Here is a 112772-nt window from a genome sequence, read left to right as displayed (position 1 = left end):
CGTCACCCCCACCGCGGTCTCCGACGCGAAGGGATACAGCACCTGGGTCAGCGCGGAGAAGCTGCCCGGCAAGGTGACCGACATCGGCACCCGCGAGGAGCCCGACCTCGACACCCTCTACGCGGCCAAGCCCGATCTCGTCGTCGTAGAGGCGTTCGACGCCGACGACGAGACCCTCAAGAAGCTGGAGAAGCGAGGCGTCCCCGTGATGGCCACCCGGGGAGCGAACCCGAAGGATCCGATCGGGAACATGCGTGAAGTGTTCAGCATGATCGGCGAGGCGACGGGGCGCACCGAGCGCGCCGACCAGGTACTCAAGGAGTTCGACGCCCACCTCGCGACGGCGAAGAAGAAGGTCGCCGACGCCGATCTGCCCACGAAGGACTTCCTGTTCTTCGACGGATGGCTGCAGGGAGGCAACCTCACCGTCCGCCCCTACAGCGACGGCGCCCTGTTCACCGAGATAGGCAAGGAACTCGGCATGAAGCCGGCGTGGACCGACGCCGTCAACAAGGACCACGGAGACGGCGGCGTCGACAAGTCCTACGGCCTCGCGCAGACCGACGTCGAGGGGCTCACCTCGGTCGGCGACGCCAACCTGTTCTACGCCAACGACGAAGGGGCCGGCGGGTACGTCGCCGCGCTGAAGAAGAACCCGATCTGGAAGACCATCCCGGCCGTGAAGGAAGGCCGCGCACACTCCTTCCCCGCGCGGGTGTGGGGCGCCGGCGGTCCGCGCTCCTGCGAGCAGGCGATCGACGCGTACGTCGACGTGCTCAAGAAGTGAACGCCCCGCGCATCACGGCACCCGCAGGGAGAGCGCTGCCGCGCGCCGAGCACGGCGAGTCCCCCGCCGGGCAGGGAGAGTCCCCCGCCCGGCAGGGCGGTGCTCCCGCCGGCCGCGGCGGCGCTCCCGCGGGGGTTGCCGTCCTGGCACTTCTTCTCGCCCTGACCACCCTGGCGGGCCTGTGGCACCTGACGCAGGGAACATCGGGCGTCGGCGTCGGCGACCTGGTGCGCCACCTCGCCGGGGAACGGGAGAACACCGGCGGGGCGCCGGTCGGTGAGATCCTCACCGGCTCGCGCCTGCCGCGCCTGTTCGCGGGCGTGGCGGTGGGTTTCGCCCTGGGCTGCGCGGGCGCGCTGCTGCAGTCCGTCACGCACAACACGCTCGCCTCGCCCGACACTCTGGCGGTCACGGCCGGGTCCTACTTCACCATCTCGGTCGTCGCGGCCTTCGGCCTGTCCGTCCCGTTCTGGGCGTCGGGCGCGGTCGCCTTCGCCGGCGGTCTGGCAGCGGCGGCACTGGTCCTGCTCCTCGCGGGCAGGGCCGCGGGTACCGCGGGCACCCGCCTCATCCTGGCCGGATCGGCGATCGCGATGGCCCTGGACGCGGCGACCGCGACGCTCCTCATCCTCTTCGACCAGAACACGACCGGCCTGTTCGCCTGGGGCAGCGGTTCGCTCGCCCAGCTGAACATCGACGCGTCGATGCGCGCTTTCCCGCTCATGGCCGTGGTCCTTGCGATCGCCCTCGCGCTGTCCCGGCGCCTTGACGTCATGAACCTCGGCGACGACGCCGCGTCCACCCTGGGCGTGCCGATCCGGTCCACCCGGGTGACCGCGGTGCTCTGCGCGGTGCTTCTGACCAGCACGGCGGTGACCCTCGCGGGCCCGATCGGCTTCGTCGGCCTGGGTGCGCCCGTCCTGGCCCGCCTGATCGCGGGACGCGTCCGGTCGCTGCGCCGCCACCTGCTGCTTGTGCCCGCGGCCGGGCTGCTGGGAGCGCTGCTCATCCTGCTCGCCGACGCGACGCTGCGGGCGATCCAGGGCGCGGACGGGGCCGCCGCCATTCCCACCGGCGTACCGACCGCCCTGCTCGGCGCCGTCGTGATCGTGGTCCTAGCGCTGCGCCTGCGCGACACGGGAGCGCTGCGGCAACCACCGCACGCGCGGGTCGCCGCACGCTCACGCCGCGCGTTCCTGTGCGTCGTGCTCTGCGCGGTGGTTCTTCTGGTCGTAGCGGCGCTCGTGGCCGTCCTGGCGGGCAGTCTCTGGCTGCGGACAGGTGACCTCGCGCTCTGGGCGCGGGGCACCGCACCGGATCTGATCGGCCAGGCCCTCGACGACCGGTTCCCGCGGGTGCTCGCCGCGATCCTCGCCGGCGCGGCACTCGGCCTGGCCGGATGCGTCGTACAGAGCACGGTGCGCAACCCGCTGGCGGAGCCGGGCGTCCTCGGCATCACGGCAGGCGCCGGCCTCGGCGCGGCGGCCGTCGCCACCTCGGGCCTGTCCGGCGGACGACCGCTGCTCATCGCGGTCGCGGTCCTGGCGGGGCTCGCCACGTTCGCGGTGATCGCCCTGCTGTCCTGGCGCGGCGGCTTCCTGCCCGACCGGTTCGTCCTGATCGGCATCGGCTGCGGTTACGGCCTCAGCTCCATCACGACCTTCCTCCTGCTGCGTGCCGACCCGTACAACACGCCCCGGATCTTCACCTTCCTCTCGGGTACGACCTACGGGCGCACGCTGCCCGACGTCGTACCGGTCGCGGTGGCCCTGGTGCTCGCGCTCCCCGTGCTCCTTGCCATGCGCGACCGGCTCGACCTGCTCGCCGTCGACGAGGACACGCCACGCATCGTGGGGGTCAGGCCGGTACGCGTACGTGTCGGCGCACTGACCATCGCCGCGGTGCTCGCGGCGCTCAGCGTGATCGCCGTCGGCGCCGTCGGGTTCGTGGGCCTTGTCGCCCCGCACCTAGCCCGCTCCCTGGTGGGCGCCCGGCACGGCCGCGCGATCCCGGTCGCGATGCTGCTCGGCGCACTGCTGGTCTGCGTGGCCGACGCCCTGGGCCGCACGATCGCGGCACCGGCCCAGGTGCCGGCGGGCCTCATGATCGCCCTGGTCGGCGGCCCGTACTTCGTCTGGGTACTGCGCCGCTCCCGCGCATGAAGCGGCCCAAGCAGAACCAACGAGACCAGGCACGCCAAGCACGTCAAGCACGTCAAGCACGTCAAGCACGTCAAGCCAAGAACAACAGGAAACGCCCGTGAAGTTCGTAGTCGTCCCCTTCGAGCCCGATGCGCCGCCGACCCAGTTGCGACAGCTGGCACACCACGAGGTGCCCGACCGCTGGCACACCATCGACCGCTCCGCACACACCCCGCACATCGTGGCCGTCGAAGGCGACGACGGTACGGACTGGACCGCCGCCGCGCTCGTGACGGCCCGCCCGCACACGGCCTACCTGAAAATCGTCGATGCCGTCGGCGAGGTGCCGGCAGCAGTCCGGGCCGTCCTGGCCCACGCACGCGGCCAAGGGCTCGCCCAGGTCAAGTGGGAAGGCTGGACGGCCAGTCCGGACACCGCCGCTGCCGCCGGCTTCGCCCCGCTGCGCCCTCCGCTCACCCCGACAGGGCACGCGGAAGGGCCCGCGACCGGCTACGTCCGCTGGCTGCACGAGGGCACGGTGAGCGAACCCCCGTACTACGGGCAGACCACCCACTTCACCTGCGGCGCGGTCACCGCCTTGATGGCGCAGACGCACGCGGGGGCGCTGCCGCACAAGGAACTTGACCGCCAGGCGGAGCTGACGCTGTGGCGCGGCGCGACCAACTTCCCCGCGTGCGAGCCCGTAGGCCTCGGCGTAGCCGTCCGCCGGACCTGGCCGTCGTCCTCCGTCACGGTCCACCTCGATACGGACCGCCCCGTCCTGCTCGACCACCTCCCGGACAACGAGCAGGAGTGGCGCGCCCTGCTCCAGCGCGCATCGCGTAGGGACGCCGCACACGCCGGCGTCCCCATCGACCCGCGCCGCCTCTCCCTGGCCGACATCCGCACCGCGATCGGCCGGAAGGAGCACGTGCTGCTCCTGGTCTCGCTCGCCGGGATGCAGGGTTTCGACGTGCCGCACTGGGTGCTCTGCCACGGCGCCGTACCCGGCGCCTTCGTGATCGATGATCCGTGGGCCAACGCGGCGACGGGTGACACCTGGGTCGACGCCCACCTGCTGCCAGTCCCCGACCCGTCACTGGACACCATGTCCACCATCTCGGAGGCCCCTTTCCGCGGCGCGGTGACCATCGGCAGCCCGCGCCAGGGCGATGCGCCTTCTTCCGCGGCGATGGGCGCGGGCCTCGAAGCGGGATAGGTCCCGCACACGCCAACTCCCGAGCCCCGGTGCCGCGCTGCTGCGGCTCAAGGTGCGTGGGAGTCGTGAAGAGTCTGTGCGTGATTCTTGGGATTTGGTCACGGGGGAGGAAAACTCGGAGGGCTCACTCGGCGCTTTCGAACAGGTCGGGCGCCGACCCATGTGATGGGAGACCGATCAACGATGTTCACTCTGGTACGGCGCAGAGCGCGGACCGCCGCGCTCGCGCTCTCGGCCGTCGCGGCCCTTGCCGTCGGCGCGACCGCCACGACCGGCGCGGCAGCGGCCCCCGCCCCCCGGCCCGCTCCCGCCCTCGCGAAAGAGGGACCGACCTCGGTGGCGTATGTCGAGGTGAACAACAACAGCATGCTGAACGTCGGCAAGTACACCCTCGCCGACGGAGGCGGGAACGCCTTTGACGTCGCCGTGATCTTCGCGGCGAACATCAACTACGACACGACCAAGAAAGAGGCGTACCTGCACTTCAACGAGAACGTCCAGCGGGTCCTCGACAACGCCGACACGCAGATACGGCCGTTGCAGCAGAAGGGCATCAAGGTCGTCCTCTCGGTGCTCGGCAATCACCAGGGCGCGGGGTTCGCGAACTTCCCGTCGCAGCAGGCGGCTTCGGCGTTCGCGAAGCAGATGTCGGACACGGTGACCAAGTACGGCCTCGACGGCATCGACTTCGACGACGAGTACGCCGAGTACGGCAACAACGGCACCGGCCAGCCGAACGCCGGCTCGTTCGTGCACCTGGTGACGGCGCTGCGCGCGAACATGCCGGGCAAGATCATCAGCCTCTACAACATCGGCCCGGCCGCGTCCCGTCTCTCCTACGGAGGCGTCGACGTCTCGTCCAAGTTCGACTACGCCTGGAACCCGTACTACGGCACCTGGCAGGTCCCCGGCATCGCCCTGCCCAAGTCCAAGAAGTCGCCGGCGGCCGTCGAGATCGGCCGGACCTCGCAGAGCACGGTCGCAAGCCTCGCCCGCCGCACCGTCAGCGAGGGATACGGCGTCTATCTCACGTACAACCTCGACGGCGCGGACCGCAGCGCCGATGTCTCCGCGTTCACCAGGGAGCTGTACGGCAGTGACGCCGTCTACAAGCCCTGAGGCAGCCGCATGCCCCAGTGCGCGGTGCTGCTCCTTCGGGGGTTGCCGCGTCCCTTAGGGCCGCGATCCGTGCGCGCCGCGTTTCCGACAACGATGTCGGGAGCGCGGCCCGCGTCGCCGGCTCCGTCGGCGGGGTAGACACCGGGGACGGCAGGACCAGCGACAGGAGGCACCGGCATGCGCATCCCCGGCCCCGAACACCAGGAAGACGGCGGGCTCAGCGCCGTGATGGCGGCGGGCGGGCTGCACCGCTACCAGTTACGTCTGCACGAGACATACGGACCCGTCGTGCGCTTCCAACTGCCGGGTGCGGACACGGCCGTGTCGGTCGCCGATCCCGTGCTCCTGGAGGCCACGGCGCACATCGACAAACGGCCCGAGGAACTGTTCGCCTTCCTTGATCCGCTGTGCGAGGCGGGCAACCTGCAAGTGCTGCCCGCCGACGAGCACACGCCCTGGCGCCGCCTGCTGCTCTCGGTGCTCGCCGGACGGCCGTCCCACGAGCGGCACTTCGCGCGCTTCGCCGAGCTGACGCAAGAGCTCGCGGACCGCTGGGCCGCACGGCCCGAGGGCGAACCCGTCGAACTGCAGACGGAGTTGACCGCGCTCTCGCTGCGCATGATCTGCGGGTTCGCGCTCGGCGGCGCGGAAACCGACACCGACCGTGTCGTCGCCTCGTTCGAGGAGGTGCTCACCGAGCATCTCGGTCGGCTGTACCAGGTGCCGAGGGACGACCCGCGCTCGGCGGAGCGGGCCGAGGAGGCCCTCGCCTATCTGCGCGCGACGGTCGACCGCGTGGTGGCGGCGCACCGCCCGGGCGGCCGCACCGACCGCAGCGACCTGATCGGGGCGCTCGTGGAGGCAGGCGAGAGCCCGGCGCGGATCCGGGACACCGTGATGGTGACGCTGCTGGCCGCGCATCACACCACCGGCGTCGCCGTCTCGTGGACGCTGCACCTGCTGGGCCGCCACCCCGGGGCGGCCGAGCGCGTGGCCGCCGAACTGGACGAGGTACTGGGCGAGCGCCCAACGCCCGACTACGCCGATCTGCGGCGGCTCACGTACCTGGACATGGTGCTCAAGGAGTCGATGCGGCTGTTCCCGCCCGGCCCTTACGGCGCACGCGAGACGACCGAGGACCTGGATCTGGGCGGATACGAGATCCCGGCCGGGACGACGGTGTTCTATCCGTTCTGGGCGGTTCATCTCAACCCTGAGTACTGGCCGGAGCCGGAGCGGTTCGATCCCGGGCGGTTCACGCCCGAGGAGGAGGCCATGCGGCCCCGGCTCGCGTACATCCCCTTCGGGATCGGGCCGCGCAGCTGCGAGGGTGCCGCGCTGGCCACGGTCGAGGCTCAGCTCGTCCTGGCCGTCCTTCTCGGGCGCCTGCGCTTCAGGCCCGCACCGGGGCACGAAGTGACGCCGGTGGAACGGTTCGTGCTGTGGGCACGGGACGGGATCCGGATGACGGTGCGGCCACGGTCGCGGTGTGTGCCGCCGGGTCGGGGAAAACCGGGTGCCGTGTGAAGGGGCGCCCGTCAGGATGAGGAACATGACTGGTGCGACGCGCGTGGGAATTCGACCGGACGGTGAAGCGGCGGAGCGGCCGCTCGCGCTGGTCACGGGGGCGGGACGGTCGGCGGGGATCGCGTCGTCCGTGGTGCTGGATCTGGCCCGGGCCGGCTGGGACGTGGCCTTCACCTACTGGACTCCGTACGACGCGCGCATGCAGTGGGGTGCGGAGCCGGGTGCGTCCGACGAGTTGCGGAAGCAGGTGGTCTCCCACGGGGCGAGAACGCTCGCCGTCGAGGCGGACCTGAGCGACCCGGCCGTGCCGGTTCAGCTCTTCGACGGCGTCGAGCGTGAGCTGGGGAATGTCACCGCGCTGGTGCTCTGCCATTGCGAGTCGGTCGACTCCGGCCTCCTTGACACCACGGTGGAAAGCTTCGACCTGCACTACGCGGTCAACGCGCGGGCGACCTGGCTGCTCATCCGGGAGTACGGGCTGCGGTTTCGCGGACAGCACGGCAGCGGACGCATCGTCAGCCTGACCAGCGACCACACCGCGGGCAACCTTCCGTACGGGGCGAGCAAGGGAGCGATGGACCGGATCACGCTGGCCGCCGCCCGCGAGCTTTCCCACCTGGGAGTGACCTGCAACGCGATCAATCCCGGACCGACCGACACCGGGTGGATGACCGAGGAGCAGAAGGCGGACATGGTCCGCTACACGCCCCTGGGACGCCTCGGCGTACCGCAGGACTGCGCGAATCTCGTCTCGTTTCTCTGCTCGGCTGAGGGCGGTTGGGTCAACGGGCAGCTTCTCCAGAGCAACGGCGGCATCGGGTAGTCGGGCGTGTGACGCCCCACTTACCTCGGGGGTTCATTCCCGGCTTGGTCTGTCTGCCAGGGCGCGGGTGCCCGGAGCGCAGCTCTCGCGCAGCTCGTCGAGTTCGGCGGGCGTCAGCTGCTTTCCTGCCGAGCCGCGGCGGCTGTCGTCGAGCCGGGCGCACGCGCCGTCCAGCCACTGGCGCGCAGGCTCGAACCCGATGAACGCGGCGAGGCGGGCGAGTTCCTTGCGGGGGGCGTCGAGCAGATCCTCGTAGGAGAGTGTCGTGCGCTGAGCGGCGGGCAGCTCGTCGAGGAACTGTGCGCCCTGGATGACGAGTTCGGACCACAGGGCGCCGAACCGGCGCAGCGGAAGGTCCCGCTCCTGTACGAGGGCGGGGTCGAAGCGCTCGTCGAGCAGGGGCGCCAGATCCGGTGGCAGGGAGCGCACGTCCTCGTCCGTCAGATCGCCGAAGCTCTCGACGCCCGTCCGCTCCTTGATCTCGCGCATCAAGGTGATCACGCGGTAGCCGGGGTGGCGGCTCATGGAGAGGGCGCAGTCGGGCCCGTCGCGGAACAGGTGGACGAACTTCGCGTGCGGGAAGGCGGCTCGCAATCCTTGGGCCCAGCCCGTCGAGTAACCGGAGCGCTCCACGACGGCGGTGCGCCCCAACCGCGCGCCCAGCCAGTCGAAGAGCGCTTCGTGGTGTTCGGCCGCGGTGCGGCGGGGCCAGTCGATGACCGCCGCGCGGATGTCGTCGAGCAGGCCGTCGGGGTCGTCGGTGAGGTGGGGCAACACCATCAGGGAGAGCGCGGGGATGCCGGTGCCTTGCGCGCAGTACCGCCCCGGACGGCGCGTGTAGAGGAACTCGGGCATCAGGAGCCCGCTGCGGAGCATGTTCGCGAAATAGGGGGTGGGCCGGAAGAGAGCCTCCCAGAAGTCGCCGCCGGAGACCTGGCCCTCAGGAAAGGCGGCGTCGCCCACCGAGGCCATGTATTCGTTGAGGCTGAGTACGTCGGGGTGGGTGCTGAGGATGCGGGACAGCGCGGTGGAGCCGCTGCGGCCCGTACCGATGACGAAGGTCAGACTGCGCAAGGTCGCTCTCCGAAAGCCAGGGGCGGGGGTTCCAGGGCCCCCTGCACCTCAGCACACTCACCCCGGTGGCACCAGACGGCCGTCGTACGCGGGGAGCCGGCCGGGCGCAGATCGTGCCGCGGCGACCCGGGTCGTAACGTGAGCATGGCAGGCCCATGACGAGGTCATTGCAGCACGGCGGCTCAGAACAAGTGTGCCTTGACCGGGGTTTGGTGCGGGGATAACTTCGCCGTCATGTGCATCTGCCGGCGGTTTCGGAAGCGACGGGCCATCGATCTGATGCGCGTCGCCACCGCGGTGTGTAGCTGATCCCTCCGCTGCGCCGAGCCGGCCCGCGCCAAGCGCTGCCGCCTCGCGCCAAGCCCTGCCGCGCCGCTCCGCGCGGCTTCGGTACTCCGCAGGACGCGGACCCAACCGCCACGACCTGACCTGCCCCTGCCCCACGGCGATCTCGGTTCCCTGCCTGCCTGCCGGTCGGCCGGCGGTCGGCACCCGGCCGCGCCGGTCACGGCCCGTACAGCGATCGGAAGCTTCGATGACCCCGCAGTTCCTCTGGTACGTCCCCAACACCGTCCAGCCCGGTCACCGCGGTGACGACACGACGTCGGGCTGGGGGTCCATCGAGTACTCGACCGAACTCGCCCGCGCGGCAGAGGACCACGGCTGGGGCGGCGCGCTGCTCGGCACCGGATGGGGGCGTCCCGACACCTTCACCGTCGCCACCGCACTGGCCGCGCGCACCACGACGTTCAAGCCCCTGATCGCGGTACGCCCCGGATACTGGCAGCCCGCGCATTTCGCCGGTGCGGCGGCCACGCTCGACCAGCTCAGCCGCGGCCGCGTCCTGGTCAACATCGTCAGCGGTCTCGACAGCCCGGCCGCCTACGGTGACACCAACGTCGATCCCGCCGCCCGCTATGCCCGCACCGGGGAGTTCCTGCACCTGGTGCGGCGCCTGTGGAGCGAGGAGAACGTCACCTTCGAAGGCGAGCACTTCCGCGTCACCGGATCGACGGTCAGCCCCCGCCCTTACGCCGGCGGCGAGCGGGCTCATCCGACGCTCTACTTCGGCGGCGCGTCCGAGGCGGCCGAACGCGTCTCGGCCGCCGAAGCCGACGTACAGCTCTTCTGGGGTGAACCGCTGGAGGGGATCGCCGAACGTATCGCACGCCTGGAGGAGTTGAGCGCGCGGGTGGGGCGTCGCCATGAGCCGCTGGAGTACGGGCTGCGGATCACGACCGTGGTGCGCGACACCACCGAGGAGGCGTGGCGGGCGGCAGAGGAGAAGGTCGCCAAGATGGCGGCCGACGCAGGCGAGATCGGCACCTGGGCGGGCAACCGCGGGACAGCCGTCGGTCAGCGGCGGCTCCTGGAGCTGGCCGAGCGTGGCGAGGTCCTTGACACCTGCCTGTACACCACGCCCGGCAGGTTCGGCGGCGGGGGAGCGGGCACCACGTGGCTCGTCGGCTCGCCCGACGACGTGGCCGCGGCGCTCAAGGCCTATAGGGCCCTGGGCGTCACGCACTTCGTGCTGTCCGACACGCCCTACAAGGAGGAGATCCGCCGCATCGGCGACCAGCTGTTGCCCCGGCTGCGGTAGGACCGCATCGCGGGCGGCGGCCACGAGACCGGTCGGCAGGCCGATGCCCGCTAGGAGCGCGTCGCCTTCTTGCACTCGCCCCCGGAGGTCTTGTCCCGCGCGATCGGCGCGCTGCGGTCGTAGGGGTCGATCTCCGTGTCGGCCACGTCCGCGCGTCGGTCCGTGCCGTAGGGCGGGGTGAAGTAGCCGGTGGGGGCGCCGCAGCCGCCGTTGGTCATGTCGTACTTGTGCGAGACGATCGAGAACGTGCCCGGCTCGGTGATCACCTTGTCGGGGTCGTCCCAGCTCAGGATCAGCTCGCGCCGGACGACCGTGCGCACGATCTCGCCGTCGCCGCCCGCGTCCGCGTGCGTGGTCGGGTAGACGAAGGTGACGTCTGCGGTCACCTGGAGCGCGCCGCGCTCGCCCTCCCGGTAGCTGAGGCGGCCCCGGGTCTTCACGATGTCGCCGACCACTTGGGTACGGGAGGGCCGGAAGCGGCTGAAGAGGTAAAGGGGGTCGTTCTTCTCGCTCGGGGCGCGGAACGCGGTCTTCAGGAAGACTTGGACGTCCTTCTGATGCGGGTTGATCAGTGCCATCGCCTTCTCGGGACGCTCGCCCCGCAGCACCCCGCGGTCCAGACCGGACGACACGAGGAAGTCCCGGCTGCGGGCGAGGGCCCGCTCGACCTCGGCCGCGCTCATCCAGCCGACCGCCCTGGCCTTCGGTACGGTGATCCCCGCCGCTCCGTTCGCCCACCTCGCCGCCGGCGAACCGCGGAACGGCTCCTTCTCGGTGGGGCGTTGGGCCGACCCCGTCGGGGGCGCCTGGGTCGGCCGTGCGGTCTCGGAGGCCAGCGGCGTGGAGTCGGAGTCGTCTCCGGTGACCAGGTCCACCATCCGCCCCGGCGCGAGCGCCACCGCAAGGAGCACCAGCGCGGCCAGCAGCCCGACCACGTACCAACCCCTGCGCCGCTTGGGACGTGCGGGCGTGTAGGAGCGCCAGCCCTCCGCATCGCGGCCGGGCTCCGCGCGCAGCCGCTTCGCCACGTCGCGGGCCCGCGCGGACGGTTCCCTGGGCGCGTCGGCCGTTCCGGCCATCGACTCGCGCAGGAAACGCTCCCACTCCTCATCGGACATGGACCAGCCCTCCGGCTCCGTACCCGCACCCATCCCCAACCCCCTGGCAATCAGCGAACCGCGGCCCACTCCCCAGGGGCGCGCGTCCGCATAATGACACATGGCGCGGACACCAAGGCCGCCCGGGTGATCGGCGAGAGTGCCCCGGACGCGCGTAACCGGCGTGCCGCACGGTGTTCAGGGGTAGAGCGCTCTGGACCGCTGCGGTCGGTGTCATGTACCGGACATTCGCATCCTCGTGGTGCGCCAGGAGAGGGGCGACGACGCCATGAACAGAACCGCCTTGCAGGGCTCGGTCCGTGTGCGCATGGCGCTGGGCGCTGCCCTGGTGTCGAGCGTGCTGTGCGCCGCAGCGAGTGCGGCCCCGCCGGTGGCGGCTGCACCGGTGGACGCGGGCGAGGTGGCGGCGGCGCCCTCCGTCGCGCGTACAGGTGTCGAATGCGACTGCCCCGTCGTGTACTTCGACCTGGGCGAGACCCTGGTGCACACCGCTGGAGACGGAAGCACCGGCTATCAGCCCGGCGCCGCCTCCTACCTGCGGGCCCTGCGCGAACGCCACATCAGGGTCGGCCTGATCACCAATGTCCCGTCCTCCTGGGGCACGACCGACGCCGAGCGTGCCGCCAGGCTGAAGAAGGAAGTCGATACCACGTGGCAAGGGGCTGAGCCCTTCGCCTGGAAGGACTTCGGCGACCGGATTCTGACTCCGCGGACCGAGGCCGAACGTAAACCGGCGCCCGCCCTCTGGCAGCGGGCGAAGGCTGATGCTGGCCACTGCCGGGTCGTCTACCAGGCGGAGACGGCCGAGGAGGTCACCGTGGCCTCCTCGCTGGGCTTCGTGCCGTACCAGGTCGGCAGGCCCCACCGGCCCGCGTTCCTGCCGGTGGGGTTGGTCGAACTCCTCGGCCGCCGCTCCGCCTGATCGAGGCCCGCCCCACGGCTACGGCCGCGACCGCCGGCGTCCAACTCTGTCCGCTTCCACGGCCTTTGGGGCCTCGGCGCGCACGGCCAGAGCTTCCGTGGGGGGTGCCTCCCGGCCCCGCTCGACCAGACCGCTGCGCAGCAGCAGTTGGAAGATCCCGAGCAGCACCGCCGTCGCCAGCGCGCTGTGCCACAGCAGGGCATCCAGCTGCCCGGCGGAGAGGTAGGCGCCCGCGGCGACCGCGGCCAGCGCGCACACCGCGCGGTCCACGATGCTCTCGACCGAGAGGAGCGTGGCGCGCGGGGCGTCGGCGGGCACCGCGTCGTTCACCAGCTTGCGCTGGACGGGGTAGGCGAAGCCGGTCGCGGCGGCGAACAGGCAGAGCAGCGCGACCACGGCCCACGGGCCGCCGAGCGTCATGGCCGCCAGAGTGCCCGCGAGCGCGAGGCTGAGGATCGAGACCCAGGCGACCGGTGGCAGCCGACGGCTCAGCCACTGCGGACGGGCCGAGGCCACCGCCTCCGCCACCGTCATCGCGGCAAGCACTCCACCGTGCGAAGCCTCCGCGATGCCGTGGTCGAGGAGGATCGGCTGGAAGAGGTTGACCTGGCAGATCCGCGACAGCGTGAAGACCGCGACGCCCTGCACCATCACCAGGGCCAGCCACCGCGAGGAGGCGACGCAGCGCAGTGCCGAGCCCGCGTCCCGCAGGAACGCGCCGCCCCTGCGCCCGCCGTCCCTGCGGTCGGCCGCGCTGCCCGTACGGGCGTCCGGCCCCGCGAGCCGGGGCAGCGCGACGGCGCAGGCTAGGGAGCCCGCCGCGCTGGCGGCGCTGAGCACGTACGGGGCCGTGTGTGCGAGGGCCATGAGGGGACCGACCAGCGGCCAGCACACGACCTTCGCCGCAAGCCCGAGAGCCCGCGCGGTGCCCTCCGCCTTGAGGTAGTGCTCGTCGCACTTCTCGGCCCGCAGACCGTCGTACAGGTAGGCGCTCGCCGCTCCCGAGGTCAGGGAACGTCCCGCGGCGATGGCCAGGAAGTGGACGAGGAAGCCGGTGTACGAGGCGCTGATGACCGGAGCCAGGTTCGCCGCCGTCATGACCACCGCCCCGGCCCGCAGGCAGTTGCGGGTGCCGATCCGGTCGGCGATCAGGCCGGTCGGGATCTCGAACAGGCAGAAGGCCACGTAGTAGATGCTCTGGATGCCGAAGATCTGTGCGTCCGAGAGTCCTGCCGCCTTCTGGAAGGCGTAGAACACCGGCATCCACCACAGCAGGTTGAACAGCAGCTGGAAGCCGTAGTTGAGCCGGATGATCCGGCGGGCGGTGGCCGTGAGGCCGGTATCCGCCCCGGACCGGCCGAAGCGCGCCCTCACAGCGCGTACGGGCGGATCTGGACCAGCCGGAAGTCGCCCTGCTCGGTCATCAGCCACTCGATGTCCAGCGGCCGGTCCACGTCGGACGCGCCGGAGCCGGACGCACTGGCGCCGGACGCGCTGAAGTGGGACTGAAGGAGCCGGCCGGTCAGGGACAGATCGGCGAGCCGGGCACGCGTGGCGGCGGGAAGCCCGTCGCTCCAGGAGCCCAGGGCGACGGTGCGCCCGCCGCCCTCCACGGTGTTGTACAGGTACTGCTGCGGCAGGACCGTCCCGTCGACCACCTGCTCCGGGGAGCCGGGGGAGCAGTTGAGATAGACGTTGCGGAAGTCCTCGCGGCGGGTCGGGTTGCAGGTCACCAGGACGCCGCCGAGGGAGGCGGGCACATACTCCTGGATGATCACGCCCATGTAGGTGTCGTCCAGGGAGATGCCGACCTGGTGGCGCAGGCGCACGCTGCGGGGCGACACCAGGGAGGCCCACACCTGGCGTACGGCGTCCAGGAGTTCGCCGGTGCCGTGGACGGTGGTCACGGAGTCGTAGACACCGGCCGCGGAGAATCCGGGCAGGTCCTCGGCGTTGGACGAGGAGCGCACCACCAGGCGTCCGCGCGAGGCCGCGGCGGCGGTGAAGGCCTGGCTGATCTGCGCGGTGACGGCGTCGGGTACGGGCGTGTTGCGGATCAGGTGCTGGAGTTGCAGGCACAGCGAGTCCAGGACGTCGGTGGCGTCGAGTTCGAGTGCCATCTTGAGCTTGCCGATGCCCTGCTGGAGAGCGGGGGAGGAGGCGAGGAATCGCTGCTGGAGGGCGAAGGGGAGGGCGACGCCCTGCGGGGCGCCCACGGATGCGGCCACGAATTCGGCCGCTCGGGCGCGGAGTTCGGCGGGAGAGGGTGCGCTGCTCAGGCCGAGGCGGGCCGCGAGGTGTCCGTAGAGGTTCTCGCGCGGCGGGCGGGGCCGCCCGTAGAAGCGGGTCAGGTCGGCCGTGCGGCTGTCCAGTACGTGGTGCAGCTCGCCGAGGTTGGCCGCCTTGGTGCCGTACCGGTCGCGGTCCGCGGCGCGCAGCCGGTGCAGGGCCAGGACGGGGGCGTCTTCGAGCAGGGGCGGTTCGAGGCGGATGCGCTGCTGGTGCCAGGCCGGAGCGTGCAGGGCCGGCTCGTCATCGAGGCGTTCGAGGGATATCGCGTCTTCGCGCACCCGGTAGCGCACCCATGCGCCGTCCAGGCCGTCCTTCTCGATGAGTTGTTCCAGGTCACGCACGATGGCGTTGGGTATGCCCCAGCCGGAAGCGAGGACGTTGGTGTGGGAGAGCGGGGTGATCGGCGCGGTGTTGAGGAATCCAGCCACCCGGGGCACGTCGTCGGGCAGGCACGGCATGGCCACGATGTCCGCCCAACCGAGCCCGGCCTCGGCCGCCGTGTACGCCTCGTGCGTGGGGAAGAACCGCAGCCGCCCGGTGGCCTCACCGACGTTCAGCGGGGTGCGGGTCTTTGTGCCGAAGAGTTGGTGGCTCAGGATGCGCGGCACGCGCAGTTCGCTGATGGCGGCAAGGGCCTCCTCCTGCCCGTGGTTGGCGGGCTTGAGCAGCAGCGGCAGCCTGCCGTCCACCCGGGTGCGCACGAACTCGTAGAAGAAGGCGAGGAGTTCACCGATCATGGTGTCGGCCTCGGTGGTCTCCAGGACGAGGAAGGTGCGTTCGCGTCCCTCCGCCTCCTGCTCGGTGTGCAGGGAGAGCACGCCGAGCAGGAACCGGCGCCCGGGGTCCATGTAGACGGAGGCGTTGAACGCGTCGAGATCCGCGTCCAGGGCGGTCAGTTCCATGCCCAGGACGCGGGTGGCGATGTAGTTGACGTGGAAGGGGTGCGCGGCGGTGTCGAGCAGGTGCCAGGTGTTCTCGGCACGGTCGACGACGACTTTGAGGTAGGGGTGGCCTGCCAGGACGCCGGAGAGGGTGCGGAAGAGCGGCAGCGAGAGGTTCTCGCCGATGACCGTGCGGTCGGTGGCCGGTTCGGACGGGCCGGTGAACAGCTGGGCGGTCATGCCGGAACCTCCTGGTTCCGCGCGGCGGGCAGTACCCGGGGCAGGGCGTGGACGAGGGACTGGAAGTCGTGGAGCACCGTGCGCGGGTCGGCGGCCGAGAGCAGGCACAGGGCGGCCATGGTGTTGGCGCCCGCGGCCGGGTCGTAGACCGGCACGATGCTGCCGTCGGGGAGGGAACTCTCCTTGACCACCGACAGCTCGCTGTCCCGGCTCAGGGGCACGCGTGCCGCGACGGCGGGGAAGTCCCAGATCCTGCGGTCCTGCCAGGCCTCGCCGTGGCCGTCGACCGCCAGGACGACGAGGGAGCCCGCCGCGCCGCGCGCCTGCTCCGGGGTGAGGGCCTGCTCGGGCCAGGTCACCGGGCGTCCCAGGAGGTGCTCGACGAGCATGCCGGTCAGGTCGAGCCCGAAGACCTCCTCGATCTGGGGCACGGTCATCGCGCCGCCGAACCGGGCCGCTGTCTCGATCAGCCACATGCTGCCGTCCGCACCGAGTTTGATCTCGGTGTGGGTCCCGCAGTCACGCAGGCCGAGCGCGTCCACGGCGCGGCGCGCGAGATCCACGATCCGGTCCTGGGCGTCTTGGGGGAGCAGCGCGGGCGTGATGCCGGCCCGCTCGGTGAACGGCTCGATGGTGGGCATCCGGCCGCTGAGGCACACCGGGTGGAAAACGCCGTCCGCCACGACGCCCTCGACACTGACGTAGTCGCCCCAGCCGGGCTCGTCGAACCAGTGCGCGGCGGTGCCGGTCACGATCTGTTCGACCACGAAGTCCGCGTCGGCCTCGGCGACGTGCAGTTCCGCGTAGCCCAGCTGGGCTGATTCGGCCATCACGGCACGGGACCGGGCCCAGGCCGCGGACACCTCGCGCGGGGAGCGGATGATCTGGTGCGCGGTGGACCCCGCGCTCCAGGCCGCTTTGAGCAGCAGCGGGCAGGGCAGCTCGCGGGCCGCCGTGTGCAGTTCCGCCTCCGTGGCTACGGGGCGGAACTGGGGCTGCGGCAGGCCGTGTTCCTGCCAGGTGCGCCGCATCAGCCGCTTGTCACGGGCGAGTGCGGCGGCGCTGCCCGCCCCCGCAAGACCGAGCGTCCGGCACGCCTCGGCGACGGCCACGACCGCGTACTCGGAGAAGGTGAGCACCGCGTCCGCTCCCACGGCCTCGGCCTCCGAGACGATCAGGGACACCAGGTCGGAGCGCTGCGCCTCGGAGGGCACAGTGATCGAGGCGCACAGGCCCCGGGCGGTGTCCATGACGGAGGGAGGAAGAGCGCTGAGCGCCAGCAGATGCACCTGAGCCCTCGCGGCCGTCCGGGACAGGACGTGACCCAGCGGCGGGCCACCCTTGGCATGCACTAACAGCACCTTGCTCACTGAAGTTCGTCTCCTGATTCATCCGGTGGGTGCGTATCGCTCGCTGCCGCGGCGATACCTGTGGAGCCGGGGAAATCTCCCGGCGTTCGTGTGGCGGGGCGTGTTCACCCGCTCACTCAAGGGGACCAGGCCGACGGGGCGCGCTGCGCCGCCGCGGGCGTCTGCGACTCAGGCAAATGCCTGAGTCGCGCGCTGTGCCGGGCGGCCGAGACCAGCCGCCATTTCGGGACACCGGCCGGGCAGCGGGCGTGCGCGGGGCCGGGGCGGGTTATCCAATGCGCTGTGACTGAGCGTCAGTCAGTCGTATACGGACGGAGACCGCTGTGGACGATTCCAGCCTCAAGGCCCTGCTGGAGCACCTTCCCGTGTTCTGGTGGGAAGTCGACGATCTGTGGCAGGTGCTCGAGCGAGGAGGCGGTGCCTTCGCCGATACGGACACGGCGCAGCGTTTCCTCGACCGGATGCGCCAGGAACTCGCGGCCCCGGCGAAGCCGCTGGGGGAGGGCCGCTGCCAGGCCCGCTTCGACGACCGCACCTTCGACGTCAGCTGGCCCATCGAGGAGGGTGAGGTCCACAACCGCAGGTGCGGCCTGGCGGTGGAGGTCGATGCCCGGGCATCGGCCCCGCGCCGCTATGCGGCCTTCGCGGAGCTGGTGGACCTCGCCCCGGCCGCCGCCTTCATCCGGGACTGCGACGGACGCTATCTATGGGCCAACCACGCCTACGCGCACCTCTACGGCACTGCTCCGGAACACGTCGTCGGCAAGTGCATCGAGGACTTCGACACACCCGCCGACGCCGGCCAGTTCCGCGCCCTCGACCAGGAGATCCTCACGCGGGGTACGGCGGTGCGCCACACCCTGGGCTACCGGCGCCAGGACGGCAGCGCGGGCCGGGCGGTGGGCCATCGCTTCCCCGTACGGGAGAACGGGCAGACCTGTGTCGCGGGGATCTACGTGGATGTCACCGACCAGCTGCGCGCCACGGTCCAGCGCCAGGAGGCCGAGGAGAACCTGCGGGCCCTGCGCGACCACAGCGGCCTGCCCTGCGCGCTGCTCTCGGCGAACGGACGCGTCATCGAGGCGAGCGCCGCGGCCGCCGAAGTGTTCCGCCTCAACATGTCCGATCTGGTCGGCCGGCGTGCCCACACCCTGCTCGCCCCCGAACCCGATCTCGACCGGCTGCACCGCCGGTGGAACGGTCTGATAGCCCGCCGTGTCAGACGGGTGGAGACGTCCGCGGTGCTCGTCGACTCCCGGGGGCTGCAGCGCCGAGCGCAGCTCCACCTGACCACGATCGGCCATTCCGCCGGCCGGGCCCGGCACGTCTGGGCCGTCGTCACCCACCAGAGCCTGGCCCACGAGGCTCATCCGGCGCTCACCGCCGCGCAGATCCGCATCCTCTCGCTCCTGGCGGAGGGCAGCAGCAACGGTGACATCGCCACGTCGCTGAAGCTGTCCCGGCAGACGGTCGACTACCACCTCAGCCGCCTTCGGGAACTCCTGGACGCCGCCACCCGCCCCGCCCTCGTCGCGCGTGCCTACGTCCTGGGCATCCTGGCTCCCAGGGCCTGGCCCCCGCGTTCGGCGACGGCGGCGCATCCGCTCAGTGCCGTCTGACGATGCCGCGCCTTCCGCTACGGCACATGATCGCAAGATCCTGATGAAATAGAGCAAGAACGTTGCGGCTGCGGCGGGGTGGGGCAGGGACGTGAGTGCGCCGCAGTGGCCCCTTGGCCAGGGCTGTGGCTTGAGCGGCGACCGTGGAAATGTAAGTGCGCCGGGCTGACCGGGAGTTGAAGGGCGTGTGCGAAGCGTTGACATTCCTGTGGCGTACGGCAAATCTGTGCTCTCGTGGGAGCAAGAAATCGACTGGATAGAGAAAATGTCATATACACCCGTGTCGGCCCGCCCGGTCCACCGGCCCAACAGGCCGAGGTGAGCCGTGCGTTCACGCGGGTGATCCGGTCGCCGGGCAGCTTCCGTTCCTCCCCGCGCTGCGTCGGCAAGGCGCCCCGCAGCCCGCAGCACTCGCAGAACCCGCAGCACCCGCAGCCCCCGTGGAACAGAGGACGCCATGAGATGGAAGCAACGCAGCCGGCGGCTGATCACCGCCGCGCTCAGCACCGGACTGATAGCCCTGGGCCTCGTGCCCCTCAGCGCCGGCTCGTCCGCCGCGCGGCCCGCCGCCGAGCCCGTGAACCTCGCCGTGAACAAGCCGATCGAGGCGTCCTCGTCGACGCAGAACTACTTCGCCACGAACGCCAACGACAACAGCACGAGCACCTACTGGGAGTCGACCGGCCACCCCTCGACGCTCACGGTGAAGCTCGGCGCCAACGCCGACCTCGACTCCGTCGTCGTCAAGCTCAACCCCGACACCGCCTGGGCGACACGGACGCAGAACATCGAGGTACTCGGGCGCGAGCAGTCCGCCCAGGGCTTCAAGTCCCTCAAAGCGCGGGCTGACTACAGCTTCAGCCCCTCTGGGAACAAGAACTCCGTGACCATCCCGGTCGGCGGCCGCTACGCCGACGTCCAACTGAAGATCTACGGCAACAGCTCCGGATACGGAGGCCAGGCAGCCGAGTTCCAGGTGATGGGAACCCCGGCGCCCAATCCCGACCTGACCGTCTCGAACCTCACCTGGGACCCCGCGAAGCCCTCCGAGAGCGACGAGATCCACGTCAACGCCACGGTGCGCAACACCGGCAGTGCGGCCGCCGCGGCGACCACGGTGAACGTCAGTCTCGGCGGCACGGTCGCGGGCAGCGCCGCGGTGCCCGCACTCGGCGCGGGCGAGTCGGCTGCCGTCAAGGTGGACATCGGCAAGCGCGCGCAGGGCAGTTACACCGTCTCCGCGGTCGTTGACCCGACCGACACCGTCGACGAGCAGAACGACGACAACAACAGCCGCACCGCCGAGGACAAGCTGACGGTGGGCCAGAGCCCCGGGCCCGACCTGGAGGTCACCGGAATCACGTCCAGCCCCGCCAACCCAGCCGTGGGCGCCAAGGTCACCTTCAGCGCGAAGGTCCACAACCGCGGCACCAGCGGCGCCGGCGCGGGCTCGGTGACCCGTCTGACGGTGGGCGATGCCACCCTCGACGGCACGGCACCGGCGATCGCCGCGGGCGAGACGGCCGCCGTGAACCTCAGCGGCAGTTGGACGGCGACCAGCGGCGGCGCCACGCTTACCGCGACCGCCGACGCCACCGACACGGTCGACGAGACCAACGAGAACAACAACGTCTTCGCCCGCTCCATCGTGGTCGGGCGCGGGGCGGCGGTTCCGTACGTCGAGTACGAGGCGGAGGACGGACGCTACGAAGGCACCCTCCTGGAAGCCGACGCCGAGCGCACCTTCGGCCACACCAACTTCGCCACCGAGTCATCGGGCCGCAAGTCCGTGCGCCTCAACTCCACCGGCCAGTTCGTGGAGTTCACCTCCACCAGCGCGGCCAACTCCATCGTCGTACGCAACTCGATCCCCGACGCGCCGGGCGGCGGCGGCCAGGAGAAGACCCTCAGTCTCTACGCGGACGGCAAGTTCGTGCAGAAGGTGACCCTCTCCTCCAAGCACAGCTGGCTGTACGGCAACACCGACCAGCCCGAGGGCCTGACCAACCGGCCGGGCGGCGACGCGCGACGCCTCTTCGACGAGTCGCACGCCCTGCTCACGCAGACCTATCCGCAGGGCACCAAGTTCAAGCTGCAACGCGACGCCGGTGACGACGCCGCCTTCTACATCGTGGACCTGGTCGACCTGGAACAGGTGGCGCCCGCGGCGAGCAAGCCCGCCGAGTGCACCTCGATCACCGCGTACGGAGCGATCCCGGGCGACGGCATCGACGACACGGCCGCGATCCAGAAGGCCGTGACCGCCGACCAGAAGGGCGACATCGCTTGCGTATGGATCCCGGCAGGGCAGTGGCGCCAGGAGCAGAAGATCCTCACCGACGACCCGCTCAACCGCGGGCAGTTCAACCAGGTGGGCATCCGTGACGTGACCATCCGCGGCGCGGGCATGTGGCACTCCCAGCTCTACACGCTGACCCCGCCGCACGAGGCGGGCGGCATCAACCATCCGCACGAGGGCAACTTCGGCTTCGACATCGACGACAACACCAAGATCTCCGGCATCGCCATCTTCGGCTCGGGCACCATCCGCGGCGGCGACGGCAACGCGGAGGGCGGCGTGGGCCTCAACGGCCGCTTCGGCAAGAACACCAAGATCAACGACGTGTGGATCGAGCACGCCAACGTCGGGGCCTGGGTCGGCCGCGACTACAGCAACATCCCCGAACTGTGGGGCCCCGGCGACGGCCTGGAGTTCAACGGGATGCGCATCCGCAACACCTACGCGGACGGGGTCAACTTCGCCAACGGCACCCGCAACTCCACCGTCTTCAACTCCTCCTTCCGCAACACCGGCGACGACGCCCTGGCCGTCTGGGCCAGCAAGTACGTCAAGGACACCTCCACGGACGTCGGGCACGACAACACCTTCCGCAACAACACCGTGCAGCTTCCCTGGCGGGCCAACGGCATCGCCGTGTACGGCGGTTACGGCAACAAGATCGAGAACAATCTGGTGTACGACACCATGAACTACCCCGGCATCATGCTCGCCACCGACCACGATCCGCTGCCCTTCTCCGGACAGACGCTGATCGCCAACAACGGGCTCTACCGCACCGGCGGCGCGTTTTGGAACGAGGACCAGGAGTTCGGCGCCATCACGCTGTTCGCCCAGGGCCCCGACATCCCCGGCGTCACGATCCGCGACACCGACATCCACGACTCGACGTACGACGGCATCCAGTTCAAGACGGGCGGCGGCGCCATGCCGGACGTGAAGATCTCCGACGTGACGATCTCCAAGTCCAACAACGGCTCGGGCATCCTCGCCATGGGCGGCGCACGCGGCAGCGCGACGCTCACCGATGTGACCATCAGCGGCTCCCGCGACGGCGACATCTTCAAGGAGCCAGGCTCGCAGTTCGTGATCAATGGAGGGGGTGCCAAGAAGTCCTCCGTCCGGGCGTTCACCGCACGCTAGCGGCGGCGTCGAACCCGGCCGGCCGTAAGCCGCCCGTTCCCGTTCGGTGGGGGGCGGGCGGCTCATCGGTCGGCCCGAAGCCCACAGTCCAGAGCCCACAGTCCGCAGTCCGAAACCCGAAGCCCGAAGCCCGAAGCCTGGCGTCTCCACCCGGGGCAGGCCCGTCCGGGTGACGGCCGGAGCGGACCGGCCATGCGATGTGCTCTCGCGCCCGCCGTATCGGACAGGCTCGGTGAGCCCGTCGTCCCCTCCCGTGTATCCCGGAGCCGCATCGTGGATCAGGCCACCACCGGACCCGCCACTCCAGAGAACGCCTTCCTCGCCGTTTGTGCCCACACCCATCTGTTTCCCGGCGCCCGTTGCCGCATCCGGGGCCTGCCCGATCCCGACGCCTTCGCGGCGGCCCCGCGGCCGGTCGAACTGGCCCTGCGCTTTGCCGACGACGTACTCACCGAGGCAGAACTGCGAACCGAGGGCCCGACGGGAACCGTGCTGAGAGTCGCGCCCTACACCACCGGCGCCGGCACCACCATCGACGAGCGCTCCTGGCTGGTCCGGGAACTCGACCCGTCCGACGGGGAGGTTGTGCTGGTGCTCGGCGGGTCCGCTTCGACGTGAGCGAAGTGCTGACGGGCTATGACGGCCCAGTTGCGGTCCGGGCCCATGCCTACGTGCCTACCCGTCGGACCGGGGCCATGGCCGGCCGCTGAGCCGTTCGATGCTGGTGTTGAACCGCTGGAGGTAGTGGGCGAAGATCTCCACCTCCTTGGCCGGCCAGTCTTCGAAGACCTTGTCGAGCCCGCCGACATGCGCCTCGCGCTCGGCATCAAGGCGCCGCTTGCCCTCGCTGGTCAGCCGGAACTTGCGCGCCATGCCGCCCTCGGGGTCAGGGATCCGGTCGAGGAGCCCGGCCTTGACCGCGCCCGCCGTCTGCCGGTTGAGGGTGGAGGCGTCGAGCTGGAACGCATCGCTGAGCTGTCCGATCGACATCGGCCCCTGTGCCCGGATCCGGCTCAGGATGATGTACGTGCTGCGCTCCAGGCGGTCTTCCTGCCTGCGGCGGTTGTCGCTGCCGAACTGGTGGCGCCCGAGAATCATGTGCTCGAACTCGACCAGGTGCGATGGCTTGTCCATGCGTGTGTCCTCCCGTCTCGGCGGTACTGCGGGGGGTGTTGCGGCTGTCGCACCCTTGGCGGTAGGACTCCCACCTCTCCGCGCATGTGCATCATGCACGCAATGTGCATGATACTGGTTGTGTGTATGCTGCACATCGTTGCATACGTTGAAGAGATAGAGGAGCCCGTCATGGACGCCCCCGAGTCGAGCAGCCGGGCGGGCGCCGTCGTCGCCACCCTTGCGCTCGCCGGCACCGTCGCCGCGATCATGCAGACCTTGGTGACACCGCTGATCGCCGAACTTCCCCAGATGCTGGACACGTCGCCGTCGAACGCGGCGTGGGTGGTGACAGTCACCCTGCTGGTCGCGGGCGTGTGCGTACCGGTCTCCGGCCGCCTCGGCGACTTGGTGGGCAAGCGCCGCATGATGCTCATCTGCGCCGTGCCGCTGATCGTCGGCTCGGTGGTGTGCGCGCTCTCCTCGTCCCTCGTGCCGATGATCATCGGTCGCGGCCTGCAAGGCATGGGGATGGGCATGGTGCCCCTCGGCATCGCCCTGCTGCGGGACGTCGTGCCCGCCGAAAAGCTCAGCGGCTCCATCGCGCTGGTCAGTGCGTCCATGGGCATCGGAGGAGCCATCGGCCTGCCGATAGCCGCAGCCGTCGCGCAGTACGCGAACTGGCGGGTGCTCTTCTGGGGCTCGGCCGTACTCGCCCTGATCGTGGGCCTGATGATCTTCATCATCGTGCCGGACGCTCCGGCGGCGGCCAAGGGGCAGCGCTTCGACGCACCCGGCGCGGTCGGCCTCGCCATCGGTCTCGTCTCGCTGCTGCTCGCCATGTCCAAGGGCGCCGACTGGGGCTGGGCCTCGGGCACCACACTGGGACTGTTCGCCGTCGCCGTCGTGGCACTGCTCGCCTGGGGCTTCTACGAGCTGCGCACCCGCGACCCGCTGGTCGACCTGCGGACCACCGCGCGCCCGCGCGTCCTGCTCACCAACGTCGCCTCCATCCTCATCGGTGTCGGCATGTACTCCTTCATGCTGATCGCGCCGCAGCTCCTGCAGTTCCCCGAGACCACCGGCTACGGCCTGGGCCAGTCGATGCTGGCGGCCGGACTGTGGATCGCCCCCGGCGGCATCATGATGATGCTCATCTCACCGCTCGGCGGAAAGCTGATCAACGCGCGCGGTCCGAAGGTCGCCCTCATCTGCGGCGCCGTCGTCATCGCTGTCGGATACGGGGTCGCGCTGCCTCTCATGGGCACGGCCTGGGGCATCATGGTCGCCGGCATCGTGATCAATAGCGGTGTCGCCCTCGCCTACGGAGCCATGCCTGCCCTGATCATGGGCTCCGTACCGCTCTCCGAGACGGCTGCCGCCAACGGCTTCAACGCCTTGATGCGTTCCCTGGGCACCACGATCGGCTCCGCCGTGATCGGCGTCGTCCTGGCCCAGATGACCACCACGATGGGCGACTTCACCTTCGCCTCCGAGGACGGATTCCGTACCGGCCTGATGATCGGCTGTGGTGTCGCGCTGGTGTCCGCCGCCGTCGCGGCGCTCATCCCCGCGGTGCGCGCCACCGACGGCGACGCGCCCGCCGACGAGCGGCCCGCCGGGGTCGGCGAGGCGCCGGCTCGCACCTGACCCCACACGCGCGGCGCTGGGCCGATGGGGCGGGCGATGAGTTTCCTCGCCCGCCGGTGTCTTATGGGTGACAGCGAGACTCTCTGAACGGGCGGTACCCATGATGGACAAGCAGTTCACCGCGATCCTGCAGAAGAGCCCGAACAAGGGTGGCTGGACCTACGTCGTGTGGCCCGAATCGGCCGAGTTCTTCGGCACCCGCGGCCTGGTGAAGGTCCGGGGCACGATCGACAGTCATCCCTTCCGGAGTTCGTTCATGGCTCTCGGAGACGGCACCCACAAGCTGCCGGTGAAGGCGGAAGTGCGCAAGGCGATCGGTAAGGAGGAAGGGGACACCGTGACCGTCCGTCTGACGGAGCGGGTGGACGACTGACACCCGGAGTGTTTGTCCTGCCGGGACGGCGCACTCGGTCTCGTCCGGTGCCGGCCCCGTACAACGGTGGCCAGGGCCGCCTCGCCGACGCACTCCGGGTGACCCAAAACCCGTTGCGCTCTCCGGCAGGCGGCCCGACTGTGTTCCTGCGGTTGCAGCTACAGCCGGAGCGGCCGTCGAGCTGTCGGAGAGGACCTCATGTCAGCTGTTGTCGTGGTCGGTGCGGGAATCGTGGGTGCCTCGGTTGCCTACCACCTGACGAGGCGAGGCGTCCCTGTCACCCTGCTCGAGCAGGGGCCTGCGCCGGCCACCGGAGTTACCGCGGACTCCTTCGCCTGGGTCAGCGGCGCACGAGGAGAGTGGCCCGGCGGAGCGCTGGACCTGCGCGAGTACGTCCTGGCAGACCACCGGCGGCTGGAAGCCGAACTGCCCCAAGTCACCGTACGCCACACCGGGTCGCTGACCTGGGGAGGCGAACCCGCTGAGACATCACGGCCGGGGCCGGGCCAATTCCGTGTCGGGCGAAGCGACATCACCGCCCTGGAGCCCCGCCTCCGGCACCCGCCCGAGCAGGCCATCCACGTTCCCGGTGACATCGGCGTCGATGCGACGGCGCTGACCCGGGCACTCGTCGCAGCGGCCGCCGCCCACGGAGCAACCGTGCTTTACGACACCGCCGTCACCGGTTTGCAGATGTCCGGTGAGCGCGTCGGGGGAGTGCTGACCTCGACCGGCCCTCACCCTGCCGCAACGGTCGTGCTCACTGCCGGAACCAGCGTCCCCGCGCTGTGTGAGCCGCTGCCGGTCGAGTTGCCCATCACCGCGTCCCCGGCCTGCCTGGCGCGGATCACAGCACCGCCCGGCCTGGTCAGAACCATCGTGGCCCGCCCCGATTTCGAGGTCCGGGAAGCCCGCGACGGCGAACTGCTGATGGTGCCACGCGTCGCGGACCAAGCGGCGCCCCTCGATCAGGCCGTGCAAGAGGCACTCCGCCGGATGCGGGCGGCGTTTCGCGGGAGCGAGCAGTGCCGACTCCTTGGATATCGCGCCGCGCGACGCCCCATGCCCGCACATGGCCCCCTCATCGGCTACGCCACGCGCGCTCGCTCTGCCTATGTAGCGGTCATGCACTCCGCGATCGGCCTGGCGCCAACCGTCGGACGGCTCGTCGCGGACGAGCTCGCGACGGGCGAGCTGACGCCCGAGTTGCGGCGTTGCCGCCCACGCGTCACCTGACATGTCCTTCCGGCGGAGCCGCTGATCAAGCCGTGCAGCAACTTCGGCCTCTCCGGCGTCAGGCCTGCGGTCGGGTGAGCTTGCCGGCCACGGCGTCGAGGACCCAGTCCAGGCCCGTCGCGAAGGATGTCTCGGCGTCCATGTCCGTGCCGTCGTGCACGGCCTTGGCCAGTGTCGGAAAGCGGCCTGTGGCCAGCATTTTCGTCATGTGCGGGCCGCGGGCGCGCTGCCAGTCGTGTTTGGAGAGGCCGGTGGCCCGCTCGGCCCGCAGATTCGCGATCTCGCGTCTGATCGCGCCGGTGAAGTAGGCGCTGACTGTCTCCACGGCACGCATGGCGGTGTCGATGTCGGCGAGGCCGTCGAGGGGGGCCAGCGTGGCCTCGGCCACGGCGAGGCCGTTGGGACCCATGGCCGGGCGGCCGCCGAGCAGATCGGCCAGCCACTCATGACGTAGAGCGGCCTGCCTGGTGAGGTGGGCGAGGCTGCGCAGGGCCTCCCGCCAGTCGCCGGGCTGCTCCTCGGGGAGGATCTCGGCCTGCACCTCGTCCACCATGAGGTCGAACAGCTCCTCCTTGGTGGAGATGTAGCCGTACAGCCGCATCGGGCCGGCGTCCAGACGGGCGGCGACCTTGCGCACTGACACCGCCGCAAGCCCGCCCTCGTCGGCCAGGGCAATGGCGGCGGCCACGATCCGCTCCCGATCGAGCGGCACGGGGCGAGTCGGCGGCTCAGGCCGGTCCCACACAGTCATGGTCACACCGTACTGTTGCGCTGCGTCGTCTCGGCGATACAGTGTATCGCTATGAGACATCGTATCGCCGTGGTCGGCGCCGGCCCGGCCGGCCTTGCTTTTGCCCGCGTCCTGCACCGGCACGGGTGCCCGGTCACGGTCCTGGAGCGTGATGCCGGCCGCGATGCCCGTCCTGCGGGCGGCACGCTGGATCTGCATACGGGGCTGGGGCAGTTGGCGTTGGAGAAGGCGGGGGTGCTGGAGGAGTTCCGGGCGCTGTCGCGTCCCGAGGGGCAGGCGATGCGCATCCTGGATACGGACGGATCCGTACTGCGCGACTGGCGGCCACGGGCAGGGGAGCGCGCCAACCCTGAAATCGACCGTGGACACCTCCGTGACCTGCTGCTGGGGCCTGTGGACGTGCAGTGGGGCCGGGCCGTGACGCAGATCGTGCCGCAGGGCGCGGACGGTGTGCTCGTCCGCACCGCCGACGGGCGGCAGGAGACATTCGACCTTGTGGTCGGCGCAGACGGCGCCTGGTCCAGGGTCCGCCCGGCACTCTCGTCCGTGACGCCGCACTACACCGGCGTCACCCTGGTCGAAACCTCACTGGACGACGTCGACACCCGCCACCCCGACCTCGCCCGGCTGGTCGGGGACGGTTCCGTGGCCGTGTACGGGGTGAATCGCGCGGTCGTCGCCCAGCGCAACAGCGGCGGCCACGTCAAGGTCTACGCCCAGTACCGCACGGAGCAGGACCGGCGCCCGCACCCCGACCCGCGGACAGCTTCGAACGAGCACGCGGCACCGGACCCGGCCGCTGCCGAGGCTGATGCCGAGGCCGTACGGGCAGGCCTGCTGGCCCTTTTCGAGGGCTGGGCCGCTCCCGTCCTCGACCTCCTGCGCCGCGGCACGTCTTTCGTCCACCGCCCCCTGTACGTCCTTCCCGTGTCCCACACCTGGGCCCATGTGCGCGGGGTGACGCTCCTTGGCGACGCGGCCCATCTGATGCCTCCGCTGGGGGCGGGCGCGAACCTGGCGATGCTGGAGGGCGCCGAACTCGCGGAGGCCATCGCCGCAGGCCCCTCGGATCTGGATGCGGCCGTCCGTACCTTCGAGGAGCGGATGTGGGCGCGTGCCGGCCGGTGGGCGAGCATCACGACGACCGGTCTGGAACGTCTCGTGAGCCCTGACCCCGCCCAAGCCCTCGCCCTCTTCGACGAGGTCCAGCCTTCCTGACCGCGGGCCACTTCGTCCGTGCAGGGCTGTCGACGGACAGCGGGTCTGCTGGGCTCATCGAGTGGTGTCTGACCGTCAGGTTCACGGTGAGCAACCCGGCATGCGTCGGCATGCGCATGCAGGCGTCGGGGCGGAGAGGAGGGGTGATCCCTCTCTCCGCCCCGACGCCCGCAGTGGTTGGGTCTGTGCGGCAGAAGTCAGATGCGGCCATGGGTCAGCCGGGTCAGCGGTCCTCCCTGGACCTTGGCCGTGCGGCGTCCGGCGGTGAAGGCGACACCGGCGACGCTGACCACGCCTGCGGCGGCCCCCGCGGCTATGGCCTTGCGGTTCTTCACCAGAGTCCAGCCGGCGACCGCCGTGGAGGCTACCTTGCCGGTCGCCGATGCCACCGTCTTGCCGCCGCTTGCGATGCCCGCGGTTGCCGCCTGCTTCGCACGCTGGGTCGCGACATTGAACGAGTGCGCACCGGATCCGGCCGCGTCGGCGGCCTCGGCGGCGGAATCCTTCGCCTTGTCGGCGGCCTCGGCCGATTCCTGCTTCGCCTTCTGTGCAGCGGTGTTGGTGTTCACCTTGCGTGCTCCTGTCTTCGCGGCGGACCGCCCCTTGGCGGCTGTCTGCTTGGTGGTGCTCCGGGTGCTCCCGGCGCTACCGGCGCTGCTTGCAGAGGGTCTTCTCTCTTGAGCCATGCGGACCGTGTTGCCGTTCAACGTCCGGTGAAACGCCCGGTGTTCGATTCTTCACCGGCCGCGGCAGGGGCCCGGCGGGGGCCGAGCTGCATGAACGGAGTGGAAGAGGGCATTCCAGCGGACGGACGAATGCCCCCTGCGTCTCGAAAGAAACGCGCTTTTTGTGTGTTTGTAGGTGTGGGTTAAGAGCAGATGGTGGCCAGGAGGTAATAACAATGGTTCCCCTGCTCGTAGTTCTTCTTCTGGCTCTGCTTCTCTTCGGCGCGGGCTTCGCCCTCAAGGCGCTGTGGTGGATCGCGGTCGTCGTTCTGGTGGTGTGGCTGCTCGGCTTCGTGATCCGGCCCGCTGCCAGCGGAGGTCGCAAGGGACGCTGGTACCGATGGTGATGAACATCTGAACGCCCCCAGGGCGGTGCGCGGCCGCTGAATGCGGCAGCAGACAGGGGTGGGCCCGGCCTGGACGGCCGGGCCCACCCCTGTTCGTGTGTGAGACAGACTGCCGCACGATTCCGGCGTATCGGACGCTGGGCCGGACGTGCGTGGTTCATCAGCCCCCGAGGCTCACGGCGCGGGGTACCCGCGCCTCCCACACCCGCTGGGGCCGGTTCGCGTTCCAGAACAAAGCTGTAGCCCGCACTCAGGCTGTGACCGGTCCACTGCTCCGACTCCGAGGAGTTCGGCCCGCTCAGTGACCGGCTTCGTCAGGCGCGGAGGTCTTGGCGGAGTCGAGTGCCTGCACGCGCCGCACACCATCGCTGTGGGTGTCGGTCAGCTCCAGGACGGTGGTGACACCGGTGACCTCGAAGAGGCGGGCTATGCCGGGATGGTAGGGGCCGGCGAGGACGAAGGGGCGCTGTGCGTCCTGGTGCTCGGCGTGTGCGCGCAGGATCACGTTGAGCTGGGTGCTGTCGGCGAAGGTGAGGTCGGCCAGATCGAGTAGCGTCCCTGCGGTGCCGGCGTCCGTGAGTGCACGGGACAGCGCGAGCGTCGCCTCGGTGGTGTCTTCGAGGTCGAGCTCGTTGCGGAAGAAAACGACGGTCACCCGGTCATGCCGGGTGACATCGATGCTCTGTCTGTCGGGAACCATTCCGTGAGCCTCCCACATGTACCCACCCGGATGACCAGGGGATCCACCGGGAGATCTACCGATCGGGATGAGCGGTGGAACGGGCCGGGTGTGAGGTTGACCGCTCCGGGCAGGCGGAGAGATACCGACGGACACGAGAGCGGTGACTGGGCATGTACGGGGAGAGGACCAACGCTGCGATGGGCGTGATCGAGGCAGTGAAAACAGTGGAAGCAAAGGACATCAGCTGTGCGGATGCGCGATCCGCGGTCCGTGAAGTCCTGGTGGAGGTGTGCTGCGGTCTGCCAGTGCCCCGGGCGCAGCGCTTGCGTGATGACGCGCTGCTCGTGGTCAGTGAGCTGACGGCCAACGCCCTCCTGCACGCGGGCGGCTTGACCCGTTTCAGTGTTCACCTGAACGGCGACGAGCTCATGCTGCGGGTGAGCGACGGCAGTACCGATGTGCCACGGCGCCAGCCCGCCGTGCGCGGCAGGCCGAGCGGCCATGGCTGGATGGTCATCGAGCGCTTGTGCTCGCGCCTTGACGTCGAGGTGGAGTCGACCGGCAAGACGATCACGGCGGCCCTGGCGCTCACGTAAGCCGGCAGAGGTCTGCACGCGGAGACACGAGGTTCCACGAGGAATCGGGCACATCTAGGAACCTGCGGCCGAGCAGGCGCCCGTCCCGTCCCCGAGCGGTGACGCCGGAGCGGACCGGATCAAGCGCGCCGAGGCCGCGCCCGCCCGGGGGAAGGCAGGCGCGGGCAGGACGCCGCCGGAACGCACGGCATCCCTTGGGGACGCGGGACGCGCGGCGTCGGTGCCGTACCCGAACCGCAGGCGGCCCCCCGATCGCGCCGTGCGGCGGACGAGGAGCCCCGGGGAGCCGGACGGGCGGAGGGGGTCGGACGGCGGCTCAGCGCAGTCCGGCGAAGAGATCGTTCTCGGGTAGTGCCGCGCCTGTGGTGTCCCGGACACGCACGAAGGTCTCCACGCCCATCAGCTCGCCGAACCTCTCCTTGCCCATCTTGAGGAAGAAGATGTTCTCGCCCTGACTTGCGTGCGCGGCCAGTGAGTCGAATTTCTGGCCGCTGAACGCGGTGGTGTCCACCCACGTGGTGATCTCATCGTCGGGCAGGCCGATCTCGGCCATCGCGGCGGCCTCGGCGGGGTCCGGTTCCGGCATGTCCGGATGGAATTCGCGCATGAGCTCACCGAACCGCTGCATCCCCGAGCGGGGCATCGTCGTCCAGTACACCTTGGGGGTCAGCTCGGTCATTTCCAGCGCCGCCATCGTGATGCGGTGGGCCTGGATGTGGTCGGGGTGGCCGTAGAAACCGTTCTCGTCGTACGTGACGACCACATCGGGGCGATAGTGCTCCATGAGCTGCGCGAGCCGGGCGGCGCCTTCCTCCACGGGGGTCTGCCAGAAGGAGCCGGGGGCCTCGTTGCTCGGCCAGCCGATCATCCCGGAGTCGGCGTAGTCCAGCGTCTCCAGATCGCTGATCTTCAGGACGTCACAGCTCTCCTGGAGTTCCTGGCGACGCATCAGGGCGACGGCTGCCGCATCGTGCCCGGGCTCGCCCGGTTTGACGCCTCCCGGCCCGTCACCGCAGCCGCCGTCGGTACACGTCACGAGAACCGTGCGGATTCCTTCCGCCGCGTACTGAGCGAGGACTCCTCCGGTGCTGGTGGCTTCGTCGTCGGGGTGAGCGTGCACGGCCATGAGCGTCAGGGGTCGGTCGGGCATGAAGGTGTCCTCCTGCAGATATACGTCTTGGTTCGACAAAAGCGTTGGTCCGAGCGCACGGCATCCCTGCCACGACTCGGTCGATGTAACCGCGTCGGCCCGACCGTCTGTTCCCGGCGCGCACCGAGATCGCCGACGGCGTAGTGGAAACCGGCCGTTCACGGCGGGGTTCACCACTTGATCCAAGTGTTCACACGGGGAGTCCTGGTGCCCGCTCGACCGCATACACCAGGATAGCGAAACGGTAACGGGTCTAGCCCCAACGCCTCTGCTCTGCCGGGGCGTTGGGCGTGCATCCGCCGTCCCGCTCTCCCCGTATGGAGGATCACGTGTCGTCGCACGGCATATTCCGTCAGGGCGTATCCCGCCGCTCGCTCCTCGTATCTGCCGCGGCCCTCGCCGCCGCCGGCTCGCTCGCCGGCGCCGCGTCGGCCTCCGCCGGAGGGCGGGCCAAGACGCCCAAGGTTCTGGTGATCGGCCTGGACGGCGCCCTGCTCAACAGAATCAAGGACGCCGACGCGCCCGCGCTCAAGGGCCTGATGGACGCGGGCCTGACCGCGCCGAGCAGCATCTACGCACAACCGCTCGCACCGACGTCGTCGGGCCCCGGCTGGTCGACGCTGATCACGGGCGTGTGGCCGGACAAGCACAGGGTCGTGAACAACGAATTCACCGGACACAACCTCGCCGCGTACCCGGACTTCCTGACCCGGATCGAGGCGGCGAAGCCGTCCTTGCGTACCTATGCCGTGGCGTCCTGGAACCCGATCACCGACATCATCTTCTCCGCGAAGGTGGACGCGCGGGTGTCCACGCCGTCTGCCGAGTACGACGCCGGCACCACCGCCCGCGCCGTCGCCGAGATCAAGAACGGCAACCCCGACGCGGTCTTCGTCCAGCTCGACGACATCGACCACGCCGGTCATGACAGCGGCGCCGCCAGCCAGGCCTATCTAGAGGCGATCCACGGCGCCGACACCCGGGTCGCCCAGATCGTCGACGCGGTCAAGTCCCGCGCCACGTACGGCGCAGAGGACTGGCTCATCATGGTCACGGCCGATCACGGGCACACCGACCCGGGCGGCCACGGCGGCTCCAGCTGGCCCGAACGGCAGACCTTCATGATCGCCACGGGCGGCACGGTCACGCCGGGTTCGGTCCGCCACGACGTCCGCATGCCCGACATCGCCGCGAGCGCGCTCGCCCACCTGGGGATAGCGATCGACCCGGCCTGGGGCCTGGACGGACGCCCGGTGCAGCAGCCTGCCCCGGACGCCTTCGACGCCCTGCGGGCACAGCTGGCGGGGCCCGTCGACGAGACCGCCGTCGGCGCCGGGACCATCGGCTTCACGCACACACCGCCGAGCGGCTGGAGCGTCGACAACTCCCGGATGGGCGCGGGCGGCATCACCGAGTGGCGCGGCTGGTCCTTCACCACGGACGAGTTCTGGACGAAGACCGAGCGCGACCAGCGGCGTGAACTCAACATCCGCGCACGCAACGTCTTCGCGGTCGCGGACGGCGACGAATGGACCGACAAGACCTTCTCGGGGACCTTCGACTCGACGCTGGTCAGCCCCTCGTACGACGTGCGGGGCGGTGCCCTGACCACGCTCACCTACACGACGTACTACCGTCAGCAGGCCCCGCAGCGGGGTGAGGTGCTCGTCTCGTACGACGGAGGGGCCCCGGTCACGGTGAAGACCTACACCGCGGACACCCCCTCCGTGGTGGAGAACATCGCCCTCCAGGTTCCGGCAGGCGCCCGGAAGGCTCAGGTCCGATTCCGCTACACCGGCGGGAACAACTGGTATTGGGTGATCGACGGCGTCAAGATCACCGCGCCCTGAACAGCCTGAACAGAGGGACGGGCGCCGGGACACGATCGTCCCGGCGCCGTTCAGCCGCTCAGCCGCTCAGCCGTTCAGGGGGCCAGGGGCAGTCGGCGCTTGTGGTCGGTCAGGCGGTAGCGGCTGGTGATCGCCTCGAAGGCCTGCTCGTCCACCGGCTTGCCTTCCAGGAAGTCGTCGATGGTGTCGTAGGTGAGACCGAGGGCGTCCTCGTCGGTCTTGCCCGGAGAGAGCGTCTCCAGGTCGGCCGTCGGAGCTTTCCACACCAGCTCGGCGGGCGCGCCCAGCGCGTCGCCGACGGCGCGCACCCGCCGCTTGGTCAGGCCGGTGAGCGGGACCAGGTCGGCGGCGCCGTCGCCGAACTTGGTGAAGAAGCCGGTGACCGCCTCGGCGGCATGGTCCGTGCCGACGACCAGACCGTCACGGGCACCGGCCACCGCGTACTGGGCGATCATGCGCTGGCGGGCCTTGATGTTGCCGTTGACGAAGTCCTGGTGGGCCTCGTCGCGGAAGCTCACCCCGGCGTCCAGCGTGGCCCTGAGCGCGGCGTCGCTTGCGGGCTTGATGTCCACCGTCAGGACCTGGTCGGCCTGGATGAAGGAGAGGGCGAGCTGGGCGTCGTGCTCGTCGGCCTGCGTCCCGTAGGGCAGCCGCATCGCGTAGAAGCGTGCCTCGTGCCCGGCCGCCCGGGCCCGCTCGACGGCCAGCTGGCAGAGCCGGCCGGCGACGGTGGAGTCGACGCCGCCGCTGATGCCGAGCACCAGGGAGCGCAGGCCGGTCGAGGTCAGCCGCTCGGCAAGGAAAGCCGTCCGGCGTTCGATCTCCTCCTCGGCCTCGAAGGTCGGGGCGACCTGCAGGTCCCGGGCGATCTCTTGTTGCAGGGCGTTGGACGCCGGCTCGCTCACGTCTGCTCCTTGGTTCCGGTTCACGATGTTGCTGTGCGGAACCCTAGCTTCAAGCGCGGCCGCCGGCGCGGTCGGCTTACGAGGCTCCGTCGAAGACCTCCCGCAGGCGATGCGCGAACTCGTCAGGCTTCCCCGGATACCCGAACTCTCCGTCGAGGAAACCGCCGTGATGGCTCGGGAAGACGGTCACCTGCTGCCCCAGCAGCTCGGCGGTCGCCACGGAGGTGCGTCCGGTCTGCACGTCCTTGGACTCCTCGCCCACGGCAATCACCACGCGGGTCGGCGCGGCGGCGATCGCCGCGGCATCGGGCCGATAGCTGCTGACGGCCCATGACCGGTCGGACAGCAGCGGATCGTCGCGCGAGCCGTCGTCCTCGGTGGGCATCCCGAACGCGGCGGGATCGGCCGGGGGCTGCGCGAAGTACGCGTCGGTGAACTCTCCCTCCCACGAGGTCATGGCCACGAACGCGGCCATCCCGGCGCCCCACCCGCGCTGCTCGTACGCATCCCGGACACCGGCCCGCGCCCGCACGGCCGCCGGGCCGTCCGGTGTGAGGGTGATCAGCGGCGGCTCGTGCGCGACCAGGGTGGTGATGTCGGCCGGATACGCGGCCACGACCGCGAGCGCGGTGATGGCTCCACCGCTGCTCGCGAACATCTCGACCGGCCCGGCTCCCAGCGCTTCGATGACGGCGTGCACGTCGTCGGCCTGCGTGTGCGGCGTGTGGTCGACCTGGCCGTCCTTACGAGTACTGCGACCCAGGCCACGCGGGTCATAGGTGATCACGGTCCGCTCGGGAAAGCGCGCGGCGAGCGAAACGAAACCAGTGGCGTCCATGGGCTGCCCGATCATGAACAACGGCGGGCGCCCGTCGGATGCCGGAAGCGGCCCGCGTACGTCGTAGACGAGGTCCGCGCCGGCTGTCGTGAGTGTGTGCGTCTCCATACCCCTACAGACGGGCCCCGCCCCGAAAACTCATCGGCGGCGCCGTCGTGAATTGCGTGAATCGACGGTACGGGCGGGCAGGTGCAGGTGCCGCATCCGGCAGCGGTCATCGCGTCTGGCACACTGCCCGGGTGATCGTCAGACTCGCGCAGGAACGTGACTTCCCGGGCTTTCTCGCGCTGGCCGCCGAGGTCGAGCACTGGTTCGGACCGATGGTCGGGGAACCTGGATTTCACGACGCCGTGAACGAGCACATTCGCCGCTCGACGGCGCTCGTCGCCGAATCCGCGGAATCGGGGCTCGTCGGCGGGCTGTTGTTCGGGGCGAAGGCGCCGGTCTTTCACGTCCACTGGCTGGTGGTGGCCGAAGGCGGCCGCGGCACAGGCGTCGGCCGTGCGTTGATGGACGAGGCATCGCGCCGGTTCGTGCGGGGGCCGGGCACCATCGAAGTGATCACCTTCGGAGCCGACCACCCGGGCGCGGTGACCAGCGGCGCCCGCGTCTTCTACGAAGCGCTGGGCTTCACCCCCGCCGAGGCGGCAGAGCCGGGCCCGGAAGGCGGCTCGCGGCAGGTCTACCGCCGTCCCGTCACCTGACGGACGTCGGACGACCCGCACTCACGTATCCGGCCTGCACTCACGCATCTCCGGCCTGCACTCACGCATCCGGCCTCCAGCGCGGCCGGTTGCCTGCGACCGCGCGTCGAGGAATCGGCCGCCGGGCCGGGAGCCCGGATCTCAGCTGCTGTACAGCGGCTTGCCGTACTTGTGAGCCGTGGAGAGGTCGGGGAGGCCGAGCGAACGGGGCGAGAAGGCCGCCGAGCCGGCCGCGTCGCCACGGGGCAGAAGCCAGACGGCGCCCAGGGAGGCGTTCTCGCCCGGGGATCCGACCGTGACATCGGGTGCACCGTCGCCGTTGTAGTCGCCCGCGGCGACCGCCGCGCCGAAGGCGTCGCCGGCCTCGGCGACCCCCGGCACGCGGTCCGTGTCCTGGTCCCGGGCGACGGACGTGGCCGCGCCGCCCGCGTCGAGCAGGCCCCGGGCCCCGCCGCGCAGCAGCCAGGCGGCGCCCGCTTCCGCTTCGCTCCCGATCGCCTCGCCGGGAGCGCCCGCGACCAGGTCGTCGCGGCCGTCACGGTTGACGTCGGTGACGGCGAGAGCGGCGCCGAAGCGGTCACCGTCCTCGGCCAGCCCCGGAACGCCCGGCGTGTCCTGGTTGAGGGTCTGGGTGCGGCTGCCGAACGAGCCGTCGGCGGGGCTTCCGTAGTGAACGTGGACGCCGCCTCCCTTGGCCAGTCGTTCGGGGCCGCACGGATCGTCGATGTTCTCGTCGGCGATCTCCCGGCATTCGCCCAGCGCCAGGTCGTCGTGGCCGTCGCCGTCGAAGTCGCCCGCGGCCAGGGCGCTCACGCCGGCGTTGTCCGTGTTCCAGAAGTTGGCCATCTCCGACCGCTCGGCGTCCCATCTGAACAGGCGTACGTGGGACTGTGTGTTGGGCTGGCCCGCGGTCCAGTACGCCAGGGCCAGGTCCGCCGTGCCGTCGCTGTCGAAGTCGCCGGTGGCCAGCACGGGGGCGCGGCCGCCCATGGGCGCGGCGACCACGGTAGTGATCATGCTGTCTTCGCCTTGGATGACACGGGCGACGACCTTGTCCGTGCCGCCGATCACGATCGCCTTGTTGCCGCCGTTGTCGCCGCCGGTCAGGTCGGCCGCCGTGACCGATCGGCCGTAGGCCGCCGACGGCGCGGGTCCGGTCAGGACCGACGATCCCGGTCCCGGCCCGTCCGTCGAGCCGCCCACGGCGATGACCATGCCCGCGTCCGTGCCGCGGTCGGTGACGTCCTCACCCGGGACACCGGCGAGCAGTTCCGCGATGCCGTCGCCGTTGAGGTCGGTCAGGGCCACCGCCGCGCCGAAGCGGTCGCCCGCCTCCGGGGCTCCGGGCACCTCGGCGGTGGCCTGGGTGACACGGATGCTTCCGTGGGCGCCGACGCCCTTCGAGCCGCCCCAGACGATGTTCACGTACCCGGCCTTGGCCTGGCCTGCGACGGTGCCGTCGGGGACGCCGACGGCGAGATCCGCGTAGCCGTCGCCGTTGAAGTCGCTCGCGGCGGTGCGGGGTGCGGCAGCGGTGGCACCGGCCGGGAACACGAACCCGGCCGTGGCCGCGGCGGCGACTGCGATGGCATATGTCAGGAGACGGCGGCTGTGCGGCATGGAGGCTCCACTCGCTCGATGTGCAGGGCAGGACAGGACAGCGGATTATCTGGTGTGACCGTCGAAGGGCGGAGCTGGTTGTACGGAGTCGCGTCGTCCGTGCGGCCGGCCGGTCCGCGGTTCCACCGCCCGCTCGTCGGGCGGTTGGCGGTGGCGTCGAGCACGGCAGACGACGAGGGACCCGCTGGCCCCGCTGCCCCCTCGGCAGGGCCAGGGGCGGCGGTTGCGGTTACTGTTCCTGTACCAGATCAGACCGGCACAGGAGGGCACGAAAGGGAACCTGGAACAACCGGTCCGTTCCGCCCGGACGCCGCGCAGGCTGTGCATGCACGCACGCAGGCATGCACGCAAGCACGCACCATTCCGCGCCACGTGCGGGCGCGGTTTGATTCGCTGGGCACCGCGCGGGCGGAGGCCGCCGCTACCTGCGTCCAGCGATCACTGTGTTTCCGGACGGCCTGAGGTGGTCGGTCTGCGCCGATCATGCAGCAGGTGGTGCGGGCCGTGAGCTGTCGTAGTGGTCCGTCGAACGAGGAGCAGTCCATGGGGCGCGAGTTGCGGCAGACCGTGTTCACCGAACGGGATCACCAGCTGTTCCGGACACGCCTTGAACAGTCGCTCGGCGTCCTCGACCACACCGTGACCCGGCCCTCCTTCGGCCTTCCGCACCCCATGCTCGGCGCCGAACTGGAGTTGTTCCTGGCCGCCCCGGACGACGGTCTGCCTGTCGGGCGCAACGAGGAAGTGCGGCTGGCCGTCGCCGACTCGCGCCTCGTCCTTGAAGTGAACCGCTACAACCTGGAAGCGAACCTCACCCCCGTCGCCCTGTGCGGCACCCCTTTCACCGCCCTGCACCGGGAGATGCGCGATCTGCTCGATGCCGTCGCCACAGCGGCTCTGCCCCACGGCGCGGTGCCGTACTGCTCGGGCATTCTGCCCTCCCTGCGCCCCGGCGATCTCACACGCCGTAACGTTTCGCGGAAGGTTCGCTACGGACTCATCGACGATGCCCTCGGCCGCTCCCCGCGCGAGCTGCGTGTCCAAGGCGAGCAGAGCTGCCGTCTGCGCTCCGACACGGTGTGCGCGCAGGGCGCGGTCAGCTCCTGGCAGATCCATCTGACCGTCCCCGCGGCGGAGTTCGCCCGCTTCTACAACGCGGCGCAGCTCGTCATCGCCCCGGTTCTCGCTGTCTGCGCGAACTCTCCCGTGCTGTTCGGCCGCCTGCTCTGGGACGAGACCCGCATCACCTGGTACGAGCAGGCTTTCGGCCCGCGCGGGGGTACTTCGTCCGGCGCGGGCGAACGTTCCGGCTTCGGCGGGGGCTGGGTGCGTGAAGGGGTGGGCGAGCTCATGGAAGCCGCGTGCAGGCACCGCCCCCTGGTGCCGGCCTGCGCCGACACCCCGCCCGAGGAGTCCGCCCGCAACGGCGGGCCTGCTGAGCTCGACGAACTGCGGCTGCACGTGGGCACTGTCTGGTGGTGGAACCGTCCCGTGTACGACCCCACAGGCGAGGGGCATCTGCGGATCGAGATGCGTGCACTGCCTTCTGGCCCCACTCCCGGAGACATGGCCGCGAACGCCGCCCTGCTCGTCGGGCTGGTCCTCGACCACGCCGCCGAGGAGGGGCCGGTGATTCCCGCCCTCCCTTTCGCGCAGGCCCGCGCCAACTTCTACGCCGCCGCCCGCCAGGGGATGAGCGCCGCACTGTGGTGGCCGGAGCAAGGTAGTGGACCGGTGCAGCGGAACGCGCGCGAGCTGATCGTGTCTCTTCTGGGGCGCGCGGCCCGCGGCCTGGCCGGGGCCGGGGTGAGGGACAGTGAGATCCAGCGGTGGCTGGGTGTCATCGAGGCTCGTGCCGCCTCCGGTCATTCCCCCGCGCACTGGTACCGGCGCGCCCGTAGTGCGGGCGCCTGCGATCGTGAGATCTTCCGCCGTTCCCTGGAGCTTGCGTCACAGGATGTCCCGGTCCATCACTGGACGGTGCCGGGATCCACGCGCTGAGAGAGCCGGCGGCGCCGCGGTGCCGCTCCGGCCACCAGCGGGGTGACGACGGCCGGGAATAGACCTGGCCGAACTGCTGACGCGGTCTTAGTTTGCGCCTATGAGTGAGCTGCGGAAACGCAAGTACGAGCGGTGGTTTCGTGCCGCGGACGTCGACGGCGACGGCGCGATAACACGGCAGGACGTGCTCGTCATGGGCGAACGCTATGTCCGGGCCAGGGGCATTCCCCCCGGCTCGCCGGAGGCTCGGCAGATGGACGAGACCCTGCATCAGTTCTGGGATGCGGTGATCGCTCCCATGGACGCCGACAAGAACGACAGGGTGAGTTCGGAGGAGCTGACGCAGGCGTTCGCCGGCACTTTCGCCGATCGCGCTCGCTACCCCGAGGAGCTCGCGCCGGTCGCCGACCGCTTCTTCGACCAGGCCGACGGCGACGGCGATGGTGCGATCAGCCTTGCCGAGTTCACCCACATCTTCGGCAGTACGGGGCGTGCGCCCGACGACGAGTGCGCCGCGGTGTTCAACGCGCTCGACCTCGACGCCTCAGGAGCCCTGTCGCGGGCCGAGTACCACAAGGCCGCATCGGAGTTCTTCTACGGAGACGATCCCGATTCACCGGCCAATCATCTCTTCGGCCGCCTCGAGTAGTTGCGCGGAGACCGGCCCCGGCAGGCGCTCGGCCGGGAGCCGGAGCAGTCGCGCTCCGGCGGACCTGGAGAACATCCGGCCCGGTCGGCCTGTGCTCGCGGCCGGTGCCAAGTCCGACGGACAGAGGCGGCTGCGGCCGGCTACCGGCGGCCGCGCGGCGGAGCCGTCGAGGCCCGCAGGACGGGAGCGGCCGGCAGGCGCGAGGTGACCGTGCGCCGGTGGCCGTCGAGCAGCTCGTGGAGGCGGGTGACGGCCAGTGCCCCGGCTTCTTGGAGCGGCACGTCGAGCGCGGTCACCGGGGGCGTGGTGGCGCTGAGCGTGCTGAGGTCGTCGGCTGCGGCCAGACTCACGTCCTCGGGGACGCGTCGTCCGGCCGCGCCGAGGCCGTGCAGCAGCCCCAGTGTGAGATAGCTGTTGTAGGCGAGGACCGCCGTGGCGTCGTCGGGCAGCGCCCGTGAGGCCTCGATCCCGGCGTCGAACGTGGGCGGCAGGGGGCCGAGGACGCGGACGCGGGCGCCGGCCGCCGAGGCCTGTGCGGTGAGGGCCGTACGCCGCTGCTCGTCGGCCCAGGAGTCCGCGGGGCCGGAGACGTAGGCGATGTCGCGGTGGCCCTGGGCCAGGAGGTGGTCGAGGAGCTCGGTCAGACCCGCGGCGGTGTCGGCCACCACGGCGGGCAAGCGGCCCACCTGGCGGTCGACGAGGACCAGCGGGCGCCGGCGGAACCGCTCGCGCAGCGCGGTGTCCGTGCCGACCGGGGTCACCATGATCAGACCGTCGGCCTGCTCGGAGAGCCGGTCGGCCAGGGCGGCCTCGCGCTGTGCGTGGTACTCCGAGACCGCGATCAGGAGGTGGCTCTCGGTCTCCTCCGCCGCCTGCTGTGCACCCATCACCAACGGTGCGAAGAACGGGTTCGAGAGCGTGGGCACGATCAGGCCGATCAGGCCCGTGCGGCCCGTGGTCAGCGCGCGGGCGGCGGCGTTCGGGTGGAAACCGAGCCGGTCGGCCGCCTCCTGGACGCGCAGCCGTGTGGCCTCGGCGACCAGTTCGGGGCGCTGCAGTGCCCGCGAGGCGGTGGCCTTGGACACCCCCGCCGCACGCGCCACGTCCAAGAGCGTCGCCAATGCCGTCCCCTGCCTCATGTGCCCGGCAAGATCGTAGATCCGTCCGAGGCCAGTGTTCACTTTCTCCTGATGCCGTGCCATGATACCCGCAACCGGTCTCTGCAACCGGTTTCAGAGACCGGTTGCAGAGACTGGGCCAAGCCGGGTTCCCCGCGCGCCCGCACTCTGACCGCGCCGCCCACCGCGTGCCCGCCCCTCACCCCGCCGAGGTCCCCATGCCCACCACCGCTCCGCCCCCCGGCGAGCAGACCGACGCCGTCACCCCGCCGCCCGCCTCACCCGTCGAGCGGCTCTTCGGCGTCCGCGACCGCGGCAGCAGCCACCGCACGGAACTCGTGGCGGGCGCCTCGATGTTCATGGCCGCCGCCTACGCCGTCGTCGTGGTCCCCGGCCAGCTGGCCTCCGCCGGCGTGCCGCACGGCGCCGCGACGACCGCCGTCATCATCGCCATCGCCCTGGCGACGCTGGCCATGGGCCTGGTCGCCAACCTGCCGTTCGTCGTCGCCCCGGGCCTCGGCGGCGTGGCCCTGATCGCCTTCACCATCGTCGGCCAGGACCATGTCCCCTGGGACACGGCACTCGGCATGGTGTTCTGGTCCGGCGTCGCCTTCCTGCTGCTCACCCTCTTCGGCATCCGCGACCTCGTCACGCGGCTCATGCCGATCAACCTCAAGTACGCCATCAGCGGCGGCCTGGGTCTCTACATCGCCCTCATCGGATTCCGCGACGCCGACCTCGTCGTCGGCAACGCCGACAAGGCCGCCCTCTCGGTCGGCGATCTCTCCGAGCCCACCGCGCTGCTTGCCCTGGGCGGGCTGCTGCTGCTCACGGCGCTCGCCGCGCGCAAGGTGCCGGGCGCCTTCCTCATCACCATCGCGGCCGTCACGCTCGTCGGTGTGCCCCTGGGCGTGACCGACGTTCCCGACAGCCTCTTCTCGGCCCCCGACTCGCCCGGCCCCCTCCTCTTCCACATCGACATCCTCGGCGCCCTCAAGCCCGAGTACTTCCCCTACATCTTCGCGTTCTTCGTGTCCGAGTTCTTCTCCATGACCGGAACCCTCCTTGCCGTCTCCGGACGTGCGGGGCTCCTGGACAAGGACGGCAACATCCCCGGCTCCCGGCGCCCCTTCCTCGTCGACTCGGTCTCGGTGATGGGCGGTTCGGCCGTGGGCGCACCCTCGATGACCGCCTACCTGGAATCGTCGGCCGCCGCCGACGCGGGCGGCAAGACCGGCCTTGCCTCGGTGTGGGCCGCGTGCGGCTTCGCGCTGCTGCTGCTCGTCACCCCCTTCGCCACCCTGATCCCGTCCGCCGCCACCGCGCCGGTCCTGATGTTCATCGGCCTGAACATGCTCGGCGCGCTCAGGAACGTCGACTTCAAGGACCCGACCAACGCCGTCCCGGCCGCCCTGACCGTGGCGACCACGCTGTTCTTCGGGAACTTCGGCACCGGCATCGCGACCGGCCTGGCGGCCCACGTCCTGGTCAAGACCGTCAGCGGCCGGGTGCGTGAGGTGCCCTGGCCGCTGTGGATCGTCATGATCCCGCTGGGCTACTACTTCTACACACTCGTCCCCTGAGCGCCCCTCCGGCCCGGCACGACCATCACCTTCCGACGGGGGCCGCAACCGCCCCGGCGAGACAACCCCACTCCAAGGAGCACGAGCACATGAGTGAGCAGCACGACCTCCGGATCAGCGGCGGGCGCGTGGTGTCCACCTTCACCGGTGAGGAGTTCGCCGCGGACGTACTGGTACGGGGCGACCGCATCACCGGCGTGCTCCCGCCCGGCACCCCCGCCACGGCCGTGGAGGAGATCGACGCGACCGGCATGCTGATCGTGCCCGGTTTCGTGGACGCCCACATGCACATCGAGAGTGCCTTCCTGACGCCGCAGGAGTTCGCCGCCGTGACGCTGGCCCGGGGCACGACGACGGTCCTCGCCGACCCGCACGAGATCGTCAACGTCGCAGGCCGGGACGCCATGCGCTGGATGATCGACGCGGGCCGCGAGACCGCCCAGACCCAGCTGTGGGGCGTCCCCTCGTGCGTGCCCGCGCTGGAGGGCCTGGAGCACGCTGGCGCGGCACTCTCCGCCGACGACATCGCGGACATGCTGGAGTGGCCGGGCGTCATCGCACTGGGCGAGGTCATGGACTACCGCGCCGTCGTCGCCGGCGACCGCCGCATGCACGAGATCACCGCCGCGGCCCGCGCGCACGACGCGATCCTCGACGGCCACTGCCCGAACCTGACCGGCGCGGAACTGAGCGCGTACCTGGCGACCGGGGTGGACTCCGACCACACCAAGAACCGCACCGAAGTGGTCCTGGAGAAGGCACGCCTGGGCATGACGATGATGCTCCAGGAGAAGTGCCTCAGCCCGGACGTGGCGATGGCCCTGCTGTCCTTGCCCCAACTACCGCCGCTGTGCCTGGTCACGGACGACCTCGCGGCCGATCACATCGTCGAGCGCGGCCACTTGGACCACATCGCGCGGGTCGCGGTGGCCGCCGGGTTCCCGCCCCATGCCGTCCTCAAGGCCCTGACCTGGACGCCGGCCCAGCGTCTGCGCCTGTACGACCGCGGTGTCGTCTCCCCGGGCAAGCGCGCCGACTTGGTCCTGCTGAGGGGCGAACTCGACGCGTTCGACCCCGCCGTGGTCCTTGCGGGCGGCCGCGTCGTGGGCCGCGACGGCGCACCCGTACAGGCGACGGCGCCCGCCCCGCAGACCCCGGCCGTGCCGCCCCTGGACAGCCGCCTGGAGGTGGAACCCCAGGACGCGGACGGCTTCCGCTGGCGCGTGGACCTGCCCGACGGCACGCACCGCTTCCGGGCGATGAGCGTCAACCCGCGCGACACCTACACCGAAGCGACCGAGATCGACCTCCCGGTCTCCGGCGGCGAGGTGCACTGGGAGGGACGCACCACACTGGTCCGCGTACGCAACCGCTACGGACGCCCCGGCGCGGTCTTCGCCCCGCTTTCGGGCCGGGATCTGGGAGACGGCGCCGTGGCATCGACGTACGCCCACGACAGCCACAACCTCCTGACCATCGGCACCTCACGCGCGGCGATGGCCGCGGCCGCCGCGACCGTCGTGGCCGACGGGGGAGGGGTGGCCGTCGTCCGGGGCGCCGCTGGCGACACCGTGGCGGCGCGCATGCCGCTGCCCGTGGGCGGCGTGCTGTCCGCCCGCCCGGCCCACGACGTCGCCGACCAAGCGGCCGCGGTGCGCACGGCGCTGGAAACCTGGGGCTGGAACCACCTCAACCCGTTCATGAGCGTGTCGACCCTGACCCTCGCCGTCTCACCCGCCCTCAAGATCACCGACCGCTCGCTCGTGGACGTGGCACGCCGCGAACCGGTGGCGGCGACGATCACGCACTGAGTCGCTCTTTGGAGTGACGAAGAGCGTCGGGCGGGATCCACCTCCGTGTCGGCATGGGCGTCGCTCACGGCGTTCGAGGCCGTGGGCTCGGTGGTCCTGGTGCTGTGACCGCGCCTGCCGGCCACCGCCTTCGTCGTGGGCTTCGAGGCGCTGATGACGGCGCTGATGACGGCGCTGATGACGGCGCTGGTGGCGGCGCTGGTGGCGGCGCTGGTGGCGGCGCTGGTGGGCAGCGCGAGTGAGGGCGCCAAGCTCTCTCCGCTGGTGTTCCTGCCACTGGCCGTGCTGCTCTACAACCCGGGCAGTCACTGCACGAGCTGGGCGCGCACCGTGCGGGCGCTGGCCGGTGGCGGTGTGCCGGCCGCGGCCGGTCTGTGGGTGAACCGGCCGACCACCGAGTCCGGTGACTTCCGGAAGGTCTGGACGTTTCTGCCGCGCTGGCTCCGATGCCGCTGGCGTGGGCGATGGGATTCGCCGCACGGACCCGGCAGACGCTCCTCGCCGCGGCCGAGCGGCGCGCGGCCGACGCCAGCCCGGCGCAACCCCTGGACGGCAGCGCTTCCAGAAAGCGCTGATGTCCGGCGAGTTGCTGCCCGCGGCCCAGCTGAAGCAGGTGCGCACCACCGTGGTCGCACCCGAGGAAGCCGCGGATACGGACAAGGCCCTCGTCGACGCCGGGATCTGCCAGATGCCGGGCAAGGAGCCGACTGCACAGGGCGCGAGGACTTCGAAGGGCGCGAGCACTTCACAGGGCGCGAGCGAATAGAGACCGCGAGGTGCGGGAGGAAAGGCCGGGCCCGGTTGCTGCCGCGCGGCACCAACCACGGCGGCTCAGGGGTTTTCCTGTGCGCGCACGTCGTCCTCCCGCAACTGTCCCTTGATGACCTTCCCCCCGGCGTTGCGGGGAAGTCCGGGGACCAGCCTGAGGTCCTTGGGCATCTTGAAGGAGGCGAGCTTCCCTACGAGGAAGTCGGTCAGCTGGGGGAGCGACAGCTCGCCCCGCGGTGCCGGCGTGACGACGGCGACCGGCACTTGGCCCCAGCGCTCGTCGGGCCTGCCGATCACCGCGACCTCGCGGACCGAGGGGTGCTCGGCGATGACGTTCTCCAGTTCGGCGCAGTAGATGTTCTCGCCGCCGCTGATGATCATGTCTTTGGCGCGGTCGACGACCCAGATGAAGCCCTCCGGGTCCTGCTTGACCAGATCGCCGGAGTGGAACCACCCGCCGTGGAAGGCGGCCGCGGTTTCCTCGGGCTTGTTCCAGTACCCCTGCGTCACGGTCGGGCCGCGGTAGACGATCTCGCCGACTTCGCCGGCCGGGACGTCGTTCATGGCGGCGTCGACGATGCGGTACTGGAGTGTCGGGATCGGCCGGCCGACCGAACCGAGCTTGCGCAGGGCGTCCGTGCCGCGCAGGACGCAGGTGATCGGGGAGGTTTCGGTCTGGCCGAAGACCGCGACGTTGAGCGCCCGGGGAAAGCACTCGTCCATGGTGCGAAGGGTCGCGTCGCTAGCGGGTGCGGCTCCCCAGCTGATGACGCGCAGCTTGAGGTCGCGCTTGCGGATGTCAGGCTGGGCGCAGATCAGTTCCCACTGCTGCGGGACGTTGAAGACGATCGTGGCGCCCTCGCGTTCGTAGGCGTCGAGCACGGCCCCGGGGTCGAAGGCCCCGAGGGGGTGGATTACCACGGTGCTGCCGACCAGGAAGTTCGCGACGATCGAACCCAGGCCCGCGATGTGGAAGAACGGAGCGGTGAGGAAGCCGACATCGGCATCGTCGAAGATGTCCATCGCCCGGATGCAGGTGATCGCCTGTATCTGCATGTTGCGGTGGGAGAGCATGACTCCCTTCGGCCGGCCGGTGGTACCCGAGGTGTACATGATCAGCGCGGTGGATTCCTCGCTGATGTCGGGCAGTTCCATCGGCTCGTGCGCCGAAAGGAACTCCTCGTAGGCGGTCTCGCCTTCGGCTCCGGCCGTACTTGCCGCGTCCTCGGCCGGGTCGTCGATCACGATGACCGTGCCGATCGACGCGGTGTTCGGTACGGCGCGGAGCAGCGGCAGGAGCCGTGCGTCGACGACGATCGCCGTAGGAGTGCAGTCGGTCAGGATGTAGTCGAGTTCCAGTGGTGCGAGCCGGAAGCTGAGGGGTACGGCCATGGCCCCCAGACTGTTCGCCGCGAACAGGCTTTCCACGAACCACGGATGGTTCAGCGTCAGCAGGGCCACGCGGTCACCCGCGACGACACCGCGATCGGCGAGGGCCGCGGCCAGTTGCAGCGAGCGCCGCGACAGCTGTGCCCAGGTCGTGGTCTTTCCGAGGTGGCGCAGGGCGGGCTTGTCGGGTCGCATCATCGCGTGGGTGGCCGCATGGGCCATCCAGTGGTGACGGAAGGACCATGCGGGAGCCGTATCGACAGACATGCCACTCCTCGGGTTCCGGATGGGCGGGTGAAGTCGGGCGATGAGTCGGGTGGGGGAGTCGGGTCGAGGGAGTTGGTGGGGGAGGGGGTCGCCGCCATTATGCCCGCGACACGGCCGCTCAAGAAGCTTTTTGTTAATGGAGAATCACATCGTGGTGCAGGGAGTCCACCTCGCGAGGCGGCGGTCCGCGGAGGGTACGGGCCGCGGAGCGTCTTGTGATTCACTGGCGCGCATGGCCCTGTCTCCTTGTCGTCCTTGTCGGCGAGCCCGCTGGTGAACGCCGATCCGATCGCGGCCGTGCGGCCGCGCAACCGCAGGCAGCTCATCGTCGAGGCGGCGGGCCGGGTGTTCAGTGAGCGCGGCTATCACGCGGCGTCCATGGAGGAGATCGCCGCGGCGGTCGGTATCAGCGCGGCGGCTCTGTACCGGCATTTCCCCAACAAGTACGCGCTGTTCGCCGAGTGCGCGAACGTCATGGTCGACCGGCTCGTCGCCGTGCTCGGTGAGGTGTCGCCGGACGCCGGTCCCGCGGAGGTGCTGGGCGCCGTGACCGGGGTCGCGGTGAACCACCGTGCCTCGGGCGGCCTCTACCGATGGGAGGCCCGCTACCTCGAACACGAGGACCGCCGGCAACTGCGGGAGAAGTTCGCTCGCGTCGTCGGACGGGTGACCGAGGCCGTGCGCCGCGATCACCCCTCGCCCGCGGCCGAGTTGTGTGCCGCGGCGTCCCTCGGCGTGATCGGGTCCATCACGACCCATCACGTCTCCATCGCGCAGCGCCGGGCCGAGGAGGTGCTGCTGGCATCCGCCCTGCGCGTGGCCGCCACCGATCCGGCGACGGCCGTCGGCCGGGCGCGCTGCGTCGAACTGCCCGCACAGCCGGTGCCGCGCACCCGGCGCGCGGAGATCCTCGCCGCAGCCATCCCGCTGTTCGCGCGGGACGGGTTCGCCAAGGTGACGAACGGACGGATCGCGGAGGCGGTCGGCCTGGTCCCCTCCGCCATCTACCGCCACTACCCGGGCAAGGTGGACATCCTGGTGGCGGCGTGCCTGCAGGCGGCCGGACTGCTGGCCCAGGCCGTGGACCGCAGCCTCGACGAAGTGGCCGACCCGCACGACGCCGTGGTCGCCCTGGCGGCGACGTATGTCGCCTACAGCTTCGAGCACACCGCGCTCACCAGCGTCGCCGAGGCCGAAGTCGTGGGGCTGCCGGCCGATCTGCAGCAGCCCCTGATCCGCGCGCAGCGCGACCACATCGCCGTGTGGGAGCAGCAACTGCGCTCGGCCCGCCCCGAGTTGGACCCCCGGCAGGCGCGCGTCCTGGTGCATGCGGGGTTCGGTGCAGTGGTCGAGGCGGGCCGCCGACTGCGCTGGCAGGACACCCCAGAGCACCGCGGCGCCGTCACCGCTCTGGTCGTGGCCGCCCTGGGGGTGGGCTGACCGCGGTCCGCGCCGGATCGGGTTCCTCCGGTCGGGGCGAACGCCTCTCGATCCGCCGGGCGGTCGCGGGTCTCCACGCATCCCGGGCGTTCGCCTCAGGCGCCGGGACGGTTCGCGGTGGGCAGGGTGATCGGGGTCTGGGTCGGCGAGGTGCCGTTGTTGAGGAACAGCATGGCGATGCCGCGTACGACCTGGTCGAAGAGGTAGAGGCCGTCCGGCACGATGGGCGAAAGGCCTTCGCGGAACCTGACGTACGTCGGCCAGGCGGCCTTGATCAGAGTCCGTGAGATCCGGTCGTGGGGCAGATCGAGCCAGTCGCCGTACGTGTCGCTGATCAGATAGCGGACCATCTCGCTCACGAATCCGGTGGTCAGGCCCAGGGTGGGGTCCTCGACGTACCCGAGCAGCGTCTTGGCCAGGCTGATGCCCTCGGGGGTCGGGGCAACCCGGGGCCACAGCATCTGATCGGCCTGCGCCTGTGCGTCCGGCCAGGTCGCGGGGATGAACTGGCGTTGTACGCCGAGCAGATGGAGGGCGACCTGCCAGGCGTGCAGGTCGGCTGCCAGCTCCCGGGAGGACAGCTTGATGCCCCACTTCTTGAGGTTGTTCTGCGCGACGGTGGCCACGGAATGGAAGGTGACCAGGATGTCGCCGTTGCTGATCGGCTTCGGCTGGTCCGCGGTCTCCATGAAGCGCTTGGAGGTCAGCAGCAGGCTGCGGACCGTGGAGTGCACCAGGCGCGTCTTGTTGGCGGAGACCAGGAAGTGCCCCGCCGGCTGCCAGGCCGTCGGGCTGTGCAGGTCGTAGCCGAAGGTGAACGTCTTGGCCGCGCGCTCCTTCATGTCGGCGCCGCCGGCCGACCAGTAGACCGCCCTGGCTTCCCGCGGGATCACGGTGCTCAGAATCCCGCTGCCAAGGCTCTCGGACACGAACAGATAGCTGTTCAGCCGCTTGTAGAGCTTCTCGGAAGCGGCCAGGAGCGCGGGATCGGCCCATGACGGCAGTCGGTTGACCTGTGTCAGGTAGTCCGTCAGATAGCCGGGCATGCCCGACGGCAGCGGGTCGCTGTTGTCGACCCACGACTCCCAGGCCTTGTTGACGGCCGGGATCGAGCCGTCGGCCAGGAGCCGGGCCGCCACGTCGTCCGCGTCGGGGTCCCAGACCGAGAACGGGTCGGTGACCGCGTCGGTTCCGGCGATCGAGCCCTTGGACGACCAGGACCACGCGCCGGGCGCACTCGTCACACTCGCGAGTCCCAGCACGGCTCCGATCGAGAGAGCGCGCCTTCTGGTGAGATTCTCCATTTACTTGCCTACCTTCCGTGCGCGCGCTGTACCGCCGAGATTGCGCGCAACGTCGCCGTCATTGCGAGGCTGATGTGCGGGCTCCGGTTCGGCCCTAGGCTGTTCTCGTCTGTGATTTCGGATTAACATAACGACGCGTTAGGGCGACGGCAAGGCCTCTGCGCGGTCCGGAAACCGCTGCCGTTGCCCCTGCAACACGCGGCAGCGGCGTGACCAGGCGGAAGCACCGCCCCATCCGACCCGCACCCGTTGCGCATCTGCCCCGTATCTGACCCGCATCCGTCCGGCACCCCGAGGAGCCCCATGAACACGGAGCAGGACCAGACCGAAGCGCCGCCGCCCCGGTCGTCGCCGGACGCCGGCTCCCGGCCCGCCTGGGTGTCCGGCGAACTGCTCGATCAGTGGTGCGCGTGGGTGCACCGGGACGAGTCCCGCCAGGCACCGAACGAGCCCCGGCCGCTGACAGCGCTCGCGCCGTGGGACCTGACGCCGGTCGCACCCGTTCCTGCCTGCACTCCCGAGGACGTCCGCTCCGCGGCCACGGCAGCCCTGGCCGCCCAGCGTGCATGGGCGCGAACACCGCCGGCGCACCGGACCGGGATCGTGCTCGCCTTCCACGACCTGCTCCTCCGGCGGCAGGACCAGGTGCTCGACCTCATCCAGTGGGAGACGGGCAAGGCCCGCTATCACGCCTGGCAGGAGGTGGCGCAGGTCGCGGCCATCGCCCGCCACTACGCACGCCGCGCCGCCCGCTACCTGACCACGCGTCGCGTACGCGGCATGGTCCCCGGCCTGACCAAGGTGAGGGAACCAAGGGTCCCCAAGGGCGTGGTCGGCATCATCTCTCCGTGGAACTACCCGCTTTACCTGGGGGTCGGCGACGTACTGCCGGCGCTCCTGGCCGGCAACGCCGTCGTCTCCAAGGCCGACTCCCAGACCGCGCTGACCCTGCTGTGGACGCGGGCACTGCTGCACGAGGCGGGACTGCCCGCCGATCTGTGGCACATCGTCGTCGGTGACGGCCCCGTGGTGGGCACCGCCCTGATCGACGCCGTCGACTTCGTCTGCTTCACCGGCTCGACCGCCACCGGACGCACCGTCGCGGAGCGCGCCGCACGCCGGCTGGTGGGGGCCTCGCTCGAACTCGGCGGCAAGAACCCGCTGATCGTGCGCGAGGACGCCGACATCGCCGCCGCGGCAGCCGGCACGGTGGTGGCCGCCTTCGCCAACACCGGGCAGATGTGCATCCACATCGAGCGCGCCTACGTGCACGAGAAGGTCTACGACGCCTTCCGCGAGGAACTCCTGCGCGCGACGCGGGCGCTGCGCCTGGGACGGACCTACGACTGGGCGGCGGACCTGGGACCGCTCGTCTCGCCCGCGCAACTCGCCGCGGTCGCCGCCCACGTCGACGACGCCCTGGCCAAGGGAGCGAAGGTGCTTGCGGGAGGCCGGGCCAGGCCCGACATCGGCCCGCTGTTCTACGAACCGACGATCCTCGAAGGCGTCACCGCCGACATGGACGTCTGCGAAAGGGAAACGTTCGGCCCGGTCCTCTCGCTGTACCCCTGTGCCACGGACGACGAGGCACTGAAGCTGGCCAACCAGGGAACCTATGGCTTGTCGGCCTCCATCTGGTCCAAGGACACCCGCGAGGCCGCCCGTATGGCCCGGCTCATCCGCTGCGGATCGGTCAACATCAACGACGGTGCCGCCGCCGCGGCGGGCAGCATCGAGGCCGGCATGGGCGGCGCGGGCGACAGCGGCCTCGGCCGCCGCCACGGAGCCGAGGGCATCCGCAAGTACACCGAGAGCCAGACGGTCGCCGTGCAGCGCCTGATGCCGCTCGGCCCGTCACCGAAACAGTCGGCCGAGAGCTTCGCCCGGCGCACCAACAGGCAACTGTCCCTGCTGCGCCGGATCGGCGTGCGATGACCGACAACGTGCCTGCCGCGGGCGAGCGGCGGCACTGACGGCTCGCTGCGCCACTCCCACCGGGTCCCACCGGGGCCTGCCACCACCCGCTCCACCCATCCCTCTTCGCTCCTTCTTCGATCCCAACTCGATCATGATCTGGAACAGGAGTCCTGATGACCGATGTGATCTCCGCCGAGCGGTCGCTGTACGAGGACGAGCACGAGCTCCTGCGGGAGACGGCCCGCGCCTTCGCCGACAAGCACGCCGAGCCGCACGCCGAGCAGTGGCGGATCGAGGGCAAGGTCGACCGTGAACTCTTCCGCGAGGCCGCCGCGGCGGGCATCCTCGGCTTCAACATCCCCGAGGAATACGGCGGCGCCGGAGTCGGTGACTACCGTTTCAACGCCGTGATCGGCGAGGAATTCTCCCGCCATCCCGCTGCGGACGGCCTTGCCTCACTGACCTTGTCCAACGACATCGTCGTTCCCTACTTCACCGACCTGACCGACGACCGGCAAAAGGCCCGCTGGCTGCCGGGCATCGCCGCCGGAGAGCTTGTCGTCGCGGTCGCGATGACGGAACCCGGGACCGGCAGCGACCTGGCAGGCATCGCCACCACGGCCGTCCGCGACGGCGACGACTATGTGGTCAACGGCAGCAAGGTCTTCATCTCCAACGGCCAGAACGCCGACCTGGTCGTCACCGCCGTACGGACCGGACCGGACCGCCACGGCGGGATCAGCCTGCTGGTCATCGAGGCGGACCGGGCCGGCTTCTCGCGGGGGCGCAACCTGGAAAAGGTCGGCCTGCACGCCCAGGACACCAGCGAACTGTTCTTCCAGGACGTACGGGTGCCTGCCGCCAACCTGCTCGGACCGGAAGGCACCGGTTTCAAGGCCCTGGTGCGCAACCTGCCCCAGGAGCGGATCTCGATCGCCGCCAACGCCGTGGCGTCCATCGAGGGCGTGCTCGAACGCACCCTGGAGTACGTCAGGGAGCGCAAGGCGTTCGGCCGGCCCATCGGCTCCTTCCAGAACACCCGCTTCGAACTGGCCGACATGGTGACCACCGCCCGGGTGGGACGTGCCTACCTGGACGATCTGCTCGCCCGGCACTCCCGCGGCGAACTGAGCGCGGTGGACGCCGCGTCGGCGAAGTTCTGGGCCACCGAGCGGTACGTGGACATCGTGGGACGCTGTCTCCAACTGCACGGCGCCTACGGCTACATGCTCGAATACCGCATCGCGCACGACTACCTGGACTCGCGCATCACCACCATCTACGGCGGTACCACCGAGATCATGAAGGAGATCGTCGGACGGGACCTGGGGCTGTGAGGCGGTGCACGCGAAGGCCGGTTTCATCCCGGCCCCGAAGCCCGGGAACTTCATGACCCCGGGGGCGGCGGGATGAGCGGGGCCACCGCCGGTCGTCACGGGCGGGGCGGTGGGGTGATCAGGCCGGATTCGTAGGCGAGAACCACGAGTTGGGCGCGGTCGCGGGCGTGGAGTTTGGCCATGGCGCGGTTGATGTGGGTCTTGGCGGTCAGGGGGCTGATGACCAGGCGATCGGCGATCTCGTGGTTGGACAGGCCCCGGGCGGCCAGGACGACCGCCTCGCGTTCGCGGTTGGTCAGCTCCTCGAGGCCGTCAACAGCCCGGGCGGGCGGCGGCTGGCTGACGTACCGGTCGATGAGCTTGCGGGTGACGGCCGGTGCCAGCAAAGCGTCACCGCGGGCGGCGACGCGTACGGCGTGCAGGAAGTCCTCCGGGAGAATGTCCTTGACGAGGAAGCCGGCGGCGCCGGCCCGCAGCGCCTGGAAGATGTACTCGTCCATGCCGTAGTTGGTCAGCATGACCACATGCACCTCGGCCAGAGCCGGATCCCCGGCGATGCACCGGGTCGCTTCGATGCCGTTCATGACAGGCATCTGGATGTCTATGAGCGCGACATCGGGCAGGTGCTCCTTGACCAGACGCAGGGCCTCTTGGCCGTCGGCGGCCTCGGCCACCACCTGGATGTCGTCTTCGAGGTCGAGCAGCGCACGGAAGCCGCTGCGGATGAGCGGCTGGTCATCGACCAGCAGGACCCGGATCACGAGGCTCCGTTCGTGGGGAGTTCGGCGTGGACGGTGAAACCCCCTGCGCTGCGCGGCCCGGTGCGCAGCCGGCCGCCCAAGGCCGTGACACGTTCGCGCATGCCGAGCAGCCCCAGGCCAGGCGTCGGGTCGGGGCGCGTGCCGGCCTTTCCGTTGTCGTCGACGCTAATGGTGAGGGTCTCCTGCCGGACGTCGACGAGCACTGAGGCGGTGGTCGCCGCGGCGTGCCGGGCGATGTTGGTGAGTGACTCCTGGACGATCCGGTACGCGGTACGGCCCACCGCGGCCGGTACGGCGTGCAGCGGCCCTTCGATGACCAGGGTCGTCTCCAGGCCGGTCGTCCGGAACCGTTTCACCAGGTCGGGAATGTGGTCGAGTCCGTGCGGCGGGGCGGTGTCGTCGTCGCGCAGGGCCTCGAGGGTCGCGCGCAGCTCCCGACTCGCCTCCCTGCCGGCTTCCTGGATCGCGAGCAGAGCCTGCGGCACCTGCTCGCCCCGGCGCCGGGCCACGTGGACCGCGACCTCGGACTGCACCTTGATGACAGAGATCTGGTGGGTGAGCGAGTCGTGCAACTCCCGCGCGATGCGCAGCCGTTCCTCGTCGGCCCGGCGCCGGGCGGTCTCCTCGCGGGTGTGCTCGGCTTCGTCCGCCCGGCGTTCGGCCTGCCGCACCGCCTCCCCGGCGGCGAAGGCTGCGATCAGCCAGGCGATCTCCAGGGTGCTCCGGGCCTGTGCCACGACCTCGCGGGCGGACCCGTCGTGGAAGACCAGGGCCGTCAGGTGGAGCACGGCCACCAAGCACACAGAGGCGGCCAGCGCGGCAACTCGGTGCCCGGCGCGTACCGCGCTGTAGACCGCGACCAGATAGGAGACGGCGAGCACTTCGAACCCGGCTGCCAGGTGGCCCACCGCGCACAACCCCGTGACGGCCAGAACCACGAGCGGCATCCGCCGGCGCCCGGCCAGCACCAACCCGCCCGCCGCAAGCAGCGCGGAGCCCAGCAACTCGCGGCCCCCGTCCGGGTGCGGCCCCAACAGCCCGGTGCCCAGCAGCAGCACCGCCACGCCCGCGGCGATCGCCCAGTCGGTGACCCCGGCCGGGACAGCGAACCGTCCTATGCCCATAGGCGCACCGTATCCGGGCCCGGCCGCGGGCGGGTCCGGCTGGGGGACGATCGTCCGGCTACCGCGGGCGCGGTACTCCCGCGCTTTCTGCCACGTCCGCGGTACCCGTATCCCGCGGCGGCGGCAGCGGAAAGTGTCTGCCTCTGCCGGACGACCCGCAGGGGGCCCGGCACCCATGCTCAAGGCACATCGAGCCTCGCAGTCAGCGACGGAGAACGAGGAGAGCGACATGAGTGCTTCAGCAGTGCTGATGGCGGCCGCCGAGGGCGGGATCATCGGTGAGGGGCGCACGGGGGCCAACCTTGCCCTGGGAGTCGGGCTGCTCGGTCTGGCCGTCGGCTGGCCGGCCCTCACCCGGGCCGGCGGCAGGATCAGCACCGGCAATGCGCGCATCGGCGGGGTCGCGGCCATGGCGGCGGGGGTGGTCGGCACGGTCCTCGCGGTGTTGCACGCGGCCACCTCCAGTGGCGGACCCGGCACCGGCAACGGACTCGTCGGCGCCGTCGTGGCTGTCCCGTTGGGGCTGGGTGCGGTGTTCCTAGGCCGCCGTGCGCTCACCCGGCACCAACGCATGGGTCGGCCCGCCGAACCGATGCCCCGCTGACCGGCACCGGGTCACGGCGTGCGCGCGCGCACCGCACGCCGGACCCCGTAGACGGCGGCGCCGAGAGCAAGGACCGCGGCGCCGCCGATCACCGAGGGCGCCGGGAGAGCGAAGGAGAGGGCAAGGCAGCCGGCGAGGCCGACGGCCGGGATGACCCGCGCCGGGCGGCCCTCGTCCACGGTGAGGGTCCAGGCGGAGGCGTTGGCGACGGCGTAATAGGCGAGCACCCCGAAAGAGGAGAACCCGATGGCCCCGCGCACGTCGGCCGTCGCCGCGACCACCGCCACCACGGCGCCGACGACGAGCTCGGCACGGTGGGGCACCTTGGTCTTCGGGTGGACGGCGGCCAGGACGTGCGGCAGATGCCGATCGCGGGCCATGGCCAACGTGGTGCGGGAGACGCCCAGGATCAGGGCGAGCAGGGAGCCGAGCGCGGCGACGGCCGCGCCGACGCGGACGACGGGCACGAGCCAGTCGCCGCCCGCGGCCCGGGCGCCGTCCGAAAGCGGTGCCGTCGTCTCGGCCAGCCGGTCCGGGCCCAGCGCCATCAGGACGGCGACCGCGACGAGGGCGTACACGAGAAGCGTGATGCCCAGCGCGATCGGGATCGCCCGCGGAATCGTACGGGCCGGATCGCGTACCTCCTCGCCGAGCGTGGCGATGCGGGCGTATCCGGCGAAGGCGAAGAACAGCAGCCCCGCCGCCTGGAGCACACCACCGGCGGCGGCGTCGGAGCCGATCTCCAGCCGGGTCGCGTCCGCCGCGGAAGAGGTGAGCAGCGTGACCACCACGGCGGCGAGGACCGCCAGGACCACGGCCACGATGACCCGGGTCAGCAGCGCCGACTTCTGCACCCCGGCGTAGTTCACCGCCGTCAGCGCCACCACGGCGGCGACCGCGACCGCGTGCTCCTGCCCCGGCCACACGTATGAGCCGACCGTGAGCGCCATCGCCGCGCAGGACGCGGACTTGCCGACCACGAACGCCCACCCCGCCAGATAGCCCCAGAAGTCGCCCAGGCGGTCGCGGCCGTACACGTACGTGCCGCCCGACGCCGGATACCGGGCCGCCAGGCGTGCGGAGGAGGTGGCGTTGCAGTAGGCGACCACGGCCGCCAGCGCCAGGCTGATCAGCAGTCCGGAGCCGGCCGCGCTCGCGGCAGGGGCGAGCGCGGCGAAGATCCCGGCGCCGATCATCGACCCCAGACCGATCATGACGGCGTCCGGCACACCGAGCCGCCGGTTCAGTTCGTCCGGCATCCCGGCGGCGGTCGAAGATTTGCTCATGAGTCCACGCTCTGCTGTCCGAGTCCGGCGTACGTGACATGGGCGCGGTCGGCGAACGACCGGCCGACCGCGCCCATGACATCATCGCCCGACACCCGCCCCGAGCGGCAACACCCCCCGGCCGCCGGGTGCGGCATTGCCTGCGGGGCCGCGTGCCGCTACGGTCCCGCACGTGCCGGACTCCTACGCCGATCTGTCGCGTTACTACGACCTCGTCATGACTTCGGGCTACTACGACTACGACGCCTACGCGCGTGCGCTCTTGGCCCGCGTCGGCGACAGTACCGATCTGCTGGAACTCGGGGTGGGTACCGGCCTGGTCTGCGACCGGCTGCTGGAACTGAGCCCCGCGCAGCTGCGGATCACCGGCATCGACCACACCGCCGGCATGCTGGAACTGGCCCGCGGGAGACTGGGCGACCGAGCGCGGCTGCTGCACGAGGACGTCCTGGAGATGTCCCTGTCCTCTTCCTTGTCCTCTTCCTCCTTCGACGCCGCATACTCTGTCGGCGGTGTCTGGTTCATCATCCAGGACCAGGGCGAGGCCTGGCTGAGCAGTCACCTGATGGACGAGGAGGACAACGCCCGGGGCCTGGCCAACGTCGCCGCCTCCCTCAAGCCCGGCGGATCGCTGCTGCTCGCCGTCCAGGGACCCCACCGGCCCTACGAACGCGCCCTGCCCGGCGGGCTGCTCTACGCCCAGGATGTCGAGGTCGACGAAGAGGGCCGGGGCACCAAGGACTACTTCATCAAGCGGCAGCAGACGCTGCTCGCCCACCAACGTCTGCGCTTTCGCCTCATCCCCCGACGCAGGGCCGATCACCTGCTGCAAAGGTGCGGGTTCACCCTCCGGGAGAGCGACGAGGTTCTCTGGCGGTACGTCAGGCAGTAGCAGTAGAGGACGGGGCAGTCGGGGTCATGACCGGCATCAGGGTTGCAGATACGTTTCTCCGATACGACTGATGGGTCTTGGCGGGTGACGCAGCGCGAGGCGGGCGCCGGTGCGGCGCGCGGAGCCGGTACGACTTTCCCCACGGGCGGACGTGGTCCGCGGGATCGCGTACGGCCTGTGCGGGCGAGGCAGCTCCTCGTCCGCCCCGCACTCACGAAAGGGCACGTCTTCATGCGCTTGCGTACCGCTCTCACCGCCACTGCTCTGGCAGCCTTCGCCGTCCTGGGCGCCTCCGGCGTGGCCGCCGCCGACGACGATCACGCCGTCGTCGTCAACGAGTCGGGCTCGGCGGTCAGCGCCGGGTCCACGCACGTCGAGCACGACGTCGACACCATGACCAGCTTCGGCGACCTGGTTCTGGACTGAACAACTGATCGCCCCGGCCGGCGAGCCCCGCGAACTCGCCTGACCGGGGCCGCCGCTCAGGGGGCCGGTATCTACAAGTCGACCGACCCCACGGTGCGTGGAGCCTCGCGTCCGGCCGACGGGGTGACGGTCGCCGCCCCGGCCGTCGCGTCGCGCGTCACCTCGTAGACGGCGGCGGGACGGCCGCTGTGGTCGGGGACGGTCACCGTCACCTGGTGGGCGTCGGGCGTGACGAGCAGGGTGAGGTCCTCCAGCCAGTCCCCGTCGGGGCGCCCGGTGTCGGAGCCGAGCGGGAGGACCGCTCCCGGACGGACGTACAGGGGGAGGCTGTCGAAGCCGTGGGTCTCGCGGCGCCAGGCGGGGCCCTGGACGTGTTCGCCGGTCAAGAGGTGGGTCCAGGTGCCCTCGGGCAGGTAGTACTCGACATCGCCGTCGGCGGTGAAGACCGGGGCGACGAGCAGGTCGGGGCCGAGCATGTACTGCCGGTCCAGGGCGCGGGCGGTGGGGTCCCCGGGGAATTCCAGGAGCATGGGCCGCATCAGCGGTACGCCGGCCTGCTGGGCTTCGGCCGCGGCGCCGTAGAGGTAGGGCATGAGGCGGTGCTTGAGCCGCGTGAACAGCCGTGCCACGTCGACTGCTTCGTCCCCGAACTCCCACGGCACGCGATAGGAACTCGAACCGTGCAGGCGGCTGTGGGAGGAGAGCAGGCCGAAGGCGAGCCAGCGCTTGAAGACGGCCGGGTCGGGGGTGCCCTCGAAGCCGCCGATGTCGTGCGACCAGAAGCCGAAGCCCGAGAGCGACAGTGACAGGCCGCCGCGCAGCGATTCGGCCATCGCGCCGAACGACGACCAGCAGTCGCCGCCCCAGTGCACCGGGTACTGCTGCCCGCCGGCCGTCGCCGAGCGGGCGAACAGGACGGCTTCGCCCGTGCCGCGTTCCTTCTCCAGGAGTTCGAAGACGGTGCGGTTGTACAGGTGCGTGTAGTAGTTGTGCATGCGCTCCGGGTCGGAGCCGTCGTGCCACCGCACGTCGGTGGGGATGCGCTCGCCGAAGTCGGTCTTGAAGCAGTCGACGCCCTGGTCGAGCAGTACTTTCAGCTTCGACTTGAACCAGGCGCCGGCCTCGGGATTGGTGAAGTCGACCAGGGCCATGCCCGCCTGCCACAGGTCCCACTGCCAGATGTCGCCGTTCGGCCGCTTCACCAGGTAGCCCGCGGCGGCGGCCTCGTCGAACAGGTCCGACTTCTGGGCGATGTACGGGTTGATCCAGACGGAGATCTTCAGGCCCCGCTCCTTGAGGCGGGCCAGCATGCCCTCGGGGTCGGGGAAGACGTCCGGATCCCAGGTGAAGTTGGACCATTCGTACTCACGCATCCAGAAGCAGTCGAAGTGGAAGACGCTGAGCGGGATGTCACGCTCGGCCATTCCGTCGACGAAGGAGGTCACCGTCTCCTCGTCGTACTGCGTGGTGAAGGAGGTGGTGAGCCACAGTCCGAACGACCACGCCGGGGGCAGCGCGGGGCGGCCGGTGAGCGCGGTGTAGCGGCGCAGCACCTCCTTGGGCGTCGGGCCCGCGACGACGTAGTACTCCAGTGACTGGTCCTCGACGCTGAACTGCATGTGCCCGACCGACTCCGAGCCGATCTCGTAGCTCACCTTGCCGGGGTGGTTGACGAACACGCCGTACGCGCCGGCGGGGGAGAGGTGCAGGCTGAACGGGACGTTCTTGTATGCCTGTTCGCTGCTCGTGCCGCCGTCGGCCTGCCACATGTCCACGACCTGGCCGTTCTTCACGAACGGGGTGAAGCGTTCGCCCAGACCGTAGACCTGTTCGCCGACTCCCAGCGCAAGCCGTCCGGCCATGTGGTGCGCGCCGTCGCCCGTGGTGAAGAAGGCCGTTCCCTTGCGTCCCGCCGAGGTCACCGGGCGACCGTCGGCGTCGCTGAACGCCAACTCCCAGGGTGCGGCGGTGTCGAGACGGACGGTGAGTGGGCCGCTGGTCAGCTCGATCAGGTCGCCGTCCCGGCGCACCGCGCCGACTCCGGTGTCCGTGCCCGGCAGAGCGAAGTCCGGGCCGAGACGCCGCTTGCCCGCCAGGTGCGTGGTGCGGACGCCGATGACGCCCTCGGCGGGGGAGAAGCAGTCGACGGTCAGCAGAGGGGAGTTGAGGGTGTCGCCGCGGCGTTCGACACGCTTGATCGCGGCGTGGGCGGTGAAGCGGTCGGCGTCGGATCGGACGCCGCGGACCTCGGTGGCGTACGAGGCCTGGACCCCGTCGCGCATGAGCCAGAAGCCGTCGGTGAACTTCATGATCTTCCTCGGGGTGGTGCGGGGTGGCCGTTCGGGTCGCGGGAGCGGGGGAGGGCTCTTCGGGGGCTGGGGGCAGCCGGTGCCGCCGGTCGGGCGGGAGGGGACGGGAGGGAAGGGGCCGGGGGTCGTGGTGGCGGGCTGTCCCAGCCGACAACGGTGCGGCGCGGTGGGCGCCACGGAGCCCCTGGACCGGCGTGCGATCTTGCGGGAGAGGTAGCTGCGGTCACCATTTGATCCCACGGGAAACAAAAGGGCAAGGGCGATTTCGGGTGCTGTCGCGGAAGCGCTTCGATTGCCGACTGCGGCCTGTGACAACGCTTTTGCTCGGCGTGAACTTCAGTCCGAGGTCTAGCGTCGAAGCGCTTGATGACGTATTAGTCATGGCAGAAAACAAACTCGCAGCAAAGGGCCGCACCATGTTCGACCGCTTCACTGCCACCCCCGAACCCGCCCCCGTCGCACCCGTACACGGGCCCGCCGTGGAGCACCTGTCGGGCGTGCGCTGACCCGCGCACACGCACCGCACACCGCGCACCCTGCGATCGAGTCCCCGCGGCGACGGCCGGAGCCGTGGCGGGATCTGCGAACACCCCGGCGGGCCAAGGGCGTTGCGCCGGGCCGGCCACCTCTCCCAGGCAAGGGCAACCACCGTGACAGCAGCACACACACCGGACGGGGCGCTCCTCGGGCGCCGCGGTGCCGGCCGGCGGGCGACGGTCCCGCTCACTGTCGTCTTCGCACTCGTGGCCACCGCGGCACTCGCCGGCTGCGGCCAGCAACGCGACGACGACGTGTACACCGTCCTCAACTCGTCGACCGACGACTCGTATCACAGCTGGGACGCCGCCACCCTGGCCCGTTGCAGCAAGCAGCTCGGCATCACCATCGAGCAGCAGAGCGTGCCGGCCGCGCAGGTGATGACGAAGTCCCTGCGCATGGCGTCCTCGAAGTCACTGCCGGACGTCATCCAGTTCGACGCCTCCGAAATGCCGACGTTCGCCGAGGCCGGCGGCCTCACCGACCTGCGCACCCTGGGCCTGTCCACCCGGGACATCCCGCAGGGCATCGTCGACTTCGGCTCCTACAAGGGCACGTACTACGGGGCGGCGCGCACGGTGAACACCCTGGCCCTCTTCTACAACAAGGACATCCTGAAGAAGGCCGGTCTTGACGTGCCCACCACGTGGGACGAGATGCGCCGGACCGCCAAGGAGCTCACCAGAGCGAGGCAGTACGGCATCGCCCTGAGCGCGGGCGGCGCGGAGGACGGCGTCTTCCAGTTCACACCGTTCATGTGGTCCAACGGCGGTGACGAGTCGAACCTCGGGAGCAAACAGGTCGCCGAGGCGCTCGACTACTGGAAGGGCCTGATCAAGGACGGTTCGCTGTCCAAGTCGACGGTCAACTGGACGCAGGCCGACGTCAACGACCAGTTCATGGCGGGCAACGCGGCAATGATGATCAACGGTCCGTGGCAGGTCGAGACGCTCAACACCAAGAAGAGCCTGGACTGGGGCATCGCCCGGATACCCGTCCCCGAGACCGGTGACAAGTCGGTCGGCCCGCTGGGCGGCGCCATCCTGACGGTGCCCAACACCGGTGACACGCGGCGCGAGAAGACCGCCGCGAAGATCATCCGGTGCATGTCCAGCGAGAAGGAGCAGATCTCCTACGCACGCAACAGCTGGATGGTCCCGGCCAACGAGAAGGCCGCCGACCTCTGGCGCAAGGAAGTGCCCGAACTCGACGCCCTGGCCGACCAGGTGGCCACCGCGCGCTCGCGCACCGCCAAGGTCGGCGCGCGCTGGTCGTCCGTGTCGCTCGCCCTGCAGAGCGCCTTCCAGTCAGCCCTCACCGGGCAGTCCAGCGAGGCCGCGCTCCAGCGCGCCCAGCAGCGCGCCACGAGCGGGAACTGAGGTTACGAACATGTCGGCCACCACAGCCTCCGCCACCGCGCCGGACACCCGGCAGCCCGCCCCCGCCGTCAAGAAGCCCGACCCGGCACGCGCCCGGCGCCGCCGCAGACTCTCCCAGTGGGGCTTCATCGCCCCCGCGGTCGTCTTCATGGTGCTGTTCTTCGGCTACCCGCTCGTGCGCAACGTCCTGATGAGCTTCCAGGACTACTCGCCCTCCACGTTCTTCGACGGCAAGGCCCCCTTCAACGGCACCGACAACTGGAGCAAGGTCTTCCAGGACGACCTGTTCGGCAAGGCGCTGTGGCACACCATCGCCTTCACCGTCGGCTCCCTGATCGGCCAGTTCGGCATCGGCCTCGCCCTCGCGGTCTTCTTCACCAAGAAGTTCCCCCTCAACGGCATCCTGCGCTCCCTGATCCTGCTGCCCTGGCTCGTGCCGATGGTCGTCTCCGGCATCGTGTGGCGTCGCATCCTGGACCAGGACACCGGCGTCCTGAACACCTTCCTTGACACCCTCGGCATGGACGGGGCCACCCCCTGGCTGACCAGCCCCGGCATGGCTCTGTTCTCCGTGATCCTGGTGAACATCTGGATCGGCATCCCCTTCAACATGGTGATCCTCTACGGCGGCCTCCAGGAGATCCCCAAGGAGCTGTACGAGGCCGCGTCCCTGGACGGCGCGTCCGCCTGGCGCACCTTCCGCTCGATCACGCTGCCGCTGCTCAAGCCGGTCATCACGGTCGTGCTGGTCCTCGGCTTCATGTCGACGGTAAAGATCCTCGACCTGATCCTGGCCCTGACCGACGGCGGCCCGGCCGACGCCACCCAGACCCTGGGCACCCTGACCTACCAGAACTCCTTCGTGCAGCTGGACTTCGGCGCGGGCGCCGTCGTCGGCAACGTCCTGATCCTGATCTCCGCCGTATTCGCGGTGTTCTACCTGCGGGCCAACCGCTCCGAGGGGAAGTGACCGCCATGTCGACCACCACCGCCGCCCCGGCACCCGCGACTCCGGCACCCGCCGGCCCGCGCCCTGCCACCCCGGCCAAGCGCCGCTGGGGCGCCACCGTCGCCGGCGTCCTGATCCTGTGCGTGATGCTTTTCCCGCTCTACTGGATGCTCAACACGGCCCTGCAACCCGAATCCGGCCTGCTCGAAGTCGCGCCCGTGCCCCACGAGGTGGACCTGTCCGGCTTCACCTCCGCCATCCGCGAGCAGGGCGGCCACCTGCTGACCTCGCTCGCCGTCGCGTTCGGCGCCGTCGTCATCTGCCTGGCGATAGCCGCGCCCGCCGCCTACGGGCTCGCCCAGTTCAAGCTCCGCGGCACCCGCACCATCGTCTTCGGCACCCTCATCACCCAGATGGTGCCGGGCATCGTCATCGCCAACGCGCTCTACAGCGCCTACGTCGATCTCGGCCTGGTCAACTCCTACTTCGGCCTCATGCTCGCCGACGCCTCACTGGGCATCCCCTTCGCCATCGTCCTCATGCGCTCCTTCATGGTGGCCATCCCCACCGAGGTCATCGAGGCGGCCGAGGTCGACGGCGCCGGCAGGCTGCGCACCTTCGTGCAGGTCGTGCTCCCGATGAGCCGCAACTGCCTGATCACCGCAGGCCTGTTCTCCTTCCTGTACGCGTGGAGCGACTTCATGTTCGCGCTCACGCTGAACACCACCGACGACGTCAAGCCGGTCACCCTCGGCATCTACCAGTACATCGGCGCGCACGTCGGCGACTGGGGCTCCGTCATGGCCGCATCCGTCCTGTCCGCGATCCCGGCCGCGGTGCTGCTCGTTCTCGCCCAGAAATACATCGCAGCCGGCATCACCGGCGGATCCGTCAAGTAAGGCCATCATGAGCGACCTGCCCCACTTCCCACCCGGCTTCGTCTTCGGCGCGGCCACCGCCTCGTACCAGATCGAGGGCGCCGTACACGAGGACGGCCGCGGCCCCTCCATCTGGGACACCTACAGCCACACCCCGGGCCGCGTCGACGGCGGCCACACCGGCGACGTGGCCTGCGACCACTACCACCGCTACCCCGAGGACGTGGCCCTCCTGCGCGACCTGGGCGTCGACTCCTACCGCTTCTCCATCGCCTGGCCCCGCATCCAGCCCACCGGATCAGGACCCGCCAACCCCAAGGGCCTGGACTTCTACTCGCGGCTCGTCGACGAACTCCTCGAAGCCGGCATCGAACCGGCCGCCACCCTCTACCACTGGGACCTGCCCCAAGCCCTGGAAGACGAGGGCGGCTGGCGCGTGCGCGAGACCGCCGAACGCTTCGGCGAGTACGCCGAGATCGTCGCCGGGCACCTCGCCGACCGCGTACCCCGCTGGATCACCCTCAACGAGCCGTGGTGCAGCGCGTTCCTGGGCTACTCCGTCGGCCGCCACGCGCCCGGCGCCAGGGAGGGCACCCCGGCCCTGGCCGCCGCGCACCACCTGCTCGTCGGCCACGGCCTGGCGATGCGGGCGCTGCGCGCGGCGGGCGTGCGGGAGGCCGGCATCACCCTCAACCTCGACCGCAACGTCCCCGCCACCGACACACCCGCCGACCGCGCCGCCGTGCTGCGCGCCGACACCCAGCACAACCTGGTGTGGACGGAGCCGCTCCTCGCCGGCCGCTACCCGGCGAGCGAACAGGACACCTGGGGCGAGCTGATCACCCGGCAGGACTTCCGCCGCGACGGCGACCTCGACCTCATCAGTCAGCCGCTGGACTTCCTCGGAGTCAACTACTACCGGCCGATCATGGTCGCCGACGCGCACTACCGCGAGCCCGACCCCGCCCGACGCGTCGCCACGGACAACCGCTACCAGGAGACCGGCTACCCCGACGTACGGCGCACGGCAATGAACTGGCCCGTGGTGCCCGAGTCCTTCACCGACCTGCTGACAGCCCTGAAGGACACCTACGGCGATGCCCTGCCGCCGATCCACATCACCGAGAACGGCACGGCCGAGCACGACGTGGTCGCCCCGGACGGCGCCGTCCACGACCAGGACCGCACCGCCTACCTGCACAGTCACCTGAGCGCTCTGCGGGCCGCCATGGACGCGGGCGTCGACGTGCGCGGCTACTACCTCTGGTCACTTCTCGACAACTTCGAGTGGGCGCTGGGCTACGCCAAGCGGTTCGGGATCGTACGCGTCGACTACGACAGCCAGCAGCGCATCCCCAAGGACAGCTACCACTGGTACCGGCAACTGATCGCGGCACACCGGGACTGACGGCGGACTGACGGACTGCCACCGCCCCTCAGAGGCTGAACAGGTCCGCCGCGTTGTCGTGGCACACGGCACGCAGCCACGCCGGCCCGAGACCCAGCCGTTCCAGGACCTGGAGCTGGTGCAGGTAGGGATAAGGGATATTCGGGAAGTCGGTCCCGAGCAGAATGCGCTCCCCGAGGTCGGCGAGGCGGGGCAGAGCCCGGCGGGGAAAGGGCATGAAGTCTTCGCTGAAGTCGGTGAACGCCATCGTGGTGTCCAGGCGTACCTGGTCGTACCGTTCGGCGAGGTCGAGGAACTCCTCGTACTCCGGCATGCCCATGTGCGCGACGATGAGGCGCAGTTTCGGGTGGCGTGCCAGCACCCTGGCGATGGGTTCGGTGCCGGTGTGCTTGCCGGGCGCCGGCCCGGAGCCGCAGTGCATCACCACGGGGACGCCGGCCTCGGCCAGCAGTCCCCACGTCTGTCGCAGCCGTTCGTCAGCAGGGTCGTACGCTCCCACCTGCACATGAGCTTTGAACACGCGGGCGCCGGCTTCGAGGGCCCGGCGGACGTAGGTCTCCACGCCGGGTTCGGGGTAGAGGGTGGCGGTGTGCAAGCAGTCGGGGGCGCGGCGGGCGAAGTCGGCAGCCCAGTCGTTCAGCCACCTGGCCATGCCGGGCTTGTGCGGGTAGAGCATGGAGGTGAAGGCCCGCACGCCGAACCCCCGCAGCAGTGCTATGCGCTCGGCCTCCTCCTTGCGGTAGGTGATCGGCCACTCCAGACCGCCCGTCAGGGGCCCGTTGGCGTCGAAGTAGTCCCAGACCTTGTGCAGGACACGCTCGGGCATGAAATGGGTGTGGACGTCGATCAGACCGGGCAGACCGAGCCCGGACCAGAAACGGCGGACCTCACCGGCTTCTTCGCTCACGACCGCGTGCGGGGAACTCACCTGGCACTACCTCCTCGAACGAACGCGACTGCTGCCGGGCCGGGGCACGGCCCGTCACCGACAACTATCAGAGTCGCTGAAGGAGGTGTTCGCGTTCGGGGAGGAGGACGAGGCGGTCAGCCGCGGGGGCGGATGCCGGCGAGGCCGCTATCGGCCGAGGTCGGTGTCGGGATGGGCCGGCTTCTGCAGCCCCCAGTACTCGCCCGAGCAGCCCGAAGGCAGGGGCGGGAAGCGGTGGGTCTTCACGTCCGTGCTCCAGTGGTGCTCTCCGCCGCAGTCACATTCGTAGATCCCGCTGGCGGGCACGATCTCTCCGGGGTGCCATGTCTCTTTCTCCTCGCTCATTTTTCCTTTCTACGACAGCCCTGCGCACTCCGCGACCGGGCGCCCTGCGGCAAGGCCTCGACGGAACAGGGCGGGCGCGGGCGGTGGCTGTTGTGCGCCGGCGAGGGCACGCTTTGCGCTACGTGCGTGCTCTCACGCCAGCAGCCGCAGTACCGCCTCCTCGATGGGGCCCTGGGTCGCCGGGTGGCCGTAGGTGGCGCCGTCGCCGAGGCGGTCCAGGTCTTCGGCGATCGTACGGCCCTCGCCGAAGAGTTCGATGACCCGGGGATTGATGTACGAGGCCCGGCAGACCGCGGGGGTGTTGCCGAGGTACTCGCTGACCTCGCGGGTCGCCCGGGTGACGGCGCGTTTGCGTGCGGCCTTCGATTCGTCGGCGACCGGTGCCGACACCGCGAGGGCGACCGCCGCCAGGACGGTGGCGTGCCAGACCCGGAAGTCCTTCGCCGTGATGTCCATGCCCGCAAGGGCACGGAGGTAGTCGTTGAGCTCGGCGGCGTGCAGTTCGTGCCAGCTGCCGCTCTGCCAGTAGGCGAACAATCGCGGGTCTGCGCCGCCCCGCCGCAGCAGGGCACGCAGAACCTTGCAGGCAGGCGGATCGACGAGCGTCCGGTTCTGTGTCTTGGAGTACTTCGCCGGGTAGGCGAGGCAGACCTCGCCGCGCCGACAGGAGACATGCTCCCGCAGGAGGGTGGTCAGCCCGTAGGTGCCGTTGTCCCGCCGGTATGTCTCGTTGCCGATACGGAAGAAGCCGAGGTCGAGCATGCGGGTGGCGCAGGCGAGGACGCGTTCGCGGCTGAGGCCGCGGCGGCCGAGGTCTTCCGTCACGTGCGCGCGCACCTCGGGCAGGGCGGCGGCGACCTCCAGGACGTGCCCGTGCTTGGCCGTCTCCTGCCGCTCACGAAAGTGCGGGTGATACAGGTACTGGCGCCGTCCCGCCTTGTCGGTGCCGACGGCCTGCAGGTGTCCGTTGGGCCAGGGACAGATCCAGACGTCCTGCCAGGCCGGCGGGATGACGAGCTCGCGCAGGCGCTGCTTCTGAGCCGGGTCCGTGATGGGGCGGCCGGAGGCATCCGTATAGCGAAAACCTCGTCCCGAACGGACGCGGCTGATTCCGGGTCCGTCGACATCACTCGTCCGCAGCCGCCGCTTCTCACGCATGTTCCAGGAGTGCCCCGAAAGCGCGGCGGCAGACCACGGCATGAGGCGTTCGGCGGAGCCAGGCGATGACGAGTGACTGTCCCTCGGGGGAGAGGGGTACGACGACTACCGTACGGAGTGACACGAAAGTGGCCCAAGAGAGAAGAGTGTCGGAAGTGATTCGAAAGCTGCAGGCGGTCGCACTGGACTGCGCCGATCCGGTACGGCTTGCGCGGTTCTACGCCGATCTGCTCGGCGGCCGGGTCGTCGAGGACCCCGGGGATTCCGACTGGATCGAGGTCCACGGGTTCGAGGGGACGCCGCTGGCCTGCCAGCGGGTCGACGGCTACCGCCCGCCCGAGTGGCCCGGCCAGCAGCACCCGCAGCAACTGCACCTGGACTTCGACGTGGACGACCTCGACGGGGAGGAGAAGCGGGCGCTCAGTCTCGGCGCCACGGTGCTTGAGCGCACCGACCAACTCAACCCGGAGGCCAACTGGCGGATCTACGCGGACCCGGCCGGTCACCCGTTCTGCTTCTGCCTGCACTGAGCCGAGCAGGCCCGGGCCATCATCCCGGCTGCCTGCCTGCCTGCCTGCGGGCGGCGCCGAGAGGCGCCGCCCGATGTGCCGGACCCGTGCGAGCCCGCGCTCCCGCCCCTCCGGGAGGCTTGCCGGTCAGCCGAGGCCGCCGCTGCCGAAGCTGCCGCCGCCCGGCTTCTTGTGGTCTTCCGGGTCCTGCGAAGGGCTGCGGTGCGTGCTCGGGGAGCCGTACCCGTCTCCGAGTTCGGTCGGCGTCAGTCGACTGCCGTCGCGAGGGACTTCGTTCGGCTCCCGAAACTCCTGAATTTCCTTTACCGGGCCGCCCTCGGGCATGTGCGGCTGCTCTTCGGGCGTCGGCGGTGCGGGTTCACGCGAACGAACTCGACGCCCCCAGAAAAAGGCGGCCAGAAGAACCCCGACCACGACCAGGCCGACGATCCACATGAGCAACGCCGTGCCGGACGATGCGGCCATTTCCCACTGCATGGATTTCATACAAGTGTTGTACCCGGCCTCCCCGACTCCTACCAGCCGAATCCATTACAGGGAGCGGCTGTATCCGGTCGCGTGGAAGCTTCCTGCCTTCCTGTCTTCCCGCCTTCCGGCCTTTCCGCTCCCGGTCCGGGTGGAATTCGTGCCGAACGCTTCTTCCGCGGTGACAGCAGCGGGGCGCTCCGGGCGGGGTCGGCCATAGGCCCCGGCCGCATGCCCTGCGCGCGACCCGCCGGCTACCGGCGATCAGGCCCGGGGCCCGGCCGGATCATCGGACAGCCCGAGAGTCGCGGTGATGCGCTTACCGGCCGGTTCCCGGTGCACCTGGAAGTTCCGGCACACCGCCTTCACGACCTCCAGACCGTGCTGTCCGATGCGGCTCGGATCCTGCGCCGAAAGGGCCGGAAGGTCGGTGTTGCCGTCCTGCACGGTGATATCGATGGTGCCGTCCCCCACCACGAGGGTGAGCAGGTACGGCCCGGGCGCGTACTTGCGGGCGTTGGTCACCAGTTCGCTGACCACCAGCTCTGCCGTGTTCACGGCCGACGGGGACACGGGAAGCCCGTGCACGGATCGTACGTCTGCCAGGAAGTCGCGGGCCAGATGCCGCGCGGTCGCGATGCCCTGGCCTGCCTCGAACAGCCGGGAAACCGACAGGGGTGCCGTCGGCACCGACGGTCGTCCGTCATCGCTCGCTGTCCGGCCCATACAGTCCGCCTTGCTTCCCTGGCAGCCCGGCTTCACACGGGCCGACTACCCCCGAAACCCTGCCCGACGCCGCAATGATGCCGCAATGGGGGCCAGCCGTGGCAGGGCGACCCGCCACGGACCCATGTTATAAGCCGCCCAAGTGCCGACGGAAGGAGTCCAATTGCAGGCAGTATAGGGGCGCGGACTTCCCGCTCCCTGCTTCCCCCATGGTCTGTTCACCTCGCCGGCTGGTCGTGTGCGGTGCCCGCAAGCGCGCGATGCCCGGCAAGTCGGGATCAGGGGCGGGCGAGAAGTGCAGATCATGCCTCGGCTTTGCGATCTGGGCCAGGACCGAGGGGGCAAAGAGTAGTAGAGCAGGGAGTGGGGGAGTACGGAGCGAATGCGCCGCACTCCCGCCCCGCTCCAAGCAATAGAGGTGCGCGAGGCAAGACTCCGTGAGGGGCCGCACCGTATCGGTCTGAGCCGGTCCTCACCGGGTCGCTGCCGCCCGGCGCAGTGCCGCGAAAAGCTCCCGATTGCTGGCGCCTTTAAGTACGTACTCAAAAACGCCGGCGTTCTTCATCTGCTCTATGGAGCCCTTGTCGTCATAGGCGGAAAACGCCACGATCCGGCTGCCCGGTGAACATTGTGCGATCTCCCTGGCAACGCTGGGTCCGCCACCGGGGAAGCGGACATCCAGGACCACGAGATCCGGTTGCCGCCGGTATGCGAGTCGCAGCGCTTGCTCGCCATTGCACGCGGTGCCCACGACCTCCAGATCGGGTTGTGCCTGCACGACCTCGCTCAGGACTTCCAGGAGCATGGCGTTGTCGTCGCACAGGAGCACGCTGAGCGGGGGACCAGGTCGGCCGGCCGTCGCGGTCACGGCGCGTCCTTCGCCGGTTCAGGTGTCGTTGCCGGGACGGGACGCGGGTTCGGCAGCCAGAACTCGACTGTCGTGCCCGTTCCGGGCCGGCTGTGCATGGACCACCAGCCGCCTGCCGTTTCGGCTCGCTCCCGCATCTCGATGACCCCGAAGTGATCGCGGGCACCGTCCTGGGGCATCGGTTCGCCGGTTCCGTCGTCCACGACACGCGTCACGATGCCTCCGTCGGCCGAGGCGACACGGACGTCGACCCTGCTTCCACGTGCGTGCTTGTGCACGTTCAGCAGAGCTTCTTGGGCGATACGGAAGATGGTGATGGCTGTCTCGGGCGAGGGTTCACGGTCCAGTTGGTGCTCGAATGTGTAAGCCATCCCCCAGGAGGAACCCACGACATCGGCCAAGTGGCTGGCCAGTCCTTCGATCAGGCCGTGCCGGTCGATGCCGGGCGGATGCAGCCGGAAGGTCAGACTGCGGAGGCGGTCGATGGCCTCGCGCACCGATGCGTCAAGGCGGTGCAGTTCCGCGGTGTACGACTCGGGCACGCGGTCCGCCAGCAATTCCAGCCGCATCGCGACAGCGACCATGGCCTGGATGGAGTCGTCGTGGACATCCCACGCGATGCGGCGTCGTTCCGTCTCCTGCGCCTGGACCAAGTGATCGAACAACCGCCGCCGCTCGCTGAGGGCGTGCTGAGCTGCCCGCCGTTCGGACATGTCGCGGGTGACCTTGCCGAATCCGCGCAGCACTCCTTTCTCGTCCCACAGGGCGGTGATGACCACGTTCGCCCAGAACCGGGATCCGTCCTTGCGGACGCGCCAGCCCTCGTCCTCTAGTCGGCCTTCGGCCACGGCGGTCTCGAGCTCCCACTGCGGCTTGCCGGAAGCCTGGTCCTCAGGCGGGTAGAAGACAGAGAAGTGCTGTCCGACGATGTCCTCGGCCCGGTATCCCTTGATCCGCTCCGCGCCGGCGTTCCAGCTGATGATGTGGCCCTGGGGGTCGAGCATGAAGATGCCATAGTCGAGCACTCCCTGAACCAGCAGGGTGAAGGCCGCTTCCGACATCGGTGCCGCTTGTTTGCGCGTCGACTCCTGCGTCACGTGAGGAGTCCTTCACGTCGCGCGATCGTCACGGCTTCCAGTTGCGAACGTGCTCCCAGCTTTTCCAGCACCCGCTGTACGTGGTTGCGCCCTGTGTTGAGAGCGATTCCCAGCTGATCGCTGATCTCCGTGGTGGTGCGTCCCTGCCCCAGTAGTTGCAGAGCCTGCCGTTCTCGCGGAGTCAGGTTCGCGCCGAGGCCGGGCGCCCTGCCGGTCAGCTGTCCCAGTACGTCGCCCAGCAGGTCCGGGCTGAACACCAGCTCGCCCGCTGCCACTTGACGAACGGCGTCCTCCAGTTCGCGCAGTCCGCGGGCTTTGAGGATCAGGCCGGCACCGCCTGCCTCCGCGACGCGTGCCTCCACCGCCCCGTTCCCTTCGCCCGCCAGGACCAGTACGCGTACGTCCGGCAGGAGTGCCAGCAGATCGGAGATGACAGTGATCCCGTCACCGTCCGGCAGACGTCTGTCCATCAGTACGACATCAGGCTCGTATCGCTTCGCGTCCGCCAATGCCGACGCCACTGACATCGCGTGCCCCACGATCTGGAGGTCGGGTGAGCGCTCCAGGGCGAGGCGTATGGCCTCGGCCACCATGTCGTGGTCCTCCACCAACAGGACTCTGATGGGGCGGCTGTGCGGGGAGGATGCAGGCATCGATGCTTCCTTGCAGGTGGCAGACCGCACGATCATGTCAGAAGGTCCCGGACCCGCGACGTGGCGGTGGCCGCGGCCGTATCGCGGCGAGTTGCGGCCGTTTCTGTTCCGCGGTGAGCCGACCCCGCGCTCGCGGGCGTCTGCCTCCCGGTGAAGACGCTGTCGGCCCCGATCAGGGAGAGCAGCCGCGCCACCGGCGTTCCGAGACCCTCGACGAGAAAATCCGCGCCTGCTTCCAGAGCGGTGATCCGTGCCGTGAGGAGGGTGCTCAGGCCCGCGCAGTCGCAGAAGGAGATACCGGTCAGATCGAGGCAGAGACTCGTCGGCCGCGTCGCCAGGCAACTCGCCACCGCGTCCCGGACTCGGCGGGAGGTGTCCATGTCGAGTTCACCGGCCAGGGTTACCCGGGCGATGCCCGAATGAACGACGGTATCCGCCGTGAAGGGGTAGACGATCACAGCGTCCCGCACCTCCCCGGGCCGGGATGCGCCGCCCACCGGCTCAGCGCGGTCCCCTGCGTCCTTCCAGCGGTGAGGCCCCTCGTTGTCAGCTGCTGCATCACTACCTCATAGTGCGAGAGCATCAGTCGAGTTCTAGTGAATCTGCACTATGGGCGGAAGTCAACACGCGTCTACGGAAGTTGACGGCGGCGGGCAGCGGGTGACGGGTGGCGGGCGACTGGCCGCCGGCGAGAGCGGCAGCGCGACTCCCGGGGCGCCGGGCACCGGCCCCCGGCCCGCCCGGCCGCCGACGCCGCTGCGGTCGCTGCACGCCTATGGCTGTATTACTGACGGGTCAGTACGGTGCTTTCCAACCCCCCTTGCCCACAGGAGAGTTGGGAGAGCCGCATGATGTCAGCCTCACGCAGACGATCGATGGCCGCTGGTACCGTCCTCGCGGTGGCGGTACTCGGGCTCCCCGGGTCCGCCACGGCGCAGGGCGCGCACGCTCCGTCCGGCGCTTCGGACACGACCGGCTCGGCCCCCTCCGCCGTGCCGGCCGCCGAAAAGGCCAAGCACGCGGGCAAGAAAAAGGCCAAGCACCCGGGCAAGAAGAAGACACCCGGCCGGATCCTCGACTCGAAGGCCTCCTCGTTCCAGTACACGCCGGGCGTTCCGACCTCCACCAAGGCTTGGAAGATCACTTACCGTTCGACGTCCGCCAATGGACGGCCCAACGCGGTCTCCGGCACCGTGATCGTCCCTGACGACGGCAAGGCCACCCCACGCCCGCTGATCACGTACGCCGTCGGCACGGTCGGTCTCGGCGACAAGTGCGCGCCCTCCGCCGGGTTCCCGGACGGTACGACGGCCGAGGCCCCGCTCGTCAACGCCGCGCTGGCGCGGGGCTACGCCGTCGTCGTCACCGACTACGAGGGTCTCGGCACCCCGGGCGACCACACCTACATGGTCGCGAAGGCGCAGGGCAGCGCCGTGCTCGACGCGGCGCGTGCCGCCCAGCGGCACCCGGAGGCGGCGAAGTACGGCGTCAGCGCGAGTGCGCCGGTCGGGATCATGGGCTATTCGCAGGGCGGCGCGGCGAGCGCGAAGGCCGCCGAGATGGCGTCGGCCTACGCTCCCGAGCTGAAAATCAAGGGAACGGCCAGCGGCGGCGTTCCGGCCGATCTCACCAAGGTCGCCGACTCGCTGGAGGGCGGGAACAGTGCCGGATACCTGCTGATGTCCGCCGTCGGTCAGAACGCGGCCCGCCCGTCCCTCGCCCTCGGCAAATACCTCAACGACGAAGGCCGCAAGCTCGCCGCGGTAGTACGAAGCGAGTGCGTCGGTACGGCTCTGGAGGCCGGGCGCGGCAAGGCGATCGAGGACGTCACGACGTCCGACCCGCTGAAGCGGCCGGAGTGGCAGCGGGCCATCGGCGAGCACCTGATCGGGACCAAGCGCCCGTCGGCCCCCACATTCGTGTACCACGGGGACGCGGACGAGACGATCCCCTACGCGGTCGGGCAGAAGCTGCGGGCCGACTGGTGCGCCAAGGGCAACGCCGTGCAGTGGACGTCCTTCGCCGGGCAGTCCCACGTGGGCACGGCGATCCAGGGCAACGGCCCGGCACTCGAGTGGCTCGGCCAGCGCTTCGCCGGCCAACCCGCGTCCGGCAACTGCGGCACCTGAGCCGAACGGCCCCCGATCGTCTCTCCGTCACCCTTGCGAACACGGTGACGGAGAGACCCGTGTCGCGAGGGTGACGGCTTCAGAGGCCACCTTTGCCGGGCAGGGACAGGATGAGGGGGCAGGCTCCGATCGCGCCCGGCTCCCCTGGACACGAGCGGGCCCGCCTCAACCGCGGGCGTCGACCATGCGGGAATCCGTCGGCGCCCGCAGCTGCCGACCGGGCGTCCGGGCCCGGGACCCGCTCGGGCAGTGACAGTACGTGTCCGCCCCCCCATGCCGCTCGTGATGGCGTCCGTGATGCAGACGTCGATGACCATCATGCGGACGTGTGTACGGACGATTTCCGGCCGATGCGACGATTCGCCGGTACGTCCGCACCACCCCGGAAGGCGCTCGTGAGCTCCACCTCCCCCTTGTCCGGCAGCACGGCCCCGGCGACCACGTCGGGCACGGTACTGATCCGCTCCGCGGCGGATGTGTCCGATCTCGTCAACTCGGGCACAGCCCGCGGCCGTCACGCGAAAATGATCGTGGTCATCGCCCTCGGCGGCATCTTCCTCGACGCCTACGACCTCAGCTCGCTGGCCTACGGCCTGCCCGACATCACGGAACAGTTCGGGCTCAGCTCCGCCATGGCCGGCACGGTCACCGCCTCGATCAGCGTGGGTTCCCTCGTCGGCGCTCTCGTCGGCGGCTGGCTGGTGGACCGGATCGGACGCTACCGGGTCTTCATGGCCAACATGCTCTTCTTCGTCGTCACCGCGCTGGTGTGCGCGCTGGCCCAGGACGTGTGGACGCTGATCGTCGCGCGTTTCGTGATGGGCATCGGCGTCGGCATGGACATCCCGGTCGCGATCGCCTTCCTCGCCGAGTTCTCCCGGCTGCGCGGCAAGGGCAGCAAGGGCTCGCGCACGGCTGCCTGGTCGCCCGCCTGGTACAGCGCGACCAGCGGCTGCTACCTGGTGATCATGCTGTTGTACTTCCTGCTGCCCGACGCCCAGCTGGGCTGGCTGTGGCGCTTCACCGTCGGCTTCGGCGCCATTCCCGCGCTGCTGGTCCTGCTCCTGCGCAAGCGCTATATGAACGAGTCCCCGACCTGGGCCGCCGACCAGGGCGACCTGGAAGGCGCGGCGAAGATCCTCCGCCAGTCCTACGGTGTGGACGCGCGCGTCGCCGATGATGTGCCCGCGCGGGCGCCCCGCCCGCCCCGGCCCGGGCTCGCCGCCTACGCCCGGCTCTTCACCCCGCCCTACCGCACGCGCACCATCCAGTCGGTGACGGTCGGTCTGGCGGAGACGTTCGGCTACAACGCGGTCGCGTTCGGCCTGCCGATCATCATCGCGACGTTGATGACCCAGGGTCCGCTGACCACGATCGCCTCCTCCTTCGCCCTGAACCTCCTCTTCGCCCTGACCGGCGGCCTGCTCGGCATCCGCTGGGCCTCGACCCGCGGCGCCTGGCCGATGATGACGCTGGGCTTCGCGATCCAGTTCGCCGCCATCACGGTGCTCGGCCTGATCGGGGAGCCGAGCGGGACGGCCGTGGTGACGGCCGGCATCCTGATGCTCGGCGCGTTCATGTTCGCCCAGGGCTTCGGCCCCGGCGCGCACATCATGAGCTACGCCTCGCTGGGTTTTCCCACCTCGATGCGCGGCGTCAGCATCGGCTTCAACCAGGCGGTGCTGCGCCTGGGTTCGACGCTGACGTTGTTCTTCTTCCCCATCCTCAGCAGCGGCCTGGGCACCGGGGTGTACTGGGTCATCCTCGCCGCCCCCGTACTGGGGCTGACCGCACTGCTGGTGAAGCGCTGGGAGCCGGTCGGTTTCGACGCGGATGCGGAGGAACGGGCCCGGCTGTCACGTTCCTGAAGGCCCGGCGAGCAGGGTGAAAGGTCGCTCTGCCCGGCCAGGCGGTCAGGTGCTGCGCTGGTCGTGGGCGTCCTGACGGATCTGTTCGGTATGGCGGGTCAGGGCGTCGATGCGTTCGGCGAGTTCGGAGTCCTCGGGGCGCAGGTGCGCACGGGTGTCGGCCAGGGGGCGGACAAGGCTGGCCGCGTCGTTGCCGGCCAGGGCCTCGTTCAGGTCGCCGACGGCCGACTGGGCGCTGGTGGGGAGGCCGGTGAGCGAGGTGACCTGGCCGGCGAGGCGGCGCAGGTCGGCTGCGTTGTCCCGGGCCCAGGTGGTGACGCTGCGGTCGGCGGCGCGTGAGTCGCGGGTGGCCTGGACGCGCTGTTCGCCGGTGCTGCCGGCCGTGCCGGGGCGCAGGCGCAGGTAGCGGCGTTCGGCGGCCTGGCGGCTTGCGACCCCGAGAGGGCCCGCGAGGTCGGCCCAGCTCGCTCCCTGGCCGCGGGCGGTTTCGATCAGGCCGCTCTCCCAGCCGGCGAGCTGCTCGCGGACCTCGCGGAGCATCAGGAGCGCGGCCAGGGCGGGGTGCGGGCCCGAGTCGCCTGCCGGGGCGGTCGTGGCGGTGGGTAGGTCGGCCGGTGATCGCTGTGCGTCTTTCACCACCAGGTCGATGGTCTCCAGTGCGGCGGCGGCGGCGAGGAAGGGAACCTGCGCACTCGGTTCGGAGGCTTCGGGCATGGCACTCTCCGTCAGTCTGTCGTCCTTTCGATGACATCTTGGTTGTCATCGTTCCGATGACATGCTACAACAGAGGCACGTTGAAGCGCATTGGCAGTTTCTGCCCGAACCAACTGGAGGTGTTTCGCGATGTTGATGCGCACCGACCCGTTCCGCGAGATGGACCGGATCTTTCAGCAGCTCTCGGGTACGACCGGGACTTGGTCGAAGCCGTCGGTGATGCCGATGGACGCCTACCGCGACGGCGATGTGTACGTGCTGGCTTTCGATCTCCCCGGCGTCAAGCCCGACGCGATCGACATCGACGTCGAGCGGAACATGCTGACCGTCAAGGCGGAGCGCCGACCGGCCGCCAAGGGCGACACCGTGCAGATGGAGCTCTCCGAGCGGCCCCTCGGTGTCTTCTCCCGCCAGGTCGTGCTGGCCGACACTCTCGACACCGAGCGCATCGAAGCTCACTGCGACGCGGGCGTTCTGACCCTGCGCATCCCGATCGCCGAGCGCGCCAAGCCCCGCAAGATCAGCATCAGCGGCGACGCCGACCACAAGCAGATCGCCGGCTGAACACGCCTCGCTACGACGGCGGAGGGCGGGGGGTCGACGCCTCATCGGCCCCCGTCCTCCCGCGCCGCCCGCCAGGCCCCCTGCACCACCAGGCCTTCCCGTGCCACCAGGCCTTCCCGTGCCCCAGGCCCTCCCGCGCCGCCAAGCCCTCCCGCGCCGCCGGGCCTTGCCGGGCGCGCCTGCCATCCCATCCCCGACCTTCGACGAGAAAGGCAACCGTTCCACCATGTACGACCAGCTTCGAGCGCACCCGTCCCATGCGGCCATGACGTTCGACCAGATGTTGGAACGGGTGCGCTACGAGGGTGCCTACCCCACCCGCGAACGTGCCGCGGAAGCCGTCCACACCGTCCTCGCCGCACTCGGCCGCCAGGTCACCGGCGACGAACGCGTCGACCTCGCCCAGAGCCTGCCTCTCGAGGCTGCCCTGAGCCTCACCGCCCAGATCCCCGATGTCGAACACCCCACCGGCTGGGGCTTCGTCAAGGACTTGGCCTCGCGTACCGGAGTGACTCCCGCCCTCGCGCGCTGGGACACCGGCGCCGTACTCACCGTCGTCGCACGCCTCGCCGGACCCGACCTCATCTCCCGCATCCTGCGCCAACTCCCCGGCGGCTACGCCCTCCTCTTCGGCCAGGCCGAACTGCGCCAAGCCGAGCCCGCTGCCTGAGGCTCGGTCACTACCGTCCCGGCGCTCCCGGACGAAGCCGTTGAGTGAAGCGCAGCATGTTGCCGGAGGGGTCGAGGAAGACGCAGTCGCGGACGCCGTCGGCCCGGTTGATCGGTTCCTGCATCACCTCGGCGCCCGTGGCCTCGATGCGCTCGAAGACCGCGTCGCAATCGCTGGTCGCGAAGACGAGACGGTTCAGGAGCCCCCGGGCCATCAGGCTCTCGATCGCCTGCCGGTCGGACGGCAAGAGGGCCGGGTCCGCGTCCGGTGTTTCGAGGACGATCCGTACGACCGGCTGCGCGGGTGATCGGACGGCGACGCGCCGTACCCCCTGACGTACGGCATCGTCGTGGACCTCGAAGCCGAGCGCGTCACGGTAGAAGTCAGCCGCCGCGTCGAGGTCGTGGACGGCCAGAGCGCAGGCGGCGAGTTCGAGCTCCGTGCCGGTCACCGCAGGTCCTTGTCCCGGGCGGACAGGAAGACGACGTCCAGAGCGCTGAGTCGGTCCGGGTCGGTGTCGACGGCGATGCGGGTGATCTTGTCGTCTCGGACCGTGAAGGTGAACAGGGCCTTCGGACGGCCGCGTTGCGACCAGACGGCTGCCGGGGTGCCGTCGACCAGGGCGAGCCGGGCCGCCTGAGCCCGGCCCGCGAAGAACGCCGCCACTTCGTTGGCGCCGCGCAACTGTATGGCCACGGCGTCCGGATCGAGCAGTTCGAGCAGAGCGGTGAAGTCCGCGCTGCGGGCCGCGGCGAGAAAGGCCTCGACGATCTCCCGCTTCTGGGACCGCGCGGCATCCGAGGCGTCGGCCGCTCCGCGTATCCGGTTCCGGGCCCGGCTGGCGAGTTGCCGGGCAGCTGCCGGGGAGCGGTCGATGATGGCGCCGATCTCGGCGAACGACAGCGCGAAGATGTCGTGCAGGACGAACGCGAGCCGCTCGGCGGGGGTCAGCGTGTCAAGGACCACCATCAGTGCGATACCGACCGAGTCGGCCAGCAGTGTCTGGTCCTCCGGACCGGCCGCCTGGCCACTGGGCTGGGCGGGCATGTGCGGCGCGGTCGGCTCGGGCGGCAGCGTACCGGTCGGGTCCTCGCGCCGGGCTTTGCGTGCCTCGAGCATGTTCAGGCAGACGCGGGCCACGATGGTGGTCAGCCATCCGGCCGGGTTTTCCACCTGGCCGGTGTCGGCGCGACTCACCCGCAGCCATGCTTCCTGTACCGCGTCCTCGGCGTCGCTGGGGGAGCCGAGCATCCGGTAGGCCACCGCGTGCAAGCGGCTCTTGTGCTCGGCGAACCGTGCGCTCAGCCAGTCCTGTTCCACCATCTGTCACATTCCTTCGTCCGGTCCTGTCATTACCTATGACCGGCGATCCCACGCAGTTGTGACAGCCGTGCCGGCCCCCGCGCGGGGCTCTGCGCACGTACACCTGAAATACAGGGAGACATGGCATGAAAGCGCACGTCAGCTCCATCCTCCTCGGAGTCCGCGACATGGACAGGGCCAAGCAGTTCTATACCGAGGGGCTCGGCTGGAAGATCAAGAACGATTACGGCATCTCGGTGTTCTTCGAGTCGGACGGCGCCTCGCCCGTCGGCTTCTACGGACGCGAGGGTCTGGCCGAGCAGGTGGGCTCGGGCCCGGCGGGCAGCGGCTTCAGCGGGCTGGTGCTGACCTACGTCGTGCGCAGCGAGGCGCGGGTCGACGAGGTCATGGCGGAGGCCCAGAAGGCCGGTGCCAAGGTCCTCAAGCCGGCCGGCGCCCTGCCGTGGGGCGGGTACGGCGGCACGTTCGCCGACCCGGACGGCTACATCTGGAGCCTGGGCTACAGCGACCGGGGGACCGACCAGCCCTATGCGGAGTAGCCGCGGGTCTCGTTGACCCGCCGCCGGCCGGGGCGGCCGGGGCACCGCGCCCCGGCCGCGCTGGGACGGCCGGGGCGCGGTGCCACGCCCGGGCTTGGGGGCCGGAGACGCGCAGGCGGCGCATCGGAAAGATCCTCGCCGCGTTGCGCGGCTGAACCGCCGTCAACGACGGAGCCCGGGTCCATGCGCCGGCCGGACCGGGTCCGGGTCAGTAGCCGATGGCCTCTCGCAGAAGCAGCACGGTGCCGCGCCCCGGGCGGGGTTCGGCGTTGAGTATGAGCAGACGGTTGACGGCGCTCGGCACCCCGTACACCGTCCGGGAGCGGGCGTCCTCCAGCGGGAGGGCGTGTTCCTCGACGCGGCGCAGGGCTGTGCTCAGGTCGGGCACCACCTTCTGCGCGCCGACGACCCAGATCGCGTGGGCGGCGCCGCCCGCGTTGGCGGGGAGTTGGCTGCCGCTGCCCGAGGCGAGTACGAGCGAGCCGGTCTCGGTGACCGCGGCGACGCTGTTGACGACGAAGTCGGGGCATGCGGCCAGTCTTCGGATCTCGTCGGCGCCGGTGGCGCGGTCGATGGCCAGGATGCGTGGCCTGACGGCGTCGTACCGGCCGCCGGCGTTGATGTCCTCGTCGATGCCGGACAGCCGGAGCGTCTCGCTGGCTCCGGTGAGCACGCCGGCACCCTCGTGGATCAGCTCTTTGACGCGGGTGCGCGCTTGTGCGGCGTCGTCGAGGATCTCGGCGGCGAAGCCGTTCGACCGCAGCGCGTCGGCTGCCCGCTCGAGCCGTTCGGCCGTCGCGGCCCGGGTGAATGGCTCCGCCGGGGCGGCCGTTGCGTTTGCGGCGCCGGTCTGTGGCCCATGTGCCGACCGGGGTGCCGTGCCCGGAAGGGGGGAGGAGTCGAGGTACCTGACCTCGTAGACCCGCTCGGCGAACTTCCAGCCCTCGTCGGTGCGTTGGTAACGGTCGTGGTAGATGGCGTAGTTCAGGCCCTGGCGTCCGTCGAGGGTCCGCACGAGTTCCTGGATGTAGGCGCGGCCGCTCGCCCTGTCGGCGTCGATCTGGATCGTGCCGGGATGTGTGGTCTGTACGAAGAAGTCCAACCGGCTCTGCAACTGCTCGGCACCTGCCAGGATCGCCCCGCGGCCGGTCAGCTCGACAGGGACGTCGGGCATGCGCAGAACGCCGTCCGGTGTGAACAGCGACGCCAGGCGGGGCCGGTCGCGCATCATCGCCGCGTCAGTGAACTCGCCGCGCAGTGCCTCGATCTCGACGCGGTCCGCGATGGCCTGGAAGTCGTTCATCAAAGTCCCCTTTGTTGTCGTCCTCACCAGTACGACAACGCAGCCCTGCGAAATGTGAGGTGGCGCGGCGGCCTCGCCTTCCGAGGTGCCGAGCCGTTCGCGTCGACTGCCGCGGTCACCGGCTCCGCGGCGGTCTGCCGTACGTGGCGTCGAGCACCAGGGCGAGCAGCCGGTCGGGCTGTTCCGCGTCGTGGCCGCGGGCTGTTGACAGGGCGATCCCGACGACCAGTTGGACCAGGTCGTCGGCGGCCAGGTCGGTGCGCGCGGTGCCCTGCCGCTGGGCGCGGGAAAGAAGGCCGGCTGCCGCGTCCATGATCAGCCGGTGACAGTCGAGCCCGAGCGGGACCGGCTCTTCGACCAGCAACGCGCTTCCCAGCCCTTGGTTGATCCTGGCGTGGGCGAGGAAGGCGCGCAGCCATTGGGTCAGCGCTTCGTCGGCGGATTCCGAGGAGGCCAGTGTCCCGGCCAGCGCGTACAGCGTCTCGATCCGGTCTGTGAGGACCGCGGCCAGCAGGGCGGAGCGGTTGGGGAAGTGACGGTACAGAGTCCCCGGGCCGACGCCGGCCCGGCGGGCGATCTCGTTGAGGGACGCCTCCGGGCCGGCCTCGGCGAACACTTCTCGCGCGGTGGCGAGGAGGCGTTCCCGGTTGAGCCGCGCATCGGTGCGCCGGGGTCGTCGCGTGGGGTCCTGTCCCTGTGCGGTCGGCATCGTCGCGCCTTTCGTTCGAGTTCCGGTCACCAAGCGGAGAGGTTCTCCGTATGCTAGCGTCCGCCAACCGGAGAACCTCTCCGGAACGCGTTGCCTGAGGAGTGCGGATGACGGACAGCGGCCGGACAGAGCTGGGACGAGTCGGGATATGGACCTTCGCCTACGAGGGGCAGCCCGCCGGGCGGGTCAGGGAATCGGCAGCGGAGATCGAGGAGTTGGGGTACGGGGCCATCTGGTACGGGGAGGCGTTCGGCCGCGACACCGTGGGGCAGGCGTGGCTGTTGCTCTCGGCGACCCAGCGCATCGTCGTCGCCTCCGGCATCGCGAACATCGCTTTCCGGGACCCCATCGCCACCGCCACCGCGACACGTACGCTGGGCGAGGCGTTTCCCGGACGCTATGTACTGGGCCTGGGCGGGCATCGCGTCGACGACACCGTCCACGAACTGGACGGCTACCCCGTGCCGGCCCGCGGCCGAGCGGTGACCACCATGCGCGGCTATCTGCGGGCCATGGACGCGGTCCCGGCCCACGGCCCCACGGCGGACCCGGCCCCGCGCCGCGTACTGGCCGCCCTCGGCCCGAAGATGCTGCAGTTGGCCGCCGAACACACCTGGGGCGCACACCCCTACTTCGTGTCCACCGCGCACACCGAGCAGGCGCGCCGGATCATGGGACCGAACGCCTTCCTCGCGGTGGAGCAGGCGGTGGTGCTCGACACCGACCTGAGCCGCGCCCGCCACGTGGCCACGGCCCACGTCGCCGGCTACCTCTCGGCACCGCATCAGGAAGCGAACGTGCGACGACTCGGCTTCGGCGACGAGGACATCGTCGGCGGCCCGAGCCGTCGGCTGGTGGATGCGATCGTCGCCTACGGGGACGCGGAAGCGATCCGCCGACGGGTTCAGGAGCACATCGACGCGGGGGCCGACCATGTCTGCCTGCAAGTACTGACCGCCGACACCGCTTCGCTGCCCGAGCGTGAATGGCGCGAACTTGCCGCAGCTCTCCTGCCCCGCCGCACGGCATAGTGACAGCCCGGCAAAGAAGCGGGGTGCCCTCGGTGCGTGCCGCCGGGAACAGCGGCGCGCACCGAGGGCATCCACCCGAAGCCGCGTGAGACCTTACGTGCGGCGGTGCAGTTCGATGGCCAGGGGCGTGGCGGTGAACATCGAGGAGTACGTGCCCACCGCGAGGCCGATGAGGAGGGCCAGGGCGAAGTCGGTCAGGGAATCGCCGCCCAGTAGGGCCAGCGCGGTGAGGATGAACGCGGCGCCCATGCCGGTGTTGACGGTACGGGGCAGGGTCTGCAGAAGGGCCCGGTTCGCGACGGCGGAGAAGGGTTTCTCGCGGTCGGCGCGGGCGAGTTCCCTGATCCGGTCGAAGACGACGACCGAGTCGTTGACGGAGTAGCCGATGACGGTCAGCAGCGCGGCCAGGAAGCTGCCGTCGATGGGCTTGCCCAGCCAGGCGAAGACGCCCACCAGGATCATGACGTCGTGGGCGAGGGCGGCGACAGCGGAGGTGCCAAGGAGCCAGCGGAAGCGGGCCGCGAGATAGATGAGTTGGGCGCCCAGGGCGACGAGGAGGGCGATGAGGGCACCCTGGCGCAGTTCCTTGCCGAGGCTGGGCCCGATCGCCTCGTCCCGGATCTTGTCGGCGTCGCGTGCCAGGTTGCTGACGGTCTCGGTGACGGTTGCCGCCCCGGCGTTGCTCAACTGGTGGGTGCGGACGGTGAGCTGGTTCTCGCCGGAGGTCTGGACGACGGCCCGGGGAAATCCGGCGTCGGCCAGCGCGGTGCGGACCCGGTCGGCGTCGATGGGGGCGGCCGTGGTGTATTCGATGAGGCGGCCACCGGTGAATTCGACGCCGAAGTCGAGGCCGCGCACGGCGATGCCGGAGGCGGCCACGACGAGGGCGCACGCCGAGGCGGCCAGCCACCGGCGTGGGTGGCGCATCAGGTTCGGGTTGGTGCGGCCGAGGCGGTCGCGGACGGTTCCGGTGTGGGCGATGCCCGTGAGGTGGGGGCGGCGGCGCAGGCCGGGGCGGGCGACGGCGTGGTCGGCGAGGGCGCGGGTGATGACCAGGGCGCTGACCATGGAGGCGAGAACGCCGATGCCCAGGGTGACGCCGAACCCGCGCACGGGGCCGGAGGCGAGGAAGAAGAGCAGGCCGGCGGCGATGAGGGTGGTGATGTTGGAGTCGGCGATCGCGCTGAGGGCTCTGCGGAATCCGGCGGTCATCGAAGAGCGCACGGTGGGGCGAAGACGCGCGGCGTGTTCCTCGCGGGCGCGTTCGAAGACGAGCACGTTGGCGTCGACCGCCATGCCGATGGCCAGGACGAACCCGGCGAGCCCGGGCAGGGTGAGGGTGGCGCCGAGGGCTGCGAGGGCGGCGTAGGAGATGAGGCCGTAGCAGGCCAGGGCCACGGCGGCCAGAGCGCCCATGATCCGGTAGGCGGCGATGATGAACAAAGAGGTCAAGGCGGTGCCGATGACGGCGGCCAGGGCACTGGCCGTGATGGCCTCCGCGCCCAGGGTGGGGCCGACGGTGCGCTGCTCGACGGTCTCGACCGGCACCGGAAGCGCGCCGCCGTTGACGAGCAGGGCCAGTTCTCTGGCCTCGCTGTCGTCGAAGTTTCCGGTGATCTGGGTGGAGCCGCCGCTGATGCCGGACCGGCAGGCGACCGAGGGGTCGACCTGCGGCGAAGAAATGATCTTGTCGTCCAGGACGATGGCGACCCGGCGGGCCGGATCTCCGGCCGCATGACAGGCGGCCTCGCCGGTCAGCCGGGCCCAGCCGTCCTTGCCCGAGCCCTTGAAGTCGACGGTGACGTGCCAGCCGGCACCGCCCTGCTGGTCGAGGCGGGCGGCGGCCTTCTCGACATCCCCGCCGGTCAGCGAGGCCGCCTGCAGACGCAAGGGCCGGCCGGACTCATCGGCCAGCACCAGCTCGCGGGGCCGTTCGGGCAGTGGCTCGGGCGTCTCCTCGGCCTTGGCTGCCGTGCCGAGTACCTGGTGGAAGGTGAGCTGGGCGGTGCGGCCGAGCACATCGGCCGCCTCCCGCGGATCTTGCAGTCCGGGCAGTTCGACGACGATCCGGTCGCTGCCGGAGCGGGTGATGGTGGGTTCGGCGACACCGAGCGCGTCGATACGGCCGCGCAGCACCTCCACGGTGCGGTCCGTCGCCTCACCCTCGGCATCGGTATCGGTCTCGGCGGTGGGGCGGGTTTCCAGCACGATCTGGGTGCCGCCCCGCAGATCGAGTCCGAGGCGGACGGGGACGGTGAGCGTGACATACAGGGACAGCGCGACGACAGCGAGAGCGATCAGCCCTCTGATGCGCGTGGATCGTGGCACAGCAGGCCTCCGGCAGGCACACCGCGGCCAGGGCAGTGGCCGCGGACAAGAAGGAAGTAGGAGAGGTCAGTTGCCGGACGGTGAGGGCGGTGCGCGCACCCCGTGGCCGAGTGCCGGGTATGCCGATGCGGGTGGGAGCGCTGCCGGACCCGGGGCCACCGGGAGCGGGCGGGGGTCGGCCGCGGTGTTGCGTGACGCGCCGGGGGCGGAGAGCGGCGGGGCATGACGCTCGCCGGTGGCGTCCCGGTGACTTCGCACGGTGGCGGCGGGGTCGCCGGGTTCTGCGTTCTCCGCGTAGGGCTCGCTCGGTGCCGGGTCGACTGCATGCGGCATGCTCCCTGCCGACGCCGCGGTATCGGCGCCGGCCACTGTGCCGCCCGGCGGCCAGGGGTGCTCGCTGCCGAGGACGGACGGGCCGAGCAAGGTGACGAGGACGGCGAGCAGGACGGCCGACAGCGCTGCCGGGCCGCGCGTGCGTGACTCCGCCGGGCCGCGGCTGCGTGCAGCTGTGTGCGCGAAGCGGGCCATCCCCCTTCCCCCCTCATTTCCTTGTGGTGGTGCTCCGTCGGGAGCAGTGCGGAGCCCCAAGGCCCCGACCGGGGAGTAGGCGGTCGGAGTCCTGGGGCGGTCGGGTGGCTCAGGCTTCGATGAGACCGACGCGGATCGCGTAGCGGGTGAGTTCAAGCCGGTCGCGCATGCCGAGCTTGTGCAGCAGGTTCTCCCGGTGGCGGTGCACGGTCTTGATGCTGATGAAGAGCATCTCGGCGATCTCCTTGGAGGAGTGGCCCTCGGCGACGAGTTTGAGGACCTCTTCCTCGCGCGCGGTCAGCACCTGCTCGGGTGGCTCCTCGCCCTGACGGACACGGTCGAGGTGTTTGCGGATGAGCGCCGTGACCGCGCCCGGATACAGGAAGGGCTCGTCACGCATGGCGGCCCGGCATGCCGCCACCAGGTCGCGGTCGGCCACGGACTTCAGCACGTATCCGCTGGCGCCGGCCTTCAGCGCCTGGAAGAAATACTGCTCGTTGTCGTGCATCGTCAGCATCAGCACGCGCGTTCCGGGCTTCAGCGCGAGGAGTTCCCGGGTCGCCTGCAGGCCGGTCATCCGGGGCATCGCGATGTCCATCACCGCCAGGTCGACCTCGTGGGTACGGACCAGGTCGACGGCCTCCGCGCCGTCCCCGGCCTCGGCGACGACCTCGAGGTCCGGTTCCCGCTCGAGGATGAGCCGTACCCCGCGACGTACCAGTACGTGGTCGTCGGCGAGGAGGATACGGATCGCGGATGTACGGGGCTGGGTCATGTCTGCCTCCCGGGGAGGGGCACGGTCAGCCGCACCGTCGTACCGTCCTGCTGCTTGGAGATGACGTCCAAAGTGGCTCCGCTCAGCAGGGCCCGCTCGCGCATGCCGCGGATGCCTGCCCCTTCGCGGGCGACCCCGGTGCCGCGGCCGTCGTCGACGACGCTCAGCACCACCGCCTCGCCGGTGCGCTCCAGGCTCACCTCGACGTGGTCGGCCTCGGCATGGCGGGCCGCGTTGGTCAGGGCCTCCTGCGCGACGCGGTACAGGACGAGTTCTGTCTGCTGGTCCAGCGGGGGCAGACCGGCGGCGAAGCGGTGCACCACGCGCAGCCCCGCGTGTGTGGCGAACTCCGTGGTCAGGGAGGTCAGGGCGCTGATGAGACCGAGGTCGTCCAGTACGCCCGGCCGCAGCCTGGACACCAGACGGCGTACTTCGTCCAGGCTGCCCCGGGTGATCTCCTGTGTCTGCTGCAACTCCCCGCGCAGGGGTTCGTCCGCCTCGTCCGCGGCCCGCTTGAGGGCCAGCAGGACCGCGGTCATGGTCTGGCCGACCTCGTCGTGCAATTCCTGGGCGATGCGGCGCCGTTCGGACTCCTGGGCGAGCAGGACGCGGGCGCTGCTGGCGGCCCGCTCCTGTTCGAGCCGCTCCAGCATCGCGTTGAAGGTGCGGATCACCTCGGCCGTCTCACCGGTGCCCTGCTCCGGCAGCCGGTGTCCGGGACGCAACAGGTCGACGGTGGTCATCAGCCGGGTGAGCCGGCCCAGTGGGGCAAGGCCGATGCGCAGCAGGGCCGCGTTGGCGACCAGCATGACGCCCAGACCGGTGACGAGGATGACGGCCTCGGTCAGCAGCACCGGTACGGAGACGGTCACCGGCGCCCACAACAGCAGCGCTGTGGCGCCTCCGAGCACCACTGCGTTGAGCGCGAAGATCCGCCAGAACAGGGACAACGGGATGACGCCTTTCTCCGGGTGACACGGGTTTGTCTCTACTGTCGGTCATCGCGCACCCGAAGCGTGAGCCGCATGCCATTGATCTTGACCGGCCTGCCGTCCAGGTTGCCCGCTCCCGGCGTCGGCGTCGATGGGCTCCAGTGCCCATTTCCGGGAGCTGGCCCGCAGCGGCGTCATGGATCCGGGGCGGCGGCAAATGGGTATCGCGCCCGATGGGTTTTGCCCGCCGGTGCGACCACGGTGGAGGCATGGAGCGCAGCCCGCGTCTCCCCGATTTCCCTGTCCGGCGCGACCCGCCCGCTGAAAGAAGGAACTGCCATGTCACTCGATGTGCCCCGGACCGAAGCCCTTGCCGTGCGGCTGACGGCACACGAGGCTCTTCAGCGCCTCGAGCACGAACGCGCCACTCGGCTCACCCAGTTGCGGGCCATCGACGAGGCCGGGCCGGAGGCGGAGGAACAGATGATGTCCACGCAGAAAGAAGCGGTCCTGCGTGTCCTGACCGACATCGAGGCAGCCGTTGCCCGCGTACAGGACGGCAGTTACGGCCTCTGCCGGAAATGCACGCAAGCCATTCCGGTGGAGCGGCTGGAAATCCTGCCGTACACCCCGTTCTGTGTCCCCTGCCTGCGCGGCGTCGCCTGACCACAGATACCCGGCCCCGCCAGCCCTCTTCCTGTCCGGCCAGTCCCCTCCTCCTCCCGCCCTGCCCAAGGGGTGAACCGGTGAACCACCAGATCATCGCCCGCGAGACCACTCTGCCGCCCGAGATCCTCGCCGCGCTGCGCGAGAACCTCCACGAACAACGCCTCTTCCGCAGGGAACAGCTGCAGCAGCTTTCGGCCGCCCCGACGGCCCGTACGACCCGCACCGCGGCGACGCGCGCCCGGCAGAGCTCCTCCCGGCTGGAGGTCCATGTCAAGCTCACCGCCTCGGCCCGTATGGTCCTCGCGGACGTCGAAGCAGCTCTTGAGCGCATGGACCACGGCAGCTACGGGTCCTGTCACCTGTGCCGCGGAGCCATCGCCCGCGAACGACTGATGATCGTGCCGCAGGCACGCTACTGCGCACGCTGTCAGCAGGTCAGGGAGGCCGGCCGGTGACCACCCCGTCCGGTCCCGGCCGCGTGGCCGCCCGCCACCGTGCGTGGCCTTGGTGCCGGCAGTGCTTCGGCATCGCCCTCGACCTGGGCAGCGCACGCACCAGGGTCTGGACGTCCGGGCGGCGCATGATCCTCGACGTGCCCACGATCACCTTCCCCGGTGCCGGTGCCGGTGCCGGTGCCGGGGAAGGGGCCGGTGCCGCCTATCCCGTCCAGCGCGGCACCATCGTGGACACCCCCGGAACCGCCCGCATGCTCGACCGGCTGCTCGGTCACCGCCTGCCCCGCTTCGGCCGTCCCCTGCTCATCCTGACCACGCCAGTCCTGGGCGGCATCGCCTACCGCGCCGCAGCGCGTACCGCGGTCGAAGTCCTGGGCCCGCGCTCGGTATTGACCGTTCCCACCGCGCGCGCCGTGGCCATGGCCGCGGACGCCGACCTGAGCCGCCCTCTGCTTGTCGTGGACATCGGCGCCCATCTCACCGAGGTCACGCTTCTCGCCGACGGCGCGGTGCTCGACGCCCGGCACACCGCCCTGGGCACCAGCGACCTGGACCGCCGCACCCTGCCGGAACAGATCACCGAGGCGCCGGAACAGATCACCGAGGCCATCGTCACGATGACGACCGCCATGCTGGAACAGGACCGCACCTCCCAGACGCTCGATGCCCTTCGGCGGGGCCCGCTCCTGGCCGGCGGGGGCGCGCTGCGACCCGAGATCATCTACCCTCTCACCGGCCGACTGCACGCCCCCGTACGCCCGGTCCCCGCCCCGCACACCGCGGCGGTCCGCGGCGCCGCGAAGCTCCTGCAAACAGCCCACACCCACCCCTCGGTGCCGGCATCCGACGAGTACCGGGGTGCGGCCACCGGGCAGGAGTGAACTCAGGGGTGCATGACGATCTTCCCCACGTGCCCCCTGCGGGCGAGTTCCTCCTGCGCCCGGGCGGCCTGTTCCAGGGGGAAGGTGGCGGCGATGACGGGGTCGACCTCGGCCCGACGGGCCAGGTCCATGAGCAGCTCGAAGTGTGTGGGTGTGTGCATGGCCGACCCGATGACCTGAGCGTTGTGCAGGTAGAGACGGCGCACGTCGAAGGCCACGTCGTATCCGCCGAGTGCGCCGGCGATGACCCACCGGCCCCCTTCGCGCAGCAGCGGCAGCCCTGCGCTCACCAACTCGCCGGCCACGACGTCGAGTGCGACGTCGATGCCTTCCGGGGCGGCGGCGCGGATCTGCTCGGCGACGTCTCCCGCGCGGTCGATGACCTCGTGCGCTCCTGCTGCGCGCACCGCGTCCATCTTGGGTCCGCTGCTGATGGCGATCACCCTTGCCCCGCGTGCGCGGGCGATCTGCACCAGCGCGATTCCGACGCCGCCGGACGCTCCCGAGACCAGGGCGGTTTCGCCCTTCCCGAGCCTGCCTCGCTCGATCATGCCCAGCGCCGTGCCGTAAGCGGTCGGCAAGGCCGCGAGCTGGTCGTCCGTGAGCGGAGATTCCGTTACGTCGTGTACGCGCTTCGCCGACGCCGTCACGTACTCGGCGTACCCGCCGTCGCGTTCGCTTCCCATCAGGCCCACCGGGTTGGCGTCCGGCCCCTCGCTGTCGTAGATAGCGGGGTCGACGACCACGCGGCGCCCGACGAGGCTGTCCTCCACTGCGTCCCCGACGGCCACGACCCGGCCGGCCACGTCGGCGCCCTGGATGCGCGGGAAGTCGATCGGGCCGCGCCAGCCCGACGTCGCCCCGGGATTCCCGGGCCGGCCGTAGGCGCCCTCCCGGGTCCACAGGTCGGTGTTGTTCAGTGCCACCGAGCTGACCTGGACCAGCACCTCGTCCGCCCGGAGGGCGGGGACGGCGACATCCGCCGGCTCAAGCACCTCCGGTCCTCCGTGTCCGGTGATCCGCACCGCTCGCATGAACTGGGTGGACTGGGGCGCATTCATCGCTTGAACCTCCCTGCGGGTATACCGATCGGTTTACACCTTCCACCGTACACCGATCAGTCAGAGAGGCAATGAGGGCCGGGCGGGCCCCGGGGAGGGGGCCCGCCCGGCCCGGTGTACACGGAGCCGCCGTCAGCGGGGCGTCACTCGAGCAACTCCGCGTACGAACCCATGGCGAGCGCGATGTCCGCCTGGGCCCAGAATCGGTGGTACGTGAACGTCGGTGCCGCGCCGCCCGCCAGATAGGCCTCGACCTTCGACCAGTTGGGGTCGTCCTTGTAGAAGGAGCGCAGCGAGGAGAAGGTGGACGAGGAGTCGATCTTGTCGCCGTTCGGCATCGTGCCCGTCCAGCCGCTCGGCACGTACACCGGGTCGTCGAATCGGCTGTAGTCGGCCCTGGTCTCGGGCACGGCGATGCCGAGGGCGTCCTGGTTGTGCTCCCACATGCCGTCGAGCAGCGCCTTCGCCGTCGTCTTCGCCTTCTCGTCGCCGGACTTGGCGGCGTAGTAGGTCAGGGTCTTGGCGTACGCCGCCGCGACACCGACGTCGTTCGTGTAGTCGGCGACCGTGACGTGCAGTCCCGAGTTGGCACCGGGATTCGACGCGTTCCAGGTGTCGGGCTTGCCCGACCACTTGAGCGTCGAGGGGATCCGGAACGTGCCGTCGGGGTTGACGGTCGTCTCGGACAGGGCCCAGTCCACCCACTTGTCCAGGACCGCCTTCGCGTCGGCGTCGCCCGACTGCTGGTAGTACTCGGCGACGCGCTCCATCGACCACGCCTGGAAGCCGAACCACTGGTTCGACGGCGGGTCGTGGTAGACCGGCGCCTCTTCGTAGTACATGCCGTAGAACGTCGGCGTGCCGGACGGCGGGGTGCCGTAACTGCCGCCCCAGCTGTTCGTCGCGCCGCCGGCGATGGCGCCCTCGTCCGACTGCAGCCAGCGGTAGAACTCCAGCTGCCGGTCGAGCGATTTGGCCCAGTCCGCCTGTCCCGTCGCCGACTTGGGCTTCAGGTCGGCGGCCGAGGAGAGTGCGTACGCGGCGAGCGGGTTCTGGTAGCCGCCGTGGGTGTGGCTCGAACCGATGCGCCAGGACCAGCCCGCGGAGGTGTCCGTCGCGCCGCCCCAGGCGTAGTACCAGGACATCAGATAGTGCGAGGCGTCCTTGCCGGTGCCGGCCGGGCAGGCCGTCGGCCCGGTGCAGTTGCCGACCTTCTTGAAGTACTTGTCGTACATCGAGTACCGCAGATAGTCGCCCATCTTGGCGGCCTTGCCGACGGTCGCCGAGATGTCGGAACCCTTGCCCTGCTGCTTGGCCCACAGGTTGGCCCAGTAGGCGGCCTGCACCGCACGGGCGTCGGCGTCCGGGGCGTTGGTGAACTTCCACTGCTTGGCGTAGGAGGAGTCACCGGTGAACAGGTCCAAGTACCCGTTCTTGCCGCCGTACTTGAAGGCGTCGCAGGTCGGCTGTGGCACCGTCTCCCACACCGACTCCTGCGCTCCGCGCTGGAAGGTGTTGATGTAGGAGGGGCCGGTGGCCGTCGGGCCCGCCTCGCACTTGCCGGGTTCGTTGCCGTAGCCGTAGACGTTGTCCACGTCCTGCAACCAGTGCATGCCGTAGATGTCGTCCGTGCCGTACGCGCTCTTCAGCTCCGCCGCGATCGGGTCGCTGCCGACGGAGACCGAGGGGTCGAGCTTGGCCGGGTACTGGGAAGGCAGGTCGTGCTCGGGTGCGTAGGTGGCGGGCTTCGAGGCGTTGTAGGAGGAGTTCGTCGGCTGGTCCGCGTGGGTGGGGATCATGTACTTCTCCATGATTTCCCACGCCCCGTTGAACTTCGACCAGTCGCCGCTGACCTTGCCGTACATCGCCTGGAGCCACAGCAGGTAGCTGTAGGCCTCCGACGTCGTCTGGTGGCCGTGGTCCGGCGCCTCGACGATCAGCGTCTCGACCGAGTGGTAGGGGACGCCCTCCGGCGAGAAGTAGCCGTTCGCCGGGTTGGTGATCTTCCCGTAGAGGTCGAGGAAGCGCGCGTCGTACGTCTTGGACGCGGCGAGCTGCGTGGCCGTGACCGTGGCCTTGGTGTGACCGGGAGCCGTCACGGTGAAGGTGGCCGCGCCCGTGCCGGAGGCGTCGGCGGCGATCGTCACCTTCTGCGCCGTGTTCCAGTTCGACGGCGTGAAGGTCAGGTTCGCGCCGGAGGAGACGGACAGGCCGGAATTGCCGCTCGTGCGGGCCACCGAGACCGAGACGTCGGACGCCGGCCGCGTCGACAGCTTCACGTCGAAGGTGCCCGACTTGCTCTGCTGTATGCCGAGTTGGGACGGTGAGGCGACCAGGGCGGGACCCGCCGCGACCGTGATGCCGACCGGTGTCGACTCGCCGGACGCGCCCTGGCTGTCGTGGGCCTTCGCGTACAGGGAGTGCGTTCCGGCCGCCAGGGCGTCCGCGTCCAGGGTGTACGGCGCTGTGGTGTCCGTGCCGAGCAGGGTCGTGTCGTCGTAGAACTCGACCTTGTCGATGCTCGCCCCGTCGGCGGCCGCGGCGGTGGCGGCGAGCGGGACGGCGTCGCCCGCCGAATAGACCGCGCCGGCCTTCGGGCTGGTGAGCACCGTGATCGGCGGCTGATGGGCGCCCGCGCACGTCGTTCCGTTGACGGCGAAATCGGTGGGCGCTGAATTCGCGCCACTGTAGGTGAATTGCGCGCCTGCCGTGGCGGCGGCGCCGGGCGCGATCTTCGCGTTGTACGAGAGGCTTTTCGCGGTGATCGATTTACCGGACTGCGACCAGGTCGCGTTCCAGCCGTTGGCGAGTTTCTGATTGCCGCCGTAGTCGTAGGTGAGGGTCCAGCCGTCGATCGCCGCGCTGCCGCGATTGGTGATCGTCAGATCGGCGGTGAAGCCGGAGCCCCAGTCGTTGGTCTTGTAGTCGACGCTGCATTCAACTGCCGCCGCTTCGGCGGTGGTTGGCAGCGCGGTGAGTGTGGCGAGCGGTAGTGCCAGGGTGGCCGCGACAGCGGTCCACAGCCGCCGGGCCCGTCTTTGTGGCATGCCCTGGTTCCTCCTTGTGATTCAGGGAGCGAGGGGTGGAGTCGTGATGTGGGCGTCACAACCTGTGAACCAGTGGGAGCGCTCCCAAGGATGGGTACGAGGGAAATGAGGGTCAAGAGGCTTGAAGAGTCGAATTAATTCGACAACAGAAAATTCGGAACTCCTCTGTTGCTTGACGGCAGTTCCTTCTCTACAGTCCACCAGCAACCAGTGGGAGCGGTTCCATCAGTCGACGCGCCGGCCGTGTGCCGGTCGCGCCCGAGCTGCAGGGAGTCGCTCATGCGCCACCCCCCGCGTCATGCATTGAAGGCAACCTTGCTCGCGTGCGCCGTCTCGGCGGCCACGTTCGTCCCCCTGACCGACGCCGCGTCCGCGGCTGCCCCCGCCTGCTCGGTGGAGTACTCCGTCACCGGGCAGTGGGACGGCGGCTTCCAGGCCGCGGTGAAGGTCACCAACAACGGTGCGGCCAAGGACAGTTGGAGCCTGTCCTTCGCCTTCGCCGACGGTCAGAAGGTCACTCAGGGCTGGGCCGCGAAGTGGTCCCAGTCCGGGACGGCCGTGTCTGCGACCAACGAGTCATGGAACGGTGCGCTGCCCGCCGGTGGCAGCGTCTCGGCCGGGTTCATCGGATCGCGGTCGGGCGCCAACACCGTGCCGACGGCCTTCAAACTGAACGGCGCGGCCTGCAACACGGACGACACCGATCCGACGGACCCGACCGATCCGACGGATCCGGGCGAAGGCGAGGCCCCGGCCCTGAAGGTCTCCGGCAACAAGCTCGTCGACGCCTCCGGCGCCACGCGCCGGATCCTCGGCGTAAACCGCTCCGGCGCCGAGTTCATGTGTGTCCAGGGCCACGGCATCTTCGACGGACCGGTCGACGACGCGTCCGTCGCCGCCATCGCCGACTGGAAGGCCAACGCCGTCCGGATCCCGCTGAACGAGGAGTGCTGGCTCGGTCTCGACAACATCAAGCCCGAGTACGCAGGCGTCAACTACCAGTCCGCCATCAAGGAGTTGGTCACCAAGGTCAAGGCCCACGGCATGACGCCGATCCTGGAGATGCACTGGTCGTACGGCCAGTACACCGGGAACTCGGCGGGCTGCACCGACGTCCACGCCAGCTGTCAGAAGCCGATGCCGGACGCACGGTACGCACCCGGCTTCTGGTCGTCGGTCGCGAACACCTACAAGGACGATCCGACGGTCGTCTTCGACCTCTTCAACGAGCCCTATCCGGACCGCGCCACCTCCAGCACCGTCGACGCGTGGGCCTGCTGGAAGGACGGCGGCAACTGCCCCGGCATCGGCTACGAAGTCGCCGGAATGCAGGACCTCGTCGACTCGGTGCGGGCCACGGGCGCCAAGAACGTGATTCTCGCGGGGGGCCTGGCCTACTCCAACGACCTCAGTCAGTGGCTCGCACATCGTCCCTCCGACCCGGCCGGCAATCTCGCCGCGGCCTGGCACGTCTACAACTTCAACACCTGCTCCAACGAGAGCTGCTGGGACTCCACACTCGGGCCCGTCGCGGCCCAAGTGCCGCTGGTGGCCGGGGAGATCGGCGAGAACACCTGCTCGCACGGGTTCGTCGACCGCGTCATGAAGTGGTTCGACGACCGGAAGCAGTCGTACCTCGGCTGGACCTGGAACACCTGGGACTGCTCCTCCGGACCGTCCCTGATCAGCTCGTACGACGGCACACCGACCGCGTTCGGGATCGGCCTGCGCGATCACCTGCGCGCCGTGAACGGATGACCGCCCCGCACCGCACGACCCACCTCATTCCAGAGAACCGCACGACTCAACTCTCCTCAGGAAAGGGACACCGCACACCATGAGCCGTATCAGATCGAGAGCCGGTACCGCCGTGCTCACCGCCCTCGCCCTCACCGGCGCCGCCTGCGTCGGCACCGCCGCCGCGCTGCCTGCCGACTCCGGGACCGCGGCCGCCGCCTGCACCGTCGACTACAAGGTGCAGAACCAATGGGACAGCGGCTTCACCACCGCCGTCACCGTCACCAATAACGGCGCCGCGGTGAACAGCTGGAACCTCACCTGGTCCTACGCGGGCAACCAGAAGGTCACCAACGGCTGGAACGCCGACCTCTCCCAGTCCGGCGCCGCCGTCACCGCCAAGAACGCCTCCTACAACGGCGCGCTCGCCACCGGCGCCTCCGCCTCCTTCGGCTTCAACGCCACCTACAGTGGCAGCAACGCCCTGCCCGCCACCTTCAAGCTGAACGGTGTCACCTGCAACGAGGACACCGATCCCACCGACCCGACCGATCCCACGGACCCGACCGAGCCCGGTGACCGCGTCGACAACCCGTACGCCGGCGCCAAGGTGTACGTGAACCCGGAGTGGTCCGCGAAGGCCAAGGCCGAACCCGGCGGCTCCCGTATCGCCAACCAGCCCACCGGCGTCTGGCTCGACCGCATCGCCGCCATCAACGGTGTGGGCGACGGTATGGGCCTGCGCGACCACCTCGACGCGGCCCTCGCCCAGAAGGGCAGCGGCGAACAAGTCGTCCAACTCGTCGTCTACAACCTGCCGGGCCGCGACTGCGCCGCCCTCGCCTCCAACGGCGAACTCGGCCCGACGGAGATCGACAAGTACAAGACGGACTACATCAACCCGATCGCCGCGATCCTCGCCGAGCCCAAGTACGCGGGCCTGCGCATCGTCACCACGATCGAGATCGACTCGCTGCCCAACCTCATCACCAACGTCTCCGGCCGTCCCACGGCCACGCCCAACTGCGACGTGATGAAGGCCAACGGCAACTACCAGAAGGGCGTCGCCTACGCCCTCGACAAGCTCGGTGACATCGGCAACGTCTACAACTACATCGACGCGGGCCACCACGGCTGGCTCGGCTGGGACGACAACTTCGGCCCCTCCGCCGAACTGTTCAAGACGACCGCCTCCGGCAACGGCGCGAAGCTGTCCGACGTTCACGGCTTCATCGTGAACACGGCCAACTACAGCGCACTGAAGGAGAACAACTTCGCCATCGGCGACTCCGTCGCGGGCAAGTCGGTACGCGAGTCCAAGTGGGTCGACTGGAACCGCTACACCGACGAGCTGTCGTACGCCCAGGCCATGCGTACCAAGCTGGTCTCGCTCGGCTTCGACCAGAACCTCGGCATGCTGATCGACACGTCCCGCAACGGCTGGGGCGGCACCGCAAGGCCTGCCGGGCCCGGTGCCACCACCGACGTCGACACGTACGTGAACGGCGGGCGCTACGACCGCCGCATCCACCTCGGCAACTGGTGCAACCAGTCCGGAGCCGGCCTCGGCGAGCGGCCGCAGGCCAACCCGGCCACCGGGATCGACGCCTACGTGTGGATGAAGCCGCCGGGGGAGTCCGACGGTTCGAGCAAGGCCATCGACAACGACGAGGGCAAGGGCTTCGACCGCATGTGCGACCCGACGTACACCGGTAATCCGCGCAACAACAACAACATGTCCGGGGCGCTGCCCGACGCGCCGGTCTCCGGCCACTGGTTCTCCGCCCAGTTCCAGGAACTCATGAAGAACGCCTACCCCGCGCTGTAGGCACACTGACTCCGCCGGGGCCCGGGGCCGTACGCTCCCGGGCCCCGGCGGACAGCTGTCTGCGGGCAGGCCGAAGGGCGACCGGCCCGTGGCAGGGTCAGGGCGCCAGGCGCTCCCGGTGTGCTGCCCGGCGCGTCAGGACGCGGTCCAAGCGAGCCAGGGCCAGCGCGGCGGCGAGGGCGATCAGCAGCACGAACAGGATGTTGCGCAGTGCGACGGCATATCCCAGCTCCCCGGCATCCAGGAACGGGTACGGATACCAGTGGGTGACGGCCCCGTGCAGCAGGGTGTAGCCGATCCAGGCGGCGGGCCACAGGAATGAGCGGGCCACGGTGGTCCGGTCGATGCGGTCGCGCGGGCCGAATAGCAGCCAGCCGACGAGGGTGGCGGGTGGTGCGATGTAGTGGAAGCCGATGGTGACCCACAGGGCCGCGCCGGTGAGGTGGATGTCGGGGGCGAGGACCACGGCGAAGACGAGCCCGGTGATGGCGATGCCGAGGAGCGTGTCCAGGCGCAGTACGCGCCAGAGCCTGCCGTCCCGCTGCGGCGCCAGGAACAGGGACAGCGAGGACACCATCACCAACAGGTTGCTCTGCACGGTGAAGTAGCTGAAGAGACGCACGAGTCTGGTCGCGGTGCCCGCGTCGTCCGTCCCTCGTGCGGAGTTGGCATCGGCACCACCGGTGCACACCAGCACGATCTGGGTGATCAGGGCGGCGGTGACGATGGCCAGGAGCGCCGCGTGCCACAGCCGGGACGCCGTCCGCGGCCGGCCGGCCGTCCGGGGGTGGGAGCTCAGGTACATGGTGGTGATTGTCCGGCGCTGCCGGGCCGCTCCACTGCAGCAACACCGGCACCTTCGGGCCTCCTGCGGCGGCTGCGGACATGCCGTGGCCGCCGGGGCACCGATCCGTGTTCACCGATGGGCGGCCAGCACCGCCGCGAGACCTTCTTGCAGGTCCTTGACGAAATACCCGGGAACCTCCAGCGACGGGAAATGCCCGCCGGATTCCGGCAGCCTCCAGCGGACGATCTGTCGGTAGCGCTGCTGTGCCCAGGGGCGCGGGCACTTCTCGACGTCGCGGGGATACATGGTGAGCGCTGACGGGACGTCGACCCGGAGGTCGGGGTCCAGGGAGTTGTGGCTTTCGTAGTAGATGCGGGCCGCCGATGCGCCGGTCCGTGTCAGCCAGTACAGGGTGACGTCGTCAAGGATTCTGTCCATGGAAATGGTCTCGAACGGATTGTCGTCGGTGTCTGACCACTCGGCGAATTTGTCCAGAATCCAGGCGAGAAGCCCGACCGGTGAGTCGACGAGCGAGTAGCCGATGGTCTGCGGTCGGGTCGCCTGCTGCTTCGCGTACGCCGCACGGTGGCGCCAGAAGTCCCGGGTTTCCTCGGCCCACGTGCGTTCGACCGCCGTCAGCCCGTCCGTCGTCAGGCCGGGCGGACCCTCCGCGAATGTCGTGTGGATTCCGAGCACGTGGTCGGGGAACCTGCCACCGAGAACCGTGGTGATATTCCCTCCCCAGTCGCCGCCGTGGGCCGCGAACTTCCTGTAGCCAAGCCTTCCCATCAGCTCGACCCATGCGGCCGCGATCTTCTCGGTGCCCCACCCGGTGGCGGCCGGCCTGTCGCTGTAACCAAAACCCGGGAGGGACGGGACCACGACGTGGAACGCCGGTGCGTCCGCGTCTTTTGGATCTGCCAGTTCGTCCATGACGTCGACGAACCGAACAATGCTGTCCGGCCAGCCGTGCGTCAGGATCAGCGGAGTGGCGTCCGCGCGCGCGGACCGGCGGTGCAGGAAGTGGATTCCCAGGTCATCAATGGTCGTGCGGAACTGGCCGAGCCGGTTGAGGCGCTCTTCGAACGGCCGCCATTCGTACCCGGTGCGCCAGTAGTCCACGACATCGACGAGGTCGGCGAGGGGAACGCCCTGTTCCCACCGGCGGGGGTCGGGCGCGGGGCGATGGACCGTCTCGGCCTCCGGCAGCCGCGCCGCGGCCAGTCGCGCGCGCAGATCGTCGAGGTCGGCGTCAGTTGCGCGGGCTTCAAATGCTTGTACGTCGCTGGTCGGACGGGGCATGAGACCTCCTGGCCGTCGCGGAACCGGCTGCGAACCCTGCGAACCGGCTAAGACGGTTCTACCGCCCTCCCGACCCGGCACGCAACCGGCTAAGGTGGTTCCATGCGTACTGCGTTCCCTGACTTCCGCCTCGGTACGGTGCTGGCGACCAGCTTCACGGGGACCCTTTCGGAGCGTCATGGCGAGGCTGTGGAGCGCATTCCCGTGCCGCGGCGACTCGTCGACTGGCTGGCGGTGTACGGCCTCGCGGTGGACTCCTGCACCCCTGCCCAGCTCGACCTCGCCCGGGACCTGAGGGAGTCGATCCACGCCGCGGCGACAGCGGCCGCGGTCGAGGAGGCTCTGCCCACGGCTGCCGTCGCCGTCATCAACGACCGCAGCGCTCAGGGACGGGCCGCGGCGATCCTGACGCACGGGGGTGAGCGGCAATGGCAGCTCAGCTCGGCTTCCCGCGTGGAAGACGCCCTCGGCGTGATCGCCGCCGACGCGATCAGCATCATCGCGGGCGAACGGGACGGAAAACTGGCCCTGTGCGCCTCACCGACCTGCCGGGCCGCCTTCTTCGACACCAGTCAGAGTCGCACCCGCAAATGGTGCGACATGAATACGTGCGGGAATCGGCAGAAGAAGGCACGCTTCAATGCCAACCAGCGCAGGAGCGCCGAATCCGCGCCGTGACGGTGGCTGCCCGCCGGGGCTCGGGGCGCCAGGTGGCGACCAGGGCTGCGGCCAGGAGCAGTTCGGCGAAGTCGCCGCCGTAGTACATGATCTCGGCGCCCGCCTGGACCCGGGGGATGGGGGCGTGGACGTCGACCCAGAAGCCGCCGTACATCAACTGGGAGATGATCGCGTGGGCCGCGATGGCGATGCCGAGATAGACCAGCCGGGCGCGTACTCCGGGTCGCGAAGGGGCGGGGTCGGGGCCGGCGATGACGTACGCGAACAGGGCCCCGGACAGCAGGAAGTGCGCGTGCAGCAGCCAGTGCGCTGCCGGAGCGCTCACGGTCGCGTTGTAGAGGGGCGTGAAGTAGAGGACCGCGAGGCTGCCCGTGGCCAGCGTCAGCGCGACCGCGGGGTGGGCGAGGACGCGGGCGGGCGGGCTGTGCAGTACGGCGGTCAGCTGCTTGCCGCGGGCTGCGGGCAGGGTGCGCAGAAGGAGGGTGACCGGAGCGCCGAGGACGAGGGCGAGCGGGGCGTACATGCCGATGAGCAGGTGCTGGACCATGTGGCCGCGGAAGTCCCCGTGCGCGAAGGGAGCCAGAGGCGGCAGCAGGGCGGCGCCGAGCAGGAGGACACCGCCCAGGAACCATCCGGTCCGCCAGCGGCTCCAGCCCAGGGCCGGATTGCGGTGGCGGGCCCGGCGGACGAGCAGCAGGTAGGTGCCGGCAGCGGCCAGCAGCACAAGCGCGGGCAGAAGCCACTCCAGGGCGCTGCTCGCGCCGCTGCCCGCGTCGTGCCCGTGGTCGTGGGTGTGGTGGTGCATCAGGCCCGGCGGCCCTCGTGCTCGCGGGCGGGGGTGTTCGGGTCGAAGGGCCGGCCACTGCGCTGGAGCAGGTAACCGCCGCCGACCAGCAGGGCGCCCAGGACGAGGAAGCCGATGTCCCACCAGACCTGGCCGTCTCCGGCGTACACGTGGTGGATGCCCAGGATGTGGTGGTCCAGGACGCCCTCGACGAGGTTGAACAGACCCCAGCCGACGAGCATCCAGCCCCACAGCACCCGGGAGGTCCACACCCGCAGCCGGTTGTGGGTGACCCGCGAGTACAGGACGGCGAGCCCGAGCAGGACCGCCAGCCAGCACACGGTGTGGAAGATGCCGTCCCACACGGTGTTCATCTCCAGGCCGGAGACGGTGTGGGGGTTGTAGTACTTCACCCCGATGTGGTCTTCGTTGGTGCTGGAGAGCATGTGGTGCCACTGCAGCAGCTGGTGGAGCAGGATGCCGTCGACGAAGCCGCCCATCCCCACTCCCAGCACGATGCCGGGCAACTGGATGCTTGCCGGTTGCGCCATGCCGGTCCCGGCCCTGCCCGTCGTGGTGGCCATCGCTCGTCTCCGCTCCTGGTCTCGAACTCCGCCGGAAGATGCCTCAGCCGCAGGTTCCCCTTTCCGCGGCCTTCACGCGCAGGCGTGTCTGCCGTCCGGCCCAATCGCAGCCGCCTCATATCCCGCCCGGTAGCGGACGCGATTCGGGGTACGCGGTCCGGCATGGCACCGAAGACTGAACACCTCGTGTCCCCGCGGGCCCTACGCCAACTGCGCCGCACCCGCGGCTTCTACCTGGCAGGTGCCCTGCTCTGGGCGATCGCAGCGGCCTGGACGGGATGGACCGCCCCCGGCAGCCGTCAGATGTGGATCTCGCTGTTCCTCGCAGCCGCATTCACCGGCCTGCTCGGCACGGCGTCGCTGTGGCTGCACCGGCTCCGGGCCACCTCGGAACGCAGGCCGGCGCGCCCCGCCTCGTCCCGTGGAACCGTCACCCCGGGGCACGCGAGCGCCTGACTGCCACCTCCGTCGGGCGCCTTATTCACCCTGTACGTCACCGCTCTGATCTGCGCTGCGTCGTACGGAAGTGATCCGAACGACTGCCCCTCCCCGGGATCGCCCACGTATCGTGCAGACGGATACGGCGTGCGAGACATTCTGGAGGGGCGCCATGGTCGGTGTTGAGGACGTGGAGAGCGCGGCGGCGCGGATTGCCGGGCACGTGGTGCGCACTCCCACGTTGCCCAGCCCGGGGCTGAGCGCGTTGCTCGGGGTGCCGGTCACGGTCAAGCTCGAACTGCTGCAGCGCACGGGTTCGTTCAAGGCGCGGGGAGCCGTGGCCAAGCTGTTGGCGATGACCGGTGAACAGCGCGCGGCCGGCGTGGTCGCGGTGTCCGGCGGCAACCATGGTGTCGCCGTGGCGGAGATGTCGTCCGCGCTGGGGGTGCGCGCCACCGTGGTGATGCCGCGCACCGCGCCGGCGCGCTCGGTGCAGGCTGCCCGGGCCGCCGGGGCCGACGTACGGCTGACCGCCACCATGCCCGAGGCTTTCGCCCTGATGGACCGGCTGGAGGCGGACGGGCTCACGCTGCTGCACCCGTTCTCCGATCCGGTGGTCATCGCGGGGCAGGGCACCGTGGGGCTCGAACTCGCCGCCGACGCCGGTGAACTGACGGACGTCCTGGTCTCCATCGGCGGCGGTGGGCTGATCGCCGGCGTGGCGGCGGCACTACGGGCGCGCCGGCCGGGCGTGCGCGTGTGGGGCGTGGAGACCACCGGCGCCGACGCGATGTCCAGGGCACTGGCCTGCGGGGGACCGGTCCAGGTGGATGTGGACTCGCGCATCAGCACCCTGAGTGCGCCCACCGTGTCGCCGCTGACGTACACCATGGTGCGTGATCTGGTCGACGAGGTACTGGTCGTGCCCGAGGCGGAGGCCTACGCAGGCGTGCTCGAGCTGGCCGAGCACGCCAAGGTATGGGCCGAGCCGGCGGCGGGCTGCCTCCTGCCGGCCGCCCGTCGCGTCCTGGCCAAGACGGGCGAGGCGACCAGGCTCGGCCTGGTGATCTGCGGCGGCAACGCATCGGTGGAGGACGTGACCGCGTACGCGGAAACGGTCCTCTGAGTCCGGCCGTCCGCATGCCGGACGGCGGCCCGCACAGGCCGATCCGGCCTGATCACGGAACCTGAGGAGGTTCCCCGGCACCCGTGCCGGTGGGCCGGTCGGGATGGTGTCCGGTCGCGGACCGCCGGACGAGGAGGTCGGTGACCAGGGCGAGGGGCGGCCAGTCCAGGCGGCCGTGGCGGGCGACGGCGTAGGAGCGCAGTCGGACCTCGGGGTCGGCGAGCGGCAGGATGTGCACCGCTGCGTATGTGGGGATGTCCAAGGGGAGCAGGCCCACGCCGAGCCCGGCGGTGATCATGCCCTGTACGAGGTCGAGGCTGTCGGCCTGGTGGGTGATGCGCGGGGTGAAGCCCGCCATGGAGGCAAGGGTGCGGATGACGGTCTCGTCCGCGGTGTTGCGCGAGTTGACGATCCAGTCGTGTCCGGCGAAGCGGGCGAAGACCTCCAGCGCGGTCCCCTCCCGGGTGCCGGCTTGCACGGGAACGCCCAGGCCCCAACCCGCGGTCCACAGGGCCGTCGAGCTCACCACGGGATCCTCGGCCGCGGGAGCCAGGTTGTAGTCGTAGGTCAGGGCCAGATCCGTGGCGTCCTCGGACAGCAGCCGCAGCGCCTCCGCCGGTTCGTGCTCGCGGACCAGGACACGCAGGCGCGGATGGCTCGTGGTGAGGGCGCTGACGACGGGCAGCAGGTGGGCGCGGATGGCGGTGGCGAAGCCCGCGACGCGCAGGGTGCCGTTGGGCTCGCTTCCCGGGGCGAGGTCGTGCCGCGCCGTCTCGACGGCGGAGAGGATCGTCACCCCGTGCTCCGCCAGCCGGCGGCCCGCGGGCGTCAGCCGCACCAGGCGCCCGTGGGGTTCGGTCAGCGCGGTGCCCATCTCGTCCGCCAGGGCGGCGATCTGCTGCGAGACCGTCGAGGTGGTCGCGCCCAGCATGTCGGCCACCGCGCGCATGGACCCCAGACGGGACAGTTCCACCAGCATGCGCAGTCGTCGGGTCTCCATGACCCCACTGTCCATGATGTGTGAACGGATTGTCCATGATCGGCACGTGGACACGAACGGTCTGCGGCCCGTCTACTGTCCGCCATGAGTTTGCCGGCACACCGCGCACGTCTGCGCCTCCCCTCGGCCACCACCGGAACCGTGATGGCCGTGGCCTCCATGTCCACCATCCAGCTCGGTCTTGCCCTGTCGGTTCCGCTGGTCGACCAGCTCGGAGCCCTGGGCACGACCGGGCTGCGCCTTGCGGGGGCCGGTGTGCTCCTGCTGGTCCTGATAAGGCCCCGCCCGCGTGACTTCTCCGGCCGTGACCTGCTGGCGTGCACCATGCTGGGCGCGGTCAGCGCGGGCATGATGGTGTTCTTCATGCTCGCCGTGACCCGGCTGCCGCTCGGCACGGCCAGCGCGCTGGAATTCCTCGGCCCGCTGGCCGTGTCCCTCTGGGGCCCGGGCCGCGGTCGTATCCGCTGGACAGCGATGGCCGCCCTCGGTGTCGCGGCGCTGACCGAACCCTGGCACGGAGGCATCGACGCGCTCGGCGCGGGCTTCGCACTGACCGCCGCAGCCTGCTGGGCGGCCTACATCTTGCTGACCCAACGCGTGGGCGACTCCGTGACCGGTCTCGGCGGCCTTGCCATCTCCATGCCTGTCGCCGGCCTCATCGGCCTCCTCGCCGCCGCACCCTCCGAGCTGGAAAACGTCACGTGGAAGCTGCTCGGAGCCATGCTGGGCCTTGCCGCCCTGAGCGCCGTGCTGCCCTTCATCCTCGAGTTCCTCGCCCTGCGCCGCCTCACGACCTCCGCCTTCGGCACCCTGATGAGCCTGGAGCCGGCCATCGCACTCCTCATGGGCCTGCTCGTGCTCGGCCAGATGCCCGGCCTCGCACCCGCGGTCGGCGTCGCCTTCGTCGTGATCGCAGGCATCGGCGCCACCCGCAACGGCGCCCGCACCGCCCCGGCACCCCCGGAACCCCGGGCCTCGGCGGTGCCCGCCACGGTGAACTCCTCGTCGAGTTGAACCCAGCACGCCTCCACAGAGCGGCAGTTGCGCGGACCGGCGCCCGGCACGGGGCACCCTCGGGCGCCTTTCTCCGCGACGCGAGGCGACGGAAGCACGCACGAGCCGGTGAACCGCCCGCGTCCGCGGCCATGTACGGCGACGCACCGCTGTAACAGAATTCGCCGGAATGCTTCTCCTGGTTCATACGGGGCTGGTGGGCTGACCGCGCTCAACTCACCGATCACAGGAGGCGTGCGTGAATCTCGTCGTCAACGGCGACGCGGAGAGCGGGTCCGGCGGCAGTGCCGAGCCCGTATCGAAGGTCCGCGGCTGGAAGGTCGTCCAGGGAGCCCCTGCGCTCATCGCCTACAGTCTGGGCGGCGGCTACCCCACCGCGTCGGACCCCGGCCCGGCCCACCGCGGCAGCCGCTTCTTCTCGGGCGGCAACAGCCCGCGCACCGCGCTGATCCAGGACATCGATCTGCCCGCGGGCGGCCCGACCGGACGCCGCGCCGTCGATGCGGGCAAGGTCCGATACACGCTGGCCGGCTGGCTCGGCGGCTTCGACCGGCAAGAGGACGGCGCGCGCCTCTCCGTGGAATTCCGCGACGCCAAGGGCACCCCGATCGCCCTCAGTGTCCTGGGCCCCGTCAGCGCGGCCGACCGGCAGGGCAAGACCGGGCTCCTGGAGCGCACGGCCGAAGCCGCCGTGCCGCCCACCGCCCGCTCGGCCCGGGTCCTGCTCGTCTTCACGCGCAGCGGCAGCGGCACCTCCAACGACGGTTACGCGGACGCCCTTTCCCTCACCCTCAGCGCCACCGGAGGCCGCCGATGACCGTCAACCGACGTGACCTGCTCAAGTCCGCCGCGGCCGCCGGAGCACTCAGCCTCGCCTGGCCGCTCGCCACGGGCCTCACCCCGGCTCAGGCCCGCGAGGCCGCCGAGAAACTGGGCGCCGAATACGATCCCGCGCCCTTCACCCTCGGTGTCGCCTCCGGTGATCCGCAACCGCACTCGGTGGTGCTGTGGACCAGACTCGCCCCCGAACCGCTCGCCCCCGAGCAGAGACTTCCCGAGGTCGTCGAGGTCGAGTGGGTCGTCGCCAAGGACGCCAGGCTGCGCCGTGTCGTCGCGCGGGGAACGGCGCCCGCCTCGGCGACGCTCGGCCACAGCGTGCACGTCCCGGTGAGCGGTCTGGCTCCGGGCCGGCACTACTGGTATGCGTTCAAGGCCCTCGGCAGGACCAGCCGCGTCGGACGCACGAAGACCGCGCCGAGTGGCCGCGTCTCCAAGGTCACCTTCGCGGCCGCCAACTGCCAGGCGTTCCACGACGGCTTCTACGCCGCTCACCGCGGCATCGCCCGCGAGAACGTCGACTTCGTGGTGCACCTCGGCGACTACATCTACGAGCACGGCCAGGTCGGCGGCGTGCCCGAGCAGCACGTGCGCGACCACGACGGCCCGGAGATTCTCACGCTCGCCGACTACCGCAAGCGGCACGCCCTGTACAAGGGCGATAAATCGCTACGCGAGGCACACGCCGCCCACCCGTGGTTCCTGACCTGGGACGACCACGAGGTCGTCAACGACTACAGCGGCACCGGCGGCGGCGCCCCGTTCATGCGGCGCCGCGCAGCCGCCTACCAGGCGTGGTTCGAGCACATGCCGCACCGCGACTCCTTCGGCGGTTCCGCACTGCCCGACCCGGAGATCCACCGGGTGCGGCGCTGGGGCGACCTGGTGGAGCTCGCCGTCCTCGACCTGCGCTCCTACCGCTCGGCGCAGAACCTGCCCGACGGCACCATTCTGGGCGCCGAACAGAAGGCGTGGCTGAAGAAGACGGTCGACCGGGCCCCGGACGCCTGGCACATATGGGCCAACTCGATCATGCTGAGCCAGCTCCGGGGCCGGCCGGGCGGCTCGTACATGTTCACCGACCAGTGGGACGGCTTCCTCGCCGAACGCAAGGAGGTCCTCGGGCACGTGCACGACAGCGGACTCGAGGACCTGGTCGTCATCACCGGTGACTGGCACTCGGCGTTCGTCGACGACATCCGCACCGACTTCGACGAGCCGGAATCCCCGTTGCTGGGCACGGAGTTCACCGCGCACTCGGTGACCTCCGGCGCGTACTCCGCGGACTGGAACGCGGCCAACGGCCCGCTGATGGGCAAGGCCAATCCCCACCTGAAGTACTTCGAGGGCAACCGGTACGGCTACGACGTGTACGAGGTGACGCCGGAGCGGTTCAGCGCACACATGCGGGTCGTCGGTGACCGGCGGGATCCGCGCTCGGCCGTCAGCACCCTGACGACGTTCCATGTGGACCGGGGCAAGGCGGGGTCCTACGAGGACGAGGCCACGAAGGGGTCGCCCGCGCAGTACCGCAGGGACTGACACCGGGTCCGGTCCGCCGTGCCCCGGCTCGCAGGCCGGGGCACGGAGCCGACCGGGACCGGGCTGCCGCCGGTTTCGGCAGGCCCGCCTGACGTCAGTTGGGCGCTGTCTCGGCGAGTGCGGGCCCGGCGACAGGTGTCTCGCGGTCGCGCGGTGTCTGAGTGCGGTAGGAGTGACCGAGTTCCGGACCGAGTCCGAAGTAGTGGCGGAAGTTGTAGATGAGAGGGCTCCAAGCGGCGGGGTCGATGTGGTCCGTGCCGGGGACCACGACGCGGGAGTCGGCGTGCACCTTGCGCACGAGGGCTTCGACGATGAGGAAGTCCCCGCGGGCGTCCGGCTGTACTCGCTCGGCACGGGCCTCCAGCTGGATCGGGCATCCGGCGACGCGAGGCGGCCGGACCAGACGAGAGGGGACGCCGGTCATGCCCGCCGCGGCGAACTTGTCCGGCTCGAAGCGGCAGCCCTCGGGTTTGCCGGCGGGCACTGGGTCGCGGCCGGTCAGGGGCGCCAGCCGCTCCACGGCCGGCCACTGGGCGGGGGCCGGCAGGTTGATGACCAGGTCGGGGCGGCTGTCGAGGTTGTACGCGGTCTGCCCCTCGAGGCCCAGTCCGATCACGACTGTCTGCCCGAGGGCCCATGCGGACGATATCGGGGCAAGGTTGAAAGAGCCGTCCTGATTCTCCGTCGTCAGGAGCACCACTGGCGTCCCGAAGTACAGGACGCTCGGTTCGATCTCCAGATGGGTGATGGCTTCCCGCGCGGGCGCGGTGCTGTGATGTGCCGTGTTCATGGTGGGCAGCCTAGGAACCGGATATTTCGGTCGGAGCCGAAGTGTCATGGGCGCCGCCGGAACGCGTGGCCGGGCCGCATGACCGTGACCGTGCAGCGCGCAGGTGCGGTCGGTCCCGCCCCGTCCAGCACATCGACGACATCCCGCGCAACGCGACGATCTACAGACAGCGATGGGGTGCTTGGCCGATGGAGGGCTGGCTGCGCGCCTTCGAGGAGCGCGCTGCGGCACGCAGCAGCCCAAGGAACTCGTCCCGAGCGGGTGGCGTCCGGGCTCAGTTCGCGGTCGAGTCCTTGGACAGCGCGTCCATGAAGAGGTCGACGAGCGGGCGGGCTTGCTCTTCGGTCCCGTGCTGCACGGAATAGGCGATGCCACCCATGAGGAGCAGGACAGTGTCGGGGGCGACGTCTGTTCGCAGGCTTCCGTCCCGGGCGCCGGCCGCGAGGAGGGTGGCGACGGAGTCGGTAAGGAGTGCACGGCTGTCGGAGTACGGGTCGACGCCGGAGGCGATGACCGCGTTGAGGGCTTCGGACATTCCGCTCTTCGCCGTGGCGTAGTGGATGAAGTGTTCCATCCATAGCCGGGTGGCCTCGGCGGCCGGATGCCGGCTGAGGAGGTCGCTCACCTTTTCGCACACTTGGGTGAGTTGGCGCCGGTAGGCGGCGTCGATGAGGACTTCCCGGGTCGGGAAGTGCCGGTAGAGCGTGCCGACGCCGACGCCCGCCTGCTTGGCGATGGCGGCAGGCGCGGTGTCCAGCCCTTGCTCGGCGAAGGCCTGTGCGGCGACCTCCAGCAGGCGCTCCCGGTTCTGCAGCGCGTCGCTCCTGGTGCGGCGGGGCGTTGCGGGCATGCGAGGTTCCTTCGGTCGGTCGCCGGTTGCTTTCCGGAATCCGTTCCGCTTAACTCTTAAGCGGAATCAGTTCCGGTATCACCCTACTCCAGGAGACTTCCATGCCCGCCGTCTCGGACAAGGCCTCACGTCACTGGTTCGTCACCGGAGCCTCCGGTGGACTGGGCCGCCATCTCACCGAACACGCCCTCCACAAGGGCGACCGTGTCACGGCGACGGTCCGCCGCCCCGCAGCTCTGGAAGACCTGCGCGAGACGCACGGCGAGCGGCTGACCGTCGAGATGCTCGACCTCACCCGGCCGGCCGAGGTGGACGAGGTGATCGGCAGGACCCTCCGGTCCGGGCCGGTGGACATCGTGGTCAACAATGCCGGCTACGCGGTCGTGGGTGCCGCAGAGGAAATGACCGTCGAGCAGATCCGCGACCAGATCGAGGTTCTCCTGCTTGCGCCGATGATGATCACCCGCGCCTTCCTGCGACCGATGCGCGAGCAGGGCGGAGGCCGGATCATCCAGATCTCCAGCGTGGGCGGCCAGGTCGGCATCCCCACGCACAGCTCCTATCACGCGGGCAAGTGGGGGCTGGAAGGCTTCACCGAGAGCGTCAGCCGCGAAGTCCGCGACTTCAACGTCCACCTCACTCTGGTCGAGCCCGGCGCCACTCGTACCGGCTTCGCTTCGGCCCTGCAATACACCACCGAAACGGCCGTCTACCGCGACAATGCGGTGGGCCAGACCCGGCGCTATCTGGAAACCGCGGACGAGAACCTTTTCACCGGCGACCCGGCCAAGCTCGCCGCCGCCATCTACGACACCACCCGCCGGCCGAGCCCGCCCCTGCGCCTGCCCCTCGGCTCCGACACCTACAGCGCGATACACGCGGCGCTTACCGAACGTCTCACCGCGCTCGAAACCCAGAAGGACCTCACTGAATCCGTCGCCTTCACCCACTGATGCGCCCCACCTGCACGACACAGCACTCCACCCGGCGTCGGGCGCCCAGTCCCGAGGCGCTCCCCGGCCCGGGCGAGGCACTCGTCTTCGCCGTGGTCTGCCAGTAACTGAATGGCTCCGTGCGACCGACGAACCTGCGGGCCCGCAGGACGGCATCCCCGGCAAGCCGAACTCCTAGTCGCCCTCGCTCGCAGAGCCCACCGAGCCGCAGGGCCCCCTGCCCCCCCAAGGCCGACCAGAGCGGTCCGCGCCCGACAAGTCCCACCGGCGCGCCCTCACGCGATGACCAGGCCACGGTGGCCCAGCAGGGCGAGTGGCTGACCACGGCGCAGGGCGACCGCCTGTATGAGACGGACCATTCGCTCAAGGCCGGCCCGCGCGGCCCCGTGCTCCTGCAGGACCACCACCTGCGGGAGAAGATCACCCACTTCGACCACGAGCGGCCCACTGCATACGGGAGCGCCGGTCCCACCAGAGAAAATCCGCGCTGGTAGGCATGGTGCGGTCGTGAGGCGCAAGGTGCGGGTGCCGCCGAGCGGGACGCGGGCCGAGGCGGGTCGCGGGGGTCCATCGCGGTAGCCGTACACAGCCAAGATCCACGTTTGTATAGTCGGCTCGTGCAGCTTCGGTCGTAAGGCCGGGCCGGACATGTCCGGCCCGCGGCGCTCATCCGACCGCGGTAGGAGCCCCTGCCCTTTCAGGGCGAGGAGCAGAAGTCGAAAACGGTTCATCAAGCCCACCTCGCAGGACACAACCTGCGGCTGGGGACAGGAGCATGCGACATGGGCATTGACGTCGAGCTGATGCAGGTCACGCAGCGAGGATCAAGCCCCAAGACGCGCAGGGTGGAGCCCGTGGATTCTGTCCAAGACGAAGCGGATCTGTTTGCCGAGATGTGCGTGCGCAGCAGCCTGCCGATGCTGAACCGGATGGACCCGTACCGTACGCGGATCCTCACGGCCGCGGACATGCCCCAATTCATCGCGGAGGTCGATGCCACCCGCGACGTGGTCACGGAACAACGCGAACGGCAGCGTCTGCAGGCGATCCGCGCTCTCGCCGAACGGTGCTCGGCGGGGGCCGGCCTGGAGCTCCACCTGCTGGGCGATTAGCACCTGTCCGGTGAGTCGCGTCCTACAGTTCGGCATCTGACGAAGGGGGGGTCACTGTTACGCGATTCGGTCCCAGCAGCGGCAGACATGCAGGGCATTACGTTTCGTGCCTGGCACGAGAAGCACTACGTGACGCTGGCTGAACTGCTGGTCCGCCTCGGCAGCTTCGGCCCGGGCCTGACGTGGCGCGTCGAATTCGACGAGAGCGTCGATCCTGGCAGCGGACCTCTGAGCAGGGCGTGCCACTACTGTGCTGCTGCTGCGCGGCGGTTGCTACAGCTGCCGGATCTGCGTCGACGGGCGCGTAGCGAGCGGGGGTTCAGGAGTGACGGGGATGGTTGTGTTCGGCTTCGCGCTGGCTGCCGTACTGGCTGCCATGGGGTGCGTACCAAAGGCCCGCGTCCGCGCGGTACGGCATGCCCTGAAGCCCTCGGCGCCCGAACTTCCCGACTCCGCCTTCGCCGTCGGCCGCATCTTGCTCTTCAGCATGTGCGCGGTGCGGGGTGTACACCACGATCCAGTTGATGGGTGCCACAGACCGTACGCAGTGGAACGACGACGAACTGACCGGGGCGGCGGAACAGGCCGCAGCCGCCCTGAACGGCAGCTCCCGCTTCGGTGACATCTTCGGCGACGACAGCGGATTCGACGACGAGTACGCCACGATGACCGAGGACGAGGTCGTCGAGCACGGTGGCGGCGACGCCCCGCAGCACGGCGTGGAGGCCGCCCCGGCATCCACCAACGAGGCCTCCGACGCCCGCTACACCGTCGCCGCCTCCGGGGCACGAGCGACGGTGTGTATGCACGTGGAGCGCACAAGGTCGAAGGACGATGACTACGAGCCCCCGGGCGTGGCCGGCGGCCCCGGGACAGTGACCGTTCCGAGCTATCGGTTCGCGGTGACCAGCCGCCCGGGCGACTGCTGACCTCTTCGCAAGGCAGGGCGCCGATCCTCTGGGCGCGCTGAAGGGGTACGGTCACGCGCTCCGATTCATCAGAGCGAAGAACGCGTCGCCGCGGACCACCTCGAAGGGTTCATCGA

Annotated in this window: 104 protein-coding genes and 1 pseudogene (2 of these 105 running past the window's edge); 57 read left to right on the top strand and 48 right to left on the bottom strand. The window is 70.2% G+C overall.

Going from position 1 to position 112772, the window contains the following annotated elements:
* From IE226_RS04790 to IE226_RS04765, 6 genes are all read left to right on the top strand, one after another.
* Positions 1-787: the 3' portion of an iron-siderophore ABC transporter substrate-binding protein gene (locus IE226_RS04790; protein WP_190079728.1), read on the top strand. Its footprint begins 275 nt before the window's first position; 787 of the gene's 1062 nt are visible here — the last part of the coding sequence; the start codon falls outside the window, past its left edge; its stop codon occupies positions 785-787.
* 143 nt (positions 788-930) lie between these two features.
* A complete protein-coding gene (locus IE226_RS04785; RefSeq protein WP_373306889.1) occupies positions 931-2949 on the top strand; it encodes an iron ABC transporter permease in 2019 nt (672 codons plus the stop codon).
* Between the two features lie 97 nt (positions 2950-3046).
* Positions 3047-4147, top strand: coding sequence for a peptidase C39 family protein (locus IE226_RS04780; protein ID WP_190079726.1), 1101 nt, complete (start codon positions 3047-3049; stop codon positions 4145-4147).
* A gap of 183 nt (positions 4148-4330) precedes the next feature.
* Positions 4331-5266, top strand: coding sequence for an endo-beta-N-acetylglucosaminidase H (locus IE226_RS04775; protein ID WP_190079725.1), 936 nt, complete (start codon positions 4331-4333; stop codon positions 5264-5266).
* A gap of 177 nt (positions 5267-5443) precedes the next feature.
* Positions 5444-6793 (top strand): cytochrome P450, encoded by a 1350-nt coding sequence (locus IE226_RS04770; protein ID WP_190079724.1) that lies wholly within the window; start codon positions 5444-5446, stop codon positions 6791-6793.
* A 25-nt stretch (positions 6794-6818) separates the two neighbouring features.
* Positions 6819-7616 (top strand): SDR family oxidoreductase, encoded by a 798-nt coding sequence (locus IE226_RS04765; protein ID WP_190079723.1) that lies wholly within the window; start codon positions 6819-6821, stop codon positions 7614-7616.
* 33 nt (positions 7617-7649) lie between these two features.
* Here IE226_RS04765 and IE226_RS04760 read toward each other — a convergent pair whose 3' ends face one another.
* Entirely contained in the window at positions 7650-8690 is a 1041-nt protein-coding gene (locus tag IE226_RS04760; protein WP_190079722.1) for a sulfotransferase family protein, read from the bottom strand.
* Between the two features lie 535 nt (positions 8691-9225).
* Between IE226_RS04760 and IE226_RS04755 the strand changes: the two genes are divergently transcribed.
* Entirely contained in the window at positions 9226-10290 is a 1065-nt protein-coding gene (locus tag IE226_RS04755) for an LLM class flavin-dependent oxidoreductase (protein WP_190079721.1), read from the top strand.
* Positions 10291-10340: 50 nt separating this feature from the next.
* On the opposite strand, the gene IE226_RS04750 is transcribed toward IE226_RS04755, so the two are convergent.
* Positions 10341-11441 (bottom strand): hypothetical protein, encoded by a 1101-nt coding sequence (locus IE226_RS04750; RefSeq protein WP_190079720.1) that lies wholly within the window; start codon positions 11439-11441, stop codon positions 10341-10343.
* A gap of 235 nt (positions 11442-11676) precedes the next feature.
* Between IE226_RS04750 and IE226_RS04745 the strand changes: the two genes are divergently transcribed.
* Positions 11677-12330 (top strand): HAD family hydrolase, encoded by a 654-nt coding sequence (locus IE226_RS04745; RefSeq protein ID WP_190079719.1) that lies wholly within the window; start codon positions 11677-11679, stop codon positions 12328-12330.
* A gap of 18 nt (positions 12331-12348) precedes the next feature.
* Here the strand turns inward: IE226_RS04745 and IE226_RS04740 are convergent, their stop codons facing one another.
* Genes IE226_RS04740 through IE226_RS04730 form a run of 3 tightly spaced genes read right to left on the bottom strand, consistent with a single transcriptional unit; the run spans position 12349 to position 17104 of the window.
* A complete protein-coding gene (locus IE226_RS04740; protein ID WP_229870494.1) occupies positions 12349-13704 on the bottom strand; it encodes an MFS transporter in 1356 nt (451 codons plus the stop codon).
* Positions 13701-15743: a PEP/pyruvate-binding domain-containing protein gene (locus IE226_RS04735; protein ID WP_190079718.1), complete on the bottom strand. Its 2043-nt coding sequence runs from the start codon at positions 15741-15743 to the stop codon at positions 13701-13703. Before IE226_RS04735 ends, IE226_RS04740 begins: the two co-directional genes overlap by 4 nt.
* Entirely contained in the window at positions 15740-17104 is a 1365-nt protein-coding gene (locus IE226_RS04730) for an ATP-grasp domain-containing protein (RefSeq protein WP_444546070.1), read from the bottom strand. Before IE226_RS04730 ends, IE226_RS04735 begins: the two co-directional genes overlap by 4 nt.
* 332 nt (positions 17105-17436) lie before the next feature.
* On the opposite strand from IE226_RS04730, the gene IE226_RS04725 reads away from it, so the two are divergent.
* The 3 genes from IE226_RS04725 (at position 17437) to IE226_RS04715 (ending at position 22792) form a co-directional block, all read left to right on the top strand.
* Entirely contained in the window at positions 17437-18732 is a 1296-nt protein-coding gene (locus IE226_RS04725; RefSeq protein WP_190079716.1) for a PAS domain S-box protein, read from the top strand.
* Between the two features lie 457 nt (positions 18733-19189).
* Positions 19190-22174, top strand: coding sequence for a CARDB domain-containing protein (locus IE226_RS04720; protein ID WP_190079715.1), 2985 nt, complete (start codon positions 19190-19192; stop codon positions 22172-22174).
* Positions 22175-22447: 273 nt separating this feature from the next.
* Complete coding sequence (locus tag IE226_RS04715; protein ID WP_190079714.1) at positions 22448-22792, top strand: hypothetical protein; 345 nt, start codon at positions 22448-22450, stop codon at positions 22790-22792.
* Between the two features lie 57 nt (positions 22793-22849).
* On the opposite strand, the gene IE226_RS04710 is transcribed toward IE226_RS04715, so the two are convergent.
* Positions 22850-23308: a MarR family winged helix-turn-helix transcriptional regulator gene (locus tag IE226_RS04710; protein WP_190079713.1), complete on the bottom strand. Its 459-nt coding sequence runs from the start codon at positions 23306-23308 to the stop codon at positions 22850-22852.
* 171 nt (positions 23309-23479) lie between these two features.
* On the opposite strand from IE226_RS04710, the gene IE226_RS04705 reads away from it, so the two are divergent.
* The 3 genes from IE226_RS04705 (at position 23480) to IE226_RS04695 (ending at position 26546) form a co-directional block, all read left to right on the top strand.
* On the top strand, positions 23480-24937 hold the full coding sequence (locus IE226_RS04705) for an MFS transporter (protein WP_190079712.1): 1458 nt from the start codon (positions 23480-23482) through the stop codon (positions 24935-24937).
* Between the two features lie 103 nt (positions 24938-25040).
* On the top strand, positions 25041-25310 hold the full coding sequence (locus IE226_RS04700) for a DUF1905 domain-containing protein (protein ID WP_190080072.1): 270 nt from the start codon (positions 25041-25043) through the stop codon (positions 25308-25310).
* A 198-nt stretch (positions 25311-25508) separates the two neighbouring features.
* On the top strand, positions 25509-26546 hold the full coding sequence (locus tag IE226_RS04695; protein ID WP_190079711.1) for an NAD(P)/FAD-dependent oxidoreductase: 1038 nt from the start codon (positions 25509-25511) through the stop codon (positions 26544-26546).
* A gap of 58 nt (positions 26547-26604) precedes the next feature.
* Here the strand turns inward: IE226_RS04695 and IE226_RS04690 are convergent, their stop codons facing one another.
* Positions 26605-27357, bottom strand: a complete 753-nt coding sequence (locus tag IE226_RS04690) for a TetR/AcrR family transcriptional regulator (RefSeq protein WP_506417416.1) — start codon at positions 27355-27357, stop codon at positions 26605-26607.
* On the opposite strand from IE226_RS04690, the gene IE226_RS04685 reads away from it, so the two are divergent.
* Positions 27349-28515: an FAD-dependent oxidoreductase gene (locus tag IE226_RS04685; protein WP_190079709.1), complete on the top strand. Its 1167-nt coding sequence runs from the start codon at positions 27349-27351 to the stop codon at positions 28513-28515. The genes IE226_RS04690 and IE226_RS04685 overlap by 9 nt on opposite strands.
* Before the next feature lie 197 nt (positions 28516-28712).
* On the opposite strand, the gene IE226_RS04680 is transcribed toward IE226_RS04685, so the two are convergent.
* Complete coding sequence (locus IE226_RS04680; RefSeq protein ID WP_190079708.1) at positions 28713-29084, bottom strand: hypothetical protein; 372 nt, start codon at positions 29082-29084, stop codon at positions 28713-28715.
* Between the two features lie 332 nt (positions 29085-29416).
* Here IE226_RS04680 and IE226_RS04675 point away from each other — a divergent pair, with 332 nt between their 5' ends.
* Positions 29417-29587, top strand: a complete 171-nt coding sequence (locus IE226_RS04675) for a hypothetical protein (RefSeq protein ID WP_055701566.1) — start codon at positions 29417-29419, stop codon at positions 29585-29587.
* A 298-nt stretch (positions 29588-29885) separates the two neighbouring features.
* On the opposite strand, the gene IE226_RS04670 is transcribed toward IE226_RS04675, so the two are convergent.
* The gene (locus tag IE226_RS04670) at positions 29886-30287 is read right to left on the bottom strand and encodes an STAS domain-containing protein (RefSeq protein ID WP_190079707.1); all 402 of its coding nucleotides are present in this window, start codon (positions 30285-30287) and stop codon (positions 29886-29888) included.
* A gap of 179 nt (positions 30288-30466) precedes the next feature.
* Here IE226_RS04670 and IE226_RS04665 point away from each other — a divergent pair, with 179 nt between their 5' ends.
* On the top strand, positions 30467-30865 hold the full coding sequence (locus tag IE226_RS04665; protein WP_190079706.1) for an ATP-binding protein: 399 nt from the start codon (positions 30467-30469) through the stop codon (positions 30863-30865).
* A gap of 316 nt (positions 30866-31181) precedes the next feature.
* On the opposite strand, the gene IE226_RS04660 is transcribed toward IE226_RS04665, so the two are convergent.
* Positions 31182-32015, bottom strand: coding sequence for a PIG-L family deacetylase (locus IE226_RS04660; protein ID WP_190079705.1), 834 nt, complete (start codon positions 32013-32015; stop codon positions 31182-31184).
* A 329-nt stretch (positions 32016-32344) separates the two neighbouring features.
* Between IE226_RS04660 and IE226_RS04655 the strand changes: the two genes are divergently transcribed.
* On the top strand, positions 32345-33865 hold the full coding sequence (locus tag IE226_RS04655) for an alkaline phosphatase family protein (RefSeq protein WP_229870492.1): 1521 nt from the start codon (positions 32345-32347) through the stop codon (positions 33863-33865).
* Positions 33866-33939: 74 nt separating this feature from the next.
* On the opposite strand, the gene nadE is transcribed toward IE226_RS04655, so the two are convergent.
* Positions 33940-34770 (bottom strand): NAD(+) synthase, encoded by an 831-nt coding sequence (nadE, locus tag IE226_RS04650; protein WP_190079703.1) that lies wholly within the window; start codon positions 34768-34770, stop codon positions 33940-33942.
* 76 nt (positions 34771-34846) lie between these two features.
* Positions 34847-35716, bottom strand: coding sequence for an alpha/beta fold hydrolase (locus IE226_RS04645; RefSeq protein WP_190079702.1), 870 nt, complete (start codon positions 35714-35716; stop codon positions 34847-34849).
* A gap of 131 nt (positions 35717-35847) precedes the next feature.
* Between IE226_RS04645 and IE226_RS04640 the strand changes: the two genes are divergently transcribed.
* Positions 35848-36312, top strand: coding sequence for a GNAT family N-acetyltransferase (locus IE226_RS04640; RefSeq protein WP_190079701.1), 465 nt, complete (start codon positions 35848-35850; stop codon positions 36310-36312).
* A 141-nt stretch (positions 36313-36453) separates the two neighbouring features.
* Here the strand turns inward: IE226_RS04640 and IE226_RS04635 are convergent, their stop codons facing one another.
* A complete protein-coding gene (locus tag IE226_RS04635; protein ID WP_190079700.1) occupies positions 36454-37932 on the bottom strand; it encodes an FG-GAP-like repeat-containing protein in 1479 nt (492 codons plus the stop codon).
* A 543-nt stretch (positions 37933-38475) separates the two neighbouring features.
* On the opposite strand from IE226_RS04635, the gene IE226_RS04630 reads away from it, so the two are divergent.
* On the top strand, positions 38476-39933 hold the full coding sequence (locus IE226_RS04630; protein WP_190079699.1) for a glutamate-cysteine ligase family protein: 1458 nt from the start codon (positions 38476-38478) through the stop codon (positions 39931-39933).
* A gap of 100 nt (positions 39934-40033) precedes the next feature.
* Positions 40034-40582 (top strand): EF-hand domain-containing protein, encoded by a 549-nt coding sequence (locus tag IE226_RS04625; protein WP_190079698.1) that lies wholly within the window; start codon positions 40034-40036, stop codon positions 40580-40582.
* 140 nt (positions 40583-40722) lie between these two features.
* On the opposite strand, the gene IE226_RS04620 is transcribed toward IE226_RS04625, so the two are convergent.
* Positions 40723-41703, bottom strand: a complete 981-nt coding sequence (locus tag IE226_RS04620) for a LacI family DNA-binding transcriptional regulator (protein ID WP_190079697.1) — start codon at positions 41701-41703, stop codon at positions 40723-40725.
* Between the two features lie 215 nt (positions 41704-41918).
* On the opposite strand from IE226_RS04620, the gene IE226_RS04615 reads away from it, so the two are divergent.
* From IE226_RS04615 to IE226_RS04605, 3 genes are all read left to right on the top strand, one after another.
* Positions 41919-43283 carry an NCS2 family permease gene (locus IE226_RS04615; RefSeq protein ID WP_190079696.1) on the top strand — a complete coding sequence of 455 codons (1365 nt, stop codon included), beginning with the start codon at positions 41919-41921 and terminating at the stop codon, positions 43281-43283.
* An 89-nt stretch (positions 43284-43372) separates the two neighbouring features.
* Positions 43373-45094 (top strand): adenine deaminase C-terminal domain-containing protein, encoded by a 1722-nt coding sequence (locus IE226_RS04610; RefSeq protein WP_190079695.1) that lies wholly within the window; start codon positions 43373-43375, stop codon positions 45092-45094.
* 574 nt (positions 45095-45668) lie between these two features.
* On the top strand, positions 45669-45860 hold the full coding sequence (locus IE226_RS04605; protein ID WP_190080115.1) for a hypothetical protein: 192 nt from the start codon (positions 45669-45671) through the stop codon (positions 45858-45860).
* Between the two features lie 65 nt (positions 45861-45925).
* On the opposite strand, the gene IE226_RS04600 is transcribed toward IE226_RS04605, so the two are convergent.
* Positions 45926-47518: a long-chain-fatty-acid--CoA ligase gene (locus IE226_RS04600; protein ID WP_190079694.1), complete on the bottom strand. Its 1593-nt coding sequence runs from the start codon at positions 47516-47518 to the stop codon at positions 45926-45928.
* A gap of 273 nt (positions 47519-47791) precedes the next feature.
* Between IE226_RS04600 and IE226_RS04595 the strand changes: the two genes are divergently transcribed.
* Positions 47792-48958 (top strand): TetR/AcrR family transcriptional regulator, encoded by a 1167-nt coding sequence (locus tag IE226_RS04595; RefSeq protein ID WP_190080071.1) that lies wholly within the window; start codon positions 47792-47794, stop codon positions 48956-48958.
* Positions 48959-49053: 95 nt separating this feature from the next.
* On the opposite strand, the gene IE226_RS04590 is transcribed toward IE226_RS04595, so the two are convergent.
* Positions 49054-50262, bottom strand: coding sequence for an oxygenase MpaB family protein (locus IE226_RS04590; RefSeq protein ID WP_190079693.1), 1209 nt, complete (start codon positions 50260-50262; stop codon positions 49054-49056).
* A 303-nt stretch (positions 50263-50565) separates the two neighbouring features.
* On the opposite strand from IE226_RS04590, the gene IE226_RS04585 reads away from it, so the two are divergent.
* Positions 50566-52197, top strand: a complete 1632-nt coding sequence (locus IE226_RS04585; protein WP_190079692.1) for a succinic semialdehyde dehydrogenase — start codon at positions 50566-50568, stop codon at positions 52195-52197.
* A 155-nt stretch (positions 52198-52352) separates the two neighbouring features.
* The gene (locus IE226_RS04580) at positions 52353-53516 is read left to right on the top strand and encodes an acyl-CoA dehydrogenase family protein (RefSeq protein WP_190079691.1); all 1164 of its coding nucleotides are present in this window, start codon (positions 52353-52355) and stop codon (positions 53514-53516) included.
* A 95-nt stretch (positions 53517-53611) separates the two neighbouring features.
* On the opposite strand, the gene IE226_RS04575 is transcribed toward IE226_RS04580, so the two are convergent.
* Both IE226_RS04575 and IE226_RS04570 read right to left on the bottom strand, forming a co-directional pair.
* On the bottom strand, positions 53612-54277 hold the full coding sequence (locus IE226_RS04575; protein ID WP_190079690.1) for a response regulator: 666 nt from the start codon (positions 54275-54277) through the stop codon (positions 53612-53614).
* A complete protein-coding gene (locus tag IE226_RS04570; RefSeq protein WP_190079689.1) occupies positions 54274-55401 on the bottom strand; it encodes a sensor histidine kinase in 1128 nt (375 codons plus the stop codon). The genes IE226_RS04575 and IE226_RS04570 overlap by 4 nt, the downstream gene beginning before the upstream one ends.
* A 229-nt stretch (positions 55402-55630) precedes the next feature.
* Between IE226_RS04570 and IE226_RS04565 the strand changes: the two genes are divergently transcribed.
* Positions 55631-56005 (top strand): DUF6223 family protein, encoded by a 375-nt coding sequence (locus IE226_RS04565; protein WP_190079688.1) that lies wholly within the window; start codon positions 55631-55633, stop codon positions 56003-56005.
* A gap of 11 nt (positions 56006-56016) precedes the next feature.
* On the opposite strand, the gene IE226_RS04560 is transcribed toward IE226_RS04565, so the two are convergent.
* Positions 56017-57291, bottom strand: coding sequence for an APC family permease (locus IE226_RS04560; protein ID WP_190079687.1), 1275 nt, complete (start codon positions 57289-57291; stop codon positions 56017-56019).
* Positions 57292-57463: 172 nt separating this feature from the next.
* Between IE226_RS04560 and IE226_RS04555 the strand changes: the two genes are divergently transcribed.
* Entirely contained in the window at positions 57464-58183 is a 720-nt protein-coding gene (locus tag IE226_RS04555; protein WP_190079686.1) for a methyltransferase domain-containing protein, read from the top strand.
* 231 nt (positions 58184-58414) lie between these two features.
* Positions 58415-58609 (top strand): hypothetical protein, encoded by a 195-nt coding sequence (locus tag IE226_RS04550; protein ID WP_190079685.1) that lies wholly within the window; start codon positions 58415-58417, stop codon positions 58607-58609.
* A 71-nt stretch (positions 58610-58680) separates the two neighbouring features.
* On the opposite strand, the gene yicI is transcribed toward IE226_RS04550, so the two are convergent.
* On the bottom strand, positions 58681-60918 hold the full coding sequence (gene yicI, locus IE226_RS04545) for an alpha-xylosidase (protein ID WP_190079684.1): 2238 nt from the start codon (positions 60916-60918) through the stop codon (positions 58681-58683).
* Positions 60919-61298: 380 nt separating this feature from the next.
* Between yicI and IE226_RS44825 the strand changes: the two genes are divergently transcribed.
* The 5 genes from IE226_RS44825 to IE226_RS04525 all read left to right on the top strand — a co-directional run bounded on the left by IE226_RS44825 (position 61299) and on the right by IE226_RS04525 (position 66069).
* Positions 61299-61424, top strand: a complete 126-nt coding sequence (locus IE226_RS44825; RefSeq protein ID WP_268251275.1) for a hypothetical protein — start codon at positions 61299-61301, stop codon at positions 61422-61424.
* A 144-nt stretch (positions 61425-61568) separates the two neighbouring features.
* Positions 61569-62834: an ABC transporter substrate-binding protein gene (locus tag IE226_RS04540; RefSeq protein ID WP_190079683.1), complete on the top strand. Its 1266-nt coding sequence runs from the start codon at positions 61569-61571 to the stop codon at positions 62832-62834.
* 10 nt (positions 62835-62844) lie between these two features.
* Positions 62845-63804: a carbohydrate ABC transporter permease gene (locus IE226_RS04535; RefSeq protein ID WP_190079682.1), complete on the top strand. Its 960-nt coding sequence runs from the start codon at positions 62845-62847 to the stop codon at positions 63802-63804.
* 5 nt (positions 63805-63809) lie between these two features.
* Complete coding sequence (locus IE226_RS04530) at positions 63810-64682, top strand: carbohydrate ABC transporter permease (RefSeq protein WP_373306873.1); 873 nt, start codon at positions 63810-63812, stop codon at positions 64680-64682.
* Between the two features lie 7 nt (positions 64683-64689).
* Positions 64690-66069, top strand: a complete 1380-nt coding sequence (locus IE226_RS04525; protein ID WP_190079680.1) for a GH1 family beta-glucosidase — start codon at positions 64690-64692, stop codon at positions 66067-66069.
* 28 nt (positions 66070-66097) lie between these two features.
* Here IE226_RS04525 and IE226_RS04520 read toward each other — a convergent pair whose 3' ends face one another.
* From IE226_RS04520 to IE226_RS04510, 3 genes are all read right to left on the bottom strand, one after another.
* Complete coding sequence (locus IE226_RS04520) at positions 66098-66997, bottom strand: amidohydrolase family protein (protein ID WP_190079679.1); 900 nt, start codon at positions 66995-66997, stop codon at positions 66098-66100.
* A gap of 147 nt (positions 66998-67144) precedes the next feature.
* Entirely contained in the window at positions 67145-67342 is a 198-nt protein-coding gene (locus IE226_RS04515; protein WP_190079678.1) for a hypothetical protein, read from the bottom strand.
* A gap of 132 nt (positions 67343-67474) precedes the next feature.
* Positions 67475-68500 carry a DNA topoisomerase IB gene (locus IE226_RS04510; protein WP_229870491.1) on the bottom strand — a complete coding sequence of 342 codons (1026 nt, stop codon included), beginning with the start codon at positions 68498-68500 and terminating at the stop codon, positions 67475-67477.
* A 155-nt stretch (positions 68501-68655) separates the two neighbouring features.
* Here IE226_RS04510 and IE226_RS04505 point away from each other — a divergent pair, with 155 nt between their 5' ends.
* Positions 68656-69030, top strand: coding sequence for a VOC family protein (locus tag IE226_RS04505; RefSeq protein WP_190079676.1), 375 nt, complete (start codon positions 68656-68658; stop codon positions 69028-69030).
* Positions 69031-69156: 126 nt separating this feature from the next.
* Here IE226_RS04505 and IE226_RS04500 read toward each other — a convergent pair whose 3' ends face one another.
* The 6 genes from IE226_RS04500 to IE226_RS04475 form a co-directional block, all read right to left on the bottom strand.
* Positions 69157-69516 (bottom strand): DUF6479 family protein, encoded by a 360-nt coding sequence (locus IE226_RS04500; protein ID WP_190079675.1) that lies wholly within the window; start codon positions 69514-69516, stop codon positions 69157-69159.
* 243 nt (positions 69517-69759) lie between these two features.
* Complete coding sequence (locus tag IE226_RS04495) at positions 69760-70185, bottom strand: ATP-binding protein (protein WP_229870490.1); 426 nt, start codon at positions 70183-70185, stop codon at positions 69760-69762.
* 508 nt (positions 70186-70693) lie between these two features.
* On the bottom strand, positions 70694-71089 hold the full coding sequence (locus IE226_RS04490; protein WP_229870488.1) for a response regulator: 396 nt from the start codon (positions 71087-71089) through the stop codon (positions 70694-70696).
* On the bottom strand, positions 71086-72186 hold the full coding sequence (locus IE226_RS04485) for a PAS domain-containing sensor histidine kinase (RefSeq protein ID WP_229870486.1): 1101 nt from the start codon (positions 72184-72186) through the stop codon (positions 71086-71088). Before IE226_RS04485 ends, IE226_RS04490 begins: the two co-directional genes overlap by 4 nt.
* Complete coding sequence (locus IE226_RS04480; RefSeq protein ID WP_190079673.1) at positions 72183-72839, bottom strand: response regulator transcription factor; 657 nt, start codon at positions 72837-72839, stop codon at positions 72183-72185. The genes IE226_RS04485 and IE226_RS04480 overlap by 4 nt, the downstream gene beginning before the upstream one ends.
* A 32-nt stretch (positions 72840-72871) precedes the next feature.
* Entirely contained in the window at positions 72872-73297 is a 426-nt protein-coding gene (locus IE226_RS04475) for an STAS domain-containing protein (protein ID WP_190079672.1), read from the bottom strand.
* Between the two features lie 417 nt (positions 73298-73714).
* Here IE226_RS04475 and IE226_RS04470 point away from each other — a divergent pair, with 417 nt between their 5' ends.
* Positions 73715-74968: a lipase family protein gene (locus IE226_RS04470; RefSeq protein WP_190079671.1), complete on the top strand. Its 1254-nt coding sequence runs from the start codon at positions 73715-73717 to the stop codon at positions 74966-74968.
* A 395-nt stretch (positions 74969-75363) separates the two neighbouring features.
* Positions 75364-76836, top strand: coding sequence for an MFS transporter (locus IE226_RS04465; protein ID WP_229870485.1), 1473 nt, complete (start codon positions 75364-75366; stop codon positions 76834-76836).
* A gap of 45 nt (positions 76837-76881) precedes the next feature.
* Here the strand turns inward: IE226_RS04465 and IE226_RS04460 are convergent, their stop codons facing one another.
* Positions 76882-77550 (bottom strand): HSP18 transcriptional regulator, encoded by a 669-nt coding sequence (locus IE226_RS04460; protein WP_190079670.1) that lies wholly within the window; start codon positions 77548-77550, stop codon positions 76882-76884.
* A 129-nt stretch (positions 77551-77679) separates the two neighbouring features.
* On the opposite strand from IE226_RS04460, the gene IE226_RS04455 reads away from it, so the two are divergent.
* Positions 77680-78114, top strand: coding sequence for an Hsp20/alpha crystallin family protein (locus IE226_RS04455; RefSeq protein WP_190079669.1), 435 nt, complete (start codon positions 77680-77682; stop codon positions 78112-78114).
* A gap of 226 nt (positions 78115-78340) precedes the next feature.
* Positions 78341-78784 carry a DUF2267 domain-containing protein gene (locus IE226_RS04450; protein WP_190079668.1) on the top strand — a complete coding sequence of 148 codons (444 nt, stop codon included), beginning with the start codon at positions 78341-78343 and terminating at the stop codon, positions 78782-78784.
* Between the two features lie 10 nt (positions 78785-78794).
* Here the strand turns inward: IE226_RS04450 and IE226_RS04445 are convergent, their stop codons facing one another.
* Positions 78795-79235, bottom strand: a complete 441-nt coding sequence (locus IE226_RS04445; RefSeq protein ID WP_190079667.1) for a VOC family protein — start codon at positions 79233-79235, stop codon at positions 78795-78797.
* Positions 79232-80107 (bottom strand): sigma-70 family RNA polymerase sigma factor, encoded by an 876-nt coding sequence (locus tag IE226_RS04440; protein ID WP_190079666.1) that lies wholly within the window; start codon positions 80105-80107, stop codon positions 79232-79234. Before IE226_RS04440 ends, IE226_RS04445 begins: the two co-directional genes overlap by 4 nt.
* Positions 80108-80232: 125 nt before the next feature.
* Between IE226_RS04440 and IE226_RS04435 the strand changes: the two genes are divergently transcribed.
* On the top strand, positions 80233-80646 hold the full coding sequence (locus IE226_RS04435; RefSeq protein ID WP_190079665.1) for a VOC family protein: 414 nt from the start codon (positions 80233-80235) through the stop codon (positions 80644-80646).
* Between the two features lie 208 nt (positions 80647-80854).
* On the opposite strand, the gene IE226_RS04430 is transcribed toward IE226_RS04435, so the two are convergent.
* Both IE226_RS04430 and IE226_RS04425 read right to left on the bottom strand, forming a co-directional pair.
* Complete coding sequence (locus tag IE226_RS04430) at positions 80855-81949, bottom strand: nuclear transport factor 2 family protein (protein ID WP_190079664.1); 1095 nt, start codon at positions 81947-81949, stop codon at positions 80855-80857.
* A gap of 115 nt (positions 81950-82064) precedes the next feature.
* Positions 82065-82658 (bottom strand): TetR/AcrR family transcriptional regulator, encoded by a 594-nt coding sequence (locus IE226_RS04425; RefSeq protein ID WP_190079663.1) that lies wholly within the window; start codon positions 82656-82658, stop codon positions 82065-82067.
* A gap of 107 nt (positions 82659-82765) precedes the next feature.
* On the opposite strand from IE226_RS04425, the gene IE226_RS04420 reads away from it, so the two are divergent.
* Entirely contained in the window at positions 82766-83689 is a 924-nt protein-coding gene (locus IE226_RS04420) for a TIGR03620 family F420-dependent LLM class oxidoreductase (RefSeq protein ID WP_190079662.1), read from the top strand.
* Between the two features lie 93 nt (positions 83690-83782).
* Here IE226_RS04420 and secD read toward each other — a convergent pair whose 3' ends face one another.
* The 4 genes from secD to IE226_RS04400 form a co-directional block, all read right to left on the bottom strand.
* The gene (gene secD / locus IE226_RS04415; RefSeq protein WP_190079661.1) at positions 83783-86017 is read right to left on the bottom strand and encodes a protein translocase subunit SecD; all 2235 of its coding nucleotides are present in this window, start codon (positions 86015-86017) and stop codon (positions 83783-83785) included.
* Between the two features lie 66 nt (positions 86018-86083).
* Positions 86084-86545, bottom strand: a complete 462-nt coding sequence (locus tag IE226_RS04410) for a hypothetical protein (protein ID WP_190079660.1) — start codon at positions 86543-86545, stop codon at positions 86084-86086.
* Between the two features lie 109 nt (positions 86546-86654).
* Entirely contained in the window at positions 86655-87320 is a 666-nt protein-coding gene (locus tag IE226_RS04405) for a response regulator transcription factor (RefSeq protein ID WP_190079659.1), read from the bottom strand.
* Entirely contained in the window at positions 87317-88270 is a 954-nt protein-coding gene (locus IE226_RS04400; protein ID WP_190079658.1) for a HAMP domain-containing sensor histidine kinase, read from the bottom strand. The genes IE226_RS04405 and IE226_RS04400 overlap by 4 nt, the downstream gene beginning before the upstream one ends.
* Positions 88271-88591: 321 nt before the next feature.
* Between IE226_RS04400 and IE226_RS04395 the strand changes: the two genes are divergently transcribed.
* The 3 genes from IE226_RS04395 to IE226_RS04385 all read left to right on the top strand — a co-directional run bounded on the left by IE226_RS04395 (position 88592) and on the right by IE226_RS04385 (position 90257).
* Positions 88592-88918 carry a TraR/DksA family transcriptional regulator gene (locus tag IE226_RS04395; RefSeq protein WP_190079657.1) on the top strand — a complete coding sequence of 109 codons (327 nt, stop codon included), beginning with the start codon at positions 88592-88594 and terminating at the stop codon, positions 88916-88918.
* 80 nt (positions 88919-88998) lie between these two features.
* Positions 88999-89376 carry a TraR/DksA family transcriptional regulator gene (locus tag IE226_RS04390; protein ID WP_229870483.1) on the top strand — a complete coding sequence of 126 codons (378 nt, stop codon included), beginning with the start codon at positions 88999-89001 and terminating at the stop codon, positions 89374-89376.
* Positions 89373-90257: a rod shape-determining protein gene (locus tag IE226_RS04385; protein WP_190079655.1), complete on the top strand. Its 885-nt coding sequence runs from the start codon at positions 89373-89375 to the stop codon at positions 90255-90257. The genes IE226_RS04390 and IE226_RS04385 overlap by 4 nt, the downstream gene beginning before the upstream one ends.
* A gap of 2 nt (positions 90258-90259) precedes the next feature.
* Here IE226_RS04385 and IE226_RS04380 read toward each other — a convergent pair whose 3' ends face one another.
* Together IE226_RS04380 and IE226_RS04375 are read right to left on the bottom strand one after the other, a co-directional pair.
* Positions 90260-91318 (bottom strand): zinc-binding dehydrogenase, encoded by a 1059-nt coding sequence (locus tag IE226_RS04380; protein ID WP_190079654.1) that lies wholly within the window; start codon positions 91316-91318, stop codon positions 90260-90262.
* Positions 91319-91461: 143 nt separating this feature from the next.
* Positions 91462-94365 (bottom strand): glycoside hydrolase family 48 protein, encoded by a 2904-nt coding sequence (locus IE226_RS04375; RefSeq protein WP_190079653.1) that lies wholly within the window; start codon positions 94363-94365, stop codon positions 91462-91464.
* A gap of 279 nt (positions 94366-94644) precedes the next feature.
* Here IE226_RS04375 and IE226_RS04370 point away from each other — a divergent pair, with 279 nt between their 5' ends.
* On the top strand, positions 94645-96123 hold the full coding sequence (locus IE226_RS04370) for a cellulose binding domain-containing protein (protein WP_190079652.1): 1479 nt from the start codon (positions 94645-94647) through the stop codon (positions 96121-96123).
* A 79-nt stretch (positions 96124-96202) separates the two neighbouring features.
* Positions 96203-97930: a glycoside hydrolase family 6 protein gene (locus IE226_RS04365; protein ID WP_190079651.1), complete on the top strand. Its 1728-nt coding sequence runs from the start codon at positions 96203-96205 to the stop codon at positions 97928-97930.
* Between the two features lie 97 nt (positions 97931-98027).
* Here IE226_RS04365 and IE226_RS04360 read toward each other — a convergent pair whose 3' ends face one another.
* Both IE226_RS04360 and IE226_RS04355 read right to left on the bottom strand, forming a co-directional pair.
* On the bottom strand, positions 98028-98735 hold the full coding sequence (locus IE226_RS04360; RefSeq protein WP_190079650.1) for a Pr6Pr family membrane protein: 708 nt from the start codon (positions 98733-98735) through the stop codon (positions 98028-98030).
* 111 nt (positions 98736-98846) lie between these two features.
* Positions 98847-100019 (bottom strand): epoxide hydrolase family protein, encoded by a 1173-nt coding sequence (locus IE226_RS04355; RefSeq protein WP_190079649.1) that lies wholly within the window; start codon positions 100017-100019, stop codon positions 98847-98849.
* Positions 100020-100121: 102 nt separating this feature from the next.
* Here IE226_RS04355 and IE226_RS04350 point away from each other — a divergent pair, with 102 nt between their 5' ends.
* Positions 100122-100697, top strand: coding sequence for a CGNR zinc finger domain-containing protein (locus tag IE226_RS04350; RefSeq protein WP_190079648.1), 576 nt, complete (start codon positions 100122-100124; stop codon positions 100695-100697).
* Here the strand turns inward: IE226_RS04350 and IE226_RS04345 are convergent.
* Both IE226_RS04345 and IE226_RS04340 read right to left on the bottom strand, forming a co-directional pair.
* Entirely contained in the window at positions 100657-101502 is an 846-nt protein-coding gene (locus tag IE226_RS04345; protein WP_190079647.1) for a cytochrome c oxidase assembly protein, read from the bottom strand. The two genes, IE226_RS04350 and IE226_RS04345, sit on opposite strands and share 41 nt — an antisense overlap.
* Positions 101502-102065, bottom strand: coding sequence for a DUF2243 domain-containing protein (locus tag IE226_RS04340; RefSeq protein WP_229870481.1), 564 nt, complete (start codon positions 102063-102065; stop codon positions 101502-101504). The genes IE226_RS04345 and IE226_RS04340 overlap by 1 nt, the downstream gene beginning before the upstream one ends.
* A 162-nt stretch (positions 102066-102227) precedes the next feature.
* Here IE226_RS04340 and IE226_RS04335 point away from each other — a divergent pair, with 162 nt between their 5' ends.
* Positions 102228-102521 carry a hypothetical protein gene (locus IE226_RS04335; protein WP_190079646.1) on the top strand — a complete coding sequence of 98 codons (294 nt, stop codon included), beginning with the start codon at positions 102228-102230 and terminating at the stop codon, positions 102519-102521.
* Positions 102522-102675: 154 nt separating this feature from the next.
* The gene (locus tag IE226_RS04330; protein WP_190079645.1) at positions 102676-103629 is read left to right on the top strand and encodes a threonine/serine dehydratase family protein; all 954 of its coding nucleotides are present in this window, start codon (positions 102676-102678) and stop codon (positions 103627-103629) included.
* Positions 103630-103681: 52 nt separating this feature from the next.
* Here IE226_RS04330 and IE226_RS04325 read toward each other — a convergent pair whose 3' ends face one another.
* Entirely contained in the window at positions 103682-104629 is a 948-nt protein-coding gene (locus IE226_RS04325) for a LysR family transcriptional regulator (protein ID WP_190079644.1), read from the bottom strand.
* 84 nt (positions 104630-104713) lie between these two features.
* On the opposite strand from IE226_RS04325, the gene IE226_RS04320 reads away from it, so the two are divergent.
* The 3 genes from IE226_RS04320 (at position 104714) to IE226_RS04310 (ending at position 108022) form a co-directional block, all read left to right on the top strand.
* Positions 104714-105643, top strand: a complete 930-nt coding sequence (locus IE226_RS04320) for an EamA family transporter (RefSeq protein WP_229870479.1) — start codon at positions 104714-104716, stop codon at positions 105641-105643.
* A 238-nt stretch (positions 105644-105881) separates the two neighbouring features.
* Positions 105882-106460 carry a phosphoesterase gene (locus tag IE226_RS04315; protein WP_190079643.1) on the top strand — a complete coding sequence of 193 codons (579 nt, stop codon included), beginning with the start codon at positions 105882-105884 and terminating at the stop codon, positions 106458-106460.
* Positions 106457-108022 carry an alkaline phosphatase D family protein gene (locus IE226_RS04310; RefSeq protein WP_190079642.1) on the top strand — a complete coding sequence of 522 codons (1566 nt, stop codon included), beginning with the start codon at positions 106457-106459 and terminating at the stop codon, positions 108020-108022. The genes IE226_RS04315 and IE226_RS04310 overlap by 4 nt, the downstream gene beginning before the upstream one ends.
* Positions 108023-108116: 94 nt before the next feature.
* On the opposite strand, the gene IE226_RS04305 is transcribed toward IE226_RS04310, so the two are convergent.
* The gene (locus tag IE226_RS04305; protein WP_190079641.1) at positions 108117-108812 is read right to left on the bottom strand and encodes a flavin reductase family protein; all 696 of its coding nucleotides are present in this window, start codon (positions 108810-108812) and stop codon (positions 108117-108119) included.
* Between the two features lie 274 nt (positions 108813-109086).
* Entirely contained in the window at positions 109087-109662 is a 576-nt protein-coding gene (locus tag IE226_RS04300; RefSeq protein WP_190079640.1) for a TetR/AcrR family transcriptional regulator, read from the bottom strand.
* Between the two features lie 101 nt (positions 109663-109763).
* Here IE226_RS04300 and IE226_RS04295 point away from each other — a divergent pair, with 101 nt between their 5' ends.
* The 4 genes and pseudogenes from IE226_RS04295 (at position 109764) to IE226_RS04280 (ending at position 112656) form a co-directional block, all read left to right on the top strand.
* Positions 109764-110615, top strand: coding sequence for an SDR family oxidoreductase (locus tag IE226_RS04295; RefSeq protein ID WP_190079639.1), 852 nt, complete (start codon positions 109764-109766; stop codon positions 110613-110615).
* A 154-nt stretch (positions 110616-110769) separates the two neighbouring features.
* Positions 110770-111058, top strand: a pseudogene (locus IE226_RS45195) (catalase); the annotation flags it as partial.
* A 339-nt stretch (positions 111059-111397) separates the two neighbouring features.
* Entirely contained in the window at positions 111398-111727 is a 330-nt protein-coding gene (locus tag IE226_RS04285; RefSeq protein WP_190079638.1) for a hypothetical protein, read from the top strand.
* A 524-nt stretch (positions 111728-112251) separates the two neighbouring features.
* The gene (locus IE226_RS04280; protein ID WP_190079637.1) at positions 112252-112656 is read left to right on the top strand and encodes a hypothetical protein; all 405 of its coding nucleotides are present in this window, start codon (positions 112252-112254) and stop codon (positions 112654-112656) included.
* A 51-nt stretch (positions 112657-112707) separates the two neighbouring features.
* On the opposite strand, the gene IE226_RS04275 is transcribed toward IE226_RS04280, so the two are convergent.
* Positions 112708-112772: the 3' portion of a GxGYxYP domain-containing protein gene (locus IE226_RS04275; protein ID WP_190079636.1), read on the bottom strand. Its footprint extends 1954 nt past the window's final position; only the last 65 of its 2019 coding nucleotides appear in the window; its start codon lies beyond the right edge, outside the window — the gene reads right to left on this strand; its stop codon occupies positions 112708-112710.

The sequence above is a fragment of the Streptomyces longisporoflavus genome, from assembly GCF_014649775.1.
GTDB lineage: Bacteria > Actinomycetota > Actinomycetes > Streptomycetales > Streptomycetaceae > Streptomyces > Streptomyces longisporoflavus.
This window is presented reverse-complemented; position numbering and strand designations above follow the sequence as displayed.

What these genes read in the sequence shown, in the direction of transcription:
- IE226_RS04775 (WP_190079725.1), top strand. Translation starts at nt 4,331, where the DNA reads ATGTTCACTCTGGTACGGCGCAGAGCGCGGACCGCCGCGCTCGCGCTC.
- IE226_RS04770 (WP_190079724.1), top strand. Translation starts at nt 5,444, where the DNA reads ATGCGCATCCCCGGCCCCGAACACCAGGAAGACGGCGGGCTCAGCGCC.
- IE226_RS04765 (WP_190079723.1), top strand. Translation starts at nt 6,819, where the DNA reads ATGACTGGTGCGACGCGCGTGGGAATTCGACCGGACGGTGAAGCGGCG.
- IE226_RS04755 (WP_190079721.1), top strand. Translation starts at nt 9,226, where the DNA reads ATGACCCCGCAGTTCCTCTGGTACGTCCCCAACACCGTCCAGCCCGGT.
- IE226_RS04750 (WP_190079720.1), bottom strand. Translation starts at nt 11,441, where the DNA reads ATGGGTGCGGGTACGGAGCCGGAGGGCTGGTCCATGTCCGATGAGGAG.
- IE226_RS04745 (WP_190079719.1), top strand. Translation starts at nt 11,677, where the DNA reads ATGAACAGAACCGCCTTGCAGGGCTCGGTCCGTGTGCGCATGGCGCTG.
- IE226_RS04735 (WP_190079718.1), bottom strand. Translation starts at nt 15,743, where the DNA reads ATGACCGCCCAGCTGTTCACCGGCCCGTCCGAACCGGCCACCGACCGC.
- IE226_RS04720 (WP_190079715.1), top strand. Translation starts at nt 19,190, where the DNA reads ATGAGATGGAAGCAACGCAGCCGGCGGCTGATCACCGCCGCGCTCAGC.
- IE226_RS04710 (WP_190079713.1), bottom strand. Translation starts at nt 23,308, where the DNA reads ATGGACAAGCCATCGCACCTGGTCGAGTTCGAGCACATGATTCTCGGG.
- IE226_RS04705 (WP_190079712.1), top strand. Translation starts at nt 23,480, where the DNA reads ATGGACGCCCCCGAGTCGAGCAGCCGGGCGGGCGCCGTCGTCGCCACC.
- IE226_RS04700 (WP_190080072.1), top strand. Translation starts at nt 25,041, where the DNA reads ATGGACAAGCAGTTCACCGCGATCCTGCAGAAGAGCCCGAACAAGGGT.
- IE226_RS04695 (WP_190079711.1), top strand. Translation starts at nt 25,509, where the DNA reads ATGTCAGCTGTTGTCGTGGTCGGTGCGGGAATCGTGGGTGCCTCGGTT.
- IE226_RS04685 (WP_190079709.1), top strand. Translation starts at nt 27,349, where the DNA reads ATGAGACATCGTATCGCCGTGGTCGGCGCCGGCCCGGCCGGCCTTGCT.
- IE226_RS04690 (WP_506417416.1), bottom strand. Translation starts at nt 27,357, where the DNA reads ATGTCTCATAGCGATACACTGTATCGCCGAGACGACGCAGCGCAACAG.
- IE226_RS04675 (WP_055701566.1), top strand. Translation starts at nt 29,417, where the DNA reads ATGGTTCCCCTGCTCGTAGTTCTTCTTCTGGCTCTGCTTCTCTTCGGC.
- IE226_RS04670 (WP_190079707.1), bottom strand. Translation starts at nt 30,287, where the DNA reads ATGGTTCCCGACAGACAGAGCATCGATGTCACCCGGCATGACCGGGTG.
- IE226_RS04665 (WP_190079706.1), top strand. Translation starts at nt 30,467, where the DNA reads ATGGGCGTGATCGAGGCAGTGAAAACAGTGGAAGCAAAGGACATCAGC.
- IE226_RS04660 (WP_190079705.1), bottom strand. Translation starts at nt 32,015, where the DNA reads ATGCCCGACCGACCCCTGACGCTCATGGCCGTGCACGCTCACCCCGAC.
- IE226_RS04645 (WP_190079702.1), bottom strand. Translation starts at nt 35,716, where the DNA reads ATGGAGACGCACACACTCACGACAGCCGGCGCGGACCTCGTCTACGAC.
- IE226_RS04635 (WP_190079700.1), bottom strand. Translation starts at nt 37,932, where the DNA reads ATGCCGCACAGCCGCCGTCTCCTGACATATGCCATCGCAGTCGCCGCC.
- IE226_RS04630 (WP_190079699.1), top strand. Translation starts at nt 38,476, where the DNA reads ATGGGGCGCGAGTTGCGGCAGACCGTGTTCACCGAACGGGATCACCAG.
- IE226_RS04625 (WP_190079698.1), top strand. Translation starts at nt 40,034, where the DNA reads ATGAGTGAGCTGCGGAAACGCAAGTACGAGCGGTGGTTTCGTGCCGCG.
- IE226_RS04615 (WP_190079696.1), top strand. Translation starts at nt 41,919, where the DNA reads ATGCCCACCACCGCTCCGCCCCCCGGCGAGCAGACCGACGCCGTCACC.
- IE226_RS04610 (WP_190079695.1), top strand. Translation starts at nt 43,373, where the DNA reads ATGAGTGAGCAGCACGACCTCCGGATCAGCGGCGGGCGCGTGGTGTCC.
- IE226_RS04605 (WP_190080115.1), top strand. Translation starts at nt 45,669, where the DNA reads ATGTCCGGCGAGTTGCTGCCCGCGGCCCAGCTGAAGCAGGTGCGCACC.
- IE226_RS04600 (WP_190079694.1), bottom strand. Translation starts at nt 47,518, where the DNA reads ATGTCTGTCGATACGGCTCCCGCATGGTCCTTCCGTCACCACTGGATG.
- IE226_RS04590 (WP_190079693.1), bottom strand. Translation starts at nt 50,262, where the DNA reads ATGGAGAATCTCACCAGAAGGCGCGCTCTCTCGATCGGAGCCGTGCTG.
- IE226_RS04585 (WP_190079692.1), top strand. Translation starts at nt 50,566, where the DNA reads ATGAACACGGAGCAGGACCAGACCGAAGCGCCGCCGCCCCGGTCGTCG.
- IE226_RS04580 (WP_190079691.1), top strand. Translation starts at nt 52,353, where the DNA reads ATGACCGATGTGATCTCCGCCGAGCGGTCGCTGTACGAGGACGAGCAC.
- IE226_RS04570 (WP_190079689.1), bottom strand. Translation starts at nt 55,401, where the DNA reads ATGGGCATAGGACGGTTCGCTGTCCCGGCCGGGGTCACCGACTGGGCG.
- IE226_RS04565 (WP_190079688.1), top strand. Translation starts at nt 55,631, where the DNA reads ATGAGTGCTTCAGCAGTGCTGATGGCGGCCGCCGAGGGCGGGATCATC.
- IE226_RS04560 (WP_190079687.1), bottom strand. Translation starts at nt 57,291, where the DNA reads ATGAGCAAATCTTCGACCGCCGCCGGGATGCCGGACGAACTGAACCGG.
- IE226_RS04550 (WP_190079685.1), top strand. Translation starts at nt 58,415, where the DNA reads ATGCGCTTGCGTACCGCTCTCACCGCCACTGCTCTGGCAGCCTTCGCC.
- yicI (WP_190079684.1), bottom strand. Translation starts at nt 60,918, where the DNA reads ATGAAGTTCACCGACGGCTTCTGGCTCATGCGCGACGGGGTCCAGGCC.
- IE226_RS44825 (WP_268251275.1), top strand. Translation starts at nt 61,299, where the DNA reads ATGGCAGAAAACAAACTCGCAGCAAAGGGCCGCACCATGTTCGACCGC.
- IE226_RS04535 (WP_190079682.1), top strand. Translation starts at nt 62,845, where the DNA reads ATGTCGGCCACCACAGCCTCCGCCACCGCGCCGGACACCCGGCAGCCC.
- IE226_RS04530 (WP_373306873.1), top strand. Translation starts at nt 63,810, where the DNA reads ATGTCGACCACCACCGCCGCCCCGGCACCCGCGACTCCGGCACCCGCC.
- IE226_RS04525 (WP_190079680.1), top strand. Translation starts at nt 64,690, where the DNA reads ATGAGCGACCTGCCCCACTTCCCACCCGGCTTCGTCTTCGGCGCGGCC.
- IE226_RS04515 (WP_190079678.1), bottom strand. Translation starts at nt 67,342, where the DNA reads ATGAGCGAGGAGAAAGAGACATGGCACCCCGGAGAGATCGTGCCCGCC.
- IE226_RS04510 (WP_229870491.1), bottom strand. Translation starts at nt 68,500, where the DNA reads ATGCGTGAGAAGCGGCGGCTGCGGACGAGTGATGTCGACGGACCCGGA.
- IE226_RS04500 (WP_190079675.1), bottom strand. Translation starts at nt 69,516, where the DNA reads ATGAAATCCATGCAGTGGGAAATGGCCGCATCGTCCGGCACGGCGTTG.
- IE226_RS04480 (WP_190079673.1), bottom strand. Translation starts at nt 72,839, where the DNA reads ATGCCTGCATCCTCCCCGCACAGCCGCCCCATCAGAGTCCTGTTGGTG.
- IE226_RS04470 (WP_190079671.1), top strand. Translation starts at nt 73,715, where the DNA reads ATGGCCGCTGGTACCGTCCTCGCGGTGGCGGTACTCGGGCTCCCCGGG.
- IE226_RS04460 (WP_190079670.1), bottom strand. Translation starts at nt 77,550, where the DNA reads ATGCCCGAAGCCTCCGAACCGAGTGCGCAGGTTCCCTTCCTCGCCGCC.
- IE226_RS04455 (WP_190079669.1), top strand. Translation starts at nt 77,680, where the DNA reads ATGTTGATGCGCACCGACCCGTTCCGCGAGATGGACCGGATCTTTCAG.
- IE226_RS04450 (WP_190079668.1), top strand. Translation starts at nt 78,341, where the DNA reads ATGTACGACCAGCTTCGAGCGCACCCGTCCCATGCGGCCATGACGTTC.
- IE226_RS04440 (WP_190079666.1), bottom strand. Translation starts at nt 80,107, where the DNA reads ATGGTGGAACAGGACTGGCTGAGCGCACGGTTCGCCGAGCACAAGAGC.
- IE226_RS04435 (WP_190079665.1), top strand. Translation starts at nt 80,233, where the DNA reads ATGAAAGCGCACGTCAGCTCCATCCTCCTCGGAGTCCGCGACATGGAC.
- IE226_RS04430 (WP_190079664.1), bottom strand. Translation starts at nt 81,949, where the DNA reads ATGAACGACTTCCAGGCCATCGCGGACCGCGTCGAGATCGAGGCACTG.
- IE226_RS04425 (WP_190079663.1), bottom strand. Translation starts at nt 82,658, where the DNA reads ATGCCGACCGCACAGGGACAGGACCCCACGCGACGACCCCGGCGCACC.
- IE226_RS04420 (WP_190079662.1), top strand. Translation starts at nt 82,766, where the DNA reads ATGACGGACAGCGGCCGGACAGAGCTGGGACGAGTCGGGATATGGACC.
- IE226_RS04410 (WP_190079660.1), bottom strand. Translation starts at nt 86,545, where the DNA reads ATGGCCCGCTTCGCGCACACAGCTGCACGCAGCCGCGGCCCGGCGGAG.
- IE226_RS04405 (WP_190079659.1), bottom strand. Translation starts at nt 87,320, where the DNA reads ATGACCCAGCCCCGTACATCCGCGATCCGTATCCTCCTCGCCGACGAC.
- IE226_RS04395 (WP_190079657.1), top strand. Translation starts at nt 88,592, where the DNA reads ATGTCACTCGATGTGCCCCGGACCGAAGCCCTTGCCGTGCGGCTGACG.
- IE226_RS04380 (WP_190079654.1), bottom strand. Translation starts at nt 91,318, where the DNA reads ATGAATGCGCCCCAGTCCACCCAGTTCATGCGAGCGGTGCGGATCACC.
- IE226_RS04375 (WP_190079653.1), bottom strand. Translation starts at nt 94,365, where the DNA reads ATGCCACAAAGACGGGCCCGGCGGCTGTGGACCGCTGTCGCGGCCACC.
- IE226_RS04370 (WP_190079652.1), top strand. Translation starts at nt 94,645, where the DNA reads ATGCGCCACCCCCCGCGTCATGCATTGAAGGCAACCTTGCTCGCGTGC.
- IE226_RS04365 (WP_190079651.1), top strand. Translation starts at nt 96,203, where the DNA reads ATGAGCCGTATCAGATCGAGAGCCGGTACCGCCGTGCTCACCGCCCTC.
- IE226_RS04360 (WP_190079650.1), bottom strand. Translation starts at nt 98,735, where the DNA reads ATGTACCTGAGCTCCCACCCCCGGACGGCCGGCCGGCCGCGGACGGCG.
- IE226_RS04355 (WP_190079649.1), bottom strand. Translation starts at nt 100,019, where the DNA reads ATGCCCCGTCCGACCAGCGACGTACAAGCATTTGAAGCCCGCGCAACT.
- IE226_RS04350 (WP_190079648.1), top strand. Translation starts at nt 100,122, where the DNA reads ATGCGTACTGCGTTCCCTGACTTCCGCCTCGGTACGGTGCTGGCGACC.
- IE226_RS04345 (WP_190079647.1), bottom strand. Translation starts at nt 101,502, where the DNA reads ATGCACCACCACACCCACGACCACGGGCACGACGCGGGCAGCGGCGCG.
- IE226_RS04340 (WP_229870481.1), bottom strand. Translation starts at nt 102,065, where the DNA reads ATGGCCACCACGACGGGCAGGGCCGGGACCGGCATGGCGCAACCGGCA.
- IE226_RS04335 (WP_190079646.1), top strand. Translation starts at nt 102,228, where the DNA reads ATGGCACCGAAGACTGAACACCTCGTGTCCCCGCGGGCCCTACGCCAA.
- IE226_RS04330 (WP_190079645.1), top strand. Translation starts at nt 102,676, where the DNA reads ATGGTCGGTGTTGAGGACGTGGAGAGCGCGGCGGCGCGGATTGCCGGG.
- IE226_RS04325 (WP_190079644.1), bottom strand. Translation starts at nt 104,629, where the DNA reads ATGGAGACCCGACGACTGCGCATGCTGGTGGAACTGTCCCGTCTGGGG.
- IE226_RS04320 (WP_229870479.1), top strand. Translation starts at nt 104,714, where the DNA reads ATGAGTTTGCCGGCACACCGCGCACGTCTGCGCCTCCCCTCGGCCACC.
- IE226_RS04310 (WP_190079642.1), top strand. Translation starts at nt 106,457, where the DNA reads ATGACCGTCAACCGACGTGACCTGCTCAAGTCCGCCGCGGCCGCCGGA.
- IE226_RS04305 (WP_190079641.1), bottom strand. Translation starts at nt 108,812, where the DNA reads ATGAACACGGCACATCACAGCACCGCGCCCGCGCGGGAAGCCATCACC.
- IE226_RS04300 (WP_190079640.1), bottom strand. Translation starts at nt 109,662, where the DNA reads ATGCCCGCAACGCCCCGCCGCACCAGGAGCGACGCGCTGCAGAACCGG.
- IE226_RS04295 (WP_190079639.1), top strand. Translation starts at nt 109,764, where the DNA reads ATGCCCGCCGTCTCGGACAAGGCCTCACGTCACTGGTTCGTCACCGGA.
- IE226_RS04285 (WP_190079638.1), top strand. Translation starts at nt 111,398, where the DNA reads ATGGGCATTGACGTCGAGCTGATGCAGGTCACGCAGCGAGGATCAAGC.
- IE226_RS04280 (WP_190079637.1), top strand. Translation starts at nt 112,252, where the DNA reads ATGGGTGCCACAGACCGTACGCAGTGGAACGACGACGAACTGACCGGG.